This is a genomic window from Photobacterium japonica, assembly GCF_050337005.1.
In the GTDB taxonomy this organism is placed as follows: Bacteria; Pseudomonadota; Gammaproteobacteria; order Enterobacterales; family Vibrionaceae; genus Photobacterium; species Photobacterium japonica.
Genome location: NZ_JAKJSN010000012.1, coordinates 1 through 115,343, shown reverse-complemented (window position 1 = coordinate 115,343; position 115,343 = coordinate 1). Strand labels below are relative to the sequence as shown.

The 115,343-nt window shown below is 50.3% G+C and carries 109 protein-coding genes and 2 tRNA genes (1 of these 111 running past the window's edge); 39 read left to right on the top strand and 72 right to left on the bottom strand.

Annotation, left to right across the window (positions count from 1 at the left end):
- Both L4C36_RS04905 and L4C36_RS04900 read right to left on the bottom strand, forming a co-directional pair.
- Nucleotides 1–94: the 5' portion of a CheR family methyltransferase gene (locus tag L4C36_RS04905; RefSeq protein WP_428476672.1), read on the bottom strand. The gene continues 737 nt to the left of window position 1, outside the view; only the first 94 of its 831 coding nucleotides appear in the window; its start codon is at nt 92–94; its stop codon lies off the left edge, out of view.
- Nucleotides 95–111: 17 nt separating this feature from the next.
- Nucleotides 112–1,029: a chemotaxis protein CheV gene (locus tag L4C36_RS04900; protein WP_428476671.1), complete on the bottom strand. Its 918-nt coding sequence runs from the start codon at nt 1,027–1,029 to the stop codon at nt 112–114.
- Nucleotides 1,030–1,121: 92 nt separating this feature from the next.
- Here L4C36_RS04900 and flgA point away from each other — a divergent pair, with 92 nt between their 5' ends.
- From flgA to L4C36_RS04885, 3 genes are all read left to right on the top strand, one after another.
- Nucleotides 1,122–1,829 (top strand): flagellar basal body P-ring formation chaperone FlgA, encoded by a 708-nt coding sequence (gene flgA / locus L4C36_RS04895; protein ID WP_428476670.1) that lies wholly within the window; start codon nt 1,122–1,124, stop codon nt 1,827–1,829.
- Between the two features lie 139 nt (nt 1,830–1,968).
- Nucleotides 1,969–2,289: a flagellar biosynthesis anti-sigma factor FlgM gene (flgM, locus tag L4C36_RS04890; RefSeq protein WP_428476669.1), complete on the top strand. Its 321-nt coding sequence runs from the start codon at nt 1,969–1,971 to the stop codon at nt 2,287–2,289.
- 23 nt (nt 2,290–2,312) lie between these two features.
- On the top strand, nt 2,313–2,741 hold the full coding sequence (locus L4C36_RS04885; RefSeq protein ID WP_428476703.1) for a flagella synthesis protein FlgN: 429 nt from the start codon (nt 2,313–2,315) through the stop codon (nt 2,739–2,741).
- 155 nt (nt 2,742–2,896) lie between these two features.
- On the opposite strand, the gene L4C36_RS04880 is transcribed toward L4C36_RS04885, so the two are convergent.
- Together L4C36_RS04880 and L4C36_RS04875 are read right to left on the bottom strand one after the other, a co-directional pair.
- Complete coding sequence (locus tag L4C36_RS04880) at nt 2,897–3,322, bottom strand: LPP20 family lipoprotein (protein ID WP_428476668.1); 426 nt, start codon at nt 3,320–3,322, stop codon at nt 2,897–2,899.
- A 35-nt stretch (nt 3,323–3,357) separates the two neighbouring features.
- On the bottom strand, nt 3,358–3,993 hold the full coding sequence (locus tag L4C36_RS04875; RefSeq protein ID WP_428476667.1) for a FlgO family outer membrane protein: 636 nt from the start codon (nt 3,991–3,993) through the stop codon (nt 3,358–3,360).
- 259 nt (nt 3,994–4,252) lie between these two features.
- On the opposite strand from L4C36_RS04875, the gene L4C36_RS04870 reads away from it, so the two are divergent.
- From L4C36_RS04870 to L4C36_RS04860, 3 genes are all read left to right on the top strand, one after another.
- Entirely contained in the window at nt 4,253–5,389 is a 1,137-nt protein-coding gene (locus L4C36_RS04870; RefSeq protein ID WP_428476666.1) for a flagella assembly protein FlgT, read from the top strand.
- Nucleotides 5,390–5,450: 61 nt separating this feature from the next.
- Nucleotides 5,451–5,527: transfer RNA gene (locus L4C36_RS04865), tRNA-Arg, on the top strand.
- 199 nt (nt 5,528–5,726) lie between these two features.
- The gene (locus tag L4C36_RS04860) at nt 5,727–7,022 is read left to right on the top strand and encodes a mechanosensitive ion channel family protein (RefSeq protein ID WP_428476665.1); all 1,296 of its coding nucleotides are present in this window, start codon (nt 5,727–5,729) and stop codon (nt 7,020–7,022) included.
- 94 nt (nt 7,023–7,116) lie between these two features.
- On the opposite strand, the gene L4C36_RS04855 is transcribed toward L4C36_RS04860, so the two are convergent.
- Both L4C36_RS04855 and gltX read right to left on the bottom strand, forming a co-directional pair.
- Nucleotides 7,117–7,192, bottom strand: a tRNA-Ala gene (locus L4C36_RS04855).
- Between the two features lie 181 nt (nt 7,193–7,373).
- A complete protein-coding gene (gltX, locus tag L4C36_RS04850; protein ID WP_428476664.1) occupies nt 7,374–8,798 on the bottom strand; it encodes a glutamate--tRNA ligase in 1,425 nt (474 codons plus the stop codon).
- 669 nt (nt 8,799–9,467) lie between these two features.
- Here gltX and L4C36_RS04845 point away from each other — a divergent pair.
- Nucleotides 9,468–9,680: a hypothetical protein gene (locus tag L4C36_RS04845; protein ID WP_428476663.1), complete on the top strand. Its 213-nt coding sequence runs from the start codon at nt 9,468–9,470 to the stop codon at nt 9,678–9,680.
- Between the two features lie 88 nt (nt 9,681–9,768).
- Here the strand turns inward: L4C36_RS04845 and L4C36_RS04840 are convergent, their stop codons facing one another.
- The 4 genes from L4C36_RS04840 to zipA all read right to left on the bottom strand — a co-directional run bounded on the left by L4C36_RS04840 (nt 9,769) and on the right by zipA (nt 15,628).
- Entirely contained in the window at nt 9,769–10,464 is a 696-nt protein-coding gene (locus L4C36_RS04840) for a DUF2057 family protein (protein WP_428476662.1), read from the bottom strand.
- A 70-nt stretch (nt 10,465–10,534) separates the two neighbouring features.
- Nucleotides 10,535–11,596 (bottom strand): porin, encoded by a 1,062-nt coding sequence (locus tag L4C36_RS04835; protein WP_428476661.1) that lies wholly within the window; start codon nt 11,594–11,596, stop codon nt 10,535–10,537.
- 555 nt (nt 11,597–12,151) lie between these two features.
- Nucleotides 12,152–14,167, bottom strand: coding sequence for an NAD-dependent DNA ligase LigA (gene ligA / locus L4C36_RS04830; protein ID WP_428476660.1), 2,016 nt, complete (start codon nt 14,165–14,167; stop codon nt 12,152–12,154).
- Between the two features lie 138 nt (nt 14,168–14,305).
- Nucleotides 14,306–15,628, bottom strand: a complete 1,323-nt coding sequence (zipA, locus tag L4C36_RS04825; protein ID WP_428476659.1) for a cell division protein ZipA — start codon at nt 15,626–15,628, stop codon at nt 14,306–14,308.
- A 435-nt stretch (nt 15,629–16,063) separates the two neighbouring features.
- On the opposite strand from zipA, the gene cysZ reads away from it, so the two are divergent.
- The 5 genes from cysZ to crr all read left to right on the top strand — a co-directional run bounded on the left by cysZ (nt 16,064) and on the right by crr (nt 20,925).
- Nucleotides 16,064–16,825: a sulfate transporter CysZ gene (gene cysZ, locus L4C36_RS04820; RefSeq protein ID WP_428476658.1), complete on the top strand. Its 762-nt coding sequence runs from the start codon at nt 16,064–16,066 to the stop codon at nt 16,823–16,825.
- 229 nt (nt 16,826–17,054) lie between these two features.
- Nucleotides 17,055–18,023 (top strand): cysteine synthase A, encoded by a 969-nt coding sequence (gene cysK, locus L4C36_RS04815; RefSeq protein ID WP_428476657.1) that lies wholly within the window; start codon nt 17,055–17,057, stop codon nt 18,021–18,023.
- 314 nt (nt 18,024–18,337) lie between these two features.
- Nucleotides 18,338–18,595, top strand: a complete 258-nt coding sequence (locus L4C36_RS04810) for an HPr family phosphocarrier protein (protein WP_428476656.1) — start codon at nt 18,338–18,340, stop codon at nt 18,593–18,595.
- 52 nt (nt 18,596–18,647) lie between these two features.
- Complete coding sequence (gene ptsI, locus L4C36_RS04805; protein WP_428476655.1) at nt 18,648–20,375, top strand: phosphoenolpyruvate-protein phosphotransferase PtsI; 1,728 nt, start codon at nt 18,648–18,650, stop codon at nt 20,373–20,375.
- A gap of 40 nt (nt 20,376–20,415) precedes the next feature.
- Nucleotides 20,416–20,925 (top strand): PTS glucose transporter subunit IIA, encoded by a 510-nt coding sequence (gene crr / locus L4C36_RS04800; RefSeq protein WP_428476654.1) that lies wholly within the window; start codon nt 20,416–20,418, stop codon nt 20,923–20,925.
- 350 nt (nt 20,926–21,275) lie between these two features.
- On the opposite strand, the gene L4C36_RS04795 is transcribed toward crr, so the two are convergent.
- The 3 genes from L4C36_RS04795 to L4C36_RS04785 form a co-directional block, all read right to left on the bottom strand.
- The gene (locus L4C36_RS04795) at nt 21,276–22,172 is read right to left on the bottom strand and encodes a Dyp-type peroxidase (protein WP_428476653.1); all 897 of its coding nucleotides are present in this window, start codon (nt 22,170–22,172) and stop codon (nt 21,276–21,278) included.
- A 410-nt stretch (nt 22,173–22,582) separates the two neighbouring features.
- On the bottom strand, nt 22,583–22,987 hold the full coding sequence (locus tag L4C36_RS04790; RefSeq protein ID WP_428476652.1) for a hypothetical protein: 405 nt from the start codon (nt 22,985–22,987) through the stop codon (nt 22,583–22,585).
- A complete protein-coding gene (locus L4C36_RS04785) occupies nt 22,971–23,456 on the bottom strand; it encodes a DUF2919 domain-containing protein (RefSeq protein WP_428476651.1) in 486 nt (161 codons plus the stop codon). The genes L4C36_RS04790 and L4C36_RS04785 overlap by 17 nt, the downstream gene beginning before the upstream one ends.
- Nucleotides 23,457–23,956: 500 nt before the next feature.
- On the opposite strand from L4C36_RS04785, the gene L4C36_RS04780 reads away from it, so the two are divergent.
- Nucleotides 23,957–24,307 (top strand): DUF2956 domain-containing protein, encoded by a 351-nt coding sequence (locus L4C36_RS04780; protein WP_428476650.1) that lies wholly within the window; start codon nt 23,957–23,959, stop codon nt 24,305–24,307.
- Between the two features lie 31 nt (nt 24,308–24,338).
- The gene (locus L4C36_RS04775; protein ID WP_428476649.1) at nt 24,339–24,803 is read left to right on the top strand and encodes a DUF1499 domain-containing protein; all 465 of its coding nucleotides are present in this window, start codon (nt 24,339–24,341) and stop codon (nt 24,801–24,803) included.
- 352 nt (nt 24,804–25,155) lie between these two features.
- On the opposite strand, the gene L4C36_RS04770 is transcribed toward L4C36_RS04775, so the two are convergent.
- The 6 genes from L4C36_RS04770 to napF all read right to left on the bottom strand — a co-directional run bounded on the left by L4C36_RS04770 (nt 25,156) and on the right by napF (nt 29,723).
- Nucleotides 25,156–25,290 (bottom strand): TIGR02808 family protein, encoded by a 135-nt coding sequence (locus tag L4C36_RS04770; protein ID WP_428476648.1) that lies wholly within the window; start codon nt 25,288–25,290, stop codon nt 25,156–25,158.
- A gap of 15 nt (nt 25,291–25,305) precedes the next feature.
- On the bottom strand, nt 25,306–25,881 hold the full coding sequence (locus L4C36_RS04765; protein WP_428476647.1) for a NapC/NirT family cytochrome c: 576 nt from the start codon (nt 25,879–25,881) through the stop codon (nt 25,306–25,308).
- Nucleotides 25,882–25,911: 30 nt separating this feature from the next.
- Nucleotides 25,912–26,373 (bottom strand): nitrate reductase cytochrome c-type subunit, encoded by a 462-nt coding sequence (locus L4C36_RS04760; protein ID WP_428476646.1) that lies wholly within the window; start codon nt 26,371–26,373, stop codon nt 25,912–25,914.
- Between the two features lie 97 nt (nt 26,374–26,470).
- Nucleotides 26,471–28,957, bottom strand: coding sequence for a periplasmic nitrate reductase subunit alpha (napA, locus tag L4C36_RS04755; protein ID WP_428476645.1), 2,487 nt, complete (start codon nt 28,955–28,957; stop codon nt 26,471–26,473).
- Nucleotides 28,954–29,229: a chaperone NapD gene (locus L4C36_RS04750; RefSeq protein ID WP_428476644.1), complete on the bottom strand. Its 276-nt coding sequence runs from the start codon at nt 29,227–29,229 to the stop codon at nt 28,954–28,956. The genes napA and L4C36_RS04750 overlap by 4 nt, the downstream gene beginning before the upstream one ends.
- Nucleotides 29,230–29,231: 2 nt before the next feature.
- On the bottom strand, nt 29,232–29,723 hold the full coding sequence (gene napF / locus L4C36_RS04745) for a ferredoxin-type protein NapF (protein WP_428476643.1): 492 nt from the start codon (nt 29,721–29,723) through the stop codon (nt 29,232–29,234).
- Nucleotides 29,724–30,093: 370 nt separating this feature from the next.
- Here napF and narQ point away from each other — a divergent pair, with 370 nt between their 5' ends.
- Genes narQ through L4C36_RS04730 form a run of 3 tightly spaced genes read left to right on the top strand, consistent with a single transcriptional unit; the run spans nt 30,094 to nt 32,808 of the window.
- A complete protein-coding gene (gene narQ, locus L4C36_RS04740) occupies nt 30,094–31,848 on the top strand; it encodes a nitrate/nitrite two-component system sensor histidine kinase NarQ (protein ID WP_428476642.1) in 1,755 nt (584 codons plus the stop codon).
- Nucleotides 31,845–32,471, top strand: a complete 627-nt coding sequence (locus L4C36_RS04735; protein WP_428476641.1) for a response regulator — start codon at nt 31,845–31,847, stop codon at nt 32,469–32,471. Before narQ ends, L4C36_RS04735 begins: the two co-directional genes overlap by 4 nt.
- 1 nt (nt 32,472) lies before the next feature.
- A complete protein-coding gene (locus L4C36_RS04730) occupies nt 32,473–32,808 on the top strand; it encodes a DUF4156 domain-containing protein (RefSeq protein WP_428476640.1) in 336 nt (111 codons plus the stop codon).
- Between the two features lie 53 nt (nt 32,809–32,861).
- Here L4C36_RS04730 and L4C36_RS04725 read toward each other — a convergent pair whose 3' ends face one another.
- Nucleotides 32,862–33,143 carry a winged helix-turn-helix domain-containing protein gene (locus L4C36_RS04725; RefSeq protein ID WP_428476639.1) on the bottom strand — a complete coding sequence of 94 codons (282 nt, stop codon included), beginning with the start codon at nt 33,141–33,143 and terminating at the stop codon, nt 32,862–32,864.
- 324 nt (nt 33,144–33,467) lie between these two features.
- On the opposite strand from L4C36_RS04725, the gene L4C36_RS04720 reads away from it, so the two are divergent.
- From L4C36_RS04720 to L4C36_RS04705, 4 genes are read left to right on the top strand one after another with little or no spacing between them, the layout of a single operon-like run.
- Nucleotides 33,468–33,821, top strand: coding sequence for an ArsC family reductase (locus L4C36_RS04720; protein ID WP_428476638.1), 354 nt, complete (start codon nt 33,468–33,470; stop codon nt 33,819–33,821).
- Between the two features lie 14 nt (nt 33,822–33,835).
- Complete coding sequence (dapE, locus tag L4C36_RS04715; protein ID WP_428476637.1) at nt 33,836–34,966, top strand: succinyl-diaminopimelate desuccinylase; 1,131 nt, start codon at nt 33,836–33,838, stop codon at nt 34,964–34,966.
- Nucleotides 34,966–35,673 (top strand): M15 family metallopeptidase, encoded by a 708-nt coding sequence (locus tag L4C36_RS04710; RefSeq protein ID WP_428476636.1) that lies wholly within the window; start codon nt 34,966–34,968, stop codon nt 35,671–35,673. The genes dapE and L4C36_RS04710 overlap by 1 nt, the downstream gene beginning before the upstream one ends.
- Nucleotides 35,674–35,889 carry a DUF2897 family protein gene (locus L4C36_RS04705; RefSeq protein WP_428476635.1) on the top strand — a complete coding sequence of 72 codons (216 nt, stop codon included), beginning with the start codon at nt 35,674–35,676 and terminating at the stop codon, nt 35,887–35,889. It begins immediately after the preceding gene.
- 510 nt (nt 35,890–36,399) lie between these two features.
- On the opposite strand, the gene L4C36_RS04700 is transcribed toward L4C36_RS04705, so the two are convergent.
- The 7 genes from L4C36_RS04700 to vcdP all read right to left on the bottom strand — a co-directional run bounded on the left by L4C36_RS04700 (nt 36,400) and on the right by vcdP (nt 43,428).
- Nucleotides 36,400–37,656, bottom strand: coding sequence for a glutamate-5-semialdehyde dehydrogenase (locus tag L4C36_RS04700; RefSeq protein WP_428476634.1), 1,257 nt, complete (start codon nt 37,654–37,656; stop codon nt 36,400–36,402).
- 33 nt (nt 37,657–37,689) lie between these two features.
- Nucleotides 37,690–38,874 (bottom strand): glutamate 5-kinase, encoded by a 1,185-nt coding sequence (gene proB / locus L4C36_RS04695; protein WP_428476633.1) that lies wholly within the window; start codon nt 38,872–38,874, stop codon nt 37,690–37,692.
- A 114-nt stretch (nt 38,875–38,988) separates the two neighbouring features.
- On the bottom strand, nt 38,989–39,393 hold the full coding sequence (crl, locus tag L4C36_RS04690) for a sigma factor-binding protein Crl (protein ID WP_428476632.1): 405 nt from the start codon (nt 39,391–39,393) through the stop codon (nt 38,989–38,991).
- A gap of 157 nt (nt 39,394–39,550) precedes the next feature.
- Entirely contained in the window at nt 39,551–40,810 is a 1,260-nt protein-coding gene (gene frsA / locus L4C36_RS04685) for an esterase FrsA (RefSeq protein WP_428476631.1), read from the bottom strand.
- Between the two features lie 162 nt (nt 40,811–40,972).
- Nucleotides 40,973–41,431, bottom strand: a complete 459-nt coding sequence (gene gpt, locus L4C36_RS04680) for a xanthine phosphoribosyltransferase (protein ID WP_428476630.1) — start codon at nt 41,429–41,431, stop codon at nt 40,973–40,975.
- Nucleotides 41,432–41,485: 54 nt separating this feature from the next.
- A complete protein-coding gene (locus L4C36_RS04675) occupies nt 41,486–42,775 on the bottom strand; it encodes an NCS2 family permease (protein ID WP_428476629.1) in 1,290 nt (429 codons plus the stop codon).
- 563 nt (nt 42,776–43,338) lie between these two features.
- The gene (gene vcdP / locus L4C36_RS23890; protein ID WP_489685889.1) at nt 43,339–43,428 is read right to left on the bottom strand and encodes a small protein VcdP; all 90 of its coding nucleotides are present in this window, start codon (nt 43,426–43,428) and stop codon (nt 43,339–43,341) included.
- Between the two features lie 679 nt (nt 43,429–44,107).
- Here vcdP and L4C36_RS04670 point away from each other — a divergent pair.
- Nucleotides 44,108–45,568, top strand: coding sequence for an aminoacyl-histidine dipeptidase (locus L4C36_RS04670; protein ID WP_428476628.1), 1,461 nt, complete (start codon nt 44,108–44,110; stop codon nt 45,566–45,568).
- Between the two features lie 289 nt (nt 45,569–45,857).
- Here the strand turns inward: L4C36_RS04670 and dinB are convergent, their stop codons facing one another.
- The 10 genes from dinB to bolA form a co-directional block, all read right to left on the bottom strand.
- Entirely contained in the window at nt 45,858–46,943 is a 1,086-nt protein-coding gene (gene dinB, locus L4C36_RS04665) for a DNA polymerase IV (RefSeq protein ID WP_428476627.1), read from the bottom strand.
- 117 nt (nt 46,944–47,060) lie between these two features.
- Entirely contained in the window at nt 47,061–47,282 is a 222-nt protein-coding gene (gene nqrM, locus L4C36_RS04660; protein ID WP_428476626.1) for a (Na+)-NQR maturation NqrM, read from the bottom strand.
- A gap of 10 nt (nt 47,283–47,292) precedes the next feature.
- Nucleotides 47,293–48,288 carry an FAD:protein FMN transferase gene (locus tag L4C36_RS04655; protein WP_428476702.1) on the bottom strand — a complete coding sequence of 332 codons (996 nt, stop codon included), beginning with the start codon at nt 48,286–48,288 and terminating at the stop codon, nt 47,293–47,295.
- A gap of 168 nt (nt 48,289–48,456) precedes the next feature.
- Complete coding sequence (gene nqrF / locus L4C36_RS04650) at nt 48,457–49,680, bottom strand: NADH:ubiquinone reductase (Na(+)-transporting) subunit F (protein ID WP_428476625.1); 1,224 nt, start codon at nt 49,678–49,680, stop codon at nt 48,457–48,459.
- 21 nt (nt 49,681–49,701) lie between these two features.
- The gene (nqrE, locus tag L4C36_RS04645) at nt 49,702–50,298 is read right to left on the bottom strand and encodes an NADH:ubiquinone reductase (Na(+)-transporting) subunit E (RefSeq protein WP_428476624.1); all 597 of its coding nucleotides are present in this window, start codon (nt 50,296–50,298) and stop codon (nt 49,702–49,704) included.
- Between the two features lie 7 nt (nt 50,299–50,305).
- Entirely contained in the window at nt 50,306–50,938 is a 633-nt protein-coding gene (locus L4C36_RS04640; RefSeq protein WP_428476623.1) for an NADH:ubiquinone reductase (Na(+)-transporting) subunit D, read from the bottom strand.
- On the bottom strand, nt 50,931–51,725 hold the full coding sequence (locus L4C36_RS04635) for a Na(+)-translocating NADH-quinone reductase subunit C (protein ID WP_428476622.1): 795 nt from the start codon (nt 51,723–51,725) through the stop codon (nt 50,931–50,933). Before L4C36_RS04635 ends, L4C36_RS04640 begins: the two co-directional genes overlap by 8 nt.
- Nucleotides 51,715–52,959 carry an NADH:ubiquinone reductase (Na(+)-transporting) subunit B gene (locus L4C36_RS04630; protein ID WP_428476621.1) on the bottom strand — a complete coding sequence of 415 codons (1,245 nt, stop codon included), beginning with the start codon at nt 52,957–52,959 and terminating at the stop codon, nt 51,715–51,717. Before L4C36_RS04630 ends, L4C36_RS04635 begins: the two co-directional genes overlap by 11 nt.
- Before the next feature lie 3 nt (nt 52,960–52,962).
- Nucleotides 52,963–54,303, bottom strand: coding sequence for a Na(+)-translocating NADH-quinone reductase subunit A (locus L4C36_RS04625; RefSeq protein ID WP_428476620.1), 1,341 nt, complete (start codon nt 54,301–54,303; stop codon nt 52,963–52,965).
- An 837-nt stretch (nt 54,304–55,140) separates the two neighbouring features.
- Nucleotides 55,141–55,455 carry a transcriptional regulator BolA gene (gene bolA, locus L4C36_RS04620; RefSeq protein ID WP_428476619.1) on the bottom strand — a complete coding sequence of 105 codons (315 nt, stop codon included), beginning with the start codon at nt 55,453–55,455 and terminating at the stop codon, nt 55,141–55,143.
- 197 nt (nt 55,456–55,652) lie between these two features.
- On the opposite strand from bolA, the gene L4C36_RS04615 reads away from it, so the two are divergent.
- The 9 genes from L4C36_RS04615 (at nt 55,653) to yajL (ending at nt 64,027) form a co-directional block, all read left to right on the top strand.
- Nucleotides 55,653–56,783: a methyltransferase gene (locus tag L4C36_RS04615; RefSeq protein WP_428476618.1), complete on the top strand. Its 1,131-nt coding sequence runs from the start codon at nt 55,653–55,655 to the stop codon at nt 56,781–56,783.
- A 63-nt stretch (nt 56,784–56,846) separates the two neighbouring features.
- Nucleotides 56,847–57,416, top strand: a complete 570-nt coding sequence (locus L4C36_RS04610) for a YajG family lipoprotein (RefSeq protein ID WP_428476617.1) — start codon at nt 56,847–56,849, stop codon at nt 57,414–57,416.
- The gene (locus L4C36_RS04605; protein ID WP_428476616.1) at nt 57,417–57,962 is read left to right on the top strand and encodes a peptidylprolyl isomerase; all 546 of its coding nucleotides are present in this window, start codon (nt 57,417–57,419) and stop codon (nt 57,960–57,962) included. It abuts the gene before it with no gap.
- A 49-nt stretch (nt 57,963–58,011) separates the two neighbouring features.
- Complete coding sequence (locus L4C36_RS04600) at nt 58,012–58,374, top strand: hypothetical protein (RefSeq protein WP_428476615.1); 363 nt, start codon at nt 58,012–58,014, stop codon at nt 58,372–58,374.
- A 229-nt stretch (nt 58,375–58,603) separates the two neighbouring features.
- Nucleotides 58,604–59,977 carry an AmpG family muropeptide MFS transporter gene (locus tag L4C36_RS04595; RefSeq protein WP_428476614.1) on the top strand — a complete coding sequence of 458 codons (1,374 nt, stop codon included), beginning with the start codon at nt 58,604–58,606 and terminating at the stop codon, nt 59,975–59,977.
- Nucleotides 59,978–60,348: 371 nt separating this feature from the next.
- Nucleotides 60,349–61,107 (top strand): outer membrane protein OmpK, encoded by a 759-nt coding sequence (locus L4C36_RS04590; RefSeq protein ID WP_428476613.1) that lies wholly within the window; start codon nt 60,349–60,351, stop codon nt 61,105–61,107.
- 384 nt (nt 61,108–61,491) lie between these two features.
- Nucleotides 61,492–62,316 (top strand): nucleoside-specific channel-forming Tsx family protein, encoded by an 825-nt coding sequence (locus L4C36_RS04585; RefSeq protein ID WP_428476612.1) that lies wholly within the window; start codon nt 61,492–61,494, stop codon nt 62,314–62,316.
- Between the two features lie 192 nt (nt 62,317–62,508).
- Complete coding sequence (gene panE, locus L4C36_RS04580) at nt 62,509–63,411, top strand: 2-dehydropantoate 2-reductase (protein WP_428476611.1); 903 nt, start codon at nt 62,509–62,511, stop codon at nt 63,409–63,411.
- Nucleotides 63,401–64,027 (top strand): protein deglycase YajL, encoded by a 627-nt coding sequence (gene yajL / locus L4C36_RS04575; protein ID WP_428476610.1) that lies wholly within the window; start codon nt 63,401–63,403, stop codon nt 64,025–64,027. Before panE ends, yajL begins: the two co-directional genes overlap by 11 nt.
- 321 nt (nt 64,028–64,348) lie before the next feature.
- Here the strand turns inward: yajL and thiI are convergent, their stop codons facing one another.
- From thiI to pomA, 3 genes are all read right to left on the bottom strand, one after another.
- On the bottom strand, nt 64,349–65,797 hold the full coding sequence (gene thiI, locus L4C36_RS04570) for a tRNA uracil 4-sulfurtransferase ThiI (protein WP_428476609.1): 1,449 nt from the start codon (nt 65,795–65,797) through the stop codon (nt 64,349–64,351).
- A 229-nt stretch (nt 65,798–66,026) separates the two neighbouring features.
- Nucleotides 66,027–66,941: a flagellar motor protein MotB gene (locus L4C36_RS04565; protein WP_428476608.1), complete on the bottom strand. Its 915-nt coding sequence runs from the start codon at nt 66,939–66,941 to the stop codon at nt 66,027–66,029.
- A gap of 8 nt (nt 66,942–66,949) precedes the next feature.
- Nucleotides 66,950–67,711 carry a flagellar motor protein PomA gene (pomA, locus tag L4C36_RS04560; RefSeq protein WP_428476607.1) on the bottom strand — a complete coding sequence of 254 codons (762 nt, stop codon included), beginning with the start codon at nt 67,709–67,711 and terminating at the stop codon, nt 66,950–66,952.
- Nucleotides 67,712–68,049: 338 nt separating this feature from the next.
- Here pomA and xseB point away from each other — a divergent pair, with 338 nt between their 5' ends.
- From xseB to dxs, 3 genes are read left to right on the top strand one after another with little or no spacing between them, the layout of a single operon-like run.
- Nucleotides 68,050–68,292, top strand: a complete 243-nt coding sequence (gene xseB, locus L4C36_RS04555) for an exodeoxyribonuclease VII small subunit (protein ID WP_428476606.1) — start codon at nt 68,050–68,052, stop codon at nt 68,290–68,292.
- Nucleotides 68,285–69,187: a (2E,6E)-farnesyl diphosphate synthase gene (gene ispA / locus L4C36_RS04550; RefSeq protein WP_428476605.1), complete on the top strand. Its 903-nt coding sequence runs from the start codon at nt 68,285–68,287 to the stop codon at nt 69,185–69,187. The genes xseB and ispA overlap by 8 nt, the downstream gene beginning before the upstream one ends.
- Nucleotides 69,188–69,211: 24 nt before the next feature.
- The gene (dxs, locus tag L4C36_RS04545) at nt 69,212–71,098 is read left to right on the top strand and encodes a 1-deoxy-D-xylulose-5-phosphate synthase (protein WP_428476604.1); all 1,887 of its coding nucleotides are present in this window, start codon (nt 69,212–69,214) and stop codon (nt 71,096–71,098) included.
- 67 nt (nt 71,099–71,165) lie between these two features.
- Here dxs and pgpA read toward each other — a convergent pair whose 3' ends face one another.
- The 9 genes from pgpA to glyA form a co-directional block, all read right to left on the bottom strand.
- Nucleotides 71,166–71,651, bottom strand: a complete 486-nt coding sequence (pgpA, locus tag L4C36_RS04540) for a phosphatidylglycerophosphatase A (RefSeq protein ID WP_428476603.1) — start codon at nt 71,649–71,651, stop codon at nt 71,166–71,168.
- Nucleotides 71,652–71,654: 3 nt separating this feature from the next.
- Nucleotides 71,655–72,629: a thiamine-phosphate kinase gene (thiL, locus tag L4C36_RS04535; RefSeq protein ID WP_428476602.1), complete on the bottom strand. Its 975-nt coding sequence runs from the start codon at nt 72,627–72,629 to the stop codon at nt 71,655–71,657.
- Nucleotides 72,630–72,703: 74 nt separating this feature from the next.
- Nucleotides 72,704–73,174: a transcription antitermination factor NusB gene (nusB, locus tag L4C36_RS04530; RefSeq protein ID WP_428476601.1), complete on the bottom strand. Its 471-nt coding sequence runs from the start codon at nt 73,172–73,174 to the stop codon at nt 72,704–72,706.
- Nucleotides 73,174–73,644 carry a 6,7-dimethyl-8-ribityllumazine synthase gene (gene ribH, locus L4C36_RS04525; protein WP_428476600.1) on the bottom strand — a complete coding sequence of 157 codons (471 nt, stop codon included), beginning with the start codon at nt 73,642–73,644 and terminating at the stop codon, nt 73,174–73,176. Before ribH ends, nusB begins: the two co-directional genes overlap by 1 nt.
- Before the next feature lie 168 nt (nt 73,645–73,812).
- The gene (gene ribBA / locus L4C36_RS04520) at nt 73,813–74,916 is read right to left on the bottom strand and encodes a bifunctional 3,4-dihydroxy-2-butanone-4-phosphate synthase/GTP cyclohydrolase II (RefSeq protein ID WP_428476599.1); all 1,104 of its coding nucleotides are present in this window, start codon (nt 74,914–74,916) and stop codon (nt 73,813–73,815) included.
- A gap of 36 nt (nt 74,917–74,952) precedes the next feature.
- Complete coding sequence (locus L4C36_RS04515) at nt 74,953–75,609, bottom strand: riboflavin synthase (RefSeq protein ID WP_428476598.1); 657 nt, start codon at nt 75,607–75,609, stop codon at nt 74,953–74,955.
- Between the two features lie 8 nt (nt 75,610–75,617).
- On the bottom strand, nt 75,618–76,763 hold the full coding sequence (gene ribD, locus L4C36_RS04510; protein ID WP_428476597.1) for a bifunctional diaminohydroxyphosphoribosylaminopyrimidine deaminase/5-amino-6-(5-phosphoribosylamino)uracil reductase RibD: 1,146 nt from the start codon (nt 76,761–76,763) through the stop codon (nt 75,618–75,620).
- A gap of 51 nt (nt 76,764–76,814) precedes the next feature.
- Nucleotides 76,815–77,264 carry a transcriptional regulator NrdR gene (gene nrdR / locus L4C36_RS04505; protein ID WP_428476596.1) on the bottom strand — a complete coding sequence of 150 codons (450 nt, stop codon included), beginning with the start codon at nt 77,262–77,264 and terminating at the stop codon, nt 76,815–76,817.
- Between the two features lie 204 nt (nt 77,265–77,468).
- Complete coding sequence (gene glyA, locus L4C36_RS04500; RefSeq protein ID WP_428476595.1) at nt 77,469–78,719, bottom strand: serine hydroxymethyltransferase; 1,251 nt, start codon at nt 78,717–78,719, stop codon at nt 77,469–77,471.
- A gap of 454 nt (nt 78,720–79,173) precedes the next feature.
- Between glyA and L4C36_RS04495 the strand changes: the two genes are divergently transcribed.
- Complete coding sequence (locus L4C36_RS04495) at nt 79,174–79,797, top strand: YitT family protein (RefSeq protein WP_428476594.1); 624 nt, start codon at nt 79,174–79,176, stop codon at nt 79,795–79,797.
- 270 nt (nt 79,798–80,067) lie between these two features.
- On the opposite strand, the gene glnB is transcribed toward L4C36_RS04495, so the two are convergent.
- The 4 genes from glnB to purL all read right to left on the bottom strand — a co-directional run bounded on the left by glnB (nt 80,068) and on the right by purL (nt 85,828).
- Nucleotides 80,068–80,406, bottom strand: a complete 339-nt coding sequence (glnB, locus tag L4C36_RS04490; protein WP_428476593.1) for a nitrogen regulatory protein P-II — start codon at nt 80,404–80,406, stop codon at nt 80,068–80,070.
- A 116-nt stretch (nt 80,407–80,522) separates the two neighbouring features.
- Nucleotides 80,523–80,927: a hypothetical protein gene (locus L4C36_RS04485; protein ID WP_428476592.1), complete on the bottom strand. Its 405-nt coding sequence runs from the start codon at nt 80,925–80,927 to the stop codon at nt 80,523–80,525.
- Between the two features lie 142 nt (nt 80,928–81,069).
- A complete protein-coding gene (locus L4C36_RS04480; protein WP_428476591.1) occupies nt 81,070–81,747 on the bottom strand; it encodes an HAD family hydrolase in 678 nt (225 codons plus the stop codon).
- A gap of 175 nt (nt 81,748–81,922) precedes the next feature.
- Nucleotides 81,923–85,828, bottom strand: coding sequence for a phosphoribosylformylglycinamidine synthase (gene purL / locus L4C36_RS04475; RefSeq protein ID WP_428476590.1), 3,906 nt, complete (start codon nt 85,826–85,828; stop codon nt 81,923–81,925).
- Nucleotides 85,829–86,188: 360 nt separating this feature from the next.
- Between purL and mltF the strand changes: the two genes are divergently transcribed.
- On the top strand, nt 86,189–87,790 hold the full coding sequence (gene mltF / locus L4C36_RS04470) for a membrane-bound lytic murein transglycosylase MltF (protein ID WP_428476701.1): 1,602 nt from the start codon (nt 86,189–86,191) through the stop codon (nt 87,788–87,790).
- Nucleotides 87,791–88,259: 469 nt separating this feature from the next.
- Here mltF and tadA read toward each other — a convergent pair whose 3' ends face one another.
- Together tadA and L4C36_RS04460 are read right to left on the bottom strand one after the other, a co-directional pair.
- Nucleotides 88,260–88,805 (bottom strand): tRNA adenosine(34) deaminase TadA, encoded by a 546-nt coding sequence (tadA, locus tag L4C36_RS04465; protein ID WP_428476589.1) that lies wholly within the window; start codon nt 88,803–88,805, stop codon nt 88,260–88,262.
- Nucleotides 88,806–88,900: 95 nt separating this feature from the next.
- Nucleotides 88,901–89,794 carry a LysR family transcriptional regulator gene (locus tag L4C36_RS04460; RefSeq protein ID WP_428476588.1) on the bottom strand — a complete coding sequence of 298 codons (894 nt, stop codon included), beginning with the start codon at nt 89,792–89,794 and terminating at the stop codon, nt 88,901–88,903.
- A 204-nt stretch (nt 89,795–89,998) separates the two neighbouring features.
- On the opposite strand from L4C36_RS04460, the gene L4C36_RS04455 reads away from it, so the two are divergent.
- Nucleotides 89,999–91,129 (top strand): S-(hydroxymethyl)glutathione dehydrogenase/class III alcohol dehydrogenase, encoded by a 1,131-nt coding sequence (locus tag L4C36_RS04455; protein WP_428476587.1) that lies wholly within the window; start codon nt 89,999–90,001, stop codon nt 91,127–91,129.
- Between the two features lie 53 nt (nt 91,130–91,182).
- Entirely contained in the window at nt 91,183–92,025 is an 843-nt protein-coding gene (fghA, locus tag L4C36_RS04450; RefSeq protein WP_428476586.1) for an S-formylglutathione hydrolase, read from the top strand.
- A gap of 87 nt (nt 92,026–92,112) precedes the next feature.
- Here the strand turns inward: fghA and L4C36_RS04445 are convergent, their stop codons facing one another.
- The 3 genes from L4C36_RS04445 to guaB form a co-directional block, all read right to left on the bottom strand.
- Nucleotides 92,113–93,672, bottom strand: a complete 1,560-nt coding sequence (locus L4C36_RS04445) for an AbgT family transporter (protein WP_428476585.1) — start codon at nt 93,670–93,672, stop codon at nt 92,113–92,115.
- Nucleotides 93,673–94,093: 421 nt separating this feature from the next.
- A complete protein-coding gene (gene guaA, locus L4C36_RS04440) occupies nt 94,094–95,677 on the bottom strand; it encodes a glutamine-hydrolyzing GMP synthase (protein ID WP_428476584.1) in 1,584 nt (527 codons plus the stop codon).
- Nucleotides 95,678–95,794: 117 nt separating this feature from the next.
- On the bottom strand, nt 95,795–97,258 hold the full coding sequence (guaB, locus tag L4C36_RS04435; protein ID WP_428476583.1) for an IMP dehydrogenase: 1,464 nt from the start codon (nt 97,256–97,258) through the stop codon (nt 95,795–95,797).
- Nucleotides 97,259–97,528: 270 nt separating this feature from the next.
- Here guaB and xseA point away from each other — a divergent pair, with 270 nt between their 5' ends.
- The gene (gene xseA / locus L4C36_RS04430) at nt 97,529–98,878 is read left to right on the top strand and encodes an exodeoxyribonuclease VII large subunit (RefSeq protein ID WP_428476582.1); all 1,350 of its coding nucleotides are present in this window, start codon (nt 97,529–97,531) and stop codon (nt 98,876–98,878) included.
- A 117-nt stretch (nt 98,879–98,995) separates the two neighbouring features.
- On the opposite strand, the gene L4C36_RS04425 is transcribed toward xseA, so the two are convergent.
- The 14 genes from L4C36_RS04425 to pepB (L4C36_RS04360) form a co-directional block, all read right to left on the bottom strand.
- A complete protein-coding gene (locus L4C36_RS04425) occupies nt 98,996–99,223 on the bottom strand; it encodes a zinc ribbon domain-containing protein (protein WP_428476581.1) in 228 nt (75 codons plus the stop codon).
- Between the two features lie 409 nt (nt 99,224–99,632).
- Nucleotides 99,633–101,168, bottom strand: coding sequence for a DHA2 family efflux MFS transporter permease subunit (locus L4C36_RS04420; RefSeq protein WP_428476580.1), 1,536 nt, complete (start codon nt 101,166–101,168; stop codon nt 99,633–99,635).
- Entirely contained in the window at nt 101,165–102,226 is a 1,062-nt protein-coding gene (locus L4C36_RS04415; protein WP_428476579.1) for an HlyD family secretion protein, read from the bottom strand. Before L4C36_RS04415 ends, L4C36_RS04420 begins: the two co-directional genes overlap by 4 nt.
- Nucleotides 102,227–102,482: 256 nt before the next feature.
- A complete protein-coding gene (der, locus tag L4C36_RS04410; RefSeq protein WP_428476578.1) occupies nt 102,483–103,979 on the bottom strand; it encodes a ribosome biogenesis GTPase Der in 1,497 nt (498 codons plus the stop codon).
- A gap of 180 nt (nt 103,980–104,159) precedes the next feature.
- Nucleotides 104,160–105,317 carry an outer membrane protein assembly factor BamB gene (gene bamB, locus L4C36_RS04405; RefSeq protein ID WP_428476577.1) on the bottom strand — a complete coding sequence of 386 codons (1,158 nt, stop codon included), beginning with the start codon at nt 105,315–105,317 and terminating at the stop codon, nt 104,160–104,162.
- 16 nt (nt 105,318–105,333) lie between these two features.
- Nucleotides 105,334–105,945: a YfgM family protein gene (locus tag L4C36_RS04400; RefSeq protein ID WP_428476576.1), complete on the bottom strand. Its 612-nt coding sequence runs from the start codon at nt 105,943–105,945 to the stop codon at nt 105,334–105,336.
- A gap of 13 nt (nt 105,946–105,958) precedes the next feature.
- Nucleotides 105,959–107,227, bottom strand: a complete 1,269-nt coding sequence (hisS, locus tag L4C36_RS04395; protein ID WP_428476575.1) for a histidine--tRNA ligase — start codon at nt 107,225–107,227, stop codon at nt 105,959–105,961.
- Between the two features lie 103 nt (nt 107,228–107,330).
- Nucleotides 107,331–108,446 (bottom strand): flavodoxin-dependent (E)-4-hydroxy-3-methylbut-2-enyl-diphosphate synthase, encoded by a 1,116-nt coding sequence (gene ispG / locus L4C36_RS04390; protein ID WP_428476574.1) that lies wholly within the window; start codon nt 108,444–108,446, stop codon nt 107,331–107,333.
- 14 nt (nt 108,447–108,460) lie between these two features.
- Nucleotides 108,461–109,462, bottom strand: coding sequence for a cytoskeleton protein RodZ (gene rodZ, locus L4C36_RS04385; protein WP_428476573.1), 1,002 nt, complete (start codon nt 109,460–109,462; stop codon nt 108,461–108,463).
- Complete coding sequence (gene pilW / locus L4C36_RS04380; protein ID WP_428476572.1) at nt 109,452–110,210, bottom strand: type IV pilus biogenesis/stability protein PilW; 759 nt, start codon at nt 110,208–110,210, stop codon at nt 109,452–109,454. The genes rodZ and pilW overlap by 11 nt, the downstream gene beginning before the upstream one ends.
- A gap of 68 nt (nt 110,211–110,278) precedes the next feature.
- Nucleotides 110,279–111,400 (bottom strand): dual-specificity RNA methyltransferase RlmN, encoded by a 1,122-nt coding sequence (gene rlmN / locus L4C36_RS04375; RefSeq protein WP_428476571.1) that lies wholly within the window; start codon nt 111,398–111,400, stop codon nt 110,279–110,281.
- 331 nt (nt 111,401–111,731) lie between these two features.
- Nucleotides 111,732–112,160, bottom strand: a complete 429-nt coding sequence (ndk, locus tag L4C36_RS04370; RefSeq protein ID WP_428476570.1) for a nucleoside-diphosphate kinase — start codon at nt 112,158–112,160, stop codon at nt 111,732–111,734.
- A 174-nt stretch (nt 112,161–112,334) separates the two neighbouring features.
- Entirely contained in the window at nt 112,335–113,612 is a 1,278-nt protein-coding gene (gene pepB, locus L4C36_RS04365; RefSeq protein WP_428476569.1) for an aminopeptidase PepB, read from the bottom strand.
- 56 nt (nt 113,613–113,668) lie between these two features.
- A complete protein-coding gene (pepB, locus tag L4C36_RS04360; RefSeq protein ID WP_428476568.1) occupies nt 113,669–114,961 on the bottom strand; it encodes an aminopeptidase PepB in 1,293 nt (430 codons plus the stop codon).
- Nucleotides 114,962–115,343 lie beyond the last annotated feature (382 nt).

Below are 115,343 nucleotides of genomic sequence, written 5' to 3'. Positions count from 1 at the left end.
ATTGTTTACTGTCACCGAGAACAATCCCACACTGGGCTTCAAGAAAACGGCAAAATTCGCGGTATTCTTGATCGTTGATGGTTATGGCTGTCATCTACTTCTCTAATTTTTTTATTTTGGCATCGCGGCTTTTACCGCAGCACCGAGTTCATCGGGGTTAAATTTAGGAATAAATGCATTCGCACCCACCCTTTCAACCATGGCTTGGTTGAACACCCCACTCAGTGAAGTATGCAAAATCACATGTAGATTCTTCAGCGCAGGATCGTTACGGATCTCAGCTGTCAGGGTGTAACCGTCCATTTCTGGCATTTCAATGTCAGAGATCACCAAGGCCAATTGCTGATGGATATCGCCTTCTTTTGCCATGCTACGCAGCGTCGTGATGGCTTCTTTGCCGTCTTTCACCAACAAGCACTCACAGCCAATAGCTTCAATCGCACGCTGCACCTGCTTACGGGCCACGCTAGAGTCATCGGCGACCATCACGCGGCGCACCTCTGGCAAAGAATCCACTAACTCTTCCAGCACGGTGCCAGAAATGTCAGTATTGACCGGTGAGATCTCATCCAGGATTTTCTCAACATCCAAGATTTCGACCAACTCACCATCAATTTCTGTCACCGCGGTCAGGTAGTTAGCACGTCCGGCCCCTTTGGGCGGCGGCAAAATCGATTCCCAGTTCATGTTGATAATGCGTTCAACAGAAGACACCAGGAAACCTTGGATCGAGCGATTAAACTCAGAGATGATCACAAAGCAGTTATCCAAATCCGCGATCGGACGGCCACCGGTTGCCAAGCTCATATCAATCACTGAAATCGTCTGACCACGAATGTGCGCGATCCCTTTCACCAACGGGTGCAAGTTCGGCATGGTGGTCAATTTAGGGCACTGCAGTACCTCTTTCACTTTAAAGACATTGATTCCGTAACGCTGGCGACGCTGTAACCGGAACGTCAGCAGCTCAAGACGGTTTTGTCCCACCAGCTGCGTACGCTGGTTAACTGAATCCATGATCCCCGACATAAGGATGACTCCATGTTATTCGTTTTTATTTGTTGATATGTGTTCAATGGGAATTATCATGCTAATTCGCCTATCAGTATCGAGTGACACCTGTGATCCAAAGAACAAAATTATCATTCATTTGGTCTATCATCGGCCTCATTGGCATTTTCTTTAGTACATTTATTGCGGCTACGCCTTTATCGCTACAAGAAACCGTACAACAGACGGCGGAACAGTTTGTTTCCGCACAGATTAACCCGCCACACAATGCCACCTTGCAGGTTGAAGCCGCCGCACTCGACAGCCGCTTACGCTTTACTGACTGCCCCACGCCGCTGGAAGCGACAATACCCGGCAAACAAACCTTAAGTGGCAATGTCACGGTGTTAGTCCGTTGTGCCCATCCACAATGGCAAGTGTATGTGCCGGTACGCACTCAATTGTTATTGCCTCGGGTGGTCGCCACGCGTCCTCTGGGGCGCGGGCATGTGATCACGGCAGACGACCTACAGGTCCAGCAGATTGAGCTGCGCTTTCAGCGCGGTGTGGCGTTTGATCGCCCCGAACACATCGTAGGGGCCAAAATAAAGCGCAACGTCCAAATGGGCGATGCGGTACTCGGTAATGATATTTGTGTCGTTTGTCGCAATGATGCGGTGACGATTCGCGCCGGAGGCAATGGGCTGCGTATTATGACCAAAGGTATCGCCCTGTCTGACGGTTCATTGGGCGAGCAAGTGCGTGTACAAAACAGCAAATCTAAACGCATTATTGATGCGGTGGTCACCGGGGTCAGCGACGTAAGCGTCAGCTACTAGGGTGTGTCCCTCAATTATGTTGCGTCCTATGAACTATGCTGTATAGAAATAAAACAGACACAAATTAGGGCTAAAGTTCTGCCACTTACCGCCGACATAAGCCGTGTATTTCGATTTTTTTCGTCCAAGGACTTCGTTTATGGCAAGTATTGACGCTTTTCGATCCGGCCAACCTCTGACTGCCCGTACTCTGCAGAACACTGCAACCGGATCGTCAGCCGGTGCGACGCAAGGCGCTTCACGCTCAACCTCTGAGCACAAAATGGGGGATGCCGTGTCACTGAGCTCACAAGGTAAAGCTGTTGGTCAGCTTCATCAGCAATTAGCGACAGAACCCAGCTTTGACAGCGCCAAAGTGGCGGCGATCAAAGACGCCATTGCCAACGGCAGCTACGTGGTTGACGCGGACAAGCTGGCGACTAACATGCTAAAATTTGAAGATGAATTACGCGGCATGTAACGCATGCCAATAGAGAACCCATGATGTCTGCGTCGCTAGAACAATTACTGTCATTGCAACACGCCACCTTGGTGTCGTTGTCGCGTCTGCTTGAGCAAGAAAAAGCGGCTATTGTCGAACGCAGAGCGGCGGATATCGCCCAATTGGCGAGCGAAAAACTGGCGTTGATCCATAAAGTCCAACAACACGATCATCAAATTGCCAGTCATGCCCAACGCCAACTGTTAGTCGATGATGCAACACTGGCAGAGCAAGTCACGCAGATCAAACTCACCGTTGCTCGCTGTAAAGATATTAATCAGATCAACGGCGAAGCCCTACAACGGGCACAACTTAGCTTTCACAAACTGAATAATCTGTTTCAGCAAAGCCGAGGCAAACACCAGATGACCTACACCAGCGAAGGGATGGCACAAAACATTCGTTCACTGGGGACGAATATCAAAGCCTAAATAAAGGCTAAGACTGATACGAGCGCCAATCGTTCACGGGCGCTCCCGTTTTTGCTTTTACTTTTTCTCGTCCCTGCTCTTTCCGCTTAGGCTCTTCGTGTGCTCTTACTCGCCGACTCGTCCCGCTTCTACCCGTCCCTGCTTTTGCTTTTTCTTTAAAACAACGTCTCTTGATGGGTCGGAACTTGATACACTTCGCCGTGGCTCTTCATGCGCTCCATGCGGCGCAAATCCAATTGCAATTCAGTCACATAGCTATCACCCACCGGATAGCTGCGTAGCACTTCTGCCCCACGAATAATGCCATCAACCGCGCCATCTGTGGTTTCGATGCCTAACTGCTGATCTTCCATGCCAGCACGGGCGCTGATGCGCATGCCGTACACTTGCTCGGTCAATTCACGGTACGCATCAATTTTCGACGCCCGCATTGCGCGGATCCGCTTCTCTTCATCGGTGCGGCCACGCTGCTCGCTGACCGAGGCATAGCCGACTGCCGTAAGTACATTTTCATTGCGAATTTCTGCCAACGGCTGGCACCCCATCAAACTAAACACCACCAGCCATAACCAGTAACGCATGTTGTTCTCCACTTATTTCAGCTTAAGCGCAGTGCTTAAGGTTTTAAAATCACGTTATTACGATCAAACTTCTGTGTGTCACTGCGCATGATCACGCCATTTTGAAGCCGCATCTTATTCAAGGTATCCAAATCACGGCCAATACGGTCTGCCGGCAAAAAGCCTTGCGCCGAGGCAATCACGACGCGCGAACGCATACCGATAATGCGGGCGTTCACCAGAATACCGCCGCCCTGGCGCAGCATGGTGCCCGTCAGCACATAATCGACCGGCTGTTCAGAGGCCAACTCACGCCAATTACGGCTAATGGCAAAGTCCCCTTCCGGTGTCACCTTGATCCCACCTGTGGCTTTATAGTCCACCACGGTGTAACCGCGTTGCTGCATCTGGTACATGAACCCTTCGGTTACAATGTTGCCCAGCCAATTGGTTTCATTCATGGCCTGCAAGTCGACAAACGAGGTCACCGCCAACGGCGTTTTCGCCGTCAGATACTGATTAGAAGTGACAAGCTGCTCGGTCATGCTTTCGATAAAAAAGTCCATGGTATGGCGCGGGGTTTCCTGTAACAGAAACGCGCTCCCGGTGTACGGGGCTTTACCGTCATAGATCGGGGAGTAGGCGCAAGATACGGTCATCATCGCCAGTATCAAGACAATCCAATTTTTCATTCTAACCAGCTCCAGGTGAGGAAAGACGTGCGGCTGTATACCCAATTAACTTGTTATCGTACGACGCGATAAAAACTTTATCGATTCATCCTCAACGGGCTAATTCACCCCATATTGACTAATGGGAACACTCTTTGCATAACGCTTATCATTGCGGTGATCGAAGGGGGCCAAGCGCCCACAAAAAACAGTTCGTTTTCTCTTTCACTTGCCAAAGACTAGCAATATTCATACCCATGTTGAGCCTGAGTGTTAATTAATGAAAAATCGTTGTCTGATCGTGTTGAGTAGCCTGAGCCTGCTGTTCTCCTCTCCCCTGTTTGCAGCGTGGTTTGAAGTTACCGGCTCTGCCGTGCAGCTAGAAAGTGAAAGTGCTGCCCGTAAAAACGCACTCGAAGATGCGGTATATCAGGCCATGCAGTATTCCGGCGCGAACATTGCCAGCATGCACAATTTGCGCGACTACTTGGCGACAGAGCGCAAAGAGTACCAATTCAGCGGCAGCGAAGTGCGCCATGTGTCGGTGATAAAAACCCGGAAGCGGGGCGGCAAGTTTTACCTCACCGCACGGGTGGATGTGTACCCATCGGCAAAAACTTGCCACAAGGTACAATACAAGAAAGGCATTCTGCTCAGCGAATTCACGCTCACGTCGCCACAGCACGCCTCTTTAGGCGCGATTTATCCAATAGGCCAATCCTTTACCCGTATTTTACAACGCCAGATCAGCCGTCAATCGCAAAGCTTTGTGGTGGCCGATGTGACACGGGTGCCGATCAATCCAAGCCAAGCCGATGCCATGACCATGCTGGCCGATGATAACGACGCGCAATACATTGTGAGCGGTGAAATTACCGACCTGACCTCCACGTTGGATCAAAAAGGCCGCAATGATGACAACATTCATCGCCAATTTGCGGCGAGCTTGCAGATCATGGACGGTAAAACCGGCGAAATACTGATGCAAAACAACTACCGCGAGATCGCCCAGTGGCCTTTCTCGCGCGTCAGCCAAGTCGACACGCAAAGTGCGCGTTTTTGGCAGTCCAGCTATGGCCAAGCGGTTCAGCGTATCAGCCGTAACATGATGTTAGATCTTGAAACCAACCTTTCTTGCCGCGCCAGCTTGCCGCAGGTGGTCAACAGTTATGGCAACACCGTGCAAATTAACGCAGGCCGTATTCACGGGGTGCAAGCGGGCGATCGTCTGGCGTTATGGCACAGCGCGGGGTTTATTGATCAAAATGGCACCCCGCGTAACCGCATGGTACAAACCGGGATCACCTTAACGGTCGAACGGGTGTATGAAAAAACGGCAGAATTGCGCATTGAACAGGCAGAATTGGCGAGCAGCATTCAGCCTGGTGATTTGCTGACCAAACAGATTCAAAATTAAAAGTTACCGCTTAATCTCTGGCGAGAATTTTGTATAATAGCCGCTCAAGCAATGACTTGCTGCTTCCTTAGCTCAGACGGATAGAGCGTCCCCCTCCTAAGGGGAAGGCCACTGGTTCGACTCCAGTAGGGAGCGCCATCTTCGTCAAAACGCCCAGCCTATGCTGGGCGTTTTGCTTTCTGTGCCCGTTTACCGCTCTATCCTCCCCGCGCTCCTTTTGCCTTATTTCCCCCTTGAAATCATCAACAAAAGCCGATGAGAGCTAGACTTACAGTCTGATGGGATAAAAATACACTGCCACGCCATCACCTGCTTCCTCTCAATAATGGAAACGGCTATGACCTTGAAAGCAAAAGACGAGCTTTTATTGAACCACAGTGTACGAAAGTATATTACGGAAAAATTAAACAGCACGGGGGCGAACCATTCCCCTTATGATACGGAACTCACCGCCGTCTTTATTTTTGCCGCTATCGGGTTCGCTGTCGTGGTGTATCTTGTCGTGCATCGGATCCTTGTGCGCCTGATTAACTCAATGTTAAAGCGCAATAAAGAGACGCTGGGCAACAGCCTGACACAATTTGAAGTGCTGGAAAAACTTGCCCTGCTCATTCCCGTGATGATCCTCGATCAACTCATTCCCGAAATACTGAGCCACGATCACTTACTTTCAACCATCGCCGACCGGGTGCTGAGCGTCACTTTTGTCGTCATCTTTCTCTGGATGCTGTTTGCACTGCTTGATGCCCTGAATGACATCGCCACGGTCAAAGGCATCACCCGCCGCATGCCCATTAAAAGCTTTGTTCAGCTGATCAAATTATTCACATTTCTGATCAGTATTATCGTCGGCATTTCGATTCTCTCCAATGAATCGCCGGTCATTTTCCTCAGTGGATTAGGCGTGGCCACCGGCTTTGTCATGTTGATTTTCAAAGACACCCTGTTGGGCTTTGTGGCGGGGATCCAGTTATCGGCGAATCGCATGATCAGCCTGAATGATTGGATAGAAATGGACGGCTTTAGCGCCAACGGTACCGTTGAAGAGATTTCACTGACCACGGTAAAAGTCCGCAATTTTGACAATACCATTAGCATGTTGCCGGCCTATGCGCTGGTGCAAAACCCGTTTATTAACTGGCAGGGCATGTCGGACTCCGGTGGACGCCGGATCATGCGTTCGGTCTATGTCGATGTCACCTCAATCCGTTTTATGACGCCGGATGAGATTGAAGCATTAAAAGAAGTGAGAATACTGCGCGAGTTTTTGTTTGAAAAAACGAAAGAGATTGATGCCTTTAATGAGGCGCTGGATGACATTCCTCATACCCTCAATACGCGGCAGTTAACCAACATAGGGATATTCCGTGCGTACTTGAGTACATACCTGCGTTCACACAATGACATTCACCAATATATGTTACTGATGGTCCGTCAGTTGGCGCCTACACAAGAAGGGCTTCCATTACAAATTTATGCATTCACGAACAGTACGGATTGGGCGTATTACGAGGGGGTACAGGCCGATATTTTTGACCATATTTATTCGATAATGCCGTTGTTTGGCCTGCGCCCTTATCAGGCTTTTGGTGGCTATGATGCCAGCTTAATTGGCACCAAAGAGCGTCAATAAGGCATGCCTGATGTTTTATGTCTAACATAAAGCATCAGACAGAAAAAACGGGCATAAAAAAAGACCTGACACTGTCAGGTCTTTTTCTGAAATTTGGTGGAGCTAAGCGGGATCGAACCGCTGACCTCTTCGCTGCCAGCGAAGCGCTCTCCCAGCTGAGCTATAGCCCCAAAATCTGAAACCGATAATAAAAACTTAAGCAAATCATGTCAATACATCGAAACCAACAAAGCATGAGCACACACAAAAACTGAGAAAATGATCACGTTTTTTTTCGAGTACCGATAAAAAAAGCGGAAAGCTGTCGCTTTCCGCTCGGGATTTTCACACTATCACTGCGACAAGCAATGATTAGCTGTTTGCTTCACGCTCAGCAATGAAGTCTAGCGCCATCTGGATACGTGCCATAACGCGCGCTTTACCCACAAGCTGCATCACTGCATCAACAGAGGGTGACTGGCCTTGGCCGGTAACAGCAACACGCAACGGCATGCCTACTTTACCCATGCCTAGCTCAAGCTCTTCACACACTTGTGCAATTACGCCATGTAGGTTTTCAGTGGTCCACTCCGTCAGCGCATCCACTTTCGTCAATGCCAACGCTAGCGCGTCTTTCGCCACTGGGCGTAGGTGTTTCTTCGCCGCACCCGCTTCAAACTCGTTAAAGTCTTGGAAGAAGTAACGAGACTGCTCAGCCAATTCGATCAGCGTATTACAACGCTCACCCACTAGGGTGATCACGTCTGTTACTGCAGGACCGTTTTCAGTCGAAATTTCTTTCTGATCAAGGTGCCATTGCAGGTACTTCGCCACATACGCTGGCTCAGCCGTTTTAATGTAGTGGTTATTCAACCAAAGTAGCTTGTCAGTGTTGAATGCAGACGCAGACTTGCTCACTGATTCAAGGCTGAACAGATCAATCATCTCTTGCAGTGAGAAAATTTCCTGGTCACCGTGAGACCACCCCAAACGCACCAAGTAGTTCAGTAGCGCTTGTGGTAGGTAACCTTCGTCACGGTACTGCATTACGCTTACCGCACCGTGGCGCTTAGACAGTTTCGCACCGTCATCACCCAGAATCATTGCACAGTGTGCAAACTCAGGCACTGGCGCACCCAATGCTTCATAGATGTTGATTTGACGTGGGGTGTTGTTGATGTGGTCTTCACCACGTACCACTTGGGTAATACCCATATCCCAGTCATCAATTACCACACAGAAGTTATACGTCGGGCTACCGTCAGTACGGCGGATGATCAAGTCATCCAACTCGCTGTTTGCGATTTCAATGCGGCCACGGATCTTATCTTCAAAGACAACCGTGCCTTCTTTCGGGTTACGGAAGCGAATGCAGAACGGAGACGCTTCTGTTGCCGCTGCGTTTGCTGCCACAATTTTCGGGTGATTTGCATCGTAGCGCGGCTTCAGGCCTGCAGCCATTTGCTCTTCACGCAGTTCGTCAAGTAGCGCTTTCGGGCAGTAACACTTGTACGCTTTATCTTCAGCCAGTAGCTGATCAACCACTTCATTGTAACGATCAAAACGTTTGGTCTGGTAGTAAGGACCTTCATCCCAATTCAGCTCCAACCATTCCATGCCTTCGATAATGGCATCGATCGCTTCCTGTGTAGAACGCTCTAGGTCAGTATCTTCGATACGAAGGACAAATTCGCCACCCATGTGTTTAGCAAACAACCAAGAATATAGCGCTGTACGCGCACCACCTACGTGCAAAAAGCCTGTTGGGCTTGGTGCAAAGCGAGTTTTAACCGTCATTGAACATTACCTAATTAATGAAGTTACAGCGGATCAGATCCCGCTGATCGGGAAAATGGCTGTTATTCTATCACTGTTGGCTAAATCTACAATCATGAAGACAACTGGCTACATAGAGCAACATTACGACAAGACGGCTGACATCATCTACATCTACAAGCGTTCCCGTAAGCATCGCTCATGCCTTCCTGAGTTATCCGGAGGGTGAAGCCCATGAAAGCAAGACAACAGTCAACCCCATTTTCATCACCGGCAACGTGAATATTCCGTTCCTCGCGAATTCAAGACTTCTGTTTGATTCACTTCTTCACTTTTTGGAATTAATAACCCATATTACATTTTGCTTGAATAGTACTTATTTTTTACTTTACCTGCCCTAAATATAAGACAATGCACACTATTTATATTTATGCAGAAAGAAACTTTACTCTTGAAAATAAGGAGCCGTATTTACCCCATATCCCCCCAAGCAAGAAAAACACCTAACCTACTGAAATAAAAAGAAAATAACAAAAGCACTTAATTGAGAATGAAAAATTAGATTTATTTGTGTGTTTTTTTTGATCTTTTGTGACAGCTATACATAAACTTAATTCAACGATAAGCAACGGATTGAATTATCTTCGTTTAGTAAAGGAGTACACTTTCCCTACGTTCATCGAGGTGTGTATGAAAGGATTACTAATTGCAGCAATGGCTACGATGTTATTTTTGTCTGGTGGTGCTTTAGCCAGTTCTTCACAAGGTAACAGCACGCAAGGCGGTGGGGGCAATGGCTCTTCCGCAGCCGGTCCATGGGTAGATTGCAAATTGCCTGATGGCAGCGTCGACTACATCCCACTAATGATCTGCACCATGCAAAAAAATGGCAAGGTGAACTAGTAAAGCAGTCAGGGAGTGGTGAGTCCACTCCCTAGGAATACACATGTACGATTGTACGATACGTCAATATCACGTATGACAACGTAGATTATTGCTGATTCGCCCACTTAAGGAATGATAGGCGTTGTGCGTCAGACAGACGCAAGAAATCGGCTTGCATGAGAATCATCGCATTGTTGCCTGATGGCACGGGCTGCTGTACAGCAACTGCCGTTTGTGTATCTGCACTGCCTGCACCGATGATTTGGAATGTTTTTGGCTCAGGTGCTGGGGCGACTTTCGCTGCTGCAGCGATAGCATAACCTTGAGAGCGGTTATACGTAGTCAATTCATTTTGATAATTTCGCCCTACCAGCGTAGACGTATCACCTGTCATATTCTTTGGCAATACATCAATCTTCGCCTTTACGGCGCTGCCATTTTTCGTGACCAATTTCATTGATGGATTAGCATCAAAGTTGCTCTTATCCACGGAGTTAAGTAAACGCATCGTAGGTTCAATCAACACCGTTTGATCGCTTGCTTCAAAGGTCATTACGATCGGCACTGAGCGGTATTTTTCTAATTGCCCTTGTCCTTCGATTAATTTCGATACACGAACAACCACTTGGTTAAAACCATTACCAAGCGTAACATTTTCTGTTGATTCCAAGAGATTAAGTTTTTTTTCTCCATTCACAAACATCGACTCTACCCCAGTGGCAAATTCAACATTTACGGCTGCTTGTGCACTGCTCATTGCGGCAAACACACTGGCAAAAAGTACGGCTTTTCCAAGTTTCATTAATCTCTCCTATAAAAAACGAGCATTGAAAATCAATGCTCGTTCTGGTCATTCTAAATCGGGTTAGGAATTAGAAGTAGTATTCAACACCTAGTAGTAGGTTGGTTGAATCAGCACCTTCATCGTTGCCGTTCATGTCGTAATGACGAACGTCAGCAAATAGGTATGCGCTTGGTAGTAGGTAACCTAGACGCGCTGTTAGTGCCATATCATCAGTGTTCGCTTGCTTACCTTCACCAGCAAGATCTGCATCACCAGTACCTGCGTAGCCTACTTTGTAAACCCACGCACCGTTGTGTACGTACTGTGCTGTTGCAGAGTATGCCCACTGGCTATCATCACCCTGTGGTGTGTCAACAGTCATGTACTTACCAGCCGCAGTTAGCGTGATGTTACCGAAGAACATCGAGCCACCGAAGATAGTGTATGCAGAACCGTCTGAAGTAAGAGTATCTGTAGCGTCGAACTTTTCAGCCGTGTTCAGGTAGTAACCTGCGTGAACGCTGAACATGTCTGCACCGTAAGAGGCTGCAATACTGTATGCAACATCATCAGTAGATGTTGCCATGTTGCTCAATGTTGCTTGAACGTTGAAGCCGCCCCAGTTAGCTGAGTCAAAACGCAATACATCATTTGCACGGTCTTCGTAGTTACCACCGATATCGTTGTTCCAATCGAAAACGTTACCTAGACCTGGGTTTGAGTGTGGCCAGTCAACGTAGTTGTAAGCAGCGACAAGCTGACGACCGTATTTGAATGAACCCACACCGTCAAAGTCAAAACCTAGGAATGTGTCACGCGCACCAAACTGACCGTTGTTTTTGTGAACCCAAGGAGTATTAGCGTCGAAACCATCATTGTCTGCGTTACCGCCTTCAATCTGCCATACAAGGTTAGGACCGAAGTTATCAAAATCAACCGTACCACGGAAACCGATACGTGATTCAATTACAGCAGAAACAGAATCATCAGAACCTTTAGCTTCTGGAGATGAATACTGAACAAAACCAGCAGCCTGTCCGTAAAGCTGCACGTTGCCGTCTAGAAGATCGATTGCTGCGTTAGCACCTGTTGAAGCCATTGCTGCTGTTGCGATTGCAGCGCCTAGTAGCGTACGTTTGAACATTTCCATGGAAAAAACTCCTAAAAATACTAGCTGTGTTTACTTGCGCCTTAAAGGTTGGCCGCCGAAGGCTGCAAGTAACTCTCCCGATATGTCAGCCGGTGAATCCGACTAATTCATATTTTTTTAGCGCTTTGATTGAACCTATTGGTTGAACCTCTGTCTGCTTCCTCACTAAGACTACTTTCGCCCTGAAAAACATCAATGAGAACTTAATTTATTGTGTTAAAAATATGACTCAGTGCAAACTTTGCGCGTATTAGTGATCACGATCAAAATACCGCAACCAAGGCAAGCAACAAACAAACAAACCACTTAAAAACAACAACTTGAGTAACTTTGATATCTTAAAAGTGCGAGTCACCTCGAAAGAATATTTTATTTAGCAAATTAGTTACATCTGTCATTTTTTGCCTTCACGGCTTCCGTTAACCCGCTAGGTTCGGGGTAAAAAAAAACCGTTGCCCGCAATTTCCCTCTGCGTACGAGCAAAAATAAAGCCCTGCCACATTTATGGCAGAGCCTGATCTTTTGACCAAAATTCACACATTTACATCAACGAGCTTAATGGGCGAGTAAATCCACCAACGCTTGCTCATCCCAAATTTCAATACCTAACTCTTGTGCTTTCGCCAATTTTGAGCCAGCAGCTTCACCTGCAACCAGCAAATCTGTTTTCTTAGAGACACTGCCCGTCACTTTGGCGCCCAATTGCTGCAGAGCGGCTTTTGCATCAGAACGAGACAACTGAGATAACGATCCTGTCAGCACGACGACCTTTCCTTCTAGTGGTCGTGTTGCGCCCTCTTCCGGCGCTTCAATCACTGGCCAGTGAATTCCAACGGCAAGTAATTGTGTGATCACAGCAAGGTTGTGTGCTTCGCGGAAGAAGTTATACACATGTGCGGCCACAATGGTGCCCACGTCTGGTACTTCAATCAGTTGCTCTTGAGAAGCAATCTGAATCGCGTCCAGTGTTTTAAAGTGGTTAGCCAAGTTCGCTGCGGTCGCTTCGCCAACTTCGCGGATACCCAATGAATACAAGAAACGTGGCAACGTAGTGAGCGTGGAAGCCGCCAAGGCATCCACCAGTTTTTGTGCCGATTTGGGCCCCATACGTTCTAATACCGTTACGACACCCGCTGAGAGGGTGAAAAGGTCGGCCGGTGTCGTCACCATTTCGCGATCAACTAACTGCTCGATCACCTTTTCGCCACAACCATCCACATCCAGCGCTTTGCGTGACACAAAGTGTTTAAGGGCTTCTTTACGCTGTGCCTGACAGAACAGGCCACCGGAACAACGCGCCACCGCTTCGCCTTCGACGCGCTCCACTTTAGAATCACACACAGGGCAAGTTTGCGGGAACACAATGGCTTGAGCCTCTGCCGGACGGCGAGATTCAACCACCGACGCCACCTGAGGGATCACATCACCTGCGCGGCGGATCACAACGGTATCGCCAATCATCACACCTAAACGCGCAATTTCATCCGCATTGTGCAAGGTTGCATTGCTCACCGTCACCCCACCGACAAACACCGGCTCTAGCTTCGCAACGGGCGTGATCGCGCCGGTACGGCCCACCTGAAACTCCACATTTTTCAGCAGCGTCATTTCTTCTTGTGCGGGGAATTTATACGCAATCGCCCAGCGTGGCGCACGGGCAACAAAACCCAATTGTTGTTGGGTTTCAATGGCATTGATCTTTATGACCACGCCGTCAATCTCATACGGCAATGCCGTGCGTTTCTCACCAATGGACTGATGATACGCAATCACCGCATCCATCGAGTCCAACGCGCGGATCTCCGGACACATTGGCAAGCCCCACGCTTTGAGCTGGACTAAGCGCTCGTACTGGCCGTCGGCCAGCGTCATGCCTTCCACCACCCCGGTAGAATACGCATAGAAACTCAACGGACGTGTCGCAGTAATGCGGGAATCCAGCTGACGCAAACTGCCTGCGGCGGCATTACGTGGGTTGGCAAAAGGTTTTTCGCCTTTCTTTAACGCGCGTTCATTCAGTGCATCAAACCCTTTTTTCGGCATGAACACTTCACCACGCACTTCCAAACGTGCAGGCCAATCGCTTCCCTGTAATTTCAGCGGGATAGCACGAATAGTACGTACATTCTCGGTAATGTTCTCACCGGTGGAGCCGTCACCGCGTGTCGCCGCTTGCACCAATACACCATCGACATACATCAAACTGACCGCCAAGCCATCCAGCTTCGGCTCACAACAGTAAGACACATCAGTGTGGCCCGGCAAGCGATCACGCAAACGTTTTTCAAACGCACGTAAATCGTCATCGTTAAACGCATTATCCAACGACAGCATCGGGATCTCGTGCTTCACTTGGGTAAAGCCATCCAGTGGTGTACCACCGACACGCTGGCTAGGAGAATCGACGCTGATGAGTTCTGGGTGCGCGGCTTCTAATCGCAACAACTCTTGCATCATACGGTCATATTCAGCATCCGGAATCTCAGGATTATCTTCAACGTAATAGCGATGACCGTGATAGGCAAGACGATCGCGCAGCGTGTTCAATTGCTGCTGAATATCATGACTCATTGTTTTTCCTATTCATATTCTATTACTCCGCCCTCTTTCATGATGGACGTCATGAACAGATATTGCGCAGTACAAAAAACAAAGCCCTCTATACAACAAGGTATAAAGGGCTCAAAAATAAAGGTGTCGCCCTGCGGCTTAAGCGTGTGAGTAACGCATCGCTTTTTCACGGTATTCCGTAATACGGCGTGGTGTGATCAGGTTACGTTCGTGATCAAGCACATCCGCTTCCAGGACATCCGCAATGCGTTGAACCGTTTGCAACATCAAGTTAAATGATTGGTCAGCACGCCCAGCTTGGCATGGCAGCATCAAGTAGAACGCCACCCCTGGGGTTTCAAACTGCTCGTTCCCACCCACAGGAAAATGAGCTGGATGCACCATGTTGGTTGCGCAGAACAAACTCGGCCCTGTCCCTGCCATATCGCTATGACGGTGATACACCGCGTTGTCACCAAAAATCAGATTGTGTTGTTCAAACGCGGTGAAGAGCTTATTACCCCGTAGCACATCACCATGGCGAGCATGCACGTTCAACACCAAGAAATCCGGTGGCAGCACTTCTGGCTCTGGCTCTGGCTCTGGCTCTGGCATAGCAGCCTGAGGTTGCGCTGCAACAGGCGAAACCATTACCGGCTCCGGTGCAACAACGGGACGCTGCTCAGCAGGTTGCGGCTGGCCTGTTGGTTGTTCAACCTGAAAAGGTTGATCACTCGGTTCAACCACAATCATATCTTCGACGGCCGTTTGTTGCTGACCACGTTCAATGTCTTCAATGGTCAGCGTCGGCTCAATCACCGGCGTTTCATTCATCGCACTTAACGTCGGCTCAACGCGCGTTTGAACCGCAGGTTCCGACATCGCAGACGCTGGCGTAACCGTAGGCTCAGCGATTGGTGCTGGCTTGGCGGCAGGGGCTGCTGCATGTGACACTTGGCGCGGAGACACCGTCTGTGTTTGAGGTGCGACAGACACCTCTGGCGTCATCATCTGGGGAGCGGTCACCTCTGCTGTCGACATCACATTTTGCGCCATCGCACGCTGTACAATACCTTGCGACGCCGTTGCTTGTGGCGCAACAACGGGTTGAGGCTCAACCACAGGCTCAGGGTGTGCGACAGGCACGCTGTCCGCTGGAACGTTATCCCCAGGCTGAATATCCGTAGATAGGCCATCCAAGAGTGGATCCGCTTCCGGTTTCGCCCCGAAATGTAACGCTGGTTCTTTCCTTTCAGTTCGAAGAGGTTCAACGGGCGCAGTGTCATTGTTCATCACTCGAACACTGCCTACTCCATCGTGATCGAAACCGTCTGAATCACGTGATGAATCATCCAACTTTCCTAACGGTTTCTCACCAAATTTGGCGGGTTTTTCCTTTCGGCTACTCCATAAACCGTGCAACAGCAACGCTGCAATCGCAAGGGCACCGACAATAATAAGAACCAGACGCAATTCCTGCATATGAATACTCTGAATTTACTTGTTACCCATCAAGGGTGAATCAACCAAAAAGCACCGCCTGTCTGGACATCCCTCCAGGCACTACCACAACTATTACAAATCCCTCTGTCTCTCTTTACCGACCACAGAGAAATGGTGTTGGTTCCAAGGTAAAGAGACGGAACTCTGCTACGTATCACATTTTGACAGTTTCACCGAAAAAAGAGACGCCCATCTACTGTATCAAAACTCAAAACAGAATGAGAAGGTGAATATGGCGATTCATGCAATATAGCGTTATTGAACGCACAATCGACCAATCCTTAACCACTTATAGCCCCTCTGATTTGTGCTAACGGCACCGATTTGCTTCTCACAAGCTAACACCGTTAATATCATTGATAGTCATGGCCACGCCAAATGTACAAAAAAATCAACGATTGCCAAGGAGCCTTTATGCAACCCCCTCAGCCAATACAAGCACCTCTCAGTGGTGCGGGGTATTTTTTCCGCGGATTTTCTTTAGCGATGCAGCCGGGTACCCGCCGCTTTGTCTTGTTGCCACTGCTTATCAACATGGTGCTCTTTGGCACCGCATTCGGTTTTATCCTCAGCCAATTGAGTGACTGGATTGACGGCTGGATGAGCCTGTTACCAACGTGGCTCGACTGGCTCTCGTACTTATTGTGGCCTCTGATCACCGTTGCTGTGCTGGTCACCTTTTCGTATTTGTTCAGCACCATTGCTAACTGGATCGCCGCCCCATTTAATGGGTTGCTCGCCGAACACCTCGAAGCAAAATTGACGGGTCAACCAGCGCCCGATACGGGCATGGCTGCCATCATGAAAGATGTGCCTCGCATCATGCACCGTGAATGGATCAAACTGAAATATTACCTGCCAAAAGCATTGGGACTCTTCATCTTGCTATGGATCCCAGCAATCGGCCAAACCGTGGGACCGGTTTTGTGGTTTTTATTCAGCGCATGGATGATGAGTATCCAATATGCTGACTACCCGTTTGATAACCATAAAGTGCCGTTTCCTACGATGCGTGACGCGCTGAAGCTCAAGCGCGGCAAGTCACTCAGCTTTGGTAGCTTGGTCATGGTATGTACCATGACGCCCATCTTAAACCTCTTCGTGATGCCTGTTGCCGTCTGTGGCGCAACGGCAATGTGGGTGGATCACTACCGAGATCAATACCGCACACATTAAGTCAGTACTGCGAAATCAACACCGCCCCCTCACCCCAAGCAAGGCACACTCTGCCTTGCTTTTTCTTCACCGCAGAGACTTATTTCATCTTCTCCCTGCACACCGCATTTATTCTGCTATCCTCCTTTATAACAATAAGATATAACCACAAATTCCTTTCCAATCTGCCTGCATTGGGTATGCTTGGTGTGTCATTTAAATTTGAACGTGTTACGAAGGAACGATCACTATGAGTAAGATTTACGAAGATAACTCTCTAACAGTGGGTAATACTCCGCTAGTACGCCTCAACCGTGTCAGCAACGGCAATGTGCTGGCTAAAATTGAAGCCCGTAACCCAAGTTTCAGTGTTAAGTGCCGTATTGGCGCGAACATGATTTGGGATGCAGAGAAAAAAGGCCTACTGAAAGAAGGTGTTGAACTGGTTGAGCCAACCAGTGGTAACACCGGTGTCGCACTGGCCTTCGTTGCTGCAGCACGTGGCTACAAACTGACATTAACCATGCCAGAAAGCATGAGCCTTGAGCGTCGTAAACTGCTCAAAGCCCTTGGCGCGAAACTCGTGCTAACAGAAGCACCAAAAGGCATGAAAGGGGCGATTGAAAAAGCCGAAGAAATCGTCGCGTCTGCCCCAGAAAAGTTCTTGCTGCTTCAGCAATTCAACAACCCAGCAAATCCTGAAATCCACGAAAAAACGACGGGCCCAGAAATCTGGGATGCCACCGACGGTGAGATCGATGTCTTCGTCTCTGGCGTGGGTACCGGCGGTACGCTAACGGGCGTCAGCCGTTACATCAAGCAGACCAAAGGCAAAGCCATTACCACGGTAGCCGTTGAACCAAGTGAATCCCCAGTGATCACCCAAGCACGTAACGGCGACGACATTAAACCTGCACCACACAAGATCCAAGGGATCGGTGCGGGCTTCATTCCGGGTAACCTTGAATTAGCTTTGATCGATGAAGTGGAGCTGGTAAGCTCTGACGACGCCATTGAAATGGCACGTCGTCTGATGGAAGAAGAAGGGATCCTGGCTGGTATCTCATCCGGTGCTGCCGTCGTTGCCGCTAACCGAGTGGCTGAGCGTCCCGAATTTGCAGGTAAAAACATCGTCGTTATCCTACCAAGTTCAGGCGAACGTTATTTATCCACCGCGCTCTTTGCCGGTATTTTTACTGAAAAAGAAACCCAACAGTGATCACACTTTCACATGATGAGTTAACGTTTTTCAGCTAAAAGCCTCCCTTCGGGGGGCTTTTTTGTTGCATTTTGATTTTAGCTCTAATATAAATCCGTTGTATATTATTTCTAGCTCCGAAATAAAAGGTCACAAAATGGCCATGCCGGAGAAAGAAAAGAGAGAAAAGTCACAAAAAATTGACTTGGATTAATCTCAAACATCGAACTGTTGGGTAGTTTATACTCATGTGAGCGAATAAAAGCCCGAACAGGCAAGTTCACTAACAGTTACGTTAAAAATTAAATAATTATTATCTATCATCGGGGTGAAAAATGTATCAGAAGCAAGTTGAGATCACTGCAGAAAACGGCCTACACACTCGTCCAGCAGCACAGTTCGTTAAAGAAGCTAAAGCTTTCGAAGCAGACATCACAGTGACTTCAAACGGCAAAAGCGCTAGCGCAAAAAGCCTGTTCAAGCTTCAAACTCTAGGTCTAGTAAAAGGCACAGTAGTCACTATCGCTGCTGAAGGTGCACAAGCTCAAGAAGCGGTTGACCACCTAGTTGCTCTAATGGACGAACTGCACTAATACGCAGCACGCTATTACTTCCCCTAGTTTTAAGTTAATTTAAGGTAAGGCTATGATTTCAGGTATCCTGGCGTCTCCTGGTATTGCTTTTGGTAAAGCACTACTCCTGCAAGAAGAAGAGATTGTATTTAACAAAGCTTCTATCGCTGCAGACCAAATCGAGAACGAAATTCAGCGTTTCTTCGATGCTCGAAAAAAATCATCTGAGCAACTAGAAGTTATCAAAGAAAAAGCACGCATCACCTTTGGTGAAGAGAAAGAAGCCATCTTTGAAGGCCACATCATGTTGCTTGAAGATGAAGAGCTTGAAGAAGAAATCATAGCCTTCATTAAAGATAACAATGCCTCTGCTGATGTTGCGATCCACGCAATCATCGAAGAGCAAGCGATGACGCTTGAATCCCTAGACGATGAATACCTCAAAGAGCGTGCCACCGACATCCGTGATATCGGTAACCGCTTTGTTAAGAATGCATTGGGTATCAGCATTGTTAACCTGAGCGCGATCAATGAAGAAGTGATTCTGGTTGCTAACGACCTAACCCCTTCTGAAACCGCGCAGATCAACCTAGATTACGTACTCGGCTTCATCACTGATATCGGTGGTCGTACCTCACACACCTCTATCATGGCACGTTCTCTAGAACTTCCAGCTATCGTTGGTACAAACAACATTACCACTCAGGTGAAGAACGGCGATATGCTGATTCTTGATGCAATCAATAACACGATTATCATCAACCCATCTGACGATGAGCTAGCCCAATTTAAAGCGACCCGTGACGCTAACCTTGCTGAGAAAGAAGAATTAGCCAAGCTGAAAGACCTGCCTGCTATCACCCTAGACGGTAAGCAAGTAGAAGTCTGTGGCAACATTGGTACGGTCAAAGACTGTGACGGTATCAACCGTAACGGTGGCGAAGGCGTTGGCCTGTACCGTACCGAGTTCTTGTTCATGGATCGCGATGCCCTTCCTACCGAGGAAGAGCAGTATGCTGCATATAAAGCCGTTGCTGAAGCAATGCATGGCGAATCTGTGATTATCCGTACTATGGATATCGGTGGTGATAAAGACCTACCGTACATGGATCTACCAAAAGAAATGAACCCGTTCCTAGGTTGGCGCGCAGTGCGTATCAGCTTGGACCGTCGTGACATTCTACGCGATCAGCTACGTGGTATTCTTCGTGCATCTGCACACGGTAAAATCCGCATTATGTTCCCAATGATCATTTCTGTTGAAGAGATCCGTGAACTGAAAGCCGCGATGGAAGAATACAAAGCTGAACTTCGCACTGAAGGTCTGGCATTTGACGAAAACATCGAAATCGGTGTGATGGTTGAAACGCCAGCAGCTGCTGCGATTGCGCACCACTTAGCAAAAGAAGTTGAGTTCTTTAGTATTGGTACTAATGACTTAACCCAGTATACTCTTGCCGTTGACCGTGGTAATGAGCTGATCTCTCACCTTTACAACCCACTCTCTCCAGCTGTTCTGACCGTGATTAAGCAGGTTATCGATGCTTCTCACAAAGAAGGCAAGTGGACAGGTATGTGTGGCGAGCTTGCGGGTGATGAGCGTGCAACCCTACTCCTACTGGGTATGGGTCTGGACGAATTCAGCATGAGCGGAATTTCAATTCCTCGCATTAAGAAAATTATCCGTAACGCAAATTTTGCTGATGTAAAAGCTATGGCTGAGCAAGCGCTTGCTATGCCTACTGCTGCTGAAATCGAAGCACACGTAGAAAAATTCATCGCAGAAAAGACCATCTGCTAAAATACCTGCAGATAAAATAACAACGCTTAGGAGCAACGATATGGGTCTGTTTGACAAATTGAAGAAGCTGGTTTCTGACGACAGCAGCGAAGCTGGTGCAATTGAAATCATCGCACCACTATCTGGTGAAATCGTTAACATCGAAGATGTGCCAGATGTTGTGTTCGCAGAAAAAATCGTTGGTGACGGTATCGCTATCAAACCTGCTGGCAACAAAATGGTTGCACCAGTAAACGGTACTATCGGTAAGATTTTCGAAACTAACCACGCATTCTCTATCGAGTCTGACGACGGCATCGAGCTATTCGTTCACTTCGGTATCGACACTGTTGAACTGAAAGGTGAAGGCTTCACGCGTATCGCGGAAGAAGGCCAAACAGTGAAAGTGGGCGACACGATCATCGAGTTCGATCTAGCATTGCTAGAAGAGAAAGCGAAATCAACTCTGACTCCAGTTGTTATCTCTAACATGGACGAAATCAAAGAGCTGAACAAACTTTCTGGCGCAACAACTGTGGGTGTTACTCCAGTTATCCGCATCAAGAAATAAGATTGCTTCAATCTTTGCAAAAACGCTGCCTACGGGCGGCGTTTTTTTATACTTAAAATTCGAGTCGCGAGTTTACAGGGACGAGTAAAAGCGGAAGAGCAAAGAAGGGGCAGAAACGAGTCTGCGCATATCAAGAAAAAGCAAAAAATGGGCTAGGTTATGAGGTTCTAAGGTTCTAAGGACCGAATGCCTTCTCTCATCAGATAGGCAAATGCTTTTGCTTCTAATCTTTCTGCACTGACTCGGAGCGCAGCGAGACCCGTCCCTAGACACTCGCCCCTTTCTTTTCAAAAAAAATCCCCAGCCTTTCGACTAGGGATTCGTCTTTCAATGCGATTAGGCTTCAACGCTTACAGCGCGGCAAGCACTTCCATTGACGGTGCGAAGAAGTACGCGCCTGTCATCGCGGTTGTAAAGCGCAAAAGCTGATCAGTTTTACCGTCTGTTTCGCCGTACATGCTCTCTAGCATCACTTTGAAGTTATGCTGAGTATGACAATACGCAATGAACAACAAGCCGTGATCGCCCGTTACCGTGCCGTATGGCAGGCTATGACGGACAATTTTCAAGCCTTTGCCTTCTTCTTTGATATCAACACGGCCTACGTGGGAAGCCGCAGGTACATCCTCAAGCTCAACAGAGTCAGGCTTCGTACGACCAATCACTTTTTCCTGCGCTTGCATGTTCAAACGGTTCCATGCAGGCAGGTTGTGAACAAAACGCTGTAGCATCACAAAACTACCACCCGCATAGTCACCGCTGTTGATCAGTGCGACGTCAGAACGCGCTTCGCGGGTTTTCGGGTTTTCCGTGCCATCAATGAAGTCTGTCATGTCACGGGCATCCAAATATTTGAAGCCGTACGTTTCATCCATCACCTCTACCTGATCGGCGATCGGCTGCATGAACTGACGCAGCAAGTAGAAGTTCAAATCGTGACGACTAGAGTTCACGTGCAGCAGGATGTCGCCACCGGTCGCCGGTGCCGTGATGTCGCCTTGGCCTAACGCCACAAAGTTATCAAACTCAGCCGGACAGCCCTTCTCTAGCGATAACCAAAAATCTTTACCGAACGCAATGCTCGCACGAAGATCAGAATGCGGCTGTTGCTCGTTCAACGTAGCAACCAAATGGTGGATCTGCTGACATTGCTTCACCACCGACGTTGCGTCGCCTGTCACTTTCATTACTGCATACAATGCAAATGGACCTGCCTCAGGCAAAATCAGAGGTTGTGCAGTGGCCATACTCTTCTCCTAAATAGCGAGTGCTGATATGTATCCTGCGTGATCTCTCACCGTACATTGCACCAAGCTTGGGTGTTATTGGGCAATCACATCAGGATAAACTGAATTCGCAAGGATTATAGCGCGATTTACATCGGGAAAGTTGATCATTGTCAGCCCTCACAGATAACCTGATAGGCTCATCCGATTTAATCATCACAACACATGCCGCATCATTGATGGAACGGCATAAACAGTAATGAACAGGAAACCGCACAGGGAGCGGAATACAAGGTAGGGACAGAGGGCATTAAACAGCGGTAATTGGTGGTAAAGAGAATGAAAATTCACGAAAAAAGCATGGTAACAACCATAAAAAACGCGCCTGATAAGGCGCGTTTTAATGCAGCATACAAGACAAAATGATCTCCTTATACGGTTGTAACTGCCACCTGTAATTTGACTTGCTCATCATCGCTGTCGGTTGACTCAAACAACGCTGGCGTATCCAACCCCGTCGATAATGTCGGTGCAATCACCGTACGCCAACCACCGTCATCCAGACGCTCTTTGACTTTAAACGCAATCGTCACTTCTTCGGCAGAAATCGCCAGCAACTCTGCGCTACCCACCAATTCACGTGCACTGTGATCGGCATCTGCCGTGCCGAAAAAGACCGTTTCTTCACCGGGCAATAACGACAGTGATGTATTCACAGACTGCGTAATACCCGATGCACCGGTCACTTCAAAATTGACATCCAGCAGCCAGTCAGCCATTGCCAGTGGGCTTAATAGCGCACTGAACAGGACTAAGCCTTTACCCCATTCGTTCATGACTCTTTACCTCTTCTAACGGCTTATCCGCAAATGTATTCCTGACCCGCGAACTGCGGTAGAGGTAAAACCCGAGCCAAAGTGTAAGCAATAAACTTAACGCGCGGGTCCAACTGAACTCACCGTGTGTGAGCACCAATTGGTACACTTGCAAAGCACAATCAATGGTATAGCTCAGCAGGAGTACCGATTTACCACGCTGCCATACCCAATTTATAACCTTATTATTTTTGTGTCGGTAACCCGCAAGCCACATAAAGATCACTGCGGGTAACCCCAACCCCATCGCCAGATACAAATTTTCTGGCAACGGGTACAGTATCTCGAGCACTTGCGCTCCGTGTTGTCGACTTGCCCCCGCCATCACAAAGACAATCCATGCCTTCGCGCTAAACCATAAACACAGCCACAACATGGCTGACGGTTTCAACAAGCCATGCTTGTCGTAGGCTTCTATTGGATATAACACTGACTTTCCTCATTAACATTGCTCTTTATGCAATGGAGGTGAGTCAGCCGTTTTTCAATAGCTAGCCAGCGGGTCGTCGTACACTCGGTCAATACCTCCTCATCTGATACAGCCAAGAAGGTGTTGTTGTCATACCGTAGCGTCAAGATAATCCTTTCCACGACTACCACCACACCAAACGCTAAATTCTGTGGCGAACCGCACTCTTTGGATATACGTCTTGTAAGCCAGATCACGTTTTTTCCGTTCTAAAATGGCGTTTTTCTAATTTTATTACAGACATCACAATACGTAATCTTATTCAAATCTCACTGCGACATACGCACATTACCATTACTTTTCATGTGTTTATTGCATAACAAAAGCATAAACATCGCATTCACACTCTGTACATTTATTGAAATATAATTACGTTCCTTAGGACATCTTTTACCATCACTTACCATTTACTTACGCTATCGGTATAATTTACTTATCCTCATTCTGACTGATAAGATTTCATGGCGACGAAAAAAGTACATTCGACTCCCTCACCGGAAACGCAACAGGAAGCGATGAATATGGCCCGTGCGACTCAAAAACCAGGGCAAACCAAGGAACAAACCAAACTCATTGCCCAAGGGATCCAGCACGGCATTGAGCTGTATAAAAAGCAGCAAAAAGTCAAATCCCGAGAACGCGACAAACAACGTAAAAAAGGCACCAAGGAACAGCCGTCAATCGTAGACGACGCCGCGGCAACCGTTGCGGATGCATCCACCCAACACTCGCCCCCAACGCGTACACAATGGCTACCTTGGGGATTACTGGTCGCTTCCTGGGTCGGATTCATCCTCTATACCCAGTTCTGATACGCGTACGGCCTTATAAGGAGATATCACCATGCGCCTTACTCTGTCTCGCACAATGACCTTACTTGGCCTTAGCAGTCTGCTGATGGCCTGTGGCAGTCATGAACATGCCGACTCGACCATTAACCGTTATCACATCAACCAGATCTGCAGCGATAGCCCTAATTGTGTTTCTACCTTGGATGAGAGAGAGCAGCATGCCCTGTCTCCTTTTATGCTCACAGACAAAGGCAGCCACAGTTGGAAGCAAATTCAGCGCTTAGCCCTGACGTTACCCGGTGCGGCATTGGCAGATGAACAGGCGCAGTATTTTCGTGTTGAATGTACCAGCACGATTTTCCGCTTTATTGATGATTTTGAAGTCAAACGAGATGGCGATCACTTGATAATCCGATCGGCGTCACGCGTCGGGTATTCAGATTTCGGGGTTAACCGAGAGCGTGCCGAACAGTTTCGTCAGCATTTACTGACGGCGGGTTACTTAGTGGAAGAATAACGCACATAACAATTGATAATAATTCTCAATGCGATCTATACTTTGTACAGTGATGCATTGAGGGTATATCGATGGACAGAGCCAGTTTTCAACTTTTTTGCTTGCTTGGCATCGCCAGCATGGTCATCTTGCAAGTGATCGATTTCATTGTAGAATCGCACACACTCTGGCTTTTCCTGCAGGAATGGGGGCCGATTGACCTGTTATGGTTAGGTTTAGCCACCATTGCGCTTTTTTCCCCTCATCGGATGCCGTCGCCCTGATCTGTGATGCCAACAAAAAAGCCATGCTGAGACATCAACATGGCTTTTTAATTGCCGCAAACACCGCCTTTAACACGGTGTCGACCCGTTTATGGTGCCTTGTCTTTACCCAATGATAGCAGCCACACAGACACCGCCGCGACAGCAACAAAGCCACTCAGGATAATCACCGGCATGGCCGCGTAACCCAAGGTGTGCCAAATGATGGATTCAAGCGTACTCATTCTTCTCTCCTTTCGTTACTGCCAGCCTTCCACGCCTTTCATGTCCGGTAGCTTATGGGCGATCCCCTTGTGGCAATCCACACAGGTTTTATCGCCGGATGCCAACGCCGTTGAGTGCTGTTTCACACTGCGCGGCCCTTGCTCTGAGAAATCCATGAACTCGAACTCGTGACAGTTTCGGCACTCTTGCGAGTCATTGTCTTTCATCCGCTGCCACTCACGATTGGCCAAATGTCCCCGTCGCGCCTGAAACTTCTCTTCCGTATCAATGGTCCCTAATGCATGGGCCACCAGCTCTTTTGAAGCCTGTACTTTACGCACCATTTTGTCGGTCCAATTGTGTGGCACATGGCAATCTGAACAGATCGCCCGTACCCCAGAACGGTTAGAGTAGTGCACAGTTTCTTGAATTTCTTTCACGATCGGCGCATGACACCCCGAACAGAATGCTTCGGTATTGGTCGCTTCCATGCCGGTGTTGAATGCACCCCAGAACAGCAAACCGCCCATGAAGCCCATGAATAACACCACGCCCACCGCCACTTTACTCGGTGACGTTAAACGGCGCCAAAATGCCTTTATGATTTTCATCTTTAGCCTCTCTCTGCTTCTTGGCGGTGATTAGCGCAAGGCATCAACACGTTTAAAATCGTTACCGACCAACGGTTTTGCATCCGCTTGCGGCACATGGCACTGCAAACAGAAATAACGCGCTGGTGACACATCAGACAACACTTGCCCTTCACGTGGCGATTGGTAGTGTGTCACGCTGATCTTGGTGGCACCCATTTCTTTGGCATTTTTCCAGCTGTGGCAAGCCAAACACTTGTTGGCATTTTGCGACACTTCGTAATTACGAATGGTGTGCGGGATCAACGGTGGTTGGTAGACATAATCACTGTCAATCACCCCTTGATCACGCGGGTAACGCTTCATCGGATCCGCGGGACGTGTGGTTTCTAGCTCGCTAGCGCCACGCAGTGATTCCACCCCACCGATACCGCCCGGATTGTCTTCAGCACTCTGTACCACGCCGGTCAGCAGCATGCCAACTGCCATCACCGCGATCATTAATTGTTTCATTTTCTTCTCCGCCTACAGGCTATATTCAATCAGCAGACGCCCCGCCCCACGCGGTGAACACCGCACGAAGCGTCTACTTTGCAACAGGATGACGTCGTTAGATTTTCGTGATCTTAATCGGACATTTTTTGAAGTCGGTCTGCTTCGACAACGGATCCGTCGCGTCCAAAATCAGTTTGTTGACCAAAATGCGGGCATCAAAGAACGGCACAAACACCAAGCCTTCTGGTGGGCGGTTACGGCCACGGGTTTCGACGCGACAACGCACCTCACCCCGACGTGATGCCAGCAGCACCTCATCGCCACGGCGTACACCGCGGGCTTTCGCATCTGCCGGGTGGATATAACACACCGCATCAGGTACCGCTTTGTACAACTCCGGCACGCGGCGGGTCATGGTGCCGGTATGCCAATGCTCCAATACACGACCGGTACAGAGCCACAAATCGTATTCGCTGTCGGGCACTTCCGGTGCGGGCTCAAACGGAGCAAAAATGATGTTGGCTTTGCCGTCTTTGTGGCCGTAGAAACGGAATTTTTCACCGACTGGCACGTAAGGATCCGATCCTTCTGCAAAACGCCACTGGGTTTCTTTGCCATCCACCACCGGCCAACGCAGACCGCGCACCTGATGGTAAGTGTCATACGGGGCCAAATCGTGACCGTGACCACGACCAAAGCGCGCGTATTCTTCAAACAAGCCTTTTTGGACGTAGAACCCCTGCGCTTGTGCGTCGTCATTCAACGGTTGTGCTTCTGACAGCGGGAACTTGTCCACCTCGCCGTTGCGGAACAACACGTCGTACATCGTCTTACCACGGTACTGAGGGGCTTTCGCTAGCAGCTCTTCACCCCACACTTCTTCCACGGTAAAGCGCTTAGAAAACTCCATGATCTGCCACAGATCCGATTTTGCTTCCCCACCAGCCTGTACCTGCTGATACCACACTTGGGTACGACGCTCTGCGTTCCCGTAGGCGCCTTCTTTTTCTACCCACATTGCCGTGGGCAAAATCAGATCCGATGCTTGTGCCGTTACCGTGGGATACGGATCAGAACACACAATGAAGTTGGCAGGGTTGCGGTAACCCGGCAGGCGTTCTTCATTAATATTCGGGCCTGCCTGCATATTGTTGTTACACATGATCCAATACGCATTCATTTTTCCGTCTTTGAGCATGCGGTCTTGCAACACGGCGTGGTAACCCGGTTTCGGTGGAATCGTCCCTTCCGGCAGTTGCCAAATATCCTCGGCAATGGCGCGGTGTTTCGGGTTCGCGACGACCATGTCAGCCGGTAAACGGTGAGCAAACGTCCCCACTTCACGGGCGGTACCACATGCAGATGGCTGGCCGGTCAACGAGAACGGGCTGTTACCCGGCTGAGAGATTTTGCCCGTAAGTAGGTGAATGTTGTACACCAAGCTGTTCATCCACACACCACGGGTGTGCTGGTTCATGCCCATGGTCCACAATGACATCACTTTGCGGTTAGGATCGGCATACTGCTTGGCCAAATCAATCAGTTTATCTTGTGGCACGCCTGACATTTCAGACGCTTTTTCTACGGTGTATTCCGCCACCGAGGCTTTGTATTCTTCAAACGTCATCGGGTACATTTTGCCCGAGTTGGCGTGTTTGGCTTGCTGCTGTAACGGATGCTCATCACGCAGGCCATAACCGATATCGGTTTCTGCACGTTTAAAATGGGTGTGCTTATTCACGAAATCCCAGTTCACCGCATCGTTTTGGATAATGTAGTTGGCAATGAAATTAGCAATCGCCAGATCCGTTTGTGGCGTAAATATCATGCCGTTATCCGCCAACTCAAACGAGCGGTGGGTATACGTCGACATCACGTTCACTTTCACATGGGGGTGACTCAAACGGCGGTCCGTAATACGGGTCCACAATACCGGGTGCATCTCCGCCATGTTCGAGCCCCACAGCACGAACGAATCCGCATGCTCGAAATCGTCATAACAGCCCATCGGCTCATCAATCCCGAAGGTACGCATAAAGCCCACTACGGCAGACGCCATACAGTGACGCGCGTTGGGATCAATATTGTTGGAACGGAAGCCTGCTTTCATCATTTTCGATGCGGCGTACCCTTCCATCACAGTCCACTGACCAGAGCCGAACATGCCGACACCGGAGGGGCCTTGCTTTTTCAACGCGGCTTTCCATTTTTCCGCCATCACATCAAACGCTTGATCCCACGACACGGGTTGAAAGTCACCGTCTTTATGGAATTTGCCGTCTTTCATCCGCAACATCGGGGTTTGCAGACGGTCTTTGCCGTACATGATTTTAGACAGGAAGTAGCCTTTGATGCAGTTCAAGCCCTTATTCACGGGTGCTTCAGGATCCCCTTGGGTCGCCACAACGCGGCCATTTTGGGTACCCACCAACACAGAACACCCTGTGCCACAAAAACGACAAGGCGCTTTATCCCACTTAATGTTGGTTTCATCTGCACTCACAATTAAGTTCGTGGCAGAAGCAGGCAGCGTAATACCGGCTACCGCAGCGGCCGAAATGGCGGCATTTGCTTTCACAAATGCACGTCTTGTCATTTTCATGAATCATCCTCAGATTGCGCGTCAATGCGTTCGATTTGGTGGAACACTAAAAACGTGGTCAGAACGTGTTCTAAGTTATTAATTTTGTCGATGGTGTCCGTCACATAGCCTTGATTTTCAGTTTCAAGCACCACAATGACCTTCCCTTCTTCGCTGTCGCCGTATATTTCGGCATTGGGCATTGCCTCAATCTGCACTTTCACCGATGCCAAATGCTGAGGTTTAACATGCACCACTAAGCTCGAGATATGCACTTCCTGTAATGATGACATTGCTACTCTCCTTCTGGATGTTGTAAGGCAAGGGTGATGGCAGAGGTCGGGCAAACGGCCACACACGCACCGCATCCGGTACAGGCATCTGCCTCAATGATGGGTGTCGCGACCCCGCCCACTTGCAGCTTAAAACCGATCGCTTGTGTCTCGCACATGTCCCCGCAACTGCGGCATTCAACGTTTTTCTGCGCCAAACACTCCGTGCTGATCGCCGCCACCATGTCCCACGGTGACTCTGCCTGAGGGCGAAACAACGGCTCCGGACAGGCATCAGCACAGCGATAACAAAAGGTGCATTCACCCCGCTGAAAATCGACCGTCGGAAACCCCCCGTCCCCCTTGGTGATGATCTGCGTTTCACAGTGCGAGACACATTGATTGCAACGGGTGCAGTGATCGGTGAAAGTATCTTCATCAACCACCCAAGGCAGACGCGGAAAATCCGGTTGCTGGCGCCGCATGAATAAGCGACGACGGGAACGATCAAACATCGACACATCCTTTGTAAAAAGTTATGAACAAAATGATCGTGACGGTTGAAGGACTCAGCCGCTACAACGAGGTATACACGACAGATACCGGCATTAATTGCGATTAATTTTTCACAAGCTGTCATTTTTATATGCGGTAGTGTAAATCTCGTCACAATTACCTAAATACCCCGTTAGGGTTAATTAGGGGGCAAAATTGTTTTAGATCAATAAATCAAATTGATACTCTTCACACTATAAGCACGTACTGCGAGTTGCAGCGTGACATCGCCACCACACGAAGCCTGAAATCAGACGTCATCCACCACCGCCCCCTGTGCTTGGTACTCTTTAACTATAGTTGAGACACACACAGACAAGGGCTCCATAGATGTACCCAAAAGAAGGGAATGATTTGCAAACTCAGCCGCTTAAGCCTGTCGCCAGTACCATCGCCCGTGCCATGCTGGTGATCGTCCTGCTGTCTGTCCTGACCACCAGCTTTGCCTTACTGACGCTGGCATCAAGCTTGAATGATGCCGAAGCGATCAATGTGTCCGGCTCATTGCGCATGCAAAGCTACCGATTGGCTTACGACATTCAAACCCAATCACCGCAGTTGAATGATCATGTGGTGCATTTTGAACAATCGTTGTTTTCCCCTTCTATGGCAGCACTTAACCATTGGACGGTGCCCACCAGCATTCAACAGCATTATGATCACCTGATCGCCCGCTGGGCGGATTTGTACCCGTTATTACAAAACGGTCACGAAGCACAATTTCTGACTGACGTGGCTCAGTTTGTTGATCGCATTGATCAATTCGTCTACGCGCTGCAGGAATTTTCGATCGTCAAATTGCAGTTATTAGCGATTGTCGGGGGGATTGGCCTGAGTTTGATTTTGTTCATTACGCTGTTCATCATTCACTTCACCCAGCGAAAAATTGTCAACCCGCTCAACCAGTTGGTTGTTGCCAGTGAGCAAGTGCAGAATGGGAATTTTGATCTGGTCTTGCCGGTAAAGAGTGACAACGAATTGGGTGTGTTAGCGGGGGCATTCTCCTCCATGGCCAGCGAATTGGGTAAGCTGTATCGCAATCTGGAACAACAGGTCGACGCCAAAACCCGCCGCTTACGCCAAGCCAATGACTCCTTACAAGTGCTGTATGATTGCTCTCAAGAACTCAAAGAAAGCCGCCTGAGCACAAAAAACTTCCATGCCATGCTGAACACCATGATCACCATCGAAGGGCTGACGGCGGCCAAATTGATCATCGAGGAAAGTAACGGCGCCAATACTGAATTAACCGCAGGCCAACCAACCGATGCCAACTGGCACTACCAAGAATTAGAGATCGACGGCAAAGTGCAAGGCCACCTTGGTTGGCAATACACCCTGCCTTGTCCGGATCACAGCCTAATTGAAAACATCAGCCGTACACTGGCACGCGGTATTTATTACAACCGCGCCCAAAAACAGGCCGAGCAATTATTATTGATGGAAGAACGCGCCACCATTGCGCGCGAACTGCACGATTCGTTAGCCCAGTCGTTGTCTTACTTGAAAATTCAAGTCACACTGCTTAAACGGCAAGTGAACAACCCGGATGCCGCCAACACGGTGATTCAAGAAATCGACCACGGCCTGTCTGGCGCCTACACCCAGCTGCGCGAATTGCTCAGTACCTTTCGTCTCAGCATTAAAGAAGCCCATTTGGGCGAGGCGTTACGGGCGATGATCACCCCATTAGAAGCACGAAGCTCCGCGTTGATCACCCTCGATAACCGGTTGTCGTCTTTAAATTTGGATGCCCACCATCAAGTGCACTTGCTGCAATTGATCCGAGAAGCCGTGTTGAACGCCATCAAACACGCGAACGCCAACACCATTACCGTGCGCTGCCAGCAAAATCACGCGTCCTCATCCCACGCTGAACACGACGCAGACAGCGTCACGATCAGCATTCACGATGATGGCCAAGGCTTTGACCCCAACGATCACAAGCTCAACCACTATGGCCTTGCGATCATGACCGAACGAGCCTCTCGTTTGCACGGTACACTGACTATAACAACCGCCCAAGGCGAAGGTTGCACCGTCAGCCTTCACTTTACGCCCAAGCCGCAAGGATACAGAGAATGACGAGCTGGAAAATATTGATTGTTGATGATCACCCGCTGATGCGGCGGGGGATCAGCCAACTGTTAAGTTTTGAAGGGGAATTTGAGATCGTCGGCGAAGCCAGCAATGGGGCCGATGCCGTGCAACTGGCGATCGATGTTGAACCCGATTTGATCTTGTTAGATTTGAACATGAAAGGCATGTCAGGGTTAGATACTCTCAATGCGATGCGCCTCGAAGGCATTCAGGCGTGCATTGTGGTTCTCACCGTGTCTGATAGTCGCGCCGACATGCATGCGCTGATCAATGCCGGTGCGGATGGCTATCTGTTAAAAGATACCGAGCCCGATCAACTGATCGCCCTGCTTAAGCAAGCCTTATGTGGCGGACACGCCTACAGCGATCTCGTGCGTGAATGTTTAGCCGATAACCACGTGCAGGATTCGTTGCTCGATACCCTGACCGAGCGAGAAATGCAGATCCTCAAAGAGGTCGCACGCGGTCACCGCAACAAGCAAATCGCGGATACCTTGTTTATTTCAGAAGCCACCGTGAAGGTGCACATGAAAAGTTTGCTGAAGAAACTGCAGGTGAAATCGCGCACCGCAGCGACCGTACTTTATCTCGAAAGCCAAGGCCGATAGTATGAAGACGCGGGCCACGTTGGTGGCACTGACAGGGCTGATGATCAGTGGTTGTGTCACTACGCCGCTTGCGCCTCACGCCCAATCGGTCACGGTAACATGGGATACCAGAGATGTGCTCAACACGTGTGAAAGACGGGGCACCGTTATTGGTTCACAAGGTGCTTGGTATAACTACTGGTTCATTAGCGATCGCGATCTGACCCAAGGGGCACTCAACCAGTTACGTAACCAAGCCGATCTCGCTGGCGCAGATACGGTCTCGTTGTATTACCCGCCCGCGTTTGATACGTCCGTGACGTTGATCGGCAATGCCTTTCTCTGCCATAAAGAATAAATATAAATACCCAATATTTAGAGAATAAAAAACCGCATCACTGCGGTTTTTTATTAGCAAGAGACCGATGAAATGATATCCCTTTCACGCGACTCGACCCACTGTAGATCAAACGGGCCCCAATCACTCAACTGGTAGTAGCCATCGTTATGGCGCTTGCCATCTTGAACAAACGCCAATTCAATACCGAACCCCGGCAGGGCTTTCAACACATCCTGAATAGTGCGGCGTGGCCAACCCGTAATTTCTATCAACTTAGGCACATTTGGGCGTTCAAGTTGTTCAACTAACAGCGCTAAATAAAGACGACGAGCAAAAACCGGATTCAATTCCATTGAGACCTCCATAATTTGAGGATTTCATTATTCCGTCTTCTGCAAATCGGTTGTTGCGTTTGATCAAGTTGAGGCACGATTTCACCTCGCCTCACCGCCGTGTTGAGTGACCCTGCTCACAAAACTTTTCACAAATCATTTAAAAGCCATAAAAATAACAACTAATCAACAACTTGAGTGTCGGCATCATCCCATTTATGGTGCAACACTTAGGCGTATTCAACGCAGCCGCACCATCCCTGCTCAATACCGCCCCGTTGCGCCTGTTGAGGATTCCCGTTATAAAGAGAGACCAAGTTCACAACATAAGTCAGCCGAATAAAAATGAACACCATTGCTTACGGTATCAAGAACTGCGATACCATCAAAAAAATGAAGAAATGGCTTGAAGCCGAACAGATCGCTTACCAGTTTCACGACTACCGCACGGATGGCCTGGATCGTGACATGCTTGAGCAATTTGAATCAGCATTGGGTTGGGAAGCGATGGTCAACAAACGTGGCACCACTTTCCGTCAGCTCAACGACGAACAAAAAGCCGGCCTTGATAAAGACAGCGCCATTGCGCTGATGCTGGAACAACCGGCGATGATCAAGCGCCCGTTGCTGGTGCATAACAACCAGTACCACTTGGGCTTTAAGCCTGATCAGTACCACGCCATTTTCAACGATAAATAATGAAGGATACAAGGATGTCAGACAGCCCCGTTATCGCGCTGGCGAAAGATTTAATGCGCCGACCATCAGTAACGCCGGAAGATGAAGGCTGCCAAGACGTGATGATTGCGCGCCTTGAGCAACTCGGCTTTACGATCGAAACCATGGTGTTTGAAGATACCACCAACTTGTGGGCACGCCGTGGCACACAAGCGCCGCTGTTCGTGTTTGCGGGCCATACCGATGTGGTCCCTGCCGGTAACCTTAGCCATTGGCATACCCCACCGTTCGAGCCCACCATCATTGATGGTTACTTACACGGCCGTGGCGCGGCCGACATGAAGGGCTCACTGGCCTGTATGGTTGTCGCCATTGAGCGCTTTCTGGCAGAACATCCGGATCACAACGGCTCTATCGCCCTGCTGATCACTTCGGATGAGGAAGGCCCGTTCATTAACGGCACCACGCGCGTGATCGACACCCTTGAAGCCCGTAACGAAAAAATCGACATGTGCATTGTCGGTGAGCCTTCCAGCACCCATGCGGTGGGTGATGTAGTGAAAAATGGCCGTCGTGGTTCCATCACCGGTGATGTGATCTTTAAAGGGGTGCAAGGCCATGTGGCCTACCCGCATTTGGCCGATAACCCCGTGCACCGTGCGATGCCCGCGTTAGCTGAATTGGCCGCGACGACGTGGGATAACGGCAATGCCTACTTCCCACCAACAAGCTTTCAGATCGCAAACCTCTCTGCCGGTACGGGGGCATCCAATGTGATCCCGGGCGAGTTCCATGTGCAGTTCAATTTCCGTTTCAGCACCGAACTGACGGTCGATGACATCAAGCGTAAAACCCAGTCTGTTCTGGACGCGCATGGTCTCGACTATGATCTGACTTGGACATTCAGTGGTCACCCTTTCCTCACCGACAAAGGCACCTTATTGGAAGCCGTGGTCAGTGCGATTGAAGAAGTGAACCACCAGCAACCGGAATTGCTCACGACCGGTGGCACCTCCGATGGCCGCTTCATTGCCCGCACTGGCGCGCAAGTGGTGGAGCTGGGCCCGGTGAATGCCACTATCCACAAAGTGAATGAGTGCGTGAAAGTCGCGGATCTGGAAAAGCTGACAGACATGTACCAGAAAGTGTTGGAAAAAGCCCTTTAATGCTCAAATACCCTACACACGCTCGGCCTCACACGGCCGAGCAACTGACAGGCCAAGACACCAGTCACTTGGTGGTCATTAACCCGACCACAGGCCAACTCGTGCATACCGATATGGCACCGGCCATGCTTGCCTTACAAGCCGCTGCGCTTGAAGCTGGTTTTGATATGCGACTGGCCAGCGCGTTTCGTCCGTTTGATCGCCAACTGTGGATTTGGAATAACAAGTTCACCGGCCAGCGGCCCATTCTGGATAGCCATAGCCAACCACTGGATACCGATACATTAAGCGATATCGAGAAAATTCATGCCATTTTGCGTTGGTCTGCCCTACCGGGTGGCAGCCGCCATCACTGGGGCACCGATGTGGATGTGTACGCCGCAAACTGCCTACCAGAAGGCACGGCTCTGCAATTAGAGCCGTGGGAATATGAAACCGGCGGTCACCAGCATGCCTTCGCGCAGTGGTTACACCGCACCATGCCGGATTACGGCTTTTACTTACCTTACGCCGAAGAGCGACAAGGGGTTGCCTGTGAGCCTTGGCACATCAGTTACTTTCCGGTCAGCCAACACTTACTGCAACAACTCACACCAGACATGCTCAGACGCACACTGCAAGACACCGACATCGCCGGAAAGTCGCAGATAGTGGCAAACATTGATATTCTGTATGCAAGGTACATTGCAAATATCAGTGAGGTCTAAATGGAATGGCTATTTAACCCTTGGGTGATCAGCTTCATCGTGGTCGCAGTGGTCGTCAGTAATATCGCCGCATTGAAGTACACCGCCCACATGAAATTTGGCCAGCGCGATAGCGTGAGAGGCACCCACGAGAAAAACAAACGCGAGCAAGAGCTGGATGATCTGATCAGCAAACAGGCGGAGAACGACAAAATCACCCGCCGTCATGAGAAGTAGTTCGCGAGGAACGAGTGTCGAGTCTACGAGTATTGAGTAAAATCTGTGGTCCTGTGGTCCTGTGGTCCTGTGGTCCTGCAGGCAGGATGTTTGATACTGTCGTAGATACAAACACTTACATTCCTACTCATGCCTCACGCTCACGGTTCCGAGCTCTTCCATAGGGCCTTAGGACCTCAGGGCCGCTCTTGCTTTTCCGCTCTTAACCCGCTTTTCCTCGTCCCTTTAGACTCAACCCTCGCCCCTCTAAAAACAAAAATCCCCAGCCTTTCGACTAGGGATTTCAGATTTCATCACGCATTATTTCTAAGTCTGCCTTGTGAGAACAAAGCGCAAGCGCACAGTTTACTCTCGCATGAATGCTTGACGTTGTTGCTCTACCATTCGACCAACCGCTTGATGTCTAGCACGCAGTCAGAATCAGTGAGAACAAAGAGAAAGCACGGAATTTATGACCATAAATGAGTACTTTCGATGCAGTTATCGCTGATTCTGACACAGTGAAAGAGATTAAGCGCGAGAAAGGTAGTCCGCGATGCCAACCCACTTGTAGCTCGTCAGCTCTTCCAGCCCCATCGGGCCACGGGCATGCAGTTTCTGCGTCGATACCGCCACTTCTGCCCCTAAGCCAAACTGCGCACCATCGGTGAAGCGTGTTGACGCATTCACGTACACGGCAGCAGAGCCGGCGGCATTGACGAAGCGCTCTGCAGCAATCAGGTCATTGGTCATGATCGCATCTGAGTGGCTGGCGTTATGCTTGCGCATATGCGCGACCGCTTCTTCTACGTCTTTCACCACTTTCACGCCAAGCGTGTAGCTGAGCCACTCGGTATCAAAGTCACCGTCAACGGCGCTACGCAACGAAGCGGCTTTGCCTTCAAGCAGTGCATAGCTGGCGTCATCGGTCACGAACGTCACTTTGCTGTGGTTCAGGCGTTCTGCCAAACGCGGTAGGAAGGCTTCGGCCACGCTTTCGTTAACCAGTAGCGTATCCAATGCGTTACAGGCTGATGGACGTTGAGCTTTCGCATTTTCAACCACGTCCAGTGAGCGAGACAGGTCGGCACTGGCATCCACGTACACGTGACTGATACCGAAGCCGCCAATGATCACGGGAATGGTGCTGTTTTCTTTACACATTTTGTGCAGACCTGCACCACCGCGAGGGATGATCATATCGACGTACTGATCCATTTTCAGCAGTTGTGCGACCAATTCACGATCCGGCTGTTCAATGTACTGCACCGATGCAGCAGGTAAACCTGCTTTATCAAGCGCGGCTTGGATCACTTTGACCAACGCCATGTTGGAATGGAATGTTTCACGACCACCACGCAAGATGCTGGCGTTACCGGTTTTCAGACACAATGCGGCGATGTCGATGGTCACGTTTGGACGTGCTTCATAAATCACGCCCACCACGCCCAATGGCACACGGCGACGGCTTAAACGCATGCCGTTTTCCAGCACTTTGCTGTCTAGCTCGGCGCCGACAGGATCGTTTAGGCTGATCACATTGCGAACATCGCCGGCGATATCCGCCAGACGGTCTGCATTCAGCAGCAAACGGTCAATCAAGGCATCACTCATGCCAGATGCTTTCGCAGCTTCAATATCCAGCGCGTTCGCTGCCAAGATAGTGTCTTGGTTCGCTTCCAGTTCATCGGCGATGATCGCCAATGCACGGTTTTTCTGCTGGGTCGCCGTGGTCGCTAGCGTAAACGCCGCTTGCTGTGCCGCTTGGCCCATCACTTCAAGATTCATGTCTACTTTCCTTTTCGCGGAATTCGGTTCGCGTTAAATAACGACCAAGTCGTCACGGTGGATCGCCACCGGACCGTACTCATAGCCCAATACCTGATGAATATCTTGGCTGTGCTTGCCCGCAATTTTCGCCAAGTCTTTACTTGAGTAACGACTGATCCCACGAGCAAGTAACTCACCGTTGGCGTTAAAAATGCGCGCCACTTCACCGCGTTCAAAGTTCCCTTTGACCAAGGTGATGCCTTTGGACAACAGGCTACTGCCACGAAGCTGTACAGCAGCAGCGGCACCATCATCAATGATGATGTCACCGGCTGGCGGAGGCCCAGCCAAAATCCAGCGTTTACGGCTTTCTAGTGGGGATTCAAGCGGAAGGAAACGGGTACCGACAGACTCGCCTTTGGCTAAATCGGCGACCACATCCGGACGGCTGCCCGCTGCGATGATCACTTCAATACCGGCACGGCGTGCCACATCAGCCGCTTGCAACTTGGTGGCCATGCCACCGGTGCCCAAGCCACCGACACTGCCACCGGCAATTTTGCGCAGGGTTTCATCAATGGTGTGCACTTCACGGATCAGTTCGGCATCCGGATTGTTGCGGGGATCGGCGGTGAACAGACCCGGTTGATCGGTCAGCAATAACAATTTATCCGCACCCGCCAAAATACCCACCAAGGCTGACAGGTTGTCATTGTCACCGACTTTGATTTCGGTCGTCGCGACCGCATCGTTTTCGTTCACGACAGGAATAATGCCGTTATCCAGCAATGCCACAATCATGTCGCGCGCGTTCAGGTAACGCTCACGATCATCCAAATCGGCACGAGTTAACAGCATCTGGCCAATGTGCAGACCATAGATCTCAAACAGGCTTTCCCATTCTTGGATCAAACGGCTTTGACCTACCGCCGCCAACAATTGCTTGCTGGCCATGGTTTTGGGTAGCTCGGGGTAGCCAAGGTGTTCACGACCGGCAGCAATCGCACCGGAGGTCACAATAATCACTTTGTGGCCATCGCGACGTAGCGAAGCACACTGGCGAACCAATTCAACCATGTGTGCGCGATCGAGTTTCAGGGTACCGCCCGTTAATACACTGGTGCCCAGTTTAACAACGATAGTGTGTGAAGTCTGTTCGACAGCTTGGTGGTGTTGCACCGCGTGTGCCACCGCCAAATCCGTCTTCTGTCCATTGAAGGAATTTGTCTCTGCCATTGGGATCAATCAAAAATGATGAATAGACAGATGTTGTATCAATACCCTTCTTAAATCACAAGAAAAATGCACCAACTCGGCGCATTTTTCTTCAGTGAAATCGCAAAATGGGCATTACACCGTGCTGCCCAGCTCGGGCTCTTTCAGCGATTTAGCCGCATTGAGTGTCAGTTTGAGTTCATCCTGAAGCAAACTCACTAATTTAGGATAAAAGGCGTCTAATGTTTGGACGACAGCTTGCTCATGCTTTGCTGGTAGCGCACCTTTTACCCACTCACCGTCACCGTTATAACGGCCGAAAAAGTACTGATACTCAAAGCCCGTGTCGGTCGGTGTCATGGTTAACCACCAGCCCCAAAACTCACGCTCTTCTGGGGCTTTTTGAGCACTAATACAACTGGCGAGGCAGTCAAAGAAGAAATGGCCATCCGATGATTTCGGTTGGCGTAGGTACGGCCCCAATGCCGTCAGTTTGGTCATCAGGCGTCCGTGCGGCGGAAAAATGCTGTCTGTACTCATAAAAACTGTCTCCATCCCTAGTCCATATCATCATGGTGGTATCCCCACCCTGATCGCTTTTCAGTACAGAGGAATACCATCCTCTTTATATATACCATTTAAGCCATAAAACGACGGCATAGCAACACTTTATTTACAAATCAGACAAGCATAACGGTCAGGCTAACTTCTCTTTCAGCCAGTCTACCACCGCGACCATGGTACGGTGATAGCCATCATGCAAGGGCGTTTCCGGCAATTGCAGCGCCTTACCACCACGGCTCGACATTGCCACCAGTTGATTATCAAATTCACTGCACACCGGATCCCCTTTCAGCCCAATGGCCAACATCGGTATATCCAGCTTACGGCGCCCCAACAACCCTTGCAGCTTCAATGACCACGCTGGCAGGTGTGACGTCAGGCTCTTTTTCGAGACCCCATGTTTACCCATGCGTGACGCAATCATGTCCAGATACATCCGCGGCATCGCATCGAGGCGTTTGGGATCCGCCAGTGAACTGTGCAAGGCACCACCGACACTGATAGCCGTTTTCAACCGTGATGGCTCAAGGAAGGCCAGGCGGATCGCGGCATTCGCCCCAAAACGTAACCCCAACATCGCCACACGGGTATGGTCGACCCAAGGCACCTCTTTCACTTGCTGCAACAGAGCCTGATGCAAACGGCTGGTGTCTTCGGTTAAAGACCAGTGACTGCTGTGGCCGACAGAAGGCATATCCAAGGTGATCATGGCAAACCCTGCCGGCCCGAAATAATCGCGGTACAAGCGCAGTAAATCTGATTGCAGAGTATCTAAGCCGCCGCTAACAATCACGGTAGGTAACAGTTTGTCGGTACGCGGTAAATGAATAAATGCCTGGAAGGTTTTGTTTTCGTATTTCACATCAATGGTGCGCATCTGATGAGGCAAGTACGCCATGGCATCGCGGTAGGTTTGGTTCGCTTGCACTTCAGCTTGCGCAGCTAAACCATCCCCTTTTAGGTGCGGGTACGCTGCAATGCTGTAATACATACTGGCAGACAGCAACTGCTCGGCAGCTTGCTCGGGGGCATTATTGTCTAACAAGGCACGCGCGGCTTTTTGGTATTGCCCGCCAACTTGGCTCCACTCATACACCCAGTTACCCGGCTTGTAGCCAATCACGGTATCCAATAATTCGTCACGCGTGCGAGGGGCATCGGCGTTTGCCATACGGGCGAAAATGGCTTCCATTTCAATGGGATCAATACCCTGCCAAATCCACTGTGGGCGGCGAAGTACGCGGTACCAGCCCGCTTCGCTGTCGCCATCCAGCGCATTGTGCACAGGGGTATCCACCACATGGGCGAGCTTGACCAAACTGGAGGTTTCTTTAGTGGTTTGCCGAGGGGCAAAAAGTTGTTCAGAAAGGTTCTTTGGGGACGAGTCAGACACGGTAGGCTCCAAGTGATGTTTTCATGCCACAGCAACGCAGGCATCCTCTCTTCAGAGTATATCACTTCCCCTTCTCCGTGAGAGTAACACGTTATCACGATTGAAAAAAAAGGAGCCATCAGGCTCCTTTTTCTTTATCTGTTTTTGGATCTCTCTTGAGGCTTATCGCTTTGCGATAGGCTCTACGAAAGTCACGGCCATATCCCATGGCTGTTCGATCCACGTATCTTGCGCGATATCGACAACATAGTCATCAACCAAGTGCTTACCGGCTGGTTTCGCACAAACGGTCACGAACTTGGCTTTTGGGTACATTTGACGGATCAGTTCTGCCGTACCGCCCGTATCAACCAAGTCATCGATCACGATGAAACCTTCACCGTCACCTTCCGCTTGCTTCAGAACTGTCATCTCACGTTGATGATCGTGGTCGTAGCTTGAGATACATACTGTATCAACGTGACGAATACCAAGTTCACGAGCCAGGATCGCAGCAGGAACCAAACCACCGCGACTCACCGCAATGATACCTTTCCATTGATCGGCAGGCAGCAATTTTTCTGCCAACTGGCGGGTATACATTTGCATGTTATCCCAAGTGATGATGAACTTATTACTCATATTCGATGAACCTCTGAGTCAGCGGAACAACCGCTGCGTGGATGTATAAAACTGTTATAAGAAGATAATTTTAGCAAGAAATAGGGAAGCAATAACCCATACGCTCACATTAATATCTCGTCCTTTGCCGCTCATAACTTTCACAGCTGCATAGGTGATAAAACCAAGACCAATACCTTCTGCAATAGAATATGTCAAAGGCATCAGTAAACACACGACAACAACCGGTGCCGCTTCTGTTAAGTCACGCCAGTCAACGCTCACCAATCCTGACATCATCAGAATAGCAACGTAGAACAATGCGCCTGCCGTTGCGTAAGCTGGCACCATACCCGCTAATGGGGCAAAGAACAGAGCCAGCAAGAATAGCACACCGACTGTAACCGCTGTTAGCCCTGTTCGGCCACCAACTGCGACACCCGACACACTTTCAACGAAAGACGTGGTGTTTGATGTACCCAATACCGCACCCACTGAGGTTGCCGTACTGTCAGCCAACAGCGCGCGATTCAAACGCGGTAGTTTGCCGTCTTTATCCAGCAAGTTACCTTTTGTTGCCACGCCGACCAAGGTGCCTGCCGTGTCAAACAAATCAACAAACAAGAAAGCAAAAACAATCGAGATCATGCCTACTTCAAACGCACCGGACAGATCCATTTGCATGAAGGTAGGGGCAATGCTTGGCGGCATCGACATAATGCCGGCGTACTCAATTTCACCAAACAGGATGCCCAGTACGGTCACCACAAGAATGGAAATCAACACCGCCGCTTTATAGCCACGGTGTACCAGCGCAATGGTCAAGAAGAAGCCTAAGCCCGCCATCACAGAAGAGAAACTGGTCAAATCGCCCACGTGAACCAAGGTCGCAGGATTAGCAACAACAATGCCGGAGCTCTGAAGTGCAATAAACGCCAAGAACAGACCAATACCCGCTGAGATACCAATACGCAATGAATGAGGAATGGCATTGATAATCCACTCACGGACACGTAGCACGCTCAATGCAATGAAGCACAAACCCGAAAGGAAGACCGCACCCAAGGCAACTTGCCAGGTGTGTCCCATCCCCATCACCACGCTGTACGTGAAGAAGGCGTTCAAGCCCATACCCGGTGCCTGTGCAACCGGATAGTTAGCATAGAAGCCCATGATAAAACAGCCGACCATCGCCGCCACACACGTCGCGACAAAGACAGCGCCTGCATCCATCCCTGTGCTCGACAACATTGTCGGGTTCACAAAGATGATATAGGCCATGGTCAAAAAGGTCGTTAGACCCGCTAACAGCTCGGTGCGGACATCCGTACCGTTTTCTTTGAGTTTGAACAGTTTCTCAAGCATTGCTCTCGATTCCTTGGAGATATTAAGCAATTGTTGTGACACAAGGCACCGTCGGCAGCAAAGACGCCAACCGTCACCTCACTAAACTGAAATAGAAAACGTTTGCGCGCTCTCTTTTTAGGCGGGGATTATATGCTGGAAAATTGTCAATTTCCAGAAAATAACGCAACTATCAGTAGCGAAGGGCGACAAGCGGATAAAAAAACGGCGGGGCGTCGAGCAGCATTAAATCAAATCATTTAAAATCAATAGCTTAATAAAATATCCGTCAGGGTGTTTTTTGCACACATTGCATTTATCTGCATTGCGCAATCGATAATATCACCCTGTTAAGCCCTGTATTTGCCACATTAAACGCGGTGTAATCGACTACACTGCAAATGATGAGATTGATTACATTGATTTTTTGGAGAGATAAAAAAAACGCCACTCCAATTGGAAGTGGCGTTAAGAATGTGACTATAACCGAAATGCGGTTATCAGAAATTCTCAAATAAGGGGGTGAACAATACTGCTCTGCTCTCTCGCTAATAGGTCAGGCCTTGTCAGCAAAAGATAAAAAATTAGTAGCCGAACGAACTTGGGTAATGGAAGTTGCCGGTGTAAACAGCACGGTTATTCCAAAAAGTAGCAACAGATTCAAATAGTTTCATTTTGTATCACCATAAATATTAAGTAATTAAAACACATAAACAAGAGTGCTCAGCCGTCTGGCCTGACTTAATCTCGGTTCCTTGGAGGCGATATTTCGGGCTCATCCCAGAGCGTTTGCTATGTCGTTCGTCTTCTTCTTTGAAGATGGTGAAACTATAATCTTAACGTAATAAACTTTCAAGCATTTTCTTTAAGCTCGTCACACTTTTCTTACTTACAGAACCAATATACGCATTTTCTGTAATTTTATTACATAAGCAGGCCCGATAATCTGTATCAAAAACCAACACAAATGAAACAACACACTTATTCCCCACTTATCAATATACATATAACAACTATATTTCCCGACAGCGATGCAATAAAGGAATGAAGTAGATGTTATCGTTATATTCACCATCCATTAACGACGGCCAGATTGATCAAGAAATCTGTAAGACTTTCCGCTTGCCCTTTTGACCTTTCCGCGGCATTCATCGACGACACCCTTGACGATGCGGTCATATTCTCTTCACCACCTTGAGCCCACTGTACACCACGATATTTCACTACCCCCTATGTAGACACAGTGGTATCCTGAGGTTAATGGCGATAGCGAAATATGCGTTAATTTTAAAGATTGCGTTAATATTCAGCTAACAGAACGCTCGATACCAAAAGTTTATAAAGGAGACTGCTGTGTCTGAAATCAGTCAACTGTCACCCCAACCGGTGTGGCAATTCTTCGATCAAATTTGTTCTATTCCTCACCCGTCTAAGCATGAAGAGCAACTTGCTCAGCACATCATCCAATTTGCACAAAGCGAAGGTTTGGATGTACGTCGTGATGCTGTCGGTAACGTGTTCATCAAAAAACCGGCAACCCCGGGCATGGAAAACCGTAAAGGCGTGGTTCTGCAAGCACACATTGATATGGTGCCGCAGAAAAATGAAGAGACTGAGCACAACTTTGAAACCGATGCGATCAAACCGTACATTGACGGTGAGTGGGTAACGGCAGAAGGCACGACCCTTGGCGCAGATAACGGCATGGGTATGGCAGCTTGCTTAGCGGTACTGGCAGCGAAAGACATTGAGCACGGCCCACTGGAAGTGCTACTGACCATTGATGAAGAAGCGGGCATGACCGGTGCATTCGGCTTGCAGGCAGGTTGGTTGGAAGGCGATATCCTTCTGAACACGGATTCTGAGCAAGAAGGTGAAGTGTACATGGGTTGTGCCGGTGGTGTGGATGGCGCACTGACGCTAGACATTACCCGTGAAGCCCTGCCGACTGATTACCAAACGGTAAAATTGGTTGTGAAAGGCCTGAAAGGTGGTCACTCAGGCTGTGATATTCACACCGGCCGTGGCAACGCAAACAAACTACTGGGTCGTTTCCTGTTCGGTCATGCCGATGAACTAGGCCTACGCCTGACGGCATTCACCGGCGGTAGCCTGCGTAATGCGATCCCACGTGAAGCGAGCGCGATTGTTAGCCTGCCGGCGACAAACGTGGATCAGCTTAATGCGCTGTTTGCCCACTACCACGATGTGTTAGTGGCTGAACTTGGCCGTGTGGAAACTGACATCAACCTCTTCACAGAAAGCCTTGATGCAGCAGCCGATGTATTGGCACAGGCTGACCAAGTGCGTTTCATTCACATGCTGAACGCGTGTCCAAACGGTGTGATCCGCATGAGCGATGACATCGAAGGCGTGGTAGAAACCTCACTGAACGTGGGTGTGATCACCACTGAAGCGGACAAGATTACCGTCCTGTGCTTGATCCGTTCACTGATCGACTCTGGTCGCAGTAACGTGGAAGGCATGTTGAAAGCGGTGGGTTCACTGGCTGGCGCAAACTGTGCGTTTGGCGGTGCTTACCCAGGCTGGAAACCGGATGCTGACTCTGAAGTGATGCACCTGTTCCGCGAAACGTACGAGAGCATCTACGGTCGCGTACCGAACATCATGGTGATCCACGCGGGTCTTGAGTGTGGTCTGTTCAAAGAACCGTATCCAGAAATGGATATGATTTCTTTCGGTCCAACCATCAAGTTCCCACACTCACCGGATGAGAAAGTACAGATCGAAACCGTTGCCCTATTCTGGGAGCAGATGGTTGCGATTCTGAAGAACATTCCGGTGAAAGCGTAAGAGGCGAGTCCGAAGGGACGAGTCACGAGAAAAAGCGAGTACCGAAAGGGCTCGCTTTTTTGTATTTGATAGGGGCGAGGGACGGGTAACGCTGCGCTTCGAGAAGCGAGTAAGAGCAGGAAAAAGGGTCCTGTGGTCCTGCAGACAGAATGCCGTCTTTCGCCCAATAGGCAAGCACTTCTGCGATTACTGCTCCTCCTCGAATCTCGCCACTCGTCCCAGCTCTATTTCCATAGAACCTTAGGGCCATAGGTCCGCTCTTCTCCCCTGCTTTTCCTCGCCCCTGCTTTCAAAACAACGACAGTTGCTGTGCTTTGGTGCCTAATTCCAGCCCCACGCTGATCCCAATCAGGCGGATCTCCCTGTCTTTCTGTCGCGTCAGGGCTTCTTGCAATAACCCGACAAACTGATCTTTGTCGAGTTTGGGTTGGGTATGTTCGACGGTCGTTTGCTGAAAATCAGCAAATTTCACCTTTACCCCTTGCTTGGCAATATTCAGATCCGGGCGTACGCGTTGAAGGCGCTTTTCCAATTCGGGATACAGGTGTTCGATTACGTCCCAACACTGTTCAAAGGTCGCGATATTGCGGGAGAAAGTGCGCTCCACCCCCACCGATTTTCGTTCCCGCTCCACCACCACGTCGCGATCATCAATCCCATGCGCACGCGCCCACAGCGACTGGCCGAACTTACCAAACTGCTGCAACAACAAGTGCTGATCGTACTGCTGCACATCTTGCCCGACATACAGGCCTTTTTCGTGCAGTTTTTGAATGGTCACTTTGCCTACGCCCGGGATTTTTTCCAGTTTTAGCGACGCCACAAAGTCAGGAATTTCATGAGGAGTAACGACAAACTGGCCATCCGGTTTATTGAGATCGGAGGCAATTTTGGCGATGAATTTAACGGGAGCGATACCCGCTGATGCGGTGAGATCCAACTCTGCCCGAATCACTTTACGAATGTCTTGAGCAATCAAGGTGGCGGATCCATGGTGCAGTTCACACTCGGTGACATCCAGATACGCTTCATCCAACGACAGCGGTTCTATTTTGTCGGTATAGCGCTGGAAGATCTCGCGGATTTGCCCTGAGACCTCTTTATAGACCGCCATGCGGCCTGATACAACGGTGAGATGTGGACACAATTGCAGGGCTTTGGCCGTCGACATGGCCGATCGTACGCCGTACTTGCGGGCAAGGTAATTACACGTACTGATCACGCCCCGCTGTTCAGAACGCCCACCAATCGCAATCGGAATATCACGTAACGCCGGATTGTCCCGCATTTCGACGGCCGCAAAAAAGCAATCCATGTCTACATGAATGATTTTTTTCTGTTTTTCCGAAGACGCCGAAGCGAACAAAGCTGGCATGCCGAACACCACCCAATAACTGGTCGTTTATACAGTGGTTATTATAGGCGATAGTACGGTCCAGAAACAACACAGCCCGGACAATGCCGGGCTGAATGTTAGAGGTTGAGCGTCAGGTTAGAGAATTTGGTTTTTCTTCCACTCTTCCTGACGTGCAGCCCGCGCTTCGCGCTTCAGGCGCGCATCACACGGCTCTGGGCAATCGCACTCTTTGACGATACCGATACCATCAAGGCCGCCGCAACTGCCGCTGACTGTTTTACGCTGGAAGATATAACCCACGGCCATAGCCGCAATCACTAACAAAAATACCGCAAAGGTTGTTAGATAAATCACCATTCGATTATCTCTACTTCTGTTTCATGTAAGGGATAAAGGCATCCGACGGATACTCTTTGAAGCCCTGCTCGGTTTTCACAATCAGCAGCACAGCAAGCTGCTCTTTATTGGCCAGTGCCAGTGCCTTGTCTTCTCCCATCACAGAGAACGCTGTGGCGAAGGCATCTGCCGTCATGCAAGATGGATCCAGCACGGTGACAGAGACCACGCGGTTGGCAATCGGCATACCGGTCTTTGGATTAATCAGGTGCGAATAACGCACACCGTCTTGCTCAAAGTAATTACGGTAATCCCCTGATGTTGCCACAGCCATATTGCCCGGTTCAATCACTTCTTGAATTGCACGGCTGCCGTCTTCAGTGGGTTTTTCAATCGCGATGCGCCATGGCACACCTTCCACATTCTTGCCTTTCAGGCGAATTTCACCGCCCACTTCCACAAGGTAGTCGGCCACGCCAAGCTGCTCAAGGTAGTCGGCCACCACATCCACCCCAAAACCTTTGGCGATGGAAGACAGATCCACGTACAAATCGGGGATGTCTTTGATCAGGCTATTGCCCTCAACACTCAGGTGCTCGATACCCACTTCTTTACGGCGTTCTGCCAGTTCGTCAGGTGTCGGCGTTTTTTCTGGGCGCGCTTCTGGGCCAAAGCTCCACAAGTTCACAATCGGCCCGACAGTCACATCTAATGCCCCGTCAGTCAACTGAGAAATACGCAGGGCTTCTTTTACGACCTTGGCCGTATCTGCCGATACCGGGAAGGGTTCGCTGGTGCGGTGTTGGTTAAATTGGCTGAGCTCGGAATGCTTACGGTACGTCGACATCTGATCATTGACCAATTCTAATCGACGATCAATCTCGGTTTGCATATCTGCAGCAGACGGCAAGCCTTCCTGCTTAATCAACTTAATCGAATAATAGGTGCCCATGGTGGCGCCGTTAAGGTGGATCAGTTCACGCTGATCGCTACACGCTGACAAAGTGACTGCCAGCACGAACATCATTAATGCTCGCGTTAAGAACGTCTTCATCCTACTGCTCTCCAAATGAAAGACCGTTTTATCGATTCGCTTTGCTGGGAAAAGCCCAACAGAGTATGGGTATGACAAAGTGCATGATAAAAAAAGGCCGGCTCTACAGAGAGCCAGCCAGTTTTATTCGATCAAGGCTAATTAGCCCCCGAAGTCATCCAATAGGATGTTTTCGTCTTCAACACCAAGATCTTTCAACATGCCGATTACCGCTGCGTTCATCATCGGTGGACCACACATGTAGTATTCACAATCTTCTGGCGCTTCGTGATCTTTCAAGTAGTTCTCGTAAATCACGTTGTGGATGAAGCCTGTGTAACCATCCCAGTTATCTTCTGGTAGTGGATCAGACAGGGCAACGTGCCACTGGAAGTTCTCGTTATCAGCCGCTAGCGTATCGAAATCTTCTACGTAGAACATTTCACGCTTAGAACGCGCACCGTACCAGTAAGTCATCTTACGCTTAGATTGCAAACGTAGAAGCTGATCAAAGATGTGAGAACGCATTGGCGCCATACCGGCACCACCGCCGATGAACACCATTTCGTTGTCAGTATCTTTCGCGAAGAACTCACCAAATGGACCTGAAATCGTACACTTATCGCCAGATTTCAGTGACCAGATGTACGAAGACATTACGCCTGGTGGTACGTCTGGGTTGTTTGGCGGCGGTGTCGCGATACGCACGTTCAGCTTGATCAGGCCTTTCTCTTCTGGGTATGACGCCATTGAGTAAGCACGGATCGAATGCTCTTTTACGATAGACTCGTAACGGAACAGGTTGAACTTGTCCCAGTCACCACGGTATTCCTCTGGAATATCGAAGTCTGCGTATTTAATGTGGTGCGGTTCCGCTTCAATCTGAATGTAACCACCGGCACGGAACGGTACTTCTTCACCCTCTGGGATCTGAAGCACAAGCTCCTTGATGAAGGTCGCTTCGTTGTCGTTAGAAAGAACGGTACATTCCCACTTCTTAACACCGAAGATTTCTTCAGGTAGCTCGATGTCCATGTCGGACTTCACGTTAACCTGACACGCTAGACGCTCGCCTTCACGCGCTTCACCTTTAGTGATGTGGTCAAGTTCTGTAGGCAGAATATCACCGCCGCCAGCTTTGATTTTCACACGGCACTGGCCACATGAACCACCACCACCACACGCTGATGATACGAAGATGCCGCTTGCTGAAAGAGCATTAAGCAGTTTGCCACCCGCAGCGGTTGTAATCGCTTTTTCTGGGTCGCCATTTACTGAGATAGTGATGTCGCCTGATGGTACCAGCTTAGATTTAGCGAAAAGAATCACTAGAACTAGAGCCAGGATAATCAGGGTGAACATAACTACACCAAGAATAATATCCATTGATTATTCCTTTTATCCTGATTACAGCTGAACGCCGGAGAAGGACATGAAGCCCAACGCCATAAGGCCAACGGTGATGAATGTGATACCCAGGCCACGAAGACCAGGAGGTACATCTGAATATTTCATCTTCTCACGGATACCCGCAAGCGCAATGATGGCCAACGTCCAACCAATACCTGAACCAATACCGTAAACGACAGATTCAGCAAAGTTATAATCACGCTGTACCATGAAAGATACACCACCGAAGATCGCACAGTTAACGGTGATCAACGGTAGGAAGATACCTAGCGCGTTATAAAGTGGTGGGAAGAAGCGGTCCAGAACCATTTCCAGGATCTGTACCAGTGCTGCAATCACACCGATGAACGTAATAAAGTTCAGGAAGCTAAGGTCAACACCCTGCACAATCGCGCCGTCTTTCAACAGCAAGTTGTAAATCAGGTTGTTCGCTGGTACCGCGATAGCCAATACCACGGTGACTGCCACACCCAGACCGAAAGACGTTTTCACTTTTTTCGATACGGCCAGGAATGTACACATCCCTAGGAAGAACGACAGTGCCAAGTTCTCGATAAAAATCGAACGAACTAGAAGGCTTAGATAATGTTCCATGGTCCCCTTACTCCTTCGCTTCTACTTGTTCTGGACGGATGATACGGATAGCCCAGATCATAAAGCCGATCAGGAAGAACGCTGATGGTGCTAGGATCATCATACCGTTTGGCTGGTACCAACCACCGTTAGACACAAGTGGCAATACTTCAACACCGAATAGCGAACCTGAACCCAATAGTTCACGGAAGAACGCAACAGTGATCAGTACGAAACCGTAGCCAAGACCGTTACCGATACCATCAATAAATGATGGCAATGGCGCAGACTTCATGGCGTATGCTTCAGCACGGCCCATTACGATACAGTTTGTGATGATCAAGCCAACGAATACCGATAGCTGCTTAGAGATATCGTATAGGAACGCTTTCAACACCTGGTCAACCACGATTACCAATGAGGCGATGATCGCCATTTGTACGATGATACGTACGCTGTTTGGAATGTGGTTACGGATAAGAGAAACAAACAAGTTCGCAAACGCGGTTACAAACATTACCGCGATAGTCATTACGAAAGCTGTTTCCATTTTGGTGGTTACTGCCAACGCAGAACACACACCAAGGATCTGAAGCGCGATCGGGTTATTGTCGATAAACGGCGCAAACAAGATCTTCTTCATTTCTTTAGTATCAGCCATTGTTTAGTTCTCCTGCACGCACTTTAGCGAGGAACGGACCGAAGCCCATGTTACCCAACCAGAAGTCGAAGCTGTGCTGAACACCATTCGCCGTCAATGTTGCGCCAGATAGGCCGTCAACACCGTAGATGTCACCTTCAGGAGCGCCACCTTTAACAATGCGAATTGCTGGTTTGTTGTTGTCATCAAACAGTTTCTTACCAACAAACTGAGCACGCCATGTTGGGTTCTCAATCTCACCACCCAATCCAGGGGTTTCACCCTGCTGGTAGTAAGTAATACCCGCTAGGGTGTTACCGTCAGTTTCTACCGCGATGAATGCGTACATCATTGACCACAGACCGCCACCGTGAATCGGTAGGATCAGCTTCTCAATTTTGTTATCCGCGTTTTTCACTAGGTACACAGTTGCGATGTCAGCACGACGAATGATCTTCGCTTTGTCTTCTGCGCCTGTTAGGCGGATAGACTGCGCAGGATCTTTCGCTGCGTTACGCTGGCTGTACTGAGCAGGTGTGGCACCTGTTTCAGATTCAGCAACAAACTCACCGGTTTTCAAATCAACCAGTTTTGGCTCAATGAACTGCTGGTACGTTTCTGTTACGTTAGTGCCGTCTTGAAGAAGGCCCGCAACGGAAAGGATATTACGCTGAACGTCAAGTACTGCATTCTTCTGCTGTAGTGGACGAAGCGCAACCGCGGCTGCTGATACCACAATCGAGCACACTAGGCTCAGTGCGATAACAACAATCAGCGTCTTTTTAATGCTATCGTTATTACTTGCCATGACGAGCTAGTCTCCGCTTGATATTGCCCTGGACTACAAGGTTGTCAAAGAGAGGTGCGAATAGGTTAGCAAATAGGATTGCTAGCATCATACCTTCTGGGTACGCAGGGTTAACCACACGAACCATCACAGCCATTGCACCGATGAGTGCGCCATACCACCACTTACCTTTATTGGTAAATGACGCAGACACTGGGTCGGTTGCCATGAACATCATACCGAATGCAAAGCCACCTAGAACTAGGTGCCAGTGCCAAGGCATGCTGAACATTGGGTTGGTATCAGAACCAATGATGTTGAACAGCGTCGCCGTTGCAACCATACCAATCATGGTACCCGCAATGATGCGCCATGACGCAATGCGCATGAACACGATCATCGCACCACCAAGGATGATGGCTAGCGTTGATACTTCACCGATAGAGCCAGGGATACGACCAATGAATGCGTCCATCCAGCTTACTGCGTCGCCTGTTACTGTGTTGATCACAGCAGACTGACCACCGTGTGCCCACTGGCTTAGTGCTGTTGCACCAGAGAAGCCATCTGCCGCTGTCCATACAAGATCACCAGAGATCTGTGCTGGGTAAGCGAAGAATAGGAACGCACGACCTGCAAGCGCAGGGTTCAGGAAGTTACGGCCTGTACCACCGAAAATTTCTTTTGCGACAACTACACCGAAGGTAATACCTAGAGCAGCCTGCCAAAGTGGTAGTGTTGGCGGTACGATCAATGCGAACAAGATAGAAGTAACGAAGAAACCTTCGTTAACTTCGTGCTTACGCACCATACAGAACAAGACTTCCCAGAAACCACCTACCGCGAATACAACCGCATAGATAGGCAAGAAGTAGGTTGCACCGAGTAGCATTTTGCTACCCCAGCCAGCGTCTGCTGACATCGTGCCACCCAGCATCTGGGTCAACCAGTAGTGCCAGTCGCCAGCAATGATAGTGGCAAGCTGTTCACCCGCGTAAAGATGGTTTAGCGCAACAATGGCCTGATGACCGGTGTTGTACATACCCCAGAACATGGCTGGGAATACCGCAAACCATACCATGATCATGATACGTTTCAGGTCAATACTGTCACGCACATGAGAGCCAACACGTGTTACTTGACCCGGGGTATACATAAGCGTTGCGAACGCTTCATACAGCGCAAACCACTTCTCGTGTTTACCACCAGGCTCAAAATGGTGCTCAACTTGCTCGAGTAAATTCTTGAGACCCATGAATTACCCTTCCTTCTCAATTGTGTCCAGGCACTGACGTAGCATTGGACCAAATTCATACTTACCAGGACATACGAACGTACATAGCGCCAGATCTTCTTCATCTAGCTCTAGTGCACCCAACTGGGCTGCGCTGTCGTTATCACCTGCACACAGGTCACGAAGCAACAGTGTCGGCTCGATATCAAGCGGCATAATGCGCTCGTAGTTGCCGATTGGCACCATCGCACGCTCAGAACCGTTGGTGGTCGTTGTCATGTTGAACAATTGACCTGGGAAGAACTGGCTCAGGAATGAACGGGTGACAGAGAACTTGTTCTTACCTGGAGCAATCCAGCCAAGGAACTCTTTCTCACGACCTTCACGTAGGGCTGATACCTGTAGGTGGTAACGGCCTAGGTATGCGTGAGGACCCACTGCATGTACACCATTTAGCACAGAGCCAGATAGCACACGCAATTCACCCGGCATAAACTCAGCATCAGTTAGCTGCTCAAGAGAAGCACCGATTTGAGTACGCACAAGACGAGGCTTGTTCACTGCAGGACCTGCCAGCGACACAACGCGGTCAGTGAATAGCTCACCGGTCAGGAATAGCTGACCGAAAGCAATCACATCTTGGTAGTTGATATGCCATGCCACGTTTTGCAGGCTCGCGCCAAACAAGGTGTGGATATGCGTACCAACCAGACCCGCAGGGTGTGGACCATTGAAGACATGCTCTTCAATGTTGGCTTCTTTTGAGCGAGGAAGGCTAGCACCAGATTTACATACCATCACTTTGCCGCTGGTTAAGCGAGAAAGCACAGTCAGGCCAGCAACAAACGCATCGCTTTGTTCGTTGATAACCACTTCTGGGTTAGCTGCAAGAGGATTAGTGTCGACAGCAGTAACAAAAATCGCCTGGGTTTCAGCATCAATAGCAGGTACTTTGCTGAATGGACGCGTACGAAGCGCAGTCCACATGCCCGACTCAACCAGCTGCTCAACAATCGCAGCACGCTCTAGAGAGGCTAGCTGGTTTGCTTCGTAGCGGTTAAATGTCACTTGCTCATCGCCTTCTACGTCAATCACGACTGACTGTAGAACACGCTTCGCACCACGGTTAACTTCTGCAACCTTGCCACTGGCTGGAGCAGTGAATTTCACGCCTGGATTCTTTTTATCTTCAAAAAGAACCTGACCTTTTTTCACTACATCCCCTACGCGGATATGCATTGTAGGACGCATACCAACATATTCTTCGCCAAGCAAGGCGACACGGGTGATGGACTTACCATCATTTATCGCCTGGGTAGGAGTCCCTGCAATTGGGATATCCAGACCCTTTTTTATTGTAATCATACGCACTTGCACTACATTAACGGGAAAAAAAATTTTCTATTGCGCAATTAGACACGACTTTCCTTCGTCCGAAGCCGGTTTTCATCCGCTACCAGCACCGCAACATCCTATTCACTTGTTCGTCACACTTTTTGCGTGGAACAATTTTGAGGCCGGAATTTTAGCATTATTTGGCGGGAATTTACCATGCCAAACCATGCGAATCAGATCGAAAATCGAGTAACTCTTTAAACACAATAGGCTTATATCGCTATTATTTTGAACTAACGCACAAAAGTGAAAAACCCTTACTTTTAGCAAGTCATTTTCACCTATGCTTATAAATTAATAATTTCACAACAAAACACAAACACTTACAACAAGACTGCAATTTCGCCGATCTTTATTTGTTTAAATTTTGTCGCAATGTTAAACGTTTTTTACATTCTTCGCTGCTTTCATGTCTCGAACTGCACACTGACCGCTCAAAAACTGACTCCAATAACATGAAAATGTGCTGAATATCAGCACTTCGCTCACTCTTTCGCTCAAGAATCCACCGTGATACTTCTTCCAACGGTTGTAACACCCCGGCATAAAGGCCTTCTTCACGTTTCTCAGTTCGTGATGCAACCCTTTCGTGCATCACGGTCGCTGAGCCTCATCAAAAACAGACGCAGGGATAATCATAGTACGTTGCAGCCTGATGGCGGTTCTTTCCAAGGACCACTCACTCGCCAGTGTACAAAATTCAGCCAGCCAATATTGCCGCTAATCTCAAACTTCAGATCAAAAAAACCGCCTTAGTGGCGGTTTTTTATAGAAAGAGGCGCCGAGCCTTAGGCTAGGTCAGTAGCATTACCCCAAATGAAAGCCACCCTTACAGTTGGGTGACGTAGGCGCGTTTTCTTGCTGCGCCAGCCATTCATCTGGCGTATAAGTATGAATAGCCAGCGCATGAATGTCATTGGCCAACTCTTGTGCCAACGCCGTATTCACCGCACGGTGGCGCGCCAACAAACGCTGACCGGCAAAGTCCGTGGTCACAATCACCACTTTAAAATGGCTTTCCGACCCTTCAGGTACATTATGCATATAACTTTCGTTCACCACTGCCAAATGCTGGGGGGTAAACGCATGCTGTAGTTTCTCTTCAATGCGCTGTTGAATCATGACTTTCTCCGAAGGCGTTAATAATACGGTTTGGCCTGTCTGTCAGGCTCTGTTTTGGGTGCCTACCTGATAGATATCCCCTCCAGCATGGCATCTTAAGCGGATTTAACACGCTAGGGTTTAAATATAGGTTTGCAGTGCAGGCAGGTTTTGCGAAAATACCTATAACGAGTAAACATACCGCAAAGAACCCTTTAATGAAACCAGAGCTAACCCTGCATGGGCGCACGCTGACGTTACAGCGTTATCCCGTAAGGCAAAATGAAACCCTGCAAGCATGGGATGCGGCAGATGAGTACCTCATCAACACGGTAGAAGCCGCCCCACAAGACCTGGATCCGGCGCGTCCGATCCTGATCCTTAACGACGGTTTCGGTGCCTTAAGCTGCTGGTTCGCTCAGCATGGCAACGTCACGCTAGTCACGGACTCTTTCATTGCCAAGCAAGCGTGTCTCGCGAACCTGCAAGACAATGCATTGCCGGCCGTGAACGTGATCGATGATCTGTCTGCATTGCCAAGTAACCCACAGTTGGTGCTGATCAAGCTCCCAAAAAACAACCGCCTTTTGACGTGGCAACTGCACCGGTTATGTCAGGCTTTGCCTGCTGACTGTACGGTGATTGCCGCCGCCAAAGCCAAAGACATTCACAGCTCAACCTTGAAGCTGTTTGAAAAACACTTGGGCGAAACGAAGACGTCATTGGCCGTCAAGAAAGCCCGTCTGATCTTTTGTCAGCCTAATGCCGATCTCGCGAAGCCCCTGCCTGAACCGCTGCAGTGGACGGTGCCTGAGCACGGGATCAGCCTACTGAATCACGCCAATGTGTTTTCAGGGGAAAGTCTGGATATCGGCGCGCGCCTGCTGCTTGAACATATTCCGGTACGTCCTGACCTGCAGGACATTATCGATTTGGGCTGCGGTAACGGCGTGATTGGGATCAAAGCTGCCCAATTGAACCCGCAAGCCAATGTCTTGTGTGTGGATGAAAGCTTCATGGCCGTGGCATCGTGCTTGCAAAATGCCTGCGCCAACCTCGCCAACCCGGCGCAACTGCGTGCCGTCGCCAATAACTGTTTGGATGACATGCCTGCGCACAGTGCCGATCTGGTGCTATGTAATCCGCCTTTCCACCAGCAAAACACCATTACGGATCACATCGCATGGCAGATGTTCTGCGATGCAAAACAGACCCTACGTCCGAAAGGACAGCTCGTCGTGATCGGTAATCGCCACCTAGGTTACGGTGAAAAACTCAAACGTCTGTTTGGTAACGTCACTGTCATTGCACAAAATAATAAATTTGTCATTTATCAGGCAGATAAGTAACTTAATAACGTATATCCGGTCGTCATTAAACGGCGACCGACTTTTTTCTTAAGGATAAAACACATGAAGAAGCTTCTGCTTGCCGCCTCTGTACTTGCACTGACTGCCTGTTCAGCCCCTTCTGAACCGCAATTGACGCTGACACCACAGCCTGTGATCGCCAGCCAGCCCGTTGTACAAGGTAAAGCGTTGTCACTGGAAAGCCGCGATCTGCGTACGGCACAATTTATTGCCGTTGTTGATAGTGGTCGTGAAAACGTCCAGCCCCTACACAGCACGCAGAACCTCCGTATCACACTGGAAGAAGCCCTGTCTCGTCAGCTAACCGCACAGGGTTACACGCTAACCGCAGACAGCCAAGGCACCCTACGTTTGGATGTGCTTGAAGCCATGGTAAGCGTAAAACACAGCGTGATGAGCCACGATCTGAACAGCAAATTGCAGCTACAGTTGGTGGTTGAAACCCCAACCGGTAAATTCATCAAGCGTTACTCAGGTAAATCTGAGCGTACTGGCGCCATGAGTGCATCGGTAGAAGACATGGAATTGGCGATGAATAATCTGATCACCGCAGTATTGAAAGATATCTACGCCGACCAAGAGTTGAATACATACATGCAGGAGAACCTATAAATGCCACGTTTTATTGCCGCGCTACTGCTTTGCATGGCTTTGCCCGTCAGTGCTGCCACGCAAGTACAAGTCACCACTAACCTTGGGGACTTCGTGATCCAACTGGATGAAGCAAAAGCCCCGACATCCAGCGACAACTTTTTGAAATACGTGAAAGATGGCAGCTACGTCGGCACCATTTTCCACCGCGTGATCCCTGGGTTTATGGCCCAAGGCGGCGGCTTTGATGCTGACATGAAAAAGCGTCCGACGTATGCGCCGATCAAAAACGAGTCTGCCAATGGCCTGCCAAATGATCGTGCAACGGTCGCGATGGCACGCACGCAGGACCCGCACTCTGCGACACGTCAGTTCTACATCAACTATGAAAACAACAGCTTCCTGAATGCACGCGGTAGCCAACCGGGCTATGCGGTATTTGGTAGCGTGGTCAAAGGCTTTTCTGTGATCGAGAAAATGGCTGAAATTCCAACCACACGCGCTATGGGTATGAAAGATGTTCCACAACAGCCTATAGTTATTGAAGCGATGAAGATTATTAAATAGTAGGCATAGATAAGGTCACCGACGCCTCATCTATGAGCAGGTGACCTTTATGCTTGAACTTGTCGTCTCCAACCGTGAACCCCCTTCCCATCGCATTCAGCAACACATTGCTGATCATGCCCCAGAAATCGCGCTCAGTGCCTTGGGGGCCATTACCGGTCACGTGCCGTATTCCGCCCTCAAAAACACAATCACAGACCACTTATTTACCTGGTGGCGTTTATCGGTACCTGCCGGCCCCACGCAAGACAGCTACGAGTCCACCTATTGGTACCTGATCCACCTGTTAGAATCGCTCGAAGAACACGAGTTGCTGGGTAATCACTTTGTCCAGTTCAAGGTCAGTACAGCGGCACACTTCTTGTTAGGCCTGGGTGATCGCCCAGAAAAAACCCAAGGGATCCGCCCGTAATCGCTGAACAACTGGCCAGCATCGCAAGAATCCTGTCAGGTTTCATTCTCTCGGGTGCTTTTGCTGTCTTTTTCCCACAAAACTCGGTAGCGTGCACATAGCCCCCAAGCGCCCCCGGCTCTCTGACAACTTCCCTACTTTGTCTCGACCTTGTCTCGCATTTCCGTGTCGCGGTCACTTGGGTATAATTCCACCCTATTTTCGACACGCGAACTTATCTGAGGGACACATGGCGCACTCTATCGACAACACACAAGGCTGGCGGGTCTATCTGGAAAAAAAAGTCCTGATCATGCTGGCATTGGGCTTTTCTTCCGGTTTGCCCATTTTACTTGTGTTCGGCACCCTCTCTTTTTGGCTCCGTGAAGCAGGCGTCAGCCGCACTGATATCGGATTTTTCAGTTGGGTCGCGTTAGCCTACGGGTTTAAATGGATCTGGTCACCCTTGATTGACCGCTTTCCCGTCCCTCTTCTCTCCGCTTTACTTGGCCGTCGCCGCGGCTGGATGGTCTTTTCACAAATAATGATCATCGGTTCATTGATTGGCATGGCCGTCAGTAACCCGCAGGGTGATTTAGTACAACTGGCTATTTTCGCCCTCATTGTGGCCTTCTCTTCCGCCTCGCAAGACATCGTTATCGATGCTTACCGTATTGAATCAGCGACAGAAAAACTGCAAGCCGCGTTAGCCGCCGCGTACATGACCGGTTACCGTCTTGCGATGATCATGGCGGGTGCGGGCGCTTTGGCGTTTGCCGCATGGTTTGGATCCAACAGCGAGTACGATCCAGCAGGCTGGCAGTATGCCTATTTCATCATGGCTGGCTTTATGCTGATAGGTCTCATCACGGCACTGTGCATCCATGAACCGACCATCGACAGCGCTGCGATCGATAAAATCGAAAACGACTACAAACAACAGTTACTGGACCGCGGCTATGCCCCAAAATGGGCTCGCTTAGCGGCATGGGCGTACACCGCCGCGGTCATGCCCTTCTTAGACTTCTTCTCCCGCTACGGCAAACAGGCGCTGCTCATTCTGGCATTGATCAGCTGCTATCGCATATCCGATGTGGTGATGGGGGTGATGGCCAATGCGTTTTATGTCGATATGGGCTTTAGCAAAACGGAAGTCGCATCGGTATCAAAAGTATATGGCGTGATCATGACGTTACTGGGTGCTGGGCTGGGTGGGATCTTGGTGAGTAAATACAACACCCTGCGCATATTAGCGCTGGGCGCGGTATTGGCGGCGTGCACCAACTTGGCGTTCATGTTGTTTAGCTACATTGGCAACAGCCTGCCAATGCTGACCGTCGTGATTTCACTGGATAACCTCAGTGCGGGGATTGCTACCGCGGCCTTTATCACCTTTATGTCCAGCCTGACCAATGTGGCGTTCTCAGCGACCCAGTACGCACTCTTTAGCTCAATCATGCTGCTGTTCCCCAAATTTATCGCGGGTTTCTCTGGCCTGTATGTGGATATGTTTGGCTACAATATTTTCTTCCTCAGCACTGCACTGATCGGTTTGCCGGTACTGGCGTTGATTTATATTCTCAACCAACAGCAGGTTGATCACCCGACCTCAACCAAACCGTAGAATCCTCCACTTCTTTGTGTTTTTCGCCAAAATAGGCGAAAAACACATGTTTACCCGCTACGCTGTTGATAATTCATACTACAAATCAATTTAACCCCGCCACGGGATACTCATAGGGGATATTTTAAGCCCCCCTTAGATGCGCGTGTTCACACTTAGTTCAGAAAATCCACGATAAAACGCATAAAAAATACGCTTTTGATCACTTCGTCACTAAAATGTAATCGATTACACGGGATCAAGATCACATCTAGCAAAGGATTGCGCAAACGTTACATTCACAAGCGTGACATAAAACAATAGAATCACCGCCAACAGAACACGGGAGCCCATAATCCCGGTCATAAAACACAATTAGCGAGAGTTCACCCATGCGTAAATCACTAGTAGCACTAAGCGTACTTGCAGCGGCAGCAGCACTTCCTGCACAAGCTGAATACCTATACGGTTTTGGTAACGTATATACCGATTACCTAACTTGGACTAATGGTACGCAAGGCTACAACGGTCTTGATGTAAGCGAAGATCGTGATGACCACATCACCTTAGGTGTTGAAGGTGGCGCAGGCTTCTCATGGGGTGAAATTTACGGTTTCTACGAATACGAAAAAATCAACAAAGGTTCAAGTGAGCGTAGCCAAGCCATTAAAGGCTCTATGCACTACAAACTGGTTGGTGATTTCACGGCATACGGTCAAATTTACGATTACTCAGAAAGTGGTAACGGCGTAGATATGTCTGAACAAAACCGTGTTCTAGGCTTCGGTTACACCGGTCTAGTCAGCGAAAACGGTTGGTTCAAACCATGGATCGGTGTTCATGACCTAAGCTCTGGCAACTCTGAAGCAGCAGGTCTAAACGGTGGTATGTTCGGTTGGAGCGCTGGCTACAACTTCGAAATTGCAGGCCAACCATTCATGGTGACCAACTGGAACGAAGTTGAATTTGCACGTAACGATGCATACAGTGAAATGCAGAACGGTTCTACCGGTCTAAACGGTGGTGTTGGCCTTTGGTACGACATTACTGAAACGGTGTACGCTGGTGTTCAATACCGTTACTTTGCTAACAAGCTAGGTGTTGATGGCTACGGCGACGCTGTTATCTTCCGTCTAGGTGCTCACCTTTAATCAGTGAGCCGACGTAAAAAAAGCACCTACGGGTGCTTTTTTTTGTCCATCCACTTTCCCCCCACACACGCACCCTCTCAAAAATAAGATGCTAATTATTTTCGAGACGCCTTCGCTTTACCCTTATTTTCACAGCAATTTTTTCCTTCCTGTCGCACTCCTAGAAACAATACTTTGCCCCATCACTAAGACACCGCACCAACAACAAGTCCTTCCGCTACATTTATTACTTATAAAGAAGGCGCTTTTTGACGCCCTTTATTCACCGCTTCTATTCCGAGGACTTCTCTGCCAATGAGAAGCCACAGCCTGCACTTATACTAACTTCAGCAGCCATCGGAAAAGGAAGAAAAAGCAATGGCAAATGGTTAGCGAGACGACATAATGAAAAAACTGACAACCTTTACGATCTGCTCCGCTTTGGCCTATTCAGGTGCCAGTTTCGCCGTCGACTATTCCGACGATATCCATAAAAACGATTATAAATGGCTGCAATTTAACTTGATGTACGCACTGGAAGAGCTGCCTCGTTCACCGGATGCGCACTCTGGGCATGACTACCTTGAAATGGAGTTTGGTGGTCGCTCTGGGATCTTCGATCTTTACGGTTACGTCGATGTGTTTGATTTAACCGACCACGATGCCAGTGACAAAAATGACCGTGCAAAAATCTTCATGAAGTTTGCCCCCCGCGTCTCACTGGATGCGTTAACCAAAAAAGATCTGTCGATTGGCCCGATCCAAGAATGGTATATCGCCACCCTGTTTAACTGGGATGGGGGTTACAACAAAAACAGCGACTTTCCCCCGGTAAACAACTCGTTCTGGGGGATCGGTTCCGATGTGCAAGTCCCTTGGTTTGGTAAAGTTGGGGTCAACCTGTACGGTCTGTATGACATTAATAACAAAGACTGGAACGGCTACCAACTATCGACTAACTGGTTTAAACCATTTTACAACTTCTCTAATGGCAGCTTTATTGCTTACCAAGGTTACGTCGATTACCAATTTGGCGCCGATAGCACCTTTAAAGGCAATACCCAAGCGCACAATGGCGGGGTTATGTTCAATGGCTTTTACTGGCATTCTGATCGTTACTCGCTCGGGTACGGCTTCAAGCTCTATCATGATGTGTATTTGATCCGTGATACCAATGATTTTGAATCGACAGGGATCAGCCACTATTTCTCGGCCACGTATAAATTCTGATCACCCTATCACTTGCCTGACAGCGTAACACGGGCGTATCTTGCTACTCGGTACCCGTGGATGACGAGGGAGTCCCGCTCCCTCCTACTGCCTACTGCCTACTGCCTACTGCCTACTGCCTACTGCCTACTGCCCAAGTGATCGTGTTATGATCCCTGCTAATCAATCTTGTTCAGCAAGGAAGCATCACTCGTGGAAATCACTATTGTTGGCGCCGGTGCCATTGGCTTGCTCTGGGGCACGCATCTCTCCCCTTTTCATCACGTCCATTATTGGACCCGAGATAATGCCTCATCGCTGACCATTGACGCCCAGCGGTTTGAGTCGGCACATACTCACCCCATCCGTTTTGCCGCCAATCAACCGGACCGCATTTTGCAGGCTGACTGCGTGTTAGTCACCGTCAAGGCGTTTCAGGTTGAACAGGCGCTGCAGACCGTCGTGCCGCATCTCTCGCCTAAAACGCCAGTGATCATCATGCACAATGGCATGGGCACCCATGATGCGGTAAAAGCCCTGCTGCCTGAGCAACCGTTGTTGTACGCCACCACCGCGCAAGCTGCATTTCGAGCGCACCGTCACCATGTACAACATACCGGCCATGGTGCCACCTGGTTGGGCGCAATCAATCCGCAAGGCGAAGCCCACCACGCACTGGCAGAACACTTACATCGCGCCTTAACGCCGTGTCAGTGGCACCCTAACATTCTGCAACCCTTGTGGCAGAAACTGGCGATTAACTGCGCCATTAATCCACTGACGGCAATCCACCAATGCCGAAACGGGGCACTGGCACAACCGGCTTTTGATACGGTGCTCACGCACGTCTGTCAGGAAGTGGCAGCCGTGATGTGTGCAGAGGGGCTCCCAACCGATGCTACCGCCTTACGCGAGCAAGTCGACGGGGTGATTCATGCTACTGCCATGAATTTTTCGTCGATGCATCAAGATGTTTCCCACCACCGCACGACCGAAATCGACTATATTACCGGGTATCTCCTTGCCCGCGCCAAGGCACACCACCTTGCAGCGCCTGCCAATACGCAGCTGTGGCAACAGGTCAAACAATTGGAGCAACACAACCATGACGCATGACATCTCCCCTTCCTCGACCATAAAAGTGGCCGTTTGTATCGCCCCAGGCAGTGAAGAGATGGAAGCCATTAACACCATCGACATTTTGCTACGGGCAGGCTTTGACGTCACCGTGGCGAGCGTCGCCTCTGACGGCGCACTGATCATGGCCGGATCCCGCGGGATCAAACTGGTCGCCGATGTACCGCTGGTGAATGTGGCCGATGAGCCGTTTGATTGCGTGGTCTTACCGGGCGGTCTTGCCGGCTCTGAATGTTTCCGCGACAGCCCATTGTTGGTGGAATTTGTGAACCAACATAAGCACGACGGAAAACTGGTTGCCGCAATCTGCGCCGCCCCAGCAGTGGTATTGGAGCACCATGGCATGTATCCAGACGCGATCATGACTGCCCACCCTGCCTTCCATGATCAGATCCCGGCCCATCGCCTGCGCACCAAGCGTGTGGTTTTTGACGTGAACAGTAACCTACTGACCAGTCAGGGGCCGGGCACATCACAAGAGTTTGCGTTGGCAATCATCATTCAGTTGGCAGGTAAACAAAAAGCGGTCGACGTGGCGGAACCGATGGTGGTGTGGCCGAATATGCATTTTGTGATGAGAGACGAGCAGAAGTAGAAGGCAAGTGTCGAGTTTGTAAGGGACGAGTATCGAGTCTCACTGCGTTTCGAGGAAGAGCGAGTGAAAAGCGAAAAATAGTGCAGGGTTCTGCAGTTCTGCGCTTACTTCTTCTACTCGGAACTCATCACTCATCCCTGCACTATTTCCATAAGGCCTCAGATCCATCGCACCGCTTTTTACTTTCCGCTCTTACTCGGATCTCGTCCCTCGGCGCGAAGCATAACTCGATACGCGTCCCTGCTTTTCTCGCCCCTAAAACACAAAAACGAGCGCCTAGGCGCTCGTTTTTTATTGGCAATCAACGGATTGTCTACGGCCTTATGGACGGTACACTTTCACGTTTTTGAAGCCATTTTCTGTCAGGTATAGCGCCTGAAGACGGCTCATCACACCACGGTCACAGTACAGTAGGTACGTTTTATCTTGTGGCAGATCACCAAATTGAGTCGCTAGCTTGTAGAATGGCAGGTGCTTCACTTCCACATTCTCTAGCGTCAATGGGCTTTCGTCTTCTTCATCCGGGCTACGGATATCCAGCACAATCGCACCGACTTCGATCTGATCAACCAGTTCGATTTCAGGGGCTTTTTCTTGGCTCTCTTTTTCGATGTCACGAATATCCATCACACGGGCCTCAGCAACCACACGCTCAAGAATAGTGAAATCGAATTTGGCTTCTTCCACTTCCAATTTCGCTTTCACCGCTTTCACGGTTGGGCTCTTTGAAATTACGCCACAGAACTCTGGCATGGTTTTCGCGAATTCTTCCGTGCCGATGTCACGGGCCACGTTGATGATGTCTTCTTTATCCCAGTTGATCAGCGGACGCAAGATCAGAGAGTCGGTCACACCGTCGATGTGGCGCAGGTTCGTTAGTGTCTGGCTAGACACCTGACCCAATGCTTCACCCGTTATCAATGCTTGAATACCGAAACGCTCTGCAACCATGCCAGCTGCACGCATGAACATACGCTTAAGTACAACGCCCATCTGGCCGTCATCAATGTTTTCAAGGATCTGACCCACAACTGGATCGAAATCAATCGCGATAAATTTCACTTTGGCAGAAGAACCGTACTTCTTCCATAGAAAATGTGAGACTTGCTTCACGCCAATCTCGTGCGCAGGGCCACCCAAGTTGAAGAAACAGTAATGCACTTTACTGCCACGTTTGATGTGCAGGTAGCTTGATACGCCGGAGTCAAAACCGCCAGAGATCAAGCTCAATACGTCTTCCTGCGTCCCTAGCGGGAAGCCACCTAAACCTTTATGGCGCGCCAATACGTGGTTTAGCTCATTGTGAGAGACTTCAACACGCACGGTAACGTCTGGATTTTTCAACTTAACCGATGCCGATGCCACCGCCTGATTCAAGCCGCCGCCCACATAGCGCTCTAGCTCAATAGAGGTGAAATCATGTTTACCCACACGCTTTGCACGCACACAGAAGGTTTTACCTTCTAGCATCTCGCGAACACGCGGCAACGTCTGCTCGTAAATATCATGCAGATCGGTAAATTCCGTTTGCACAACTTCCAGCACATGGTGAATACCCGGCGTTTGCGTCAGTACCGCTAGCACTTGCTCACGCAGGCTATCATCGCTGGATGAAACCTCAATGTAGGTACGGCGGTTGATCACCGCGACTGACTCAGACAAACGCTGGACGATAATGCGAATGTTGGAATCCAAAATTTTGATAAAACGCTTTTTAACCGAGTCGCTTTTTACAAAAATTTCAGGATGGGGTTTAACAATAAATTTCATAACACGCTTCGCTTTACTGGGCCAAACACTACATACATGAGATCAATAAGACCACATGAGATCAAAGGCGCAAATTATACAGCAAGCCGGCAGTCGCTGAAACAAGGATATACCGTGCGGTGACGTTAACCGTCATGATTACCTATAGTGTAGGCACTATTTTTCACCCGTAACAAAAAAGCCAGCCGAGAATGTCAGGCTGGCTTTAAGCGGTCATCACCGACAAGCATCAAGGTTGTGTACTGGTGATCGGCGGTGAGTAACGCGGCTCACCCTGCATGATCGAGATTTCAACCCGTCGGTTTTCTCTGCGCTCTGCGGCGGTGCGGTTACCATTCAACGGTTGAGTGTCGGCCAAGCCCACCACACGTAAACGGTGGTGATCAAACCCTTTCACCTTTTCCATTTCCTGCGCAACTGACACGGCACGCTGAGCGGATAGATCCCAATTTGAGCGGTACAGTTCCGAATCCAACTTCTGGTTATCGGTATGGCCACTAACGCGAATCGTACCCGGCACGTCTTTTACCAAGTTAGCGACTTGCTGCACCAGCGGTCGGAACTTCGGCTGCAAAAACGCCGATCCCGCAGGAAACGCCCCTTGCTCTTTAATACGGATCACCAATTGCTGACCCAGATCTTCTAGCTCCACCGCCCCCTCGGCCACTTCGTTTTCAAGGGCTTTGCGCAAAATGTCCATCATTTGCTGCTGGGCTTGGCGCATTTCTGCTTCCGTATTCTGGTTCTGCTCCGTCGCAATATCCGCACTCTGCCCACCGGTCAACTTTCCGGCATCACGCCGCGTGCCGCCTGCCCGTTCCGAATCCCCTTCGTGGAAATCCAGCGTGCGCTGCGTCATGTCGATGGTTTGCTGCATGATCACCTCAATCGGGGTCGGCTCTGGCCGTCCCGGACGAAACTCTTGTGCGATCACACTGGTGCCCTTCGGAATGTCTTTCACTTCCAGCATGTTTTGTACCCCGAAGGCGTACTTCATCGATCCCGCGATCTGCTTGAACTTCAGCACATCCATTTCCGAAAACGACAACAGCAGTACGAAGAAACACATCAGCAACGTCATCAAATCAGAAAACGTCGCCATCCATGCAGGCAGACCGGGCGGTGGACACTTATGTTCTTCCATCAGACACCCTACTCGTCAATGTTGACGGTACGTTTCTTTTCATTGAGGTAGTTTTTCAGGTAGCCATCGATCACTCGCGGGTTTTGCCCGTCTTGGATCGCCAGCACCCCATCCAAAATCAACCGACGATTCAGTTTTTCTTCGTCTTTACGTAGCCCCAATTTGGCCGCTATCGGCAACAACAGCATGTTCGCCATCACCGCACCGTACAGCGTCGTCAGCAAGGCCACCGCCATCGCCGGTCCGATCGATTTCGGATCGTCCATATTGGACAGCATCGCCACCAATCCCACCAAAGTACCGATCATGCCCATCGCGGGCGCCACTTCGGCCAACGCTTTGAAAATACTGATCCCTTGTTCATGGCGATCATTGGTCAAGCCGATGTCTTTTTCCAACGTCGCACGCACAACGGCGGCATCGTGACCATCTACCAACAAATCGACCCCTTTGCGCAAGAAGGAGTTCTCTACGTCCATTTCTTCTAGCGCTAAAAAGCCCCCTTTACGGGCCGCATCGGCCATTTCGACAATCTTTGCGATCAGGTCTTCCGGGTTATCGTTTTTAAAAATAAACGCTTTGGCGGCAATCTTTGCTGCACCCAAAAATTGACCAAAATTGTATTGCATTAAGGCAACAAACATCGAGCCACAACACACGATCAGGATTGACTGGGTATCAACAAACATGCCCAAGCTGCCACCGAGTACCATTGCCATGATGACAAAAGCAAACGAGCCAATTAATCCTATAAGGGTCGCCAAATCCACTTGATAGTCTCCGATTTGTTACATTAATTTGCGAGTGAGTTTACAGTCGCGCATTGTATCTGGGTGTTCGCCCCTTTCATAGCCACGCAACTGAAAGCGAGAGCATGATTCACCGTTCACACGACAGCACAGGGACTTTCTGCCCTTTTTTCCACGCTATCGCTCGGTTCACCCTCCGCGTCAATAAGATATCTATCGGCACCGTGTGGGTTTGGTTTAGCTTTCTGGCACGAAAAGATGAAAATTACTGTCTGTCACACAGATTACTGTGAGATAATTTGACCCTGTTTCCGCTCTACGCTATTTTTTCGAGCAAAATTAAAGAAGCGACCCCCATTATGGCAGCCAAAAAACCTGAAAATATGGCTTTTGAAGCCGCACTTGATGAACTTGACAGCATCGTGCATGAGCTTGAATCCGGTGACATTCCTCTAGAAGAGGCGCTGAAGAAATTTGAGCGCGGGATTGCATTAGCCCGAAATAGCCAACTCAAGCTGACTCAAGCCGAACAACGCGTTGAAATCTTGCTGCAGGCGGATGACCATGCGCCTTTAACAGAGTTTGATAGCAGTAATGAATAACATGCCTTCTCTGTCGCAGTCCCTGCTTGACTACCAATGCCGCAGTAACGACCAACTTGGCCAATGGATGGCTGCACAGCCATTCCCTGATCAGTCACTGATCCACGCCATGAAACACGGTACTTTGCTGGGTGGCAAACGCGCCCGTCCTTTTTTGACCTATGTGACCGGTGAAATGCTCGGTGCTTCCCGTGAAGCACTCGATACCCCTGCTGCGGCAGTGGAGTGTATCCATGCCTATTCACTGATCCATGACGATCTACCGGCGATGGACGACGATAACTTACGTCGCGGTCAACCGACATGCCATATCGCTTTTGATGAAGCGACTGCTATCCTTGCTGGGGATGCCCTACAAACACTGGCCTTTGAAATTTTAGCCAGCGGTCCGCTTAGCCAAGACGGGGAAAGCCAACGCATCGCCATGATCAAAGAATTGGCGGCGGCGTCAGGTGCGCGTGGCATGTGTATGGGACAAGCATTGGATCTGGACGCAGAAGGCAAACAGGTCGATCTCTCGCAATTAGAAACGATCCACCGACATAAAACCGGTGCCCTGATCCGCTGTGCGGTTCGCCTAGGTGCACTGGCCGCCGGCGAGAAAGGCGTGGCCGTATTACCACAGCTGGACGAATACGCCGATGCGATAGGGTTGGCGTTTCAAGTCCAAGACGATATTCTTGACGTAATAAGTGATACACAGACCCTGGGTAAACCACAGGGGTCGGATATCGAGCTGGAAAAAAGTACCTATCCTGCTCTTCTCGGGTTGGATGGCGCTCAGGCAAAAGCACAGCAACTGTATCAGCAAGCGCTGCGCGCACTTGAAGCGATACCTTACAATACCGAACAATTAGCCGTTTTTGCCCGATACGTCATCGAGCGCAATAACTAATAACAGTAAAGCGCCGTGAATGTTATGACATTGGATATATCTAAATACCCTCATCTGGCTCTGGCTAACACTCCAGATGAACTGCGTCTCCTGCCGGTAGATAGCCTGCCTGCAGTGTGCGAAGAATTACGCACGTACTTACTTAAGTCAGTCAGCCAGAGCAGCGGGCATTTTGCCTCCGGCCTCGGCGCAGTCGAACTGACAGTTGCCTTGCATTATGTGTACAACACCCCGTTTGATCACTTGATTTGGGATGTCGGCCATCAGGCCTACCCACACAAGATCTTAACGGGCCGTCGCGACAAAATGGGGACGATTCGCCAAAAAGGCGGCGTGCACCCGTTCCCGTGGCGTGAAGAAAGTGAATACGATGTGCTGTCGGTTGGCCACTCTTCCACCTCTATCAGTGCTGGTCTCGGCATGGCGATCGCCGCCGACAAAGAAGATCAGGGGCGTAAAGTGGTGAGCGTGATCGGTGACGGTGCGATCACCGCGGGCATGGCATTTGAAGCCATGAACCATGCCGGTGATATTCACCCGGACATGTTAGTGATCCTGAACGACAACGAGATGTCGATCTCGGAAAACGTCGGGGCACTGAACAACCACTTGGCACGTCTGCTTTCTGGCAACCTGTATACCACTATCCGAGAAGGCGGCAAGAAAGTGCTGTCTGGCGCGCCGCCGATCAAAGAATTGGTGAAGCGTGCGGAAGAACACCTGAAAGGCATGGTCGTCCCTGGCACCATGTTTGAAGAGCTAGGCTTTAATTACATCGGCCCGGTAGACGGTCACGACGTGGTCGAGTTGGTAAAAACCATCAAGAACATGCGTAACATGAAAGGCCCGCAATTCCTGCATATCATGACCAAGAAAGGGAAAGGGTATGCCCCAGCGGAAGCGGATCCGATCAACTACCATGCGGTACCGAAATTCGATTTAGCGCAAAATCCGATCCCAAAAGCCAAGAGCCAACCGACGTTCTCCAATGTCTTTGGCAATTGGTTGTGTGACATGGCCGAGCAAGACGACAAATTGATGGCGATCACGCCCGCGATGCGTGAAGGTTCTGGCATGGTCGGCTTCTCGAAAGCGTATCCGGATCAGTACTTTGATGTCGCGATTGCAGAGCAACACGCGGTCACACTGGCGACAGGTATGGCGATTGGCGGTTATCACCCTGTGGTGGCGATTTACTCGACCTTCCTGCAGCGCGGTTACGATCAATTGATCCACGATGTCGCGATCATGGATTTGCCCGTGATGTTTGCCATCGACCGTGGCGGCTTAGTGGGTGCAGACGGACAAACCCACCAAGGAGCGTTCGATCTGAGCTTCATGCGCTGTATCCCGAACATGGTGATCATGACGCCGAGCGATGAAAATGAATGTCGCCAGATGCTGTACACCGGCCACCTGCATCAAGGGCCAAGTGCAGTACGCTACCCGCGTGGCAGCGGTACCGGGGTTACACCAACCACCGAGATGACGGCCCTGCCAATCGGTAAAGGGATCATTCGCCGTGAAAGCCAGATCAACACAGACGGCGATACACCGCGTGTTGCTATCCTTGGCTTTGGCACTCTGCTGAACTACGCACTTGACGCCGCAGAACCGCTGGATGCTACCGTGGCAGACATGCGTTTTGTGAAACCGCTGGATGAAGCGTTGATTCTGGCACTGGCAGCCACCCACGATGTGCTGGTCACCGTGGAAGAAAATGCCATTGCAGGCGGCGCAGGCAGCGGTGTGAATGAGTTCTTGATGAAGAAGAAAGTGCTCAAGCCGGTATTGAATCTGGGCTTGCCGGATCGCTTTGTCGAGCAAGGCACACAGGCCGAACTGCATGCGATGCTAGAGATTGATGCGGCAGGTATTGAGAAGCAAATTCGTCAGTACCTGGCTGAATAAGCCGGTGATCCAAGCATAAAAAAACCGCGCACTGCGCGGTTTTTTATTATCGTCAATTTGTCGAGCGTTACCAGCCGAACCAGTAACCGACACCCCACAGCGCGATCATCGCCATCAGGCCAGCCAGAATATCATCGACCATGATGCCAAAACCGCCATGAACGTGTTTGTCCAACCAACTGATCGGCCAGGGTTTTACCATGTCAAAGAAGCGGAACAGCACAAAGCCAGCCAATACCCATTGCCACGACACAACAGGCGCAATCGCCATGGTGATCCAAAAGCCGACAAACTCATCCCACACGATACTGCCGTGATCATGCACGCCCATGTCGTCTGAGGTTTTCTGGCAAATACGAATACCGACAATGGCCGATACCACAATGATCAGCAAGTACAGCACAAACGGTAACTGCACAATCAACAGGTAAAACGGGATCGAGGCCAATGTGCCCATGGTGCCCGGCACGACCGGTGACAGACCACTACCAAATCCGGTCGCCAGCAGGTGCCACGGATTTTTCAGATTGATGTTTGCTTTTGGGTTATCCACGATTTACTCCGCAAAATGATCATAGCCCTGCAACTGCCAATCAACGGCTTTGCCGGCTTTCAATAACGTCACGCCCGCGCCTGGACGCAATTGCCCCACACACGTCGCCTTCACGCCGCAATGTGCTAAAGCGGTCTCCAACGCCCCACGGTTCCCTTCCGGTACGGTGAAGCACAGTTCATATTCTTCCCCGCTGGTCAGCGCCAACTGACACGCGGTATCCGCATCCGGGGCAAAGCGACGCAACTCCTCCGACAGCGGCAGTGTCTCAACATTCAACACGGCTGCCACGCCAGATCGTTTTAAAATATGCCCTAGATCAGACACTAAACCGTCAGAAATGTCGAGGGCGGCAGAGGCTATACCGCGCAATGCCTGTCCGGCCAGAATACGGGGTTGAGCGCAGTAATGGCGTTCCACCAGCACATCCGCCAATTGCGGATCGTCAACTGTGGTCTGACCCAGAATTAACGCCAACCCGGCAGCACTGTCACCCAAGGTGCCCGTCACATAGATCCAATCACCGGACTGCGCACCGCTGCGGGTTAACGCTTTCCCGTGCGGCACAAACCCGTGTACCGTCAGGGTCAGGCTTAACGGGCCTTTGGTCGTGTCACCGCCAATCAGCTGCACGTTATAGTATTCCGCCAAGGCGAAAAAGCCCTGACAAAAACCGGCCAACCACACTTCATCCGGCTCTGGCATTGTCAGTGCTAACGACACCCAAGCGGGCGTTGCGCCCATGGCTGCTAAGTCACTCAAATTGGAAGCCAATGCCTTATGAGCGACCCGTACTGGATCGGCCTCCGCTAAGAAATGGGTCCCAGCGACTAACGAATCGGTACTCACCGCCAGCTGGCTGCCCACAGGCACCTCCAGCACGGCGCAGTCATCACCGATCGCCAACGCCACATCCTTGCGGTTCACCGCTTGATGCGCAAAATAGCGCGCAATAAGATCAAATTCGTTGGTGGCCATATGCTTCTATTGTATGGAGAGAAAATCAAGACAGAAAAAAGGCCAGCAATGCTGGCCTTGACAATATTTCGTGATTACTTCTTTTTACGAAGTGTTGGCGCTGCTTTGTCCAGCACACCATTGACAAACTTGTGGCTGTCTTCAGCACCGAAGATTTTCGCAAGTTCGATAGCTTCGTTGATTACCACTTTGTAAGGTACGTCATCACGCTTTAGCATTTCGTACATCGCAAGGCGAAGTAGTGCTAGCTCCATCTGATCCAGATCTTGTAGTGGACGCGACAAGTATGGACGCATTTTGCTGTCCAATTCCTGATGGTTCAGTACAACACCTGTTAGCAGGTCGCGGAAGTAGGCAACATCTGTATGCGGTGCGGCAAGCGCAGGCGCATCGGCCTTAAACTCTTCTTCTTCAAAGTTATCACCAGACAAGAAGTGCATCTCAATGTCTGCAACATTGTCTTTGGTGATTTGCCAAGAATAAATAGCTTGTACAGCAAACTGACGTGCATTACGACGTGCGGCTGGTTTCACAGTAACCCCCATTAGGATTCGATTTGGGACAGTACATTAACCATTTCAAGCGCGCTTAGTGCAGCCTCTGCCCCTTTATTACCAGCCTTGGTACCGGCGCGCTCAATGGCTTGTTCGATAGAATCTACAGTCAGAACGCCAAATGCTACTGGAGTGTTGTACTCAAGAGCAATTTGCGCCAGACCTTTGTTACACTCACCGGCAACATAATCAAAATGCGGTGTACCGCCACGGATCACAGAGCCAAGCGCAACGATAGCATCATAGCGATCGCTTTTAGCAACTTGCTGCGCAACAAGCGGAAGCTCGTAAGCACCAGGACAACGTACAACAGTGATGTTGTCATCACTCACTTGACCCTGGCGTTTCAGAGCATCTAGCGCGCCGGCTAGCAGACTTTCATTAATAAAGCTGTTAAAGCGTGCAATTACGATAGCAATTTTTGCGTTTGGTGCCGCGATGGCGCCTTCAATTACCTTCATGGGCCTTCCTGTGACTATGTCTTTTCCGGTATGAGAACCGCGGGAGTCTACCACAGTTTACGCATGATACCAACGCGCATCTTTGATGGGTTTTCCCCACCTTTTTTCTCATTTCGGCGATAAAAGAATGGGGACGTTAAGCGCGTATTTCTACGCGCATTTAACACCTTACTGACAAATGTATTCAACCACTTCCAAGCCGAAACCTGACAGTGAGTGATAACGTTGATTACTGGATGACAACAGGCGCATTTTCGACACGCCTAAATCCGCCAAGATCTGCGAGCCCACACCCACTTGGCGGGACTGATCTTTCACGTTCACTTTCACCATTGGCTTACCGTCGGTTTTCGCCACCAACTGGCGCACTTTGGTCAGTACTGCGTCTTGGCTTTCCGCTTTACTTAGCACCACCAGCACCCCACCTTCGCTGGCAATGCGTTGCATCGCCGCAGGCAGTGTCCACTGTGACGCACCAGAATGCAGGATGTCTTTGAACGTGTCCTGCAAGTGTACGCGCACCAAGGTGCCTTCGCTGTCGGTGGTCGACGGCTTGCTCAATGCATAGTGGATTTGGTTATCGATGGTGTCACGGTAGGTGATCATATCAAACTCACCAAACTCGGTCGGTAACACGCACTGTGCTACACGTTCGATGGTGGTTTCATGGTTGTTACGGTATTCAATCAAGTCGGCAATCGTGCCTAACTTCAGACCGTGTTGCTCTGCGAACACTTCCAGATCCGGACGACGCGCCATAGTGCCGTCTTCATTTAAGATCTCGACAATCACACTCGATGGCTCTAGACCCGCCAAGCGTGCAATGTCACAACCGGCTTCGGTATGACCCGCACGGGTCAATACGCCCCCTTCTTGTGCCATCAACGGGAAGATATGACCCGGCATCACGATATCTGCCGCTGTTGCATTAGCCGCCACAGCCGCTTGAACGGTACGGGCGCGATCGCCTGCCGAAATCCCGGTGGTCACCCCTTCTGCCGCTTCAATCGAGACGGTGAAGTTAGTGCTGAACTGCTCAGTGTTATCTTGCACCATCAGCGGCAAATTAAGCTGCTTACAACGCGCCTGCGTCAAGGTAAGGCAGATTAAGCCACGGCCATGTTTGGCCATAAAGTTGATCGCTTCTGGGGTGATCTTATCGGCGGCAATGATCAGGTCACCTTCGTTTTCCCGATCTTCGTCATCCATCAAAATCACCATTTTGCCTTGGCGGATGTCTTCAATGATGTCCTTTGCGCTGCTTAATGCCATAACACAACCTTCTCTATAACTGGTTCTCTGAGTCCATTAACCTAGGAAGCCGCTTCGTGCCAGCATATCCATAGTCAGTTCTGATTTTTTCTCGGCCGCCTTGTCACCTAACATTAAACGTTCAAGGTAACGGGCGATCACGTCCACTTCCAGATTCACCTTACGGCCCGGCGTGAACGAGTCCATGGTGGTTTCCAATGCCGTGTGCGGCACGATCGTGAGTTTGAACTCATCCCCTCGCAAGGCATTGACTGTCAGGCTGATCCCGTCAATCGACACCGAGCCTTTTTCGGAAATATAACGGGCAAGGTGCGCAGGCGCCTTCACCCAAAATTCTATGGCACGGCCAGTATGCGTACGCTCGATGATCTCAGCGATTTCATCCACATGACCTGACACCATGTGACCACCAAAACGGGTCGTCGGCAACATGGCTTTTTCTAAATTGACTTTCTGCCCCGCCTTATACTGCGTAAAGGCAGTACGATGTAAGGTTTCCAGTGACAAATCGGCCACGTAGCCCGTGCCCGTCAATGCCACGACCGTTAAACACACACCGTTCGTCGCAATACTGTCACCCAGTTTTACATCACTGAGATCCAATTTACCGGCATCCACAGTCACCGAAATGTCTTGCCCTTTCGGGGTCAATGCGGTGATGGTGCCGACAGCTTCAATAATGCCAGTAAACATGTTCTACCTTACTCTTGTTCGTTTGCTTTCATGATGGCTTTCACGCGAGCGGTGATACGGATATCCGGCCCAACCATACGTACATCGGTGATCGTCAGCTCAGGGACATCGGCCATGTCAGTCAAGCCCTCCAGCGCGAGTAACCCTCTGCTGTCGCTGCCCATCAACTTCGGCGCTTGGTACAAAATCAGTTCATCCACCAACCCTGCCGCCAACAGACCACCGGCTAATGCGGCGCCCGCTTCGACCCACACATGGTTAATCTCTTGAGCGGCCAAGGTGTCCATCAAGGCGGCTAAATCCACCTGTTGGGTTACCGGATCCAACGCCACCTCAACCTGCTGGACACTGTCAGGCCACGTTTTTGTATCGGCTTTCGCACGTGCCAGCAGGGTGTTCCCCGGCAAGCTGATCAAACGGTGCGCAGGGGTAACGCGGTTTTGGCTATCAATAATCACCCGTACCGGTTGACGCAAATGGGCTTCCGGATACTGTTGCTGCACCGTCTCACCCAAGTCAGTCCAGCGCACGTTCAAAGACGGGTCATCCGCCAGTACCGTGGCACTGGTGGATAAAATCGCGTCCGCTTGGGCACGGTAACGTTGCACATCCGCACGCGCTGGCGCACTGGTGATCCACTGGCTTTTGCCATTGGCTAACGCCGTACGACCATCCAAACTGGCGGCCAATTTTAGCTGCACAAACGGACGTCCTGTTTTCATGCGGGTGATAAAACCGGGATTAAGCGCCATGGCATCAGCCTCAAGTAAACCCACTTGAACCTCAATGCCCGCTTGCTGCAAGATGGCCACACCACGTCCTGCCACTTTCGGGTTGGGATCGACCATGGCACATACCACGCGTCCCACACCGGCTTTCACCAAGGCTTCCGCACACGGTGGTGTGCGGCCGTAATGGGAACAAGGTTCAAGGGTCACGTAAGCCGTCGCACCGCGAGCGCGCTCACCGGCGGCACGCAAAGCAAAGACTTCCGCGTGCGGTTGACCCGCTTGATAATGATAGCCTTCACCCACAATATTCTCACCGTGTGCAATGACACAGCCTACATTGGGGTTCGGCGCCGTGGTGAATTGACCGTTTTTTGCCAAAGTGATGGCGCGAAGCATCATGGCATGATCGTTGGATGAGAACATGTGACGTCGGTTTCTTTTATGGCGCACCCGGAGTCTGGCCCCGGGCGGCAATTACTTTTCCAGCTTGGCGATTTCCTCACCAAACTCACGAATATCTTCAAAGCTGCGGTATACAGACGCGAAACGAATGTAAGCGACTTTATCCAGCTCTTTTAAGGCTTCCATCACCAAGTTACCGATCATATCTGACGGCACTTCGCGCTCACCGGTTGCGCGCAAGCGTGATTTAATCGTGTTAATGGCACGTTCGATGTCATCCGTGCTCACCGGACGCTTTTCTAAAGCCCGTTGAATACCACCACGCAACTTCTCTTCGTTGAATGGGTCACGGCTTCCGTTACTCTTAATCACACGAGGCATCACCAATTCTGCACTTTCAAAGGTGGTATAGCGCTCATTGCATGCCAAACATTGACGGCGACGGCGCACTTGATGGCCATCCGCGACTAATCGGGAATCAATTACTTTGGTGTCGTTGGCACCACAAAAAGGACAATGCATCTTGCCTCCTAATTTACGTCGCCTCAGTGTAACCCATTTCATGGCGAGAGTACGCCTTTTCAGGCGATTTTTATGCCGTAAAACACCGGAAAAAGGCAGGAATAGTGGGGTGAAATGCCCCTAAATGCACACAGAGAGATAAAAAAAGGGCTTGCATAAAGCAAGCCCTAACAAAGGGGGAAATGTTTCTATTTATTCGTGTAATTACGCGTAAACCGGCAGGCGCTTACAAATGTCCAACACCTTGGCTTTGGTCGCAGCAATCACTTCTGGGTTATCACTGTTATCCAGCACATCACACATCCAACCCGCCAATTGCTTGGCATCGTCGGCGGTAAAACCACGACGTGTGATAGACGGCGTACCCACACGGATACCCGATGTCACAAACGGGCTACGTGGATCATTCGGCACACTGTTCTTGTTCACGGTAATGTTGGCGGCACCCAAGGCAGCATCCGCTTCTTTACCGGTAATGCCTTTGTCGATCAGATCAACCAAGAACAAGTGGTTTTCGGTACTGCCAGAGACAATCTTGTAACCGCGCTCAAGGAATTCACCTACCATCACTTTGGCGTTTTCAACAACGCGCGCTTGGTATTCTGCAAATTCAGGCTCCATGGCTTCTTTAAACGCCACCGCTTTGGCTGCAATCACGTGCATCAACGGGCCGCCCTGACCACCAGGGAAAACCGCTGAGTTCAGTTTCTTGTACAGCTCTTCACCTTCGTTAGACAGGATCAAACCACCGCGAGGGCCTGCCAAGGTTTTGTGCGTTGTCGTTGTTACCACGTGCGCGTGTGGTACTGGCGTTGGGTAGACACCCGCCGCAATCAGACCAGCGACGTGCGCCATATCAACAAAGAAGTAAGCACCGACTTTGTCTGCGATTTCACGCATGCGTTTCCAATCAACGATTTGCGAGTACGCAGAGAAACCGCCGATGATCATTTTGGGCTTGTGCTCAAGCGCCAGCGCTTCAACTTCTGCGTAGTCAATCTGACCGGCTTCATCGATACCGTAAGGAATGATGTTGTACAGTTTGCCTGAGAAGTTGACTGGCGAACCGTGCGTCAAGTGACCGCCGTGTGCCAGGCTCATGCCCAGTACCGTATCACCGGCATTCAACAAGGCCATGTAAACTGCGTTGTTCGCCTGAGAACCAGAGTGTGGCTGTACGTTTGCGTACTCAGCACCAAAAAGCTGGCAAGCACGATCAATCGCTAGCTGCTCGGCTTTATCAACGAACTCACAGCCGCCATAATAACGCTTGCCCGGGTAACCTTCTGCGTACTTATTAGTTAGCTGAGAACCCTGCGCTTCCATGACACGTGGGCTGGTGTAGTTTTCAGAAGCAATCAACTCGATGTGTTCTTCCTGACGGGCCGTTTCTTCCTGGATAGCTGCAAACAGCTCAGCGTCATAATCGGCAATATTCATGTCGCGCTTTAGCATCTGTCTCTCCTGACTCAGATTGTTTTCAAACCTTGTGTCGCTGGGTCGTGATAAACACGTCATGCCGACAATCTAGGTGGTAAACACACTTTTTTGGCAAAAAACGAAAAACCGCCAAGCTAGGCGCCACGGAGACGCAAACGTTTTCGTCATGTCTGTATATAACGCTGTATTTTACAGAAATTGATCTAAATCAGGTAGCCCTAATGTGACTTTTTATTGGCATTTATTTCAACTTGAGGATGAATTGTTTTCATCTTGTGCGTTTTTTCACTTCCGCGTTTACAGCTTTCACTACTTCTCCGTCGCTATTAACAAGATAAAGGCGTAAATTAATTTTTTACATCTGCGTAAACTTATCTAAACACCTGTGTGCGCAATGTTTTCCGTCTCCCTCTCATCTTTTTTTCAGTTGCGCATTATCATGGCGGGCTTAACGATAAGGAGTGTATTTTTGAGCGCGTATTCCCACTCAGCGAAAGAGAACATCATTGCCATTCTCACCGGCACCATTGTGGTCGCCCAAGGGGTGTTCTTTTTACAGCAAGCCCACCTGCTCACCGGTGGGACAACCGGTTTAGCTTTGCTGGCCAGCCAATTTATCGATCTCTCTTTTGGCCAACTCTACTTCATGATGAATATTCCATTTTATTGCATGGCATGGTTTCGCATGGGGCGCAGTTTTGCCATTACCAGCATCCTCTCTGGCGGACTGGTGTCGGTGATCACCGATAATCTACACCATGTGCTGGAGATCAGCCGGTTAGAACCGCTGTACTGCGCCATGATTGGCGGGGTATTGATGGGATTAGGTATGCTGATTTTGTTTCGCCACAAAACCAGTTTGGGCGGCTTTAATGTACTGGTCTTGTTCTTACAAGAAAAGTTTGGCTGGTCCGCCGGTAAGTTACAGATGGGGATTGATATCACTATTCTGGTGGCGTCATTCTTCTTAGTCAGCCCGATGACCTTGCTCTACTCGGTGATCGGTGCGTTTCTATTGAATCTGGTACTGGCGATGAACCATAAACCCGGCCGTTATTCGGGCGAAGTGAAACCGCAACAAGCCGAAGCGTAAACACTAGGTACTAGGTACTAGGTACTAGGTACTAGGTACTAGGTACTAGGTACTAGGTACTAGGTACTAGGTACTAGGTAAAAAAACAACAAAGGCTTGCCGAATGGGCAAGCCTTTTTTGATCGCGAAATAGCGACGCTATCATGCCAATGACAATGCGTTCTGGCCAAGCCGTTTCGTTCTTTGGCAAAGAGGAAGCACGGAGTTTATACGCATAAATGAGTACTTCCGATACAGACAGAGGATGAAACGGCAACGCCATAACGGATTTTAGATAGCGTCCTCGTCTTCCTCACCCGTCCGGATCCGCACCACACGCTCTACATCGAACATGAAGATCTTACCGTCACCGATTTTACCGGTTTGCGCGGTTTCGACGATGGTGTCGACGCACTGATCGGCGACGTCATCGGTCACGACAATTTCTAGCTTCACTTTTGGCAGGAAGTCGACCATGTATTCTGCGCCACGGTAGAGTTCGGTGTGGCCTTTTTGGCGACCGAAACCTTTCACTTCTGAGACGGTCATGCCGGTGATACCGACATCGGCGAGGGCTTCGCGAACATCATCAAGCTTGAAGGGCTTAATAATGGCTTCAATTTTTTTCATTCTCATCATCCTTTGCTGAGCAGAGATGGGTTGAGACCTTGAGGGTGACGGTCGTCAACTGCCTGATTACTAATGCAGGCAGTATAACAAATGCGGAATGTTCTGTTGACCGTGGTTTAGTATTTTTCGGCGGGAAGGATCACATCGTTGTCCATCATCTTGAGTAGAAGGATAACGGCAAAGAGCATCACGGTGCTATTGAGTAAAATGATAACGATATGGCGGAATTCAGGCCGAAAAAGGTGCGGCAGATACGGGATCAGGCTGTAGCCAAAAAACAGGGTGATGGCGGGAATGAAAAAATACAGGGGAATGAAGCCCCAACGGTTCCCTTGGCCGAGACCGATGATGGCACTGATGCCGGATGCCAATACTAGCACAGCAACGATGTTGGGGACGATCCCCACTTGCTGAAAACTAAAAATAGTCGTGAAGGTATCAATATAACGGATCAGGAATAGCACGACTAATGCCGCCAAGCCCTTGGCAGCCAGTGTCAATGCACTGCTGTTTGCATCCATGTTGGTCTCTCTTCCTTGAAAGCGGTTTGGATCTGATAATTCTCACAATAAGCCCTGCATTTTATGCGGCTAATGCAACCAGTACAACCGCTATTGAACATTGTTTCTAATGTTTTAGACCGATTTTGGGACATTCGTTCCCTTAATAATGCATTTTTACCATATCGGCAAAACCGGTTAAACGGCGTACGACACGGGTCACACCCGCACCATCATGCCCCTCTCGATTGAGCCATACCGCTTTAAATCCCAGCTTTGCCGCGGCTTGGGCATCATTGACGGGGTGATTACCGATATACCAGCATGATGACGCCGGTTTCTGCGAAAGACGTAGGGCATGCTGAAAAATGGCTGGCGCCGGTTTAGCGGCCCCTACATGCTCTGAGGCCACCAAGTGTGAAAAATAAGGGCGGATCTGTGTGGTGGTGAGTTTGGCTTCCTGCTGAAAAGCGAACCCATTGGTAATGATGGCCAGCGGAGCAATGTTGCGTAATACGTGCAGGGCTGGGAGCACATCGTCAAACAGACGCCAGTGTTGCTGGTAAATACGGTAATACTCGGTGCTGAGCGCATCGGCTTGGGCCTCGGTTAAAGGCTGTTTGAACAAGGCGCTGATCCGTGCGCGACGTAGCTGCTCAAAATTCAGCTCCCCTGCACGCCAACGGGCACGTTGCTGATCGGTAATGTGCCGCCATGCCTGCCCGATACCGTCTGGGCAATCAATGATCATCGCATGGTGCACATCCGCAAAGGCGGTGATCGCATCCTGCTCGGCACCGTCATGATCAAGCAATGTATTGTCTAGGTCGAAAAAAATCATGGCACACCCCTGTGTGATCCGTCTCCCTGTAGCTTACTCACAGACCTATCAGAATGGCGAGTGTTTTCGAGAAAAAATGGGAATGTCACCTGCTATTTTGCGGGCTATCAACGAAAAAAACCGCTCCGAAGAGCGGTTTCATTACCTAGCCAACCCGTCGTTAGCGACGCGTCAGTTAGCCGATGTTAACGCGCGCGTTACGGAACATGCGCATCCATGGGCTATCTTCTTTCCAGTCATCCGGGTGCCACGAGTTCGCCACGGTGCGGAACACGCGCTCTGGGTGCGGCATCATGATCGTCACACGACCGTCTTGCGTTGTCAGACCGGTGATCCCGTTCGGGGAGCCGTTCGGGTTCGCTGGGTAATTCTGTGTAACATTGCCACGGTTATCCAGATAACGCAGTGCCACCGTGCCTGATTGCTCAATCGCTGCCAAGTGGTCGCCATTGCGCACTTCCACACGGCCTTCACCGTGCGATACGGCGATAGGCATACGCGAACCGGCCATGCCGTTGAAGAACAACGAATCACTCTGCTGCACTTCGACCAAGCTGAAGCGCGCTTCAAAACGCTCCGATTCATTGCGCACGAAACGAGGCCACAAATCGGCACCAGGGATCAAATCGCGCAGGTTCGACATCATCTGACAGCCGTTACACACACCCAGTGCGAACGTATCGTTATTCTGGAAGAAACGCGCAAACTGATCGCGAGCGATGTTGTTAAACAACACCGACTTCGCCCAGCCTTCACCGGCACCCAATACGTCACCGTATGAGAAGCCACCACAGGCCACCAGACCATTGAAGCCATCTAGCGACACACGGCCAGACAAAATGTCGCTCATGTGCACGTCTTTCGCGTCAAAGCCTGCACGGTCAAATGCGGCCGCCATCTCAACGTGTGAGTTAACGCCTTGCTCACGCAAGATCGCCATTTGCGGTTTCGCGCCAAGGTTAATGAACGGTGCGGCAATGTCTTCGTTAATATCGAAGCTCAGCGCGGTATTCAGACCCGGATCTTGGCTGTCTTTCTTCGCGTCAAACTCTTGCAACGCACCTGCTGGGTTATCACGCAACGCTTGCATCTGGTACGTCGTTTCTGCCCAAATCGTACGCAGTTCTGTACGATTTTGTTCCAGCACACGGTCGTTACCATTCCAGATACGCACCACGTCTTCATCGATCACGGTACCAATCACATGACTGCATGCATCCAAACCGTTGGCCGCTAAGACAGAAAGCACCGTATCCAAGTCTTCCGTGCGAACCTGAATCACCGCACCCAATTCTTCGTTGAACAGCGTGGCAAGCACATCGTCACACGCATCGCCTTCGGTGGTGTTCAAATCGACTTCAACACCCGCGTGACCCGCAAACGCCATTTCTGCCAATGTCACGTACAAACCACCGTCACCACGGTCATGGTATGCCAGTAGTTTGTCATCACGGACGAGAGCCTGTACCGCGTTGAAGAAGCCTTTCAGTAGCTCAGGGCTATCAACATCCGCAGGCTTGTCACCCAACTGCTTATACACCTGTGCCAGTGCAGTCGCACCCAAACGGTTCTGGCCGCAACCCAAGTCCAATAACAGCAGGGTCGAATCGCCTTTATCGGTGCGTAGCTGTGGGGTGACGGTTTTACGCACATCTTCCACACGACCGAACGCAGTGATCACCAAGGACAACGGTGACGTCACGGTTTTCTCTTCGCCATTCTCTTCCCACTGGGTCTTCATCGACATGGAATCTTTACCCACCGGAATGGTCAAGCCTAGCGCCGGACACAGCTCTTCACCCACGGCTTTCACCGCTTCGTACAAGCCTGCATCTTCACCTGGGTGACCCGCTGGTGACATCCAGTTTGCCGATAACTTAATGCGTTTCAAATCACCGATGTCAGAACACGCAATGTTGGTGATGGCTTCACCAACCGCAAGACGGGCTGAGGCCGCAAAGTCTAGCAAGGCAACCGGCGTACGTTCACCCATCGACATAGACTCGCCGTGGTAGGTGTCGTAACTCGCCGCAGTAACGGCACAGTTTGCCACTGGCACCTGCCAAGGACCGACCATCTGATCGCGCGCCACCAAACCGGTAACCGTGCGGTCACCGATGGTGATCAAGAAGGTTTTCTCTGCTACCGCAGGTAAACGCAAAATACGGTGAGTGGCAGCTTCAATTTCGATGTCAGTACGATCAATCGCCTGTCCTTGCGCCACTTGCGTGGTCACATCGCGGTGCATCTTCGGTGCTTTACCCAGCAAGATGTCCATTGGCATGTCGATCGGGGTATTGTCGAAATGGCTGTCTTCCAACGTCAGGTGACGTTCTTCTGTCGCTTCTCCCACTACGGCATACGGTGCACGCTCGCGCTGACAAATCGCATCAAACACCGCCATGTTTTCGGCAGCGACAGCCATCACGTAACGTTCTTGTGATTCGTTGCACCAAATTTCAAGCGGGCTCATACCCGGCTCATCATTCGGTACATCACGCAGCTGGAACTTACCGCCACGCTCGCCATCGTCCACCAACTCTGGCAGGGCATTCGAGATACCGCCCGCACCCACATCGTGGATGAAGGCAATCGGGTTGTCGTCACCCATCTGCCAGCAACGGTCGATCACTTCCTGACAACGGCGTTCCATCTCTGGGTTTTCACGCTGTACAGAAGCAAAGTCCAAATCTTCTGCCGACTGACCGGATGCCATCGAAGAAGCGGCACCGCCACCCAGACCGATGTTCATGGCTGGGCCACCCAGTACAATCAGCTTGGCGCCGACCGGAATTTCTTTTTTCTGAACGTGATCAGCACGGATGTTACCCAAGCCACCCGCAATCATGATTGGCTTGTGGTAACCACGGATCTCTTCGCCGTTATGCGAGCTGACTTTTTCTTCGTAAGTACGGAAGTAACCCAATAGGTTAGGACGACCAAATTCGTTATTAAACGCAGCGCCGCCTAGCGGGCCTTCCAACATGATATCGAGCGCATTCACGATGCGATCAGGCTTACCGAAATCGCTTTCCCATGGCTGCTCAAAACCCGGAACACGCAAGTTAGACACGCTAAAACCCACCAAGCCCGCTTTTGGCTTGCCGCCAATACCGGTGGCGCCTTCATCACGGATCTCACCGCCTGAACCGGTCGAAGCACCCGGCCACGGCGAAATTGCCGTTGGGTGGTTATGGGTTTCCACCTTCATCAGAATGTGGGTGTCTTCTTGGTGATAAGTGTACTGACGTGAGTCTGGATCCGGGAAGAAGCGACCAACGTGAGAACCTTCCATCACAGCAGCGTTATCTTTGTAAGCAGAAAGGACGTATTCACTGTTCTTTTCAAAGGTGTTTTTGATCATCTTGAACAGGGATTTTTCCTGCACCACGCCGTCAATCGTCCAATCAGCGTTGAAGATCTTGTGGCGGCAATGCTCAGAGTTTGCCTGCGCAAACATCATCAGTTCGATGTCGTGCGGGTTACGCCCTAGCTTGGTGAAGCTTTCAACCAGATAATCAATTTCGTCATCGGCTAACGCCAAACCCAGGGTAACGTTTGCGTTTTCAAGCGCTTCACGACCGCCGGTAAGGATATCCACACTCTGTACCGGTGCCGGTTCTGCTTTGCGGAACAACGCTTGGGCGTGATCGAGTTCAGTGAACACCACTTCCATCATGCGATCGTGCAGCAGGCCTTTCAGGGCAATCAATTGGTCGTCAGATAACGGAGAAGCGACATCCACGTAGTACGCCGTACCGCGCTCAAGACGTTGAACCTGTGACAAGGCACAGTTATGGGCAATATCGGTCGATTTTGAAGACCAAGGAGAGATCGTTCCCGGACGAGGGGTGACCAGTAGCAAGAGCCCTGATGGCTCATGCTCTGCAATCGTAGGGCCGTAAGTCAGCAGGCTAGCAAGCTTGCCCTGCTCTTCCGCGTCTAGCGGCGCAGACAGATCAGCAAAGTGCATGAACTCTGCATAAATGCCTGACACAGGCAGTTCCAATTCGCGGCAGCGTTCTAGCAGCTTATTAATGCGAAACTCAGACAGTGCGGGTGAACCACGCAAAATTTCCATGTGCGTACGTCTCTCGATTAGCAGTTGAATGAAGGTGATATTGGCCTAATCTCCTCGTCAATAACGAGAATGATTACGTCAATGTCACCTCGTTTCCCAGAAGTTTCCGAGGCGAGGCACTCTTGATGTGGCATAGTATAAAGGAAATTTTTTTGTGACGTAACTCTTGACGCAACCGTTTGCGTTATTTTTTTTATTCCTGTCGGTAAACCTGACAAAACACCCGCTATCCCCGCGGCTTTCAGCCCTAAGCGTCCCTTTCTTCACACATCACGGTATACGAAGTCATTGCTGATAACTTTGCGTAAAGGCTCACGTTTGGTATAAAGAACCCCCTACTATAATCAAGAGCATACTTTGTTGAGCAAAATTCGTCAGCATCACACTTTCCGGCATATCTTTGCGTTAGTGCTAAGCCTGTTCTTCCTGAACGGCTGTTGGCAGGAAGCGCCACGCACTGATCTCGAACGTATTCGAGAGGATGGCGTGCTCCGGGTCGGTACCCTGAATAACCAACTGTCCTATTATATTGGCAGCGAAGGCCCGACCGGATTGGACTATGAACTGGCCCAGCGATTCGCTGACAAGCTGGGAGTGAAACTGGAAATGAAAACCATGTTTACACTTTCTGGCATGTTCCCCAGCCTGCAACGTAATGACGTCGATATTCTGGCCTCAGGCCTGACCATGACCACCGATCGTCTGGCAGCATTTCGCGCCGCCCCGGCGTATTACTACGCCAGCCAAAAAGTGGTGTATAAAAAAGGCCAATGGCGCCCGCGCGACATTGATGATCTTGATGGCAGTAAAGGTACCTTAACGGTCGTTAAAGGGTCCAGCCATGAGAAAACCCTGATTGCGCTGCAAAAGACTCACCCGAACGTGGTGTGGACCACGGTAGAAGAAACCGACAGCGATGAGCTGCTGCGTAAAGTGGCTGACGGCGAGTTGGATTACACCATGGCGGATTCGGTGGAGATTGCTCTGAATCAACGTATCCACCCAGATATCACCACCGCGCTGGAGCTAACCGAAGACGAGCCCATTGCGTGGTTTGTGAACCAGAATAGCGATGACAGCCTGTATGCGCTGATCATTGAATTTTTTGGTGAGATCCAACAAAGCGGCGAGCTGGCCAAGCTGGAAGAGAAATACTTCGGCCATGTCGACAAATTTGACTACGTAGACACCCGTGCCTTCTTGCGTGCCATTGAAGGGAAACTGCCAAAATGGGAAACCCTGTTTAAGAAGTATGCCAACGAGTTCGACTGGCGTTTGATCGCCGCCCTGTCTTATCAAGAATCGCATTGGAATCCGAAAGCCGTTTCACCGACCGGTGTGCGTGGCATGATGATGCTAACCCTGCCGACAGCAAAATCGGTCGGGGTGAAGAACCGTTTAGATCCGGAGCAGAGCATCCGTGGGGGCTCAGAGTACCTGCGTAAGATGATCAACCGTATTCCTGACAGTGTGGAAGACCATGAGAAAGTGTGGTTTGCTTTGGCCTCTTACAACGTCGGCTTTGGTCACTTGATGGATGCCCGTCGCCTGACCAAATCACAAGGCGGTAACCCGGATGCGTGGAGCGATGTGAAACAACGTCTGCCGCTACTGCGTCAGCGTAAATATTACCAACACACCCGCTACGGTTATGCCCGAGGTGATGAAGCACTCAACTACGTTGAGAATATTCGTCGCTACTACCAGAGCATTATCGGCTACGAGCAAACACACAGTCAGCAACCACAGCAAGACGATGTGGAATTGGTGGATGGCTTACACACCATTACCCCACCACCAGCCGTGCTCTCTGCAGCGCAGCCGACACTGACGGCCGATGCCGACAGTAACGTAACAAACGAGGACACAGAGAAAGCGACTGACGACGCCAGTGACGCACAAGACAAAGCAAGCAGCACAACGCTGCCTGCCGCCTCTCCCGCAAAAACCGTCAGTAACTGATCACCCGCCCTTCTTTAACCCACACAGCCAGCCTCTCGCTGGCTGTGTGCTTTCTTCATAAAAACACAAAATTTCAGACACCTACGCTCAATTAATAACGGTGTTAATAATGATTCGTGATCACTATCGCCGTCCCCTCACGCAGAATAAGAGATACTGTACGCTATATTGCTGATGTCTCGTTCTCAACATTCCGTCAGCGTTCCTCTGTGCTCAGCGAAGAAAAATACACGCCATGCGACGTTCGAAACTCAATACACACAAACGGATGACGACAACAACGGCCACACGCCGTAAACGCCTTCATGCCAACATCCGTAAAAAAGTGCTTTGGCGCCAACGCAGCTATCTGGTGGCATGCAGCCACTAATACTGAACAGAAAAACACAAAGGGCGCATGAGAATGCGCCCTTTGTGTTTGTATTTATCTTTGTGATGACCTTTGTGCTTGTATTCGCACCACGAGGGCTTACTCGCCGTGGCTGTCCGTAGGATTACCATTCATAGCCTGCGCTTGCTGGCGCGCCTTTTTCTCTGCCTTCTTTTCTGCCCGGCGGCGTTTAAAAAAAGCCTGCAACTGTGCACGGCATTCTTCCGCCAACACACCCGATGCCATTTGCACGTGATGATTAACCTGCTCATAGCTCAACAAGTTCATGATACTGCCCGCGGCGCCGGTTTTCAGATCATGCGCACCAAACACCACCTTACCCACTCGGCTGTGCACCATTGCCCCAGCACACATCGGGCAGGGCTCGAGCGTGACATACAAGGTCGCATCCAGCAGGCGGTAGTTTTGCAACACCTGTCCGGCCTGACGTAATGCCATGATTTCCGCATGGGCGGTCGCGTCATGCTGGTTAATAGAACGGTTCCATCCTTCCCCAATCACACGCCCTTCATGCACGATCACCGCCCCCACCGGTACTTCCCCTTCGGCTTCAGCACGGGCGGCCAGTTCGATGGCACGGCGCATGTAATCCTCATCGGTCAACGGTGGGGTTAAATCGGTCATGGGATCTCTTTTCTTCTTCGGGATAAATTCGGGCGCTAATTATACCCAAGTCACGGCAAGTTGCTTGGGTATATTGTCAAAGGGGGTGGACCACCTTAGCGCGTAGTGAGCGACGATTGGTTTGGCAGTTTTTCGGCCAAAAAATCCACCAATAAGCGGACTTTCGGTGACAAATGGCGGTTATGCGGATACAGCGCCCAGATCCCTTCTTCGGGCTCTTGCAGATGCTCAAGGATCGAGATCAGTGCCCCACTGGCCAGATCGTCGGCCACGTAATAATCCGGCAACTGTACCACCCCGATGCCTTTCAAGGCGGCATCACGCAACGCGTAACCACTGCTGCACCGTAGCGAACCCGAGACACGCACACTGCGCTCACGGCCGGCCTCCAGAAAACGCCAGTGATCAAAGTTGCCCACTAAGCAATTATGGTGGCGCAGCTCCGACAAGGAATGCGGCAGGCCGTATTTTTCCAAATAACTCGGTGCAGCACACACATACTGCACGCGTGTCGTCAGCTTCTTCGCCATCATGGTCGAGTTGGTTAAACGCCCAAGACGGATCGCCAAATCGAAGCCGCCTTCCACCAAATCCACGGTCTGGTTGTTCAATTCCATCACCACGTCCAGTTCGGGGTACTGCAAAATGAAGTCATTGATCAATGGCATCACATATTGTTCACCGTACATCACGGGGGCCGTCAGCTTCAGGCTACCCTGAGGTGTCCCTCGGCGATCACTGATCGCACGTTCTGCTTCCGCTAACCCATCCAGTAACTGGCGGCAATGGCGGTAATAAATGCCGCCTTCTTCCGTGACCGCGACTTTTCGCGTGGTGCGATAGAACAACTTGGTATTGAGGCGATTTTCCAACGCACTGACTTGACGGCTGACCTGCGCCGTCGAGATCCCTAACTGCTTCGCCGCCGCGGTAAAACTTTCCGCTTCAGCCACGGCCACAAACTCACTGACCCCTTCCCACAAAAACATGACACACCATTATTACTATTTGGTAAAAGTTATTTGCATTCTAGGGGAATTATCATTTTTAGGGAAACAAATATACTACACCCATCAAAACGACATGGCGCCCTTCAGATTCTGGCTGCCAGCGTACGTATTCTCACCTACTGTTAAAGCGACAGTCGGCAACCATGCTGGGGGCAACCCCACTCAATAGCAGAGATAACAATAATGTCTGATAAGTTCATCAAATCAAAAGCGGCGATTGCCAGGGGTCCAAACCAACCACTGTCTGTTGAAGAAGTAGATGTCATGCTGCCAAGAAAAGGCGAAGTGTTGGTCCGCATTGTGGCCACCGGTGTCTGCCATACCGATGCGTTTACCCTGTCTGGTGATGATCCAGAAGGGATCTTCCCCGCGATTCTTGGCCACGAAGGCGGCGGTATCGTTGAAATGATTGGTGAAGGCGTTACCAGTGTCGAAGTGGGCGATCACGTTATCCCCCTTTACACCCCAGAATGTGGCGAGTGTAAATACTGCAAGTCAGGTAAAACCAACCTGTGCCAGAAAATCCGCGAAACTCAAGGTAAAGGTTTAATGCCAGACGGCACCACCCGGTTCTACAAAGACGGCCAGCCGATTTACCACTACATGGGCTGTTCAACGTTCTCTGAGTACACCGTACTGCCTGAAATTTCACTGGCAAAAGTGAACAAAGACGCCCCGCTGGAAGAAGTCTGCCTATTGGGCTGTGGCGTGACCACGGGTATGGGTGCGGTACTGAAAACTGCCAAAGTACAAAAAGGCGATACAGTGGCTATCTTTGGTCTGGGCGGCATTGGCCTGTCAGCGATTATTGGCGCTGCCATGTCTGGCGCAAGCCGCATCATTGGTGTCGATATAAATGAAAGCAAATTTGAATTGGCGAAAGAGTTGGGGGCGACTGACTGCATCAACCCAATGACGTTCGACAAGCCGATTCAGGACGTGATCGTGGAAATGACCGATGGCGGCGTGGATTTCTCGTTTGAATGTATCGGTAACGTCAACGTGATGCGCTCAGCCCTTGAGTGCTGCCACAAAGGCTGGGGGGAATCGGTGATCATCGGTGTGGCCGGTGCTGGCCAAGAAATTTCAACCCGTCCGTTCCAGTTGGTAACCGGCCGTGTATGGCGTGGCTCTGCGTTCGGTGGCGTAAAAGGCCGCTCTGAACTACCAGAAATCGTAGAACGCTACATGGCGGGCGAATTCAAACTGGATGACTTCATTACCCACACCATGGGTCTGGAAAGCATTAACGACGCGTTTGACCTCATGCACGAAGGCAAGAGCATTCGTACCGTGATCCACTACAACAAGTAATCTTTCCACGCTGGACACGTGTGTGTCCAGCCTCTTTGCTGACGAGAACCGACATGACGATTGATAACGTAAGCTGGAACAAAAGTTTTGGTGGCTGGCACAAACAATATACCCATCACTCAGCGACTTTGGGTTGTGACATGCGCTTTGCAATCTACCTGCCACCGCAGATCGCTCAAGGTGAAAAAGTCCCTGTCCTTTACTGGTTATCAGGCCTGACATGCACCGATGAAAACTTCATGCAAAAAGCCGGTGCCCAGCGCATGGCCGCAGAGTTAGGTATCGCGATTGTTGCCCCTGACACCAGCCCGCGTGGTGAAGACGTGGCCGATGATCCTGATGGCGCGTACGATTTCGGACTGGGTGCCGGTTTCTATGTCAATGCAACCCAAGCCCCTTGGAACCGCCACTACCGCATGTATGATTATGTGGTCAATGAGCTACCCGCCTTGATTGAAGCGCACTTCCCGGTCAATGACAAACGCGCAATCAGCGGCCACTCAATGGGCGGCCACGGCGCGTTGATGATTGCGCTGCGTAATCCTGCGCGTTACTGCTCGGTGTCTGCGTTTAGCCCAATCAGTAACCCGATGAACTGCCCATGGGGACAGAAAGCGTTTACTGGCTACTTAGGAAAAGACAAAGCCGCGTGGCAAGCGTATGACAGCAGCGAGTTGATGCGCACAAACCAACAACCGGTACCGGCGTTGGTGGATCAAGGCGATCAAGACAATTTCTTGGTGGAGCAGCTCAAGCCAGAAATGTTGCAAGCGGCGGCGGAAGCGGTCGATTACCCACTAGAGCTGCGTATGCAAGAAGGGTTTGATCACAGCTATTACTTCATATCGAGCTTCATTGATGATCACCTGCGTTTCCACGCGCAACACTTGGCCTAAAAAGCCACGCGTGATGACGCAATCACAGTTGTAAGCACATAAAAAAAGCCCGCCAATTTGGCGGGCTTTCTGTTTCTATCAGCGAAATTACATGCTGTAGGTGTACGGTGCGCTAATACCTAGAGGAATACCGATTGTCCAGTAAAGCAATAGGAACGCCGTCCAGCAGATAAGCAGAGAAATCGAGTACGGCATCATCATGGATGCAAGGGTACCGATACCAGAGCTCTTCACGTAACGCTGGGTGTAAACCACAACCAGTGGGAAGAACACCATCAGTGGCGATACGATGTTAGACACCGAGTCACCCACACGGTAAGCCGCCTGCGTCAATTCAGGTGAGATACCCACCGCCATTAGCATTGGTACGAAGATAGGACCAATCAGTGCCCACTTCGCAGAAGAAGAACCAATCAATAGGTTAACCGTTGCCGTTAGCAAAATCATACCCACGATAGTGATCTGACCTGGCAGGTTCATCGCTTTTAGCAAATCGGCACCCGACAGTGCCAACAGCGTACCCAAGTTAGACTGGGTAAATGCTGCCAAGAACTGCGCACAGAAGAACGACATCACGATATAGCCACCCATGGTACCCATGGTCGCTGACATCGCTTTGATGATGTCAGAGCTTTGCTTGAATGTGCCCGCTACGCGGCCGTAGATCACACCCGGGATCACGAACAGAATGAAGATCAACGGTACGATTGACTGCATCAATGGCGCAGTAAACGCCGTCACCTGACCTTCTGGCGAACGCAAAGGTGATGTTTCAGGGTAAACCGCTGCAACCAACGCGAAGATACCCAGTAGCATCGCGATACCCGCACGGTTGAACGCTTTAGATTCAATGGCAGTGAACGATGCTAGATCTGGTGCTTCTTCTGCGTCTTCATCAATCGGCACGTTCTTCAAACGTGGTTCGATGATCTTTTCAGTCACATACCAACCGACACAAATCACAAGCAGTGAAGAGAAACCGGTAAAGAACAGATTAGACAATGGGTTAACCACGTAGTCTTTATCCAAGATCTGAGCGGCAGACTCCGTAAAGCCCGCCAACAGTGGATCGATACCTGATGGGATAAAGTTCGCAGAGAAACCGCCAGATACACCGGCGAACGCTGCCGCGATACCGGCAAGAGGGTGACGACCCGCGGCGTGGAAGATGATACCACCCAGTGGAATAACCAGTACGTAACCGGCATCTGCTGCGGTATGTGACACGATAGCCACAAGGATCAGCATCGGCGTCAGCAGTTTTGCTGGTGTGACGTTAAGCATTTTTTTCAGGCCGGTGTTGATGAAGCCTGACGCTTCAGCCACACCAACACCGAGCATCGCAACTAATACGATACCTAGTGGTGCAAAGCCAGTGAAGGTTTTCACCATGCCAGCCAGGAATTCAGCCAATGACTGACCGGTTAGCAGGTTCTTAACTTCGATTGCGGTGCCGGTAACAGGGTGGATCAGTTCAAACTCAAACTGAGAGAAAAGTGCCGACAAGCCCCAAACAATGATTAGACCCCAGAAAAACAGTAATGCAGGATCGGGAATTTTATTACCTGCACGTTCGATCGCGTTTAGAAATTTATCCATTGCGCTCGGCGGTGTGTCCGGCGCTTTATTTATAGCTTGCTTACTCATGGGAACTCCATGGTGATTAGTGATGTTGTCAATTTGCGGCGTATTATTTTGCTTTTATCGCCAGTCAATCCAATTTTTCACAAACAGAAAAACTTGCAAAGATTGTAATGAAAAGAACAACAAAAAACGCACGATCCTCTAACTAATAACAAAAAAGCACCACTAGATATTGTAAGTAAATATTAATACGAAACATCAAACCAACAAAAGACAAACCTTTTTACCAATTCGCAATAACAGCTATGAAATATCAGCAGCGCGCACAAAAATCAGCCAATACAAAGACAACGCAGCCAATCATCAGACAATTATGCTAAAAAACGAACACCCACACCCCCAAGGATTACTACAGTGTAGCCGAAAAAAAAGGCGCCCTCGGGCGCCTTGTTCAGTCTGTTAACAGAAGATTATGCTGTTGAGATTATTCCCACTCAATCGTTGCAGGCGGCTTACCTGACACGTCGTATACCACGCGAGAAATGCCATCTACTTCGTTGATAATGCGGTTAGATACCTTGCCCAAGAATTCGTAAGGCAGGTGTGCCCAATGCGCGGTCATGAAGTCAATGGTTTCTACCGCGCGTAGCGAGACAACCCAATCGTACTTACGGCCATCGCCCATTACGCCCACTGAACGTACTGGCAGGAACACGGTAAATGCTTGTGAAACTTTGTTGTAAAGATCCGCTTTGTGCAGCTCTTCAATGAAGATAGCATCGGCACGACGTAGCAAATCACAGTATTCTTTTTTCACTTCACCCAGTACACGTACACCTAGGCCTGGACCTGGGAACGGGTGGCGGTAAAGCATGTTGTAAGGCAAGCCAAGTTCAAGGCCAATCTTACGCACTTCATCTTTGAACAGTTCGCGCAATGGTTCAACCAAACCCATTTCCATATCGTCTGGCAAGCCGCCTACGTTATGGTGAGACTTGATCACGTGCGCTTTACCGGTTTTCGATGCCGCTGATTCGATCACATCTGGGTAGATCGTACCTTGTGCCAACCATTTCGCGTTTGATAGTTTCTTCGATTCTTCATCAAAGATATCAACGAAGACGTGACCAATGATCTTACGCTTCGCTTCTGGCTCATCAACGCCCGCTAGCGCAGAAAGGAAACGATCTTCTGCTTTCACGTGAACGATGTTCAGACCGAAGTGATCACCAAACATGTCCATCACCTGCTCGCCTTCATTCAGACGTAGCAGACCGTTGTCCACGAATACACACGTTAGCTTGTCGCCAATCGCACGGTGAAGCAACATGGCAACAACAGAAGAATCCACGCCGCCTGACAGGCCAAGGATCACTTCATCATCGCCCACTTGTTCTTTGATACGCGCCACGGCGTCTTCAATGATGTTGGCAGACGTCCATAGCTTTTCACAGCCACAGATGTTCAATACGAAGTTTTCAATAATACGCATACCCTGGCGAGTATGCGTCACTTCTGGGTGGAACTGGACGCCGTAGAAGCGCTTTTCTTCATTCGCCATCGCTGCGTAAGGACAGGTTTCTGTCTCTGCCACTTTCACGAAGTCTGAAGGGATTTCAACCACTTTGTCACCGTGGCTCATCCATACATCCAGCATCGCGATGCCGTCTTCGGTGATTGCATCTTCAATGTTTTCAAAGAAAGACGTTGGCTCAACCACTTTCACTTGTGCGTAACCAAACTCACGCTCAGTTGAACCGGCAACTTTACCGCCAAGTTGCTCAGCCATGGTCTGCATGCCGTAGCACACACCAAAGACAGGAACACCCGCTTCAAACACATACTGTGGTGCACGCGGTGAACCGGCTTCTGTCACACTTTCTGGACCACCTGAAAGGATAATACCGTTTGGATTGAAATCACGGATATCCGCTTCATCCACATCCCAGCTCCAAAGCTCACAGTAGACACCGATCTCACGAATACGACGCGCAATCAGCTGCGTGTACTGAGAACCAAAATCTAGGATAAGAATACGTTGTTCATGAATATTTGTGGTCGTGGTCATTATCGAACTTTCTCAAAAATCATTGAAATGAGGGGGGCGACTAAAACGCCCCCGATCTTATACAAGTTTTCCGCTTAGGCAAACGTTTTCGTCAGTCTCGTGAGTGACTGTCGAAAATTAACCCATACGGTAGTTAGGCGCTTCTTTTGTGATCGTCACATCGTGTACGTGTGACTCGCTCATGCCTGCACCTGTAATACGTACAAATTCAGCTTTCGTACGTAAATCTTCAATCGTTGCAGAACCGGTTAGGCCCATGCTTGAACGCAAGCCACCCATCTGCTGGTGCACGATCTCTTTCATCAGACCTTTATAAGCCACGCGGCCTTCGATACCTTCTGGTACCAGTTTGTCTGCCGCATTGTCCGTTTGGAAGTAACGGTCAGAAGAGCCTTTAGACATCGCACCCAATGAGCCCATACCACGGTAAGACTTGTACGCACGACCTTGGTACAGTTCGACTTCACCCGGCGCTTCTTCCGTACCTGCAAACATAGAGCCAACCATCACGCAAGAGGCACCGGCAGCAATGGCTTTACACATGTCGCCAGAGTAGCGGATACCGCCATCGGCAATCACAGGAATACCGAACTCGTTAGCAACGGCTGCCGCTTCTGCAATCGCTGTTACCTGAGGGACACCCACACCGGTAACGATACGTGTCGTACAGATAGAACCCGGGCCGATACCCACTTTCACCGTGCTTACGCCCGCGTCAATCAGGGCACGTGCACCTTCAGCGGTTGCCACGTTCCCACCGACGATCGGTAGATCAGGGAAAGCCGCGCGGGTTTCACGAATGCGTTGTAGCACACCTTCAGAATGGCCATGAGAAGAGTCGATAAGCAGCACGTCAACACCGGCTTCAACCAGCGCAGCAACGCGCTCTTCGTTACCTGCGCCCGCACCGACAGCAGCGCCCACACGTAGACGACCACGGTCATCTTTACAGGCATTTGGTTTACGTTCTGCTTTTTGGAAGTCTTTTGCGGTGATCATGCCGCGAAGTTGGAAGTCGTCGTTCACCAACAGCACTTTTTCTACGCGGTGCTCTTGCATGATGGCTTCAACTTCTTCACGTGATGCGCCTTCTTTGGCTGAGGCCAATTTATCTTTTGGCGTCATCACTTGTTCTACTTTCTGAGAAAGGTCTGTCACGAAGCGAACATCACGGCCTGTGATAATACCCACAAGCTCGTTGTTGTCAGACACAACCGGGTAGCCCGCAAAACCGTTTTCAAACGTGAGGCGTTTTACATCTTCAATCGTGTTGTAAGGCTTTACCGTTACAGGTTCAGATACCACGCCCGCTTCGAACTTTTTCACCATGCGCACTTCGTTCGCTTGTTGTTCGATAGACATGTTTTTGTGGATGAAGCCAATACCGCCTTCTTGTGCAAGGGCGATAGCAAGGCGACCTTCTGTCACGGTATCCATTGACGCTGACACCATTGGGATGTTTAGCGTAATGTCTTTCGTCAGACGGGTGCGCAGATCGGCAGTGTTAGGCAGTACGGTTGAATGGGCAGGGACTAGTAGGACATCATCGAAAGTCAAAGCTTCTTGTTTGATTCGTAACATTGCAATATCTCACACCAAGTAGTGGTTTAAAGAAGGATAAAATATTGCGAAAGAATTATACGTAGGGAGCAATCGATTGGCTAGTATTTTTTTTATTTTTTTAATTGACAAATTTCGCTTGATGTGTAGTATATTTCGGTTAAGTTTCCGGTGCTGCGGTCCGCGCATTATGACCAAGATCTGTCCAAAAACTGCCTTGGTATGGCGACATTCCTTCCCTATTGCTGCAAAATCGCACACCTCCCCCTTTCAAAGCAGGTACCTAGTCTCGTGACGCTATTCGCTCAACAGACCCAATCTAACGATCGTATCTATACCGTTTCCAGCCTGAATGCTCAGGTACGGCTGATCCTCGAAAATGAAATGGGGGTCGTGTGGCTGATCGGTGAACTGTCTAACCTGTCGATACCTGTCTCCGGCCATTGGTACTTCACTCTGAAAGATTCACGGGCACAGGTGAAATGTGCCATGTTCAAAGGCAGTAACCGCAATGTGACCTTCAGACCAGCGAACGGCAATCAAGTACTGGTGAAAGCGCGTTTGTCACTGTACGAACCGCGCGGTGATTACCAACTGATCATCGAAAGCATGCAGCCCGAAGGCGATGGCCGTCTACAGCAGCAATTTGAACAACTCAAAATGTCCATGGCCGCCGACGGCTTGTTTGCCCAATCGCTTAAGCAACCGCTCCCTGAACAGCCACTGCGCGTCGGCATTGTGACCTCGAAGACTGGCGCCGCGTTATACGATATTCTGAACGTGCTTAAGCGTCGTGATCCGAGTCTGCCAGTGGTGATCTACCCGACCATGGTACAAGGCGACGGTGCGGCGATTTCAATTGCACAAGCCATTGGCCGAGCCAACGCCCGTCAGGAATGTGACGTGCTGATTGTAGGTCGCGGCGGCGGCTCATTGGAAGATTTGTGGGCCTTTAACGAAGAGATTGTGGCGCGCACCATTGCCGCCAGTCAGATCCCGATCGTCAGTGCTGTCGGCCATGAAGTAGACGTGACCATTGCCGATTTTGTCGCGGATGTCCGCGCGCCGACACCGTCTGCCGCCGCTGAGTTGATCAGTCGCGACATGACCCACCAGACACAAGCGATCAACCAACGTAAACAACAACTTCGTCATGCGATGCGCCATTTTCTCTCGCAGCGCCATGCGACGACGGTACAGTTGCAGCATCGCCTGGATAAGCAACATCCGCAGGTACGCCTGAACCAACAGCAGCAGCAGTTGGATGAACTCGATGCTCGCTTACTGCAAGCCATGCAACGTCGTTTAGCTCGCCACCAGCAACACCTAGAGCGTCAGCAATATAAGCTGGCTTTGCACTCGCCGGCAAAAAACATTCAGACGCAACAGAATCAATTGGCCCACCGTAAGCACCAGTTGCTCGACGCGATGGATCGCCACTTACTGCAAACCCAGCACAGACTGGCCATGGCGGCAGAAAAATTGGATGCGGTGAGTCCGCTGGCCACGCTCGGGCGCGGGTACTCGATCACCCGCGATCAAAACGGCAAGGTGATCCGTCACCGAGATCAAGTCAAAGCTGGCGACACCATTCGGACCAGCTTGGCTGACGGTGAAATCCAGTCCGTGGTCAGCGAGTAACGACCAGACTACGGCCTCACTCATACAAAAACGTCGCCCCCGAATCGACTCTCATCGATACGGCGCGACGTTTTCATTTCATCTGACACGTCAATCACTGACTGTTCGATATCGCGTTCAATCTATCGGTTCAAACTGAAATTGAATCCGGCTTTTCGACTTCAGCTCATTGCAGTGGTGGCAGAAGTAACTGGCTGACCCACAGGCTTGCAGCTTTTCCATTCCCCCTTGGCAATCAGGGCATAACGCTTTTTTGTTCATTGCCTGCTGACAAAAATCGCAGTAATACTGATCGTCTTTCCAACTCAGTTCACTACTGCAGTGCGGGCACACGTTCTGGTTCATGGCTTTTCCTTAATGTACTGGTCTTATTGACAATATCTTACTCGATACTGCCCACACCCGCCTTTGATCCCGATTAAATCCTTAACAAATCACCCATGATTAAGCACGGTGTTGATCAACCCAGGATCCGTTGATCAACGTGAAAAGGCTATGTGATCAGCGAACCGGTTTCAAAAGAACATTTATCAATACACTTCCCGAAAGCATAAGTTACATATTCTGTATTTGGATTTTAAACGATATTTAATTTTGACAAATTCCGTACTCAACGTATAGATCCGATATTATATAAAATTGAGTTCGGTCTAAATTACACAGAAAAACACGCCTCTAAAACGAATAAGAACGTCGATGGTGTCCGTGCCTCACCCCTCTAACAGACAGAGAGGATCACGGTAAAAAAGCACAATTAGGGGGCTTTTTTCTTGAAAAAGAGCAGCAGAGGGATCAGGCTGAGGTAGGAAAATAACAAGAAGCCAAAGGTATAGACAAACGCCAACAAGGTGGACTGTTGCAACAGTAGGGCTTGAATTTGCGCGAGGAAAGACGGATCCGTCACGGCAACGCCTTGCGTTTGGGCCGCCTGTTGCAATGCCGGATTCATCAGTGAGAGATCACCGCCCAACGCATGCCATTCTCGCTGCTCTGCCCGGCTGAAATAGGTGTTTACAATAGAAATACCAAACGATCCCCCAATAGTACGGCACAGGTTGTACACCACTGCGCCTCCCACGGTATATTCTTTCGGTAACGTGGCATACGCTAGTTGACTGAGCGGCGCAAACACCAACCCCATCCCCGCCCCTTGAATCATGCTCGGCACCAACACCCAGTACATATTGATCTCAGCCGAATACTGGGTCATGTAATACGTACCGAGTGCATTCAACAGCAGACCAATCGCGATCAACATTCTGGCATCAAGCCGGTCAATAAAGCGGGCAATCACCAACAAGACCACCGCCGAGGTTAATCCGCGCGGCGCCATGGCAAACCCCGTCGTTTCAACCGGATAATTGAGCAGTTTTTCCAGCATCATCGGCTGTAACTGGGTGATCCCAAACATGCCCATCGAAAAACCCGCCATCATCAAGCAAGACATGGCGAGATTACGATCTTTGAGTAACCACATCGGGGCGATATCGCCTTTGATCAGAAATGAGCGGGTAATAAAAATCACCAATGCAATCACGCTGATCACCGTGGCAAATAAAATCAGGTTAGAGGTAAACCACCCTTCTTCATTGCCGCGATCCAGCACCATTTGTAGCAGGCCAATCCCCAGCGCCATGGCACCGACAAGTAACCAATCCACCTTACTCTCTCCACGACCATCAATATGGACAAACAGGAACAGCAGCGTCAAACAGAACAAGCCGACGGGTAAATTGACATAGAAAATCCACCGCCAATCCATGTTTTCGGTGATGATCCCTCCCAGCGTTGGGCCCAGAATCGGGCCGAGTAAAATCCCGACACTGAACAGTGCCATGGCTTTACCGCGCTCTTCTGCCGGATAGATCTGCACCATGATGGACTGTGACAATGGGATCACTGCCGCCCCGAACGCCCCCTGTATAATCCGAAATGTCACCATCTCGGTCAGTGAATCCGCTTGGCCGCACAAGGCTGAGCTGAGAATAAACCCCGACACGGAGATCAGCAGCAACTTGCGGATCCCCACTTTAAGTGAGAGATAGCTCGCCAACGGAATAAAAATAGCCTCGGCCATGGAATAGGACGTCAGCACCCAGGTGACTTGCTCAGACGTGACCCCCAACGCACCCATCATGTGTGGCAAAGCCACATTGGCGATGGTCATGTCTAGCAGCACCATGATGGCAGACAGCATCACGGCGAAGGTGATCAAGGTACGGTTTCCCGCACTGACGGGGGCTTGTTGAGGTGCGGGGGGATCCGTTACCGTCGGCGTAGCCTCACTCATGGGGTGCCCTGTTCCAACGGCGCCACTCTGGCAGGCGTGACCGACTGCAGCGGTTTACGGGTATCAATGGTGACCGTACTGCTGGCACCGACCCGCAAGGGATGTTCAGCTTGTTGGCCGGGGTTGTCTAAGCGGATCAATACCGGAAAACGTTGGGGGACTTTCACCCAGTTACCGGTCGCATTCTCTGGCGGTAACAACGAAAACGACGAACCGCTGGCCGGTGATATCGATTCAATCACCCCAGAAAATTCAACATCCGGGTATAAATCAAGCGCTATCGTGGCTGCCATTCCCACTTTCAACCGGCCGGTTTCAGCTTCTTTGAAATTGGCCTGCACCCAATAACTGTTGGATTCCACCAATGGGACAAGCGCTTGTCCCGGCGAGACCACGCTGCCTGGGTGCACGCGAAGTTGCCCCAGCATGCCGTCGTGCGAGGCAAAAATATTCGTGTAAGACAGGGATAAACTGGCGCTACTGAGCGCGGCGGCGGCCTTTTTCACTTCTGGTGCCGCCGTGCCTTTTGCCCCTTGCGCGGTGATCAGCTGCGACATATTGGCGCGCGCCGCTTCCACAGCATTTTCTGCACTGGACAAGTTGGCTTTGGCATCATCCAGTTGCTGTTGTGGCAGTAGCTTTTTCGTGACCAGTTGCTGCACACGCCGGTAAGTACTTTGCGCATCGGCCAGTTTCGCCATGGCACTGCGCACATTGGCACTGGCCGCTAAAATGGCATCATCGGTCGCCGCATTATTTTGGGTGGCCAATTCATAAGCCGCTTTGGCTTCGTCTAGTTTGGCCTGATAAGGTGCCGGATCCAACTGTACCAGCACATCCCCTTTGCTCACGGGTTGAAAATCCACGGCATTGGTGGCGATCACTTTGCCCGACACTTGCGGAGCGACATAAATGATATTGGCATGCACATAGGCATCTTCCGTGCTGGGATAGCGTTTTTGATGCTGGATATACAGATAACCCGCCACGGCCAAACAAAGGCCGATAACCGTTAATATGACAACATTGCGTAGCGTATGGGATGGGGTCTCATTCATTATGATGGCCTATTTAGCGAGCTCGCCAGCAGGTGGCATACAACAGAAAATAGTACGATAACGGAGTACGTAAATAACTCGATCAAGCATAGCAGCTTGTTGATCGAGGCGATCCTCACTTTAAAGAAGACGTGCGTGAAATCCGTCGGGAGGGGGGAATTGGCCGTCGTGAATAAACAAGGTGACAAAAAATAAGCAAAAAAAACGGCGCCCCTAAGGACACCGTCTCATTCAGTCTTTCAGTACCGCAGCAGGCTTATTTACCGCGGTTTTTTAGCGCTGACGTCAAGCGCTTACGCTGACGTGATTGAGAAAGACTCAATTTCTCTTTCTTCGCTTCAAACGGGTTTTCGCTGTTCTGGAACTGAATACGGATTGGTGTACCCATCATTTCCAGAGACTTACGGTAGTAGTTCATCAGGTAACGCTTGTATGAACCCGGAAGCTCATTCACCTGGTTACCGTGTACCACGATGATCGGTGGGTTATAACCACCGGCGTGCGCATATTTCAGTTTCACACGGCGACCATGGATCATTGGTGGCTGGTGATCGTCTTGCGCCATCTGCATGATACGCGTTAGCAACGAGGTGCTGATACGCTTAGTCGCAGACTGGTACGCTTCTTTCACTGATTCGTACAAGTGACCGACACCCGTACCGTGCAACGCAGAGATGAAGTGGATACGTGCAAAGTCGACGAAACCTAGACGACGATCCAGTTCAGATTTCACACGCTCTTTCACGTCGTTATCCAAACCATCCCACTTGTTCACGGCAATCACCAATGAACGGCCAGAGTTCAACGCAAAGCCCAATAGGCTAAGGTCTTGATCCGAAATGTTTTCGCGTGCATCAATGATCAGCAGTACCACGTTCGCGTCTTCAACCGCTTTTAGCGTTTGAATCACAGAGAACTTCTCAACCGCTTGGTGCATGTTCTTACGACGACGAATACCCGCGGTATCGATCAACACGTACTCTTGACCATCACGTTCCATCGGAATGTAGATAGAGTCACGCGTGGTGCCCGGCATATCGTAAACCACCACACGCTCTTCACCGAGGATACGGTTAGTTAGCGTAGATTTACCCACGTTCGGACGACCGATAATCGCCAGTTTAATTGGCTGCTCTTGCAGACGTTTGTACGCCGCTTCTGCATCCGCTTCTGACAGGTTCGCTTTTTCGATGTCTTCAACAGACGTCAGATCTTCGATCTGCATCTCGCCGTCTTCACCTTCAACCGCTTTGTTCAGTGCATCAGAGAACGGTGCAAGTGCACGTTCCATCAATGCCGTCACACCACGGTTCTGTGAGGCTGCGATTTGGTACATCGCATCCACACCCAGGCTCCAGAACTCGGCACACGCACTGTCTGCATCGATACCGTCGATTTTGTTAACCACCAAGAAGGTTGGCTTTTCACGGCTGCGCAGGTGTTCAGCAATCGCAACATCCGATGATGTTAGACCAGCACGGCCATCCACCAAAAACAGTACAACGTCAGCTTCTTCGATCGCGGCCAGTGACTGCTCAGCCATCTTTGTTTCCACGCCTTCTTCGCTACCGTCGATACCGCCGGTATCGATCACGATGAATTCGTGCTCTTCTAGCTCAGCCTTACCGTATTTACGATCCCTTGTTAGGCCAGGAAAATCAGCTACCAGCGCATCCCTTGTACGGGTAAGACGGTTGAATAACGTCGATTTACCCACGTTTGGGCGCCCAACTAGGGCAACAACAGGAATCATAAGTACCTCATACTTTTCATAGTCTTACTGACATATTTTCTATTCATTCTTGCCTCCAGCCATAGAATATTCTGGCCTTCACCCGACAATAATATTGCGAATAGACATAACAATAACGGCTCCTGACTGTATTTACAGCAGGAGCCGACAAATTAGAACGGTGCGTATTATACCGACAAATTACGGCATTTGCATTTTGTTAATCGAGCCATCACGCGTGATCACGACATAGCCATCGCCAACCACCAACGGAGGGACTGCAATGCCGCCCCCACCGATATCTTGCTGCGCGACAAAGTCACCGCTATACGGGTCAAGCCAATGCAGATAACCTTCATCATCCCCAACAACCACATAGCCGTTGATGATAGACGGCGCACTCAGACGACGGTATTCCAACAATTTGTTGGCCCACAGCTCTGTCCCACTGCGCATATCCACAGCCACCACATGATCCTGATCGGTGATCAAGAACAGTTGGTTACCTTCAATAGCAAAGTCTGTCGCCGACGAGTAGCTGCGTTTCCATGCGGCTTGGCCCGTACGCAAATCGATGGAAACCAAGTTCCCATTATAGCCAATCGCATACAAACGCTCGCCATCAATCACTGGCGTTGCATCCACATCCACCAAACGATCAATCTCAGTCGCACCTTTCGGTGAACCAATCGGCTGCTGCCACAACATCTGACCGGAATTCATGAGTGCGCCAGCCAAACGGCCGTTCGCTTGTCCCCAGAATACCCCGCCAGAAATCGCAACAGGTGAGCTGTCACCACGTAGCGTCAGGGTCGGCACTTCACTGCCTAGCTGCCAACGGCTTTCACCGCTATCGGCATCCAGCGCTTGTAGCACACCACGACTGGTATTGACGACCACGAGGCCCTCATCCACCAGCGGACGTGACAGCACTTCCCCTTCCACTGCGCTACGCCATACCGGCTCACCGGTTTCCGCATCCAGCGCAATCACTTCTGCATTTTCAGAGCCAATATACACTTTGCCGTAAGACAGCGTGATCCCACCTGACAAACGCGCAGGTATGTCGGCATCCAAATTACGCTCCCAAAGCAGTGCACCCGTCTCCGGATCCAACGCCTTAACGAGACCGTCACGATCCGCCACATACAGCTTGCCGTAGCCTAGAGCCGGACGCAGTTGCGAGAAGTACTGGCCAATGCCATCCCCCACACTGCTGCTCCAACTCTTAGCCGGGGCGAAAGTACTTTCAATCATCGGCACTGGGGCCATCTGATTGGTCTCTTCATCCCCTGCACAGCCCGCTAGCATGCCGGCGGCCAGCGCCAGCGCAATAGCTTGTTTTAACACCTTCTGCATACGCTTACGCCCTACCTTACTGTGCCAAGTCGTCTAGCTTCACTTGCAATGCAGGTGAGCCACCCAACTGCTGTGCGCTCACGTAGGCTTCACGTGCTGCAATCTTGTCGCCTTTGTGCAACAAAATATCACCACGTAACTCGTCTACTTTCGCCTGCCAGCTTTCTGAGCCAACTTGATCCAGTTCAGCAAGGGCTTTGTCGAAGTCTTGCTGCTGGGCATAAATACGCGCCAATCGAGTTTTAGCAACAGGAAGAATCGCTGCGTCATCGGTATGGCTGATCGCCCAGCGCAATTGCTCTGCGGCCGCATCAAGATCGCCGTTTTGCACCTGTACTTTCGCCAACTGCAGTGACGCCAATACCGAATACTGGCTGCTTTCATGCGCCGCAATAAATGCCTGAACATCAGCAACACCGTTAGCATTGCCGCTTTCCAATACCGTGATCACTTGCGTGTACGCATTGGATGCCTGTTCCTTGGCTGACTGCACTTCAGACTGATAATAACGCCAGCCAGTCAGGCCACCCAGACCAATCACAGCACCGAGAACAACGGCTTTACCGTTTTCTTTCCACCAAGCTTTAATCTGTTCAACTTGCTGTTCTTCTGTGATATTGCCGTCCACTTCCTGTCCTCTCTTAAATCAATTCGGCCAGCTTTGCTGCCACTTCGTCTTGCGCCATGGTGATTTGCTCACCGCCGCGAAGATCTTTAACTACTACGGTTTGCTCAGCAATTTCATTTTCGCCAAGTACCAATGCCACTACCGCGCCGACATTGTCTGCACGTTTAAATTGTTTCTTGAAGTTACCGCCACCGAAGTGGTTCATCACACGTAGGCCCGGGGCGTCTTCACGTAGCTTCTCAGCCAGTTTCATGCCAGCCATCATGGTGCCTTCACCGGCAGTGACAATGTACACATCCACCGCACGACGTACGTCGGTCAGTTCCAGTGTTTCCATCATCAGTACCAAACGCTCTAGGCCCATCGCGAAACCAACCGCAGGGGTTGCTTTACCACCAAGTTGTTCCACCAAGCCATCATAACGGCCACCGCCACAAACGGTACCTTGTGAACCCAAACTTTCGGTGATCCACTCAAAAACCGTGCGGTTATAATAATCTAAACCACGAACAAGGCGTTCATTTACTTGATATTCGATGCCAGCAGCGTCTAATAGTTCACACAAACCCGCAAAATGCGCCGTCGATTCTTCATCTAAGTACTCAGACAATTTCGGTGCATCGACCAAAATTTCCTGAACCGCTGCATTTTTGGTATCCAATACACGCAGTGGGTTGGTGTGCATACGACGTTTGCAGTCTTCATCAAGGATCTCGATGTGCTGCTCAAGGAACGCAACCAAGGCTTCACGGTATGTGGCACGCGCTTCCAGTGAACCGATAGAGTTCAGCTCAAGACGCACATGCTTATCGATACCCAATGTACGCCACATACGTGCAGTCATCATGATCAGTTCTGCATCAACGTCAGGGCCGTTCAGGCCAAAGACTTCCACACCAAACTGGTGGAATTGACGGTAACGGCCTTTTTGGGGACGCTCATGACGGAACATTGGGCCGGTGTACCACAGGCGCTGTTCTTGGTTGTACAGTAGACCGTTCTGGATACCATTACGTACACAGCCCGCTGTGCCTTCAGGGCGCAGTGTTAGGCTGTCGCCATTACGGTCTTCAAAGGTGTACATTTCCTTTTCAACAACATCCGTGACTTCACCGATTGCCCGACTAAACAAATGCGTTGATTCAACGATAGGCATACGTACTTCACTGTAACCGTATGCGCTGACTACTTGTTTAATGGTCCCTTCCACTTTTTGCCACAGTGGAGATTGGGTTGGAAGGCAGTCGTTCATGCCTCGAATTGCTTGAATTTGTTTCGCCACGTGTATTCTCGTTAACCGATGGGGAATGGAATTGAATATATAGGTTATAACGGCAATAGTGAACCACACCTATACATTACAGGTGTGATTCCCCACTATTTCGTTATTTTTCTGTCACATTGATGCGGTTGTTAGCATCAAGGATAGAGGCTTTAGCGCGGATCTTCGCCTCGAGCTGATCAATCACGTTGTCGTTATCAAAACGCTCTTTCTGACGAATGCCATCTTCATAGAAGGCACTTTTGCGGTTACCACCGGCAATGCCCAGATGGGACACTTCCGCTTCACCCGGACCGTTCACCACACAGCCAATCACGGACACGTCCATTGGCAGGGTGATGTCTTCCAGACGTTGTTCCAGTTCATTTACCGTGCTGATCACATCGAACTCCTGACGGGAGCACGTTGGGCACGCTATGAAGTTGATACCACGTGAGCGAATACGCAGGGATTTAAGAATATCAAAACCGACTTTGATCTCTTCGATCGGATCCGCCGCTAACGATACACGCAGCGTGTCACCGATCCCCTCAGCCAATAGCATGCCAAGGCCGACCGCAGATTTCACCGCCCCCGCACGAGCACCACCGGCTTCGGTGATCCCAAGGTGAAGGGGCTGGGCAATTTGACGTGCCAACTGACGGTAAGATTCCACCGCCAAGAAGACATCAGACGCTTTCACGCTGACTTTGAACTGATCAAAGTTCAAACGATCCAGAATGTCGACATGGCGCATCGCCGATTCCACCAACGCCGCTGGCGTCGGCTCACCGTATTTCTGCTGAATGTCTTTTTCCAGTGATCCGCCATTCACCCCGATACGGATCGGGATGTTTTTATCGCGGGCACAATCGACCACGGCACGAATACGGTCTTCACGACCAATATTGCCCGGGTTAATACGCAAACAGTCTACCCCGTATTCCGCCACTTGCAGCGCGATACGGTAATCAAAGTGGATATCAGCCACGAGCGGCACATTGACCTGTTGCTTGATCAGCTTGAAGGCTTCCGCCGCTTCCATCGTAGGAACCGATACACGCACAATATCCGCACCGACTTTTTCCAGTGCGTTGATCTGAGCGACCGTCGCCGCGACATCCGTCGTGCGGGTGTTGGTCATTGATTGCACAGCAATCGGCGCGCCATCACCAATCGGTACATTCCCGACATAAATACGGGTCGATTGGCGACGTATAATTGGAGACTCGTTATGCATTACATTTACTCTGTTTACTGCGGCAGTTTCAATCGTGCCACTTTCCCTGCAGGATATCTGCTCAAGTCAACGGGCTCGCCTTGATAACGCATTGTAACCACGCCAGGCGCACCCAGCACTACCTTGAATGGGGCATCGCCATCCAGTTTCAAAACATCACCGGCTTTTTTCACGCCGGTATCAAGACGTTTACCTTTGGCGTCACGAATATCAATCCAGCAATCGCCGGTAAAGCGCATCTCTAAATCAGAGGCGACAACCACAGGCTCCGCCGGTACTGGTGTTTCAGCCGTGCTCTCAGCATCTGTCGCGTTCGCGTCAGGCGTGATCGCATCGTTGGTGGCATCGTCTTGTACCACCTCTGTGAAACTGTCGACGAAGTCCGCTTTCGGGGCTTCATCCGCGCTCAGCGTCGGCGTCTCTGTTGCAACGTCTATCGCTGGTGTGTTGGTCACTGTCAGTTGCGCTTCTTGAGCAGGATTCAACGCCGTTAGCGTCGTCTCTGCCGTAACAGCAGGCGTTTGACCGCCTGTGGCCAGTGATTCATCCAATGGCGGATTTTGCGCGGTGACAGTTGCCGGTAAATCGGCTTCTGGTGTCATTTGCAGGCTTTGCCACCACCACACACCGGTTAACCCTACGAACAGCACCGCCAACACCCATGTCAGGCGCATAATACGGCTATCGTGCGCTTCTCGTTTCGTTCGACGCGAGAAACTTTGCATTTCTTGTTCTTGCGGCTGGGCATGACCGTGTTGGTCAAGCTTGGCCAAAATGGTATTTTCGTCAAGACCGACAAATTTTGCGTAGGAACGCACATAGCCACGGGTAAATGTGGCCAACTGCGCTTCTTCAAAATGGTTGTTTTCGATATCACTGACCACCGACTGACGAAGTCTCAGGCGGCTAGCAACATCTTTCTGGGAATAGCCTAGCTTCTCACGAGCCTGACGCAACATATCCCCGGGAAGATGACTATCTTCTGTTGATTTATCTTCGTTCTGTTCAGTATTCATTGGCTAGATAGTTTTGATATTGCTTAGAGTTCGGATACTGCTGTCGCAAGATACCAGCATATTTATCAACCAAACTTTGACGGCCTGCTTGATGTTCCAACTGGATCAACAGCCAAAGGCTGTCAGCCTTGTACCCAAATCTCTTGTTAAATTTAAACAGTCGTACGCGTGCATCTTTCAGGTTGTCTTCCTTGATGTCCAACTGCGACAACTGCAACATTGACATTGGTCGGTAAGGGTCGTAAGCCAGGGCTTTGTCAAAAAATTCTCGCGCTTCAGGTTCGCTACCTTGCTTCAAACTACACAACGCCGCATTTTCATAACTGGCGGAGGTTAGATAGTAGTAAGGCTGAGCAATCGCCTTCTCAAACGCATCAATGGCTTCATCATAACGTGCTTGCGCGCACAAGAAGGTGCCGTAGTTATTTTGCACATCGCCATTTTTCGGTGAGTCGCGCAAGGCTTGTTTGTAAATCGCTTCAGCCTGTTCGGGCTCATCAACCTGTTGATAATAGTAGGCCATTGCGTTCTGTGCGCGATAATATTTTGGTGCGTACGTTAACGCGATCTCTAAATTATCCCGCGCGCGCTGCCACTGACCATTCTCAAGATAAGTCAACCCAAGTGAAATGCGCGCTTCCGCCGCTTCGACCTTATCTACACCTGCTTTCTTATTGCCAGCTTCATCGACCGTTACACAGCCAATCATTAAACTACACAATAACGGGTACATCGTCCACCGTACCATTACAACCCCACACTGATATCCATATATACCCAGCCCAACTTGGTTAAGTTGGACTGGGGTCGTCTGTATTAGACTGATTTTACCGAGATTTGTTCACCGTTTTGAAGCTTAGCTTGTGTTCGTTTCGTGCGGTCAATCACATCACCAACCAATTGTCCGCAAGCCGCATCGATATCATCACCACGGGTCTTACGGATCGTGACCGTATAGTCATATTCCATCAACGTTTTCATGAAACGGTCAATACGTGAGTTACTTGGCTTTTTGTATGGCGAGCCTGGGTATGGATTAAACGGAATCAAGTTAATTTTTGATGGTGTGCCTTTCAACAAAGCACCTAATTGGCGTGCGTGTTCCATGTCATCATTGACATGATCCAGCAGGACGTATTCCACGGTCACACGACCACGGTTCGCGTTAGATGATTCAATGTAACGGCGCACAGAAGACAAGAAATCTTCAATATTCCAACGGTCATTAATTGGCATAATTTGCGAACGCAATTCATCGGTTGGGGCGTGTAGTGAGATCGCTAATGCCACGTCGATATTGCCGATCATCTGCTCCAAGCCCGATACCACGCCCGACGTCGATACCGTCACACGGCGCTTCGACAGGCCAAAGCCCAAATCATCTAGCATGATCTCCAGTGCTGGGATCAAGTTTTTCATATTCAGTAACGGCTCGCCCATACCCATCATCACCACGTTGGTGATCGGACGGCGACCGGTTTCTTTCTCAATACCGATCTCTTTCGCTGCACGCCATACCTGACCGATAATTTCAGAGACGCGCAGGTTGCGGTTGAAACCTTGCTGTGCGGTTGAACAGAACTTACATTCCAATGCACACCCTACCTGTGATGAGACACACAAGGTCGCACGATCTTCATCAGGAATGTACACCGTTTCCACATCCTGATCGCCCACACGCATGGCCCATTTGATGGTGCCATCCGACGAGTGCTGCGCTTCAGAGACGTAAGGTGCACGAATTTCCGCCACCGCTTTTAGCTTTTCACGTAATTTCTTGTTGATGTTCGTCATTTGATCGAAATCATCACAACCGAAATGGTAAATCCACTTCATTACCTGATCCGCACGGAACGCTTTTTCACCCAGTTCATCGGCAAAATACTGACGCAGCCCCTTGCGATCAAAATCCAGCAGATTCGTTTTAACAGTTGTCATCGGTTGTTGCCTCTATGTATTACGTGACGTGATCTGTGCCTTAGGTACACAGCCCATTTGGCTGCCTACGACAGGACCTTAAGCAATGAATACCACCCCACATTCGTGTGTGCTATTCAGTTTGGTTTTAAGGCGCGAAATTGTACAGGCTTTGGCTACCAGTTTCCACCTGTTCCCCGCAACCGACTTGTACAGGCCGCGAAACATCCCGATCTATCCGGTGCTGGGCACCACGGCGGATCACGCCCGATACAAACAAAAAACGGGAAGCCGCCGCTTCCCGTTTTTTTGATTCGTTATGTTCAACATGCCCAGTACGGGCCATACCGATTTAGCCGCGAGAACAAATCTCGTCATCGGCAAAAAAGTAGGCGATTTCTCGCGCTGCCGATTCAGGGCTGTCTGCACCATGAACGGAGTTATGGCGCAAGCTCAACGCGAAATCAGCACGCAAGGTGCCACAGGCCGCATCTTCAGGGTTCGTTTTACCCATCAGTTCACGGTAACGCACTACGGCGTTCTCCCCTTCCAGCACCTGCACCATCACCGGGCCTGACGTCATGAACGCCACGAGGTCGTCATAGAAAGGTTTACCTTCATGCTCGGCATAAAACCCCATGGCTTTATCCGCATCAAGCTGGACCATTTTCGCCGCTACCACTTTCAAACCGGCGCTTTCAATACGCTGGTAGATAGCACCAATTAAGTTACGCTTTACCGCATCCGGCTTCACAATTGAGAATGTCTTTTCGATCGTCATTATTATAGTTTCCTTTTGAATCTGGGAGTGATCACACCATGGCGAATTCCATTTGCGCACCGCTCCACCTAAACAAAATACAGTATCCTCTACTGACGTTCTTCCTTGTTCCAACTCCTTTTGACTTAACCGATACCACGCAGTATCACTGCGCGGTACCTTGAACGTACGTGATTAACCTAACAGCATTGCGGCAATGTGCGCAACGCCCAATCCTGTCGCACCGGCCGCCCAACGGCTGTCAGGGCTTTCGCGGAAACAGGCCGCTAAATCGACGTGTAACCACTGGCTTTGCTGCGTATCGACAAACCGTGACAAGAACGCGGCGGCCGTCGATGCGCCAGCCCCTGCGCCTTTCTGGCTACGGCTGTTCGCTGTATCAGCATAATGTGACGGCAACTGTGACTGATGCCACGTTTCCAACGGCAAAGGCCAGGCGGGCTCATTGACCAAATCAGACAATGTTTGCGCCTTTAACAGCATGCTTTTATCTAAGCTGAACAGGGCGTTGTAATCTGTTCCTACCGCCATCATAGCAGCCCCTGTCAAGGTTGCTGCATCAATGATCACTGGCGCTTTCGTTTCCGTTGCCGCGATCAAACCATCCGCTAAGACTAAGCGCCCTTCTGCATCGGTATTGAGAATTTCGACCGTCTGACCATTCTTATACGTCAGAATATCGCCGAGCTTATAAGCATTGCTGGCGATCATGTTTTCTGCACAGCATAAGTACAGCTTCACGCGTTGTTTTAGGCCTTGCTCAATGGCATAGCCCAATGCCGCGGTCACTGTTGCCGCACCGCCCATGTCGCATTTCATCGCGGCCATGCCTGCACTTGGCTTAATGCTGTAACCGCCTGAGTCAAAGGTGATCCCCTTACCCACCAAACAGGCAGCCACGGGCGCATCCGCTTGACCGGTCGGGTTGTAATCCAACACCAACATGACTGGTGGACGGCTACTGCCGCGACCCACGGTGTGCGTCCCGATCCAACCGTGTTCCAGCAGATCATCACCCACGATGCATTCATGCGTGATCTGTTCGCCGGCAATATCCGTTAAAAAGGCGATGGCTTCTTGTGCCAAACGTTCCGGATACATGTCTTCCGGTGTTGCATTGATGACCTTACGTACCCATTCGGCACTGCGGTGGCGAGCATTGAGTAGCTCTAACTCGTCTTCATCAATCGACGCCCAGCGTAGATTCACCGCCCCTTTCGGCGTTGCCAAACCACAATAAAACGCCCACTGACGCTCATAGCTCCAGCCTTCGCCTTCCAGGCTCACATCGCTCAAACCTTGTGCTTGCAGTTGTCTGCCCGCCTGTTGAATACGACGTAATGGGTGGTCGCCGTGGTAATGAATCACCACGCCCTCCGCCTCGTAAGCTAACAACGCATTCGGTCCCCACATCCCCGTGTGGGTCTCAGCAGATAACGTAATCCTTAACATCATTCTTCCTTTATAGGTAGCCCGTCGCGCGGGCTACAGTCAATCATTCAGGGTGATCACTCTTCGTGATCACATAAAATATTGGCCAGCGTACGGACACCCATGCCCGTTGCCCCTGCCGACCACTTGTCTGTCGGCCCTTTGCGGTACGTACCGCTGGCGTCAATGTGCATCCAACCCGTCTGGTAATCATCCACAAAGTACGACAAGAAAGCAGCGGCGGTGCTGGCTCCCGGCATGAACTCACCCTGCGAGATATTCGACAGATCAGCAAAATGCGATGGCATCATGCCGCGGTGCTCTTCATCCAGAGGCAGTGGCCATAGGCCTTCGTTTTCTTCTTTGGCCGCTAACAAGGCTTTTTGTGCCAAAGCCTGATCAAATGTAAATAGCGCGTGGTAATCATTCCCTAGCGCATTTTTTGCCGAGCCCGTCAAGGTGGCACAATCGATGATCAACTCAGGCTGCTGTGCGCTGGCATAAATCAAACCATCCGCCAACACCAAACGCCCTTCAGCATCGGTATTCAGCACTTCCACGGTTTTACCGTTTTTGTAGGTAATGATATCGCCCAGTTTCACCGCACGGCCTGACACCATGTTTTCAGCGCAACATAGGATCAACTTGATACGCTTATTGGTACCACGGGCAATGGCCAGCGCCAATGCACCAGCGGCCAATGCCGCGCCACCCATGTCGGCTTTCATGGCAATCATGCCCACAGAAGGCTTCATGCTGTAACCGCCAGAGTCAAAGGTGATCCCTTTGCCGACCAAACACGTGTGGACAGGGGCGTCCGGGTTACCCGTTGGGTTGTAGTCCAAACGCAGCATCGCGGGTGAGCGCTCAGAGCCTCGACCGACGGTATGAATACCGTTCCAACCTTCATCCAGCAGATCATTGCCTTTAACAATTTTGTACGTCACCTGCTCCGGTGCAAGGGCTTTGATCCACTCACCGGCGCGGGCGGCCAGTTGTGACGGACGCACAACGTCTGCCGACTGGTTAATCACCTCGCGGACCCAGTTCGTCGCCATGATACGCGCTTGCAGCTCGGCTTCATCGAGATCAGACAGCGCTGGCCACTCAACGGTATTGCCTGGTTTACTGTTGCGGTGTCCCTGAATGAAGGCCCAAATCACCTCTATCGTCCATCCTTCACCACACAGGGCAACCTGCTTAATGCCTTGACCGTCCAGCTTGCGGCCCGCACGCTGCACAGCAACCAGCGCGTTATCGCCCGTCACGTGGATCACGGCGCCTTCTGGCAGGAAAGTGACGAGGGCATTGGCGCCCCACTGCGGGGCCGCAGCGTCGTGAGATAAAAGAACGTTCATTTTGATAGACATGCATTACTCCTTGAAAATCTATCCTTCAACCGTATCACGAAGAACAGAATACACCCCTCGCCTTGTAACGCGAGGCGCTCGCATTAGGTAAGCCGTAACAACTTAATAGCATCATCGTTACGCCTGCTCCTCTTTGCTATGGGGGCAGAATCGCCTATTACAAGGGATGCACCGGTTCACAGGGTGATTTTCAGGGCGTTAAACCCATTTATCCCCCACTGACACGGCGGGATGTTTCACTTTCGTCTAAAATATCAGCATTTTCTTTACTCTGCCTATGTCGATAAAAATACACAAGTTATTTACAACTAGAGTAAGAGCGAGATCAGATCACAGCAGGATGAATCGGGATAATGGGGCGGTAAGCGGGTAAGCGGGTAAG

Coding starts and splice junctions, on each gene's coding strand:
- L4C36_RS04425 (WP_428476581.1), bottom strand. CDS start 99,223: ATGAACCAGAACGTGTGCCCGCACTGCAGTAGTGAACTGAGTTGGAAA.
- L4C36_RS04870 (WP_428476666.1), top strand. CDS start 4,253: ATGAAAAATCGTTGTCTGATCGTGTTGAGTAGCCTGAGCCTGCTGTTC.
- L4C36_RS04835 (WP_428476661.1), bottom strand. CDS start 11,596: ATGGAAATGTTCAAACGTACGCTACTAGGCGCTGCAATCGCAACAGCA.
- yajL (WP_428476610.1), top strand. CDS start 63,401: ATGACGCATGACATCTCCCCTTCCTCGACCATAAAAGTGGCCGTTTGT.
- ribBA (WP_428476599.1), bottom strand. CDS start 74,916: ATGGCATTAAGCAGCGCAAAGGACATCATTGAAGACATCCGCCAAGGC.
- bolA (WP_428476619.1), bottom strand. CDS start 55,455: ATGATTCAACAGCGCATTGAAGAGAAACTACAGCATGCGTTTACCCCC.
- pilW (WP_428476572.1), bottom strand. CDS start 110,210: ATGGTACGGTGGACGATGTACCCGTTATTGTGTAGTTTAATGATTGGC.
- nqrE (WP_428476624.1), bottom strand. CDS start 50,298: ATGGAACATTATCTAAGCCTTCTAGTTCGTTCGATTTTTATCGAGAAC.
- L4C36_RS04460 (WP_428476588.1), bottom strand. CDS start 89,794: ATGTTTTTGTGGGAAGGGGTCAGTGAGTTTGTGGCCGTGGCTGAAGCG.
- L4C36_RS04565 (WP_428476608.1), bottom strand. CDS start 66,941: ATGGAAGAACATAAGTGTCCACCGCCCGGTCTGCCTGCATGGATGGCG.
- L4C36_RS04585 (WP_428476612.1), top strand. CDS start 61,492: ATGAAAAAACTGACAACCTTTACGATCTGCTCCGCTTTGGCCTATTCA.
- thiL (WP_428476602.1), bottom strand. CDS start 72,629: ATGGCCACCAACGAATTTGATCTTATTGCGCGCTATTTTGCGCATCAA.
- L4C36_RS04790 (WP_428476652.1), bottom strand. CDS start 22,987: ATGAACGAATGGGGTAAAGGCTTAGTCCTGTTCAGTGCGCTATTAAGC.
- L4C36_RS04750 (WP_428476644.1), bottom strand. CDS start 29,229: ATGTCATCATTACAGGAAGTGCATATCTCGAGCTTAGTGGTGCATGTT.
- L4C36_RS04610 (WP_428476617.1), top strand. CDS start 56,847: ATGAAGAAGCTTCTGCTTGCCGCCTCTGTACTTGCACTGACTGCCTGT.
- L4C36_RS04775 (WP_428476649.1), top strand. CDS start 24,339: ATGCGCCTTACTCTGTCTCGCACAATGACCTTACTTGGCCTTAGCAGT.
- zipA (WP_428476659.1), bottom strand. CDS start 15,628: ATGCAGGAATTGCGTCTGGTTCTTATTATTGTCGGTGCCCTTGCGATT.
- vcdP (WP_489685889.1), bottom strand. CDS start 43,428: ATGAAACTATTTGAATCTGTTGCTACTTTTTGGAATAACCGTGCTGTT.
- guaB (WP_428476583.1), bottom strand. CDS start 97,258: ATGTTACGAATCAAACAAGAAGCTTTGACTTTCGATGATGTCCTACTA.
- gpt (WP_428476630.1), bottom strand. CDS start 41,431: ATGAGTAATAAGTTCATCATCACTTGGGATAACATGCAAATGTATACC.
- L4C36_RS04760 (WP_428476646.1), bottom strand. CDS start 26,373: ATGAAACAATTAATGATCGCGGTGATGGCAGTTGGCATGCTGCTGACC.
- tadA (WP_428476589.1), bottom strand. CDS start 88,805: ATGACCGATTTAACCCCACCGTTGACCGATGAGGATTACATGCGCCGT.
- L4C36_RS04705 (WP_428476635.1), top strand. CDS start 35,674: ATGGAATGGCTATTTAACCCTTGGGTGATCAGCTTCATCGTGGTCGCA.
- L4C36_RS04455 (WP_428476587.1), top strand. CDS start 89,999: ATGTCTGATAAGTTCATCAAATCAAAAGCGGCGATTGCCAGGGGTCCA.
- L4C36_RS04780 (WP_428476650.1), top strand. CDS start 23,957: ATGGCGACGAAAAAAGTACATTCGACTCCCTCACCGGAAACGCAACAG.
- crr (WP_428476654.1), top strand. CDS start 20,416: ATGGGTCTGTTTGACAAATTGAAGAAGCTGGTTTCTGACGACAGCAGC.
- L4C36_RS04630 (WP_428476621.1), bottom strand. CDS start 52,959: ATGGGTCTCAAGAATTTACTCGAGCAAGTTGAGCACCATTTTGAGCCT.
- purL (WP_428476590.1), bottom strand. CDS start 85,828: ATGGAAATTTTGCGTGGTTCACCCGCACTGTCTGAGTTTCGCATTAAT.
- xseB (WP_428476606.1), top strand. CDS start 68,050: ATGGCAGCCAAAAAACCTGAAAATATGGCTTTTGAAGCCGCACTTGAT.
- pepB (WP_428476569.1), bottom strand. CDS start 113,612: ATGTTAAGGATTACGTTATCTGCTGAGACCCACACGGGGATGTGGGGA.
- L4C36_RS04515 (WP_428476598.1), bottom strand. CDS start 75,609: ATGTTTACTGGCATTATTGAAGCTGTCGGCACCATCACCGCATTGACC.
- L4C36_RS04880 (WP_428476668.1), bottom strand. CDS start 3,322: ATGCGTTACTGGTTATGGCTGGTGGTGTTTAGTTTGATGGGGTGCCAG.
- L4C36_RS04735 (WP_428476641.1), top strand. CDS start 31,845: ATGACGAGCTGGAAAATATTGATTGTTGATGATCACCCGCTGATGCGG.
- crl (WP_428476632.1), bottom strand. CDS start 39,393: ATGAGTACAGACAGCATTTTTCCGCCGCACGGACGCCTGATGACCAAA.
- napA (WP_428476645.1), bottom strand. CDS start 28,957: ATGAAAATGACAAGACGTGCATTTGTGAAAGCAAATGCCGCCATTTCG.
- proB (WP_428476633.1), bottom strand. CDS start 38,874: ATGGCAGAGACAAATTCCTTCAATGGACAGAAGACGGATTTGGCGGTG.
- dapE (WP_428476637.1), top strand. CDS start 33,836: ATGTCAGACAGCCCCGTTATCGCGCTGGCGAAAGATTTAATGCGCCGA.
- glnB (WP_428476593.1), bottom strand. CDS start 80,406: ATGAAAAAAATTGAAGCCATTATTAAGCCCTTCAAGCTTGATGATGTT.
- L4C36_RS04720 (WP_428476638.1), top strand. CDS start 33,468: ATGAACACCATTGCTTACGGTATCAAGAACTGCGATACCATCAAAAAA.
- L4C36_RS04590 (WP_428476613.1), top strand. CDS start 60,349: ATGCGTAAATCACTAGTAGCACTAAGCGTACTTGCAGCGGCAGCAGCA.
- L4C36_RS04595 (WP_428476614.1), top strand. CDS start 58,604: ATGGCGCACTCTATCGACAACACACAAGGCTGGCGGGTCTATCTGGAA.
- L4C36_RS04730 (WP_428476640.1), top strand. CDS start 32,473: ATGAAGACGCGGGCCACGTTGGTGGCACTGACAGGGCTGATGATCAGT.
- ispA (WP_428476605.1), top strand. CDS start 68,285: ATGAATAACATGCCTTCTCTGTCGCAGTCCCTGCTTGACTACCAATGC.
- nqrM (WP_428476626.1), bottom strand. CDS start 47,282: ATGGTGATTTATCTAACAACCTTTGCGGTATTTTTGTTAGTGATTGCG.
- rodZ (WP_428476573.1), bottom strand. CDS start 109,462: ATGAATACTGAACAGAACGAAGATAAATCAACAGAAGATAGTCATCTT.
- gltX (WP_428476664.1), bottom strand. CDS start 8,798: ATGACGGTTAAAACTCGCTTTGCACCAAGCCCAACAGGCTTTTTGCAC.
- L4C36_RS04635 (WP_428476622.1), bottom strand. CDS start 51,725: ATGGCAAGTAATAACGATAGCATTAAAAAGACGCTGATTGTTGTTATC.
- dinB (WP_428476627.1), bottom strand. CDS start 46,943: ATGCCAGCTTTGTTCGCTTCGGCGTCTTCGGAAAAACAGAAAAAAATC.
- fghA (WP_428476586.1), top strand. CDS start 91,183: ATGACGATTGATAACGTAAGCTGGAACAAAAGTTTTGGTGGCTGGCAC.
- nusB (WP_428476601.1), bottom strand. CDS start 73,174: ATGGGGGTTACTGTGAAACCAGCCGCACGTCGTAATGCACGTCAGTTT.
- L4C36_RS04480 (WP_428476591.1), bottom strand. CDS start 81,747: ATGATTTTTTTCGACCTAGACAATACATTGCTTGATCATGACGGTGCC.
- L4C36_RS04605 (WP_428476616.1), top strand. CDS start 57,417: ATGCCACGTTTTATTGCCGCGCTACTGCTTTGCATGGCTTTGCCCGTC.
- L4C36_RS04700 (WP_428476634.1), bottom strand. CDS start 37,656: ATGAATCTTGAAGTGATGGGCCAAGCGGCACAGCAAGCGGCGTTTACG.
- ligA (WP_428476660.1), bottom strand. CDS start 14,167: ATGAGTCATGATATTCAGCAGCAATTGAACACGCTGCGCGATCGTCTT.
- ribH (WP_428476600.1), bottom strand. CDS start 73,644: ATGAAGGTAATTGAAGGCGCCATCGCGGCACCAAACGCAAAAATTGCT.
- L4C36_RS04840 (WP_428476662.1), bottom strand. CDS start 10,464: ATGAAACTTGGAAAAGCCGTACTTTTTGCCAGTGTGTTTGCCGCAATG.
- L4C36_RS04770 (WP_428476648.1), bottom strand. CDS start 25,290: ATGAGTACGCTTGAATCCATCATTTGGCACACCTTGGGTTACGCGGCC.
- flgM (WP_428476669.1), top strand. CDS start 1,969: ATGGCAAGTATTGACGCTTTTCGATCCGGCCAACCTCTGACTGCCCGT.
- L4C36_RS04445 (WP_428476585.1), bottom strand. CDS start 93,672: ATGAGTAAGCAAGCTATAAATAAAGCGCCGGACACACCGCCGAGCGCA.
- L4C36_RS04710 (WP_428476636.1), top strand. CDS start 34,966: ATGCTCAAATACCCTACACACGCTCGGCCTCACACGGCCGAGCAACTG.
- nqrF (WP_428476625.1), bottom strand. CDS start 49,680: ATGGATATTATTCTTGGTGTAGTTATGTTCACCCTGATTATCCTGGCT.
- L4C36_RS04900 (WP_428476671.1), bottom strand. CDS start 1,029: ATGTCGGGGATCATGGATTCAGTTAACCAGCGTACGCAGCTGGTGGGA.
- L4C36_RS04420 (WP_428476580.1), bottom strand. CDS start 101,168: ATGAGTGAGGCTACGCCGACGGTAACGGATCCCCCCGCACCTCAACAA.
- cysK (WP_428476657.1), top strand. CDS start 17,055: ATGAGTAAGATTTACGAAGATAACTCTCTAACAGTGGGTAATACTCCG.
- ndk (WP_428476570.1), bottom strand. CDS start 112,160: ATGACGATCGAAAAGACATTCTCAATTGTGAAGCCGGATGCGGTAAAG.
- L4C36_RS04765 (WP_428476647.1), bottom strand. CDS start 25,881: ATGAAAATCATAAAGGCATTTTGGCGCCGTTTAACGTCACCGAGTAAA.
- L4C36_RS04845 (WP_428476663.1), top strand. CDS start 9,468: ATGAAAGGATTACTAATTGCAGCAATGGCTACGATGTTATTTTTGTCT.
- L4C36_RS04625 (WP_428476620.1), bottom strand. CDS start 54,303: ATGATTACAATAAAAAAGGGTCTGGATATCCCAATTGCAGGGACTCCT.
- pepB (WP_428476568.1), bottom strand. CDS start 114,961: ATGTCTATCAAAATGAACGTTCTTTTATCTCACGACGCTGCGGCCCCG.
- L4C36_RS04875 (WP_428476667.1), bottom strand. CDS start 3,993: ATGAAAAATTGGATTGTCTTGATACTGGCGATGATGACCGTATCTTGC.
- ribD (WP_428476597.1), bottom strand. CDS start 76,763: ATGTTCTCATCCAACGATCATGCCATGATGCTTCGCGCCATCACTTTG.
- L4C36_RS04810 (WP_428476656.1), top strand. CDS start 18,338: ATGTATCAGAAGCAAGTTGAGATCACTGCAGAAAACGGCCTACACACT.
- L4C36_RS04675 (WP_428476629.1), bottom strand. CDS start 42,775: ATGCTTGAGAAACTGTTCAAACTCAAAGAAAACGGTACGGATGTCCGC.
- bamB (WP_428476577.1), bottom strand. CDS start 105,317: ATGCAGAAGGTGTTAAAACAAGCTATTGCGCTGGCGCTGGCCGCCGGC.
- ptsI (WP_428476655.1), top strand. CDS start 18,648: ATGATTTCAGGTATCCTGGCGTCTCCTGGTATTGCTTTTGGTAAAGCA.
- L4C36_RS04615 (WP_428476618.1), top strand. CDS start 55,653: ATGAAACCAGAGCTAACCCTGCATGGGCGCACGCTGACGTTACAGCGT.
- dxs (WP_428476604.1), top strand. CDS start 69,212: ATGACATTGGATATATCTAAATACCCTCATCTGGCTCTGGCTAACACT.
- L4C36_RS04860 (WP_428476665.1), top strand. CDS start 5,727: ATGACCTTGAAAGCAAAAGACGAGCTTTTATTGAACCACAGTGTACGA.
- L4C36_RS04655 (WP_428476702.1), bottom strand. CDS start 48,288: ATGATGTTCGTGCTGGCAGTCACTTTGTCAGCGTGTAGCGATCAGCGT.
- napF (WP_428476643.1), bottom strand. CDS start 29,723: ATGTTTGATCGTTCCCGTCGTCGCTTATTCATGCGGCGCCAGCAACCG.
- L4C36_RS04795 (WP_428476653.1), bottom strand. CDS start 22,172: ATGGCCACTGCACAACCTCTGATTTTGCCTGAGGCAGGTCCATTTGCA.
- L4C36_RS04885 (WP_428476703.1), top strand. CDS start 2,313: ATGTCTGCGTCGCTAGAACAATTACTGTCATTGCAACACGCCACCTTG.
- der (WP_428476578.1), bottom strand. CDS start 103,979: ATGATTCCTGTTGTTGCCCTAGTTGGGCGCCCAAACGTGGGTAAATCG.
- rlmN (WP_428476571.1), bottom strand. CDS start 111,400: ATGACAACTGTTAAAACGAATCTGCTGGATTTTGATCGCAAGGGGCTG.
- L4C36_RS04415 (WP_428476579.1), bottom strand. CDS start 102,226: ATGAATGAGACCCCATCCCATACGCTACGCAATGTTGTCATATTAACG.
- L4C36_RS04725 (WP_428476639.1), bottom strand. CDS start 33,143: ATGGAATTGAATCCGGTTTTTGCTCGTCGTCTTTATTTAGCGCTGTTA.
- L4C36_RS04600 (WP_428476615.1), top strand. CDS start 58,012: ATGCTTGAACTTGTCGTCTCCAACCGTGAACCCCCTTCCCATCGCATT.
- guaA (WP_428476584.1), bottom strand. CDS start 95,677: ATGACCACGACCACAAATATTCATGAACAACGTATTCTTATCCTAGAT.
- L4C36_RS04485 (WP_428476592.1), bottom strand. CDS start 80,927: ATGGATGCAAACAGCAGTGCATTGACACTGGCTGCCAAGGGCTTGGCG.
- ispG (WP_428476574.1), bottom strand. CDS start 108,446: ATGCATAACGAGTCTCCAATTATACGTCGCCAATCGACCCGTATTTAT.
- nrdR (WP_428476596.1), bottom strand. CDS start 77,264: ATGCATTGTCCTTTTTGTGGTGCCAACGACACCAAAGTAATTGATTCC.
- thiI (WP_428476609.1), bottom strand. CDS start 65,797: ATGAAATTTATTGTTAAACCCCATCCTGAAATTTTTGTAAAAAGCGAC.
- L4C36_RS04640 (WP_428476623.1), bottom strand. CDS start 50,938: ATGGCTGATACTAAAGAAATGAAGAAGATCTTGTTTGCGCCGTTTATC.
- narQ (WP_428476642.1), top strand. CDS start 30,094: ATGTACCCAAAAGAAGGGAATGATTTGCAAACTCAGCCGCTTAAGCCT.
- cysZ (WP_428476658.1), top strand. CDS start 16,064: ATGCAACCCCCTCAGCCAATACAAGCACCTCTCAGTGGTGCGGGGTAT.
- glyA (WP_428476595.1), bottom strand. CDS start 78,719: ATGCTAAAGCGCGACATGAATATTGCCGATTATGACGCTGAGCTGTTT.